Origin of the sequence: Streptomyces sp. NPDC091281 (assembly GCF_044757425.1) — a bacterium.
GTDB lineage: Bacteria > Actinomycetota > Actinomycetes > Streptomycetales > Streptomycetaceae > Streptomyces.
In genome coordinates, this window is sequence record NZ_JBIVUY010000011.1 from 227849 (window position 1) to 339247 (window position 111399).

Consider the following 111399-nt stretch of genomic DNA (forward strand, 5'->3'; position numbering starts at 1 on the left):
CACGGTGCACTTGGTGATGGCCTGGAGCGGCAGGTCGTCGGGGGCGCGCCGGACGTGGACCACCCGGCTGGCGGCGCACAGGCACACCAGGAGGTCGATGTAGGTGCAGATGATGATCTTGATGTGCACTCTTCACCCCGGGTCGGGAGGGCCGGTCACAGCCAGGACGTACGGTTGCGCAGCGCCTGTCCCATGCGTTCGAGCACGGGGTCCTCGTGGCCGGGGGCCTCGGGGCCCTGCCGGGTGCCGCGCATCGCGGAGCGCTCCAGGATGATCGTGGCGATCAGCTCGGCCTCCAGCTCCTCCTCGGAGTCGTAGACCGTCCGCATGCGCACGGGACCGGTCCCCGCCCCGGGGCCGCGGGTGACGAGGTCGGCCGCGGGCACGGTGAGGTGGCCGACCAGGATGTGGCCCACTTCGTGGAGGATGATGTGGTCCTGGTGCGGGCGGGTGGTGTCCTGCTGGTAGAAGATCACGTCGGCCGTGTCCGTGGCGACGCAGACGCCCAGCGGTCCCGGGGATTCCAGGGGATACGGAATCAGCCTTATTTCCCGGCCTCGACGCTCCCCCAAACGCCGGCATAAATCATGCACATCAAGCGGATATCCGACTTCGAGGTCCCGTAAGAGGTTGCGGCATCGCCGCCGCAACCTGCGCTTCCTCATGCTTCCCCTAACACGGTGCGTCGGTTGTGCGAATGACGGCGTTCTCGGCCAACCCTAGCCCAGGGCGGCCGAGATGCCCAGAATGATTTACACGAACGTAACGCGCACCGGGCGTGGCTTCGCGCGCCGCCGCGAGCGGGTGCGCCGCAGCTCACCGGGGGGACATCGTCCCGTCACCGTTGTTTGGCTTTTCGTCAGGAAGTTTTCCTCCGTCATTGCCATAAGCGGTCCGGCAATGTGATCCGTATCATGCGACCGAGAGGCAACCCCTTCCCGTGCACCGCGGTCACGCCGGTTCCGGGCGGACGCGCCGGGCGCACGAATGTGACCACGGCGGACGCCACGGGGCGTGAAGGTCTGGTCCGAACGAACCGGACACTCCCCCGCACCCCGGACATCTTCGTGTGTGCGCCGCCCGCCCGAGCGGGCCGACGGGCCCGCCGGCCGCCGGGGACGGGGCCGAACGGGGAACTCCGGAACGCCTAGCGAAAACTTCATCCTGGCTTAGAGGAAGGTCCTTGACCCTCCCTCGTCCGAGCAACAAAGCTAATGAGCACCGCCCGGCGAACCGTCGCCGACGGCCGGGGAGGACGACCGCTCGCAATGTCGCGGCGGGTCCGCACAGCCCAAGGTTCTCGAAACGGCTGGGAATTCCTCCCCCGATATTCGTCCGCACACGCCGCTCAGCGGAATCGGCGTGTCCGGACCGGTCTCCGCAGATTTCGAAGACTTCACGATTCCAAGATTTCCGAGATGTCACGGTCCAACGTTTCACGGTTTCGCGATGCCCACAGGGCATGACAAAGCGGCCCGGTCGAGGAGGGGTTCATGGACACCGCGGTGATAGTTGTGGGAGCCGGTCCGGCGGGACTGATGCTCGCGGGCGAGTTGCGGCTGGCGGGCGTCGAGGTGATCGTGCTGGAGCGGCTCCCGGAGTCCACCGGGGAGTCCCGCGGCCTGGGCTTCACCACCCGCACCATGGAGGTGTTCGACCAGCGCGGGCTGCTGCCCCGCTTCGGCGAACTGGAGACGAGCCCGCAGGGCCACTTCGGCGGCGTACCGCTGGACCTGTCGGTCCTGGACGGCGCGCACCTGCCGAACAAGACGATCCCCCAGTCCCGTACCGAGGGCGTGCTGGAGGCGTGGGCGGCCGAGCTGGGCGCGGACATCCGGCGCGGGTACGAGGTGCTGTCGCTCTCCGAGGGCGACGACCACGTCGAGGTCGAGGTGCGGGGCCCCGGGGGCACCGAACGGCTGCGCGCCCCCTGGCTGGTGGGCTGCGACGGCGGGCGCTCCACCATCCGCAAGGCGGCGGGCTTCGACTTCCCGGGCACGGCCGCCACCCTGGAGATGTACCTGGCCGACGTGCGCGGTCTCGACCTGCGGCAGCGCATGATCGGGGAGACCCTGCCCGGCGGCATGGTGATGGTCGGTCACCTCGACGACGGCATCACCCGCCTCATCGTCTGCGAGGGCGGCACCCCGCCGAAGAAGCGCACCGAGCCCGTCCCGTACGCCGATGTCGCGGCGGCCTGGAAGCGGCTGACCGGCGAGGACATCGCGCACGGCGAGGCCGTCTGGATCAGCTCCTTCGGGGACGCCACCCGGCAGGTCACCGAGTACCGGCGCGGCCGGGTGCTGCTGGCGGGCGACTCCGCGCACATCCACCTCCCGGCCGGCGGCCAGGGCATGAACACCAGCCTCCAGGACTCGGTGAACCTCGGCTGGAAGCTGGCGGCCGTGGTCCGCGGCACCGCGCCGGAGTCGCTGCTCGACACCTACCACGGCGAGCGGCACCCGGTCGGGCAGCGGCTGATGATGAACACCCGCGCCCAGGGCCTGCTGTTCCTCAGCGGCTCGGAGATGCAGCCGCTGCGCGACGTGCTGCGCGAGCTGACCGCGTACCCCGACGTCACGCTCCACCTGGCCCGGATGGTCAGCGGTCTGGAGATCCGCTACGACGTCGGCGCGGGCGACCACCCGCTGCTCGGCAGCCGGCTGCCGCACCTGGAGCTGGTGCGCGCCGACGCCAAGACGAGCACCACCGAACTGCTGCACCCGGCGCGCGGGGTGCTGCTGGACCTGGCCGACGACGCGGCGCTGCGCGAGGCGGCGGGGCCTTGGGCGGACCGGGTCGACATCGTCACCGCGACCGTGCTGGACGAGGCCGGGCCGCTGGCGGACACCACCGCCGTGCTGGTGCGCCCCGACGGTCACGTGGCGTGGACGACGACGCCCGCGAAGGACCTCACCACGGCGCTGGAGCGCTGGTTCGGGCCCGCCTGAGGCCCCCGGAGCCGGGCCACCCGCCCGTTCCCGCCCGTACCCGTCCGCCCCGCCGAAGCGCAGCCGAAGCGCAGCCGAAGGAGACGTACCTCATGCACAGCACCCTGATCGTCGCCCGGATGGACCCCGCGTCCAGCGGTGACGTGGCCAAGTTGTTCGGCGAGTTCGACACCACCGAGATGCCGCACCTGATGGGCACCCGGCGGCGTCAGCTCTTCAGCTACCGCGGCCTGTACTTCCACCTCCAGGACTTCGACACCGACGACGGCGGCAGCGCCATCGAGGAGGCCAAGACGCACCCGGCCTTCGTGCGGATCAGCGAGGACCTGAAGCCGTTCATCGGCGCCTACGACCCGGCGACCTGGCGGTCCCCGGCCGACGCGATGGCGACCCGCTTCTACCACTGGGGCCCGTCCGCATGAGCGCCCCCGCGGCCCCGGCCGCACCGTCCGAAGCCGTGCAGCGAGCACCCAGCGAGGTGGGAAACGGAGGGCACGTCCCGTGGGACGTCGCGTAGTCATCACCGGAATAGGGGTCCTCGCGCCGGGCGGCGTGGGGGTCAAGGACTTCTGGAGCCTGCTGAGCGAGGGCCGTACCGCGACCCGCGGCATCACCTTCTTCGACCCCTCGCAGTTCCGGTCGCGGGTCGCCGCCGAGGTCGACTTCGTGCCGGAGGCGCACGGGCTCACCCCGCAGGAGATACGGCGGATGGACCGAGCCGCCCAGTTCGTCACCGTCACCACCCGCGAGGCGCTCGCCGACAGCGGGCTGGAGGTGGGGAGCCTCGACCCGTGCCGGACCGGGGTCACCATCGGCAGCGCGGTCGGCGCGACCATGAGCCTCGACCAGGAGTACAACGTCGTCAGCGACGGCGGCCGGCTCGACCCGGTCGACCACACCTACGCCGTGCCGCACCTCTACAACCACTTCGTGCCCAGCTCGTTCGCCGCCGAGGTGGCGTGGGCGGTGGGCGCCGAGGGCCCGACCACGGTGGTCTCCACCGGCTGCACCTCCGGGCTGGACGCGGTCGGCCACGCGGTCGACCTGATCCGGGAGGGCTCGGCGGACGTCATGATCGCCGGGGCCACGGACGCGCCGATCTCCCCGATCACGGTGGCCTGCTTCGACGCCATCAAGGCGACCACCTCCCGCAACGACGACCCCGAGCACGCCTCCCGGCCCTTCGACGGCACCCGCAACGGCTTCGTCCTCGGCGAGGGCTCCGCGGTGTTCGTGCTGGAGGAGCGGGACGCGGCGCTCAGGCGCGGCGCGCACGTCTACGCCGAGATCGCGGGCTACGCCTCGCGCTGCAACGCCTTCCACATGACCGGACTGCGCCCCGACGGCCGCGAGATGGCCGAGGCGATCCGGATGGCGCTGCACGAGTCCCGGCTCAACCCCGAGGACATCGACTACATCAACGCGCACGGCTCGGGCACCAAGCAGAACGACCGCCACGAGACGGCCGCGTTCAAGCGGAGCCTCGGCGAGCACGCCCGCCGCACCCCGGTCAGCTCCATCAAGTCGATGGTGGGCCACTCGCTCGGCGCGATCGGCTCCATCGAGATCGCGGCGTCGGCGCTGGCCATCGAGAACGACCTGGTGCCGCCGACCGCGAACCTGCACACCCCGGACCCCGAGTGCGACCTGGACTACGTGCCGCTGACCGCCCGCGAGTGGCGCACCGACACGGTCCTGACCGTCGGCAGCGGGTTCGGCGGATTCCAGAGCGCCATGGTCCTGACCACGGCCGACCGCGGCTGACAGCCGAACCCGGCGGTCAGCCGACCGGCTGACCGGCCGACCCCAGAGGCGGAGAGGAGCATGGCGTGACACACGCAGCGGTGATCACCGGCGTGGGCATCACGGCCCCCAACGGGCTGGGCGCGGAGGACTACTGGGCCGCGACCCGCGAAGGACGCAGCGGCATCGGGCCGGTGACCCGGTTCACCCCGGACGGCTACCCGTCGCGGCTGGCGGGCGAGGTGCCCGGTTTCGTGGCCGAGGAGCACCTGCCGAGCCGGCTGATCGCGCAGACCGACCACATGACCCGGCTGGCGCTGCTCGCGGCGGACTGGGCGCTGGCGGACGCCGGGATCGAGCCGGAGGCGCTGCCGGAGTTCGAGGCGGGCGTCATCACCGCGAGTTCGTCGGGCGGCTTCGAGTTCGGCGAGCGGGAGCTGCGCAACCTGTGGAGCAAGGGCGGCTCGCACGTCAGCGCCTACCAGTCCTTCGCCTGGTTCTACGCGGTGAACACCGGCCAGATCTCGATCCGGCACGGGATGCGCGGCCCCAGCGGGGTCGTCGTCAGCGACCAGGCGGGCGGGCTGGACGCCCTCGCGCAGGCGCGGCGGCAGATCCGCAAGGGCTCCAGCGTCATCGTGTCGGGCGGGGTGGACGCCTCGATCTGCTCGTGGGGCTGGGTCGCCCAGCTCGCGGGCGGCCGTCTGAGCACCTCGGACGACCCGGACCGCGCCTACCTGCCGTTCGACGCGTCGGCGGCCGGGCACGTGCCGGGCGAGGGCGGCGCCATCGTCGTCCTGGAGGACGCGGAGGCGGCCCGCCGGCGCGGGGCGCGGGTGTACGGCGAACTCGCCGGCTACGCGGCGACGTTCGACCCGGCGCCGGAGTCCGGGCGGCCCCCGGGGCTGCGCCGGGCCATCGAACTCGCCCTGGACGACGCCCGGGTGGCGCCGGACGAGGTCGACGTGGTCTTCGCGGACGCGGCGGCGGTGCCGGACCTGGACCGGGTCGAGGCGGACGCCCTGAACGCGGTGTTCGGTCCGGGCGGGGTGCCCGTGACGGCGCCGAAGACGATGACCGGGCGGCTGTACTCGGGCGCGGCCCCGCTGGACGTGGTCGCCGCGCTGCTGTCGATCCGGGACCGCGTGATCCCGCCGACGGTGAACGTGTCGCCCGACGCGGCGTACGAACTCGACCTGGTGACCGGGGCGCCCCGGTCCGCGGACGTGCACACCGCGCTGGTGGTGGCCCGCGGACAGGGCGGCTTCAACTCGGCGGTCGTGGTCCGCAGGGCCGCGTAGCCGCCGCACACGAGAGGCGGCACGCGGCGCCTCACGGCCCGTACGCCGTACGCCAAGGCCCGCACCCCGCACACCCTCATGCTCCACCCACCCACAGGAAGCGACCACGCGATGAGCCAGCAGGAATTCACCCTCGACGACCTCAAGCGCATCCTGCGCGCCTCCGCGGGCGTGCCCGAGGGCGTCGACTTCGACGGCGACATCCTCGACCTCTCCTTCGACAGCCTCGGCTACGAGTCGCTGGCGCTGCTGGAGACCGGCGGCAGCATCGAGCGCGAGTTCGAGCTGACGCTCGACGACGACGCGTTCACCATCACCGACACCCCGCGCACCCTGCTGCGCCTGGTCAACGACCAGTTGAAGGCGCCCAGCGCGACCTGACCGGCATCTCACCGGCACCACCTCGCGGATCCGCCTCGCCGCTCGGCAGCACGGGCGATCCCCCTTCTTCTTCACAGCCACCCATCCTCCGAGGGGAAGCACATGTCACAGCAAGGCGAGCGGGTCGCCCTCATCACCGGCGCCACGAGCGGCATCGGCCTGGCCGCCGCGCGGACCCTGGGCCGGGCCGGGCACCGCGTGTTCATCTGCGCGCGGGACGCCCAGAAGGTCGACTCCACGGTCAAGCAGCTGCGCGAGGAGGGCCTGACCGCCGACGGCGCGGCCTGCGACGTGCGGTCGCGCGAGGAGATCAAGTCCCTCGTGGAGACGGTCGTCGAGCGGTTCGGGCCGGTGGACGTGCTGGTCAACAACGCGGGCCGCAGCGGCGGCGGGGTCACCGCGGACATCGCGGACGACGTGTGGTTCGACGTCATCGACACCAACCTCAACAGCGTGTTCCTGGTGACCCGCGAGGTGCTCACCACGGGCGGCATGCGGGACAAGGACCGCGGCCGGATCATCAACATCGCCTCCACCGCCGGGAAGCAGGGCGTGGTCCTGGGCGCCCCCTACTCGGCGTCCAAGCACGGTGTCGTCGGCTTCACCAAGGCCCTCGGCAACGAGCTGGCCCCGACCGGGATCACCGTCAACGCGGTCTGCCCCGGCTATGTCGAGACGCCGATGGCGCAGCGGGTGCGGCAGGGCTACGCGGCGGCGTACGACACCAGCGAGGACGCGATCCTCACCAAGTTCCAGGCGAAGATCCCGCTCGGCCGCTACTCGACGCCGGAGGAGGTGGCCGGCCTGGTCGGCTACCTCGCCACCGACACCGCCGCCTCCATCACCGCGCAGGCCCTCAACGTCTGCGGCGGCCTCGGCAACTTCTGACCCTCCGGGCACCGACCGCCCCGCCCCCGGCCCGCGCCGGGACGGCACCCGCACCGACCAGCAAGGAGTGAGCACATGTCGCAGGAGGGCCTCCGCGAGGTCGAGCACGACATCACGATCGACGCCCCGGCCGCCGCCGTCTACCGCCTCATCGCCGAGGTGGAGAACTGGCCGCGGATCTTCCCGCCGACCATCCACGTCGACCACGTGGAGCGCGGCGACCGCGAGGAGCGCATCCGGATCTGGGCCACCGCCAACGGCGAGGCGAAGAACTGGACCTCGCGCCGCACCCTGGACCCGGAGGCGCTGCGGATCACGTTCCGCCAGGAGGTCTCCACCCCGCCGGTCGCGGCGATGGGCGGCACCTGGATCATCGAGCCGCTGTCGGAGACCTCCTCGCGGGTACGGCTGCTGCACGACTACCGGGCGGTGGACGACGACCCGGCGGGCCTGAAGTGGATCGACGAGGCCGTCGACCGCAACTCCCGCTCCGAGCTGGCGGCCCTGAAGTCGAACGTCGAACTGGCACACGCCTCCGAGGACCTGACGTTCTCGTTCGAGGACACGGTGCGCATCGAGGGCTCCGCGAAGGACGCCTACGACTTCATCAACGAGGCCGGTCTGTGGGTGGAGCGGCTGCCGCACGTGGCGTCGGTCCGTTTCACCGAGGACACGCCGGGCCTCCAGGTGCTGGAGATGGACACCCGCGCCAAGGACGGCTCGACGCACACCACCAAGTCGTACCGGGTAGCGTTCCCGCACCAGCGGATCGCGTACAAGCAGGTCACGCTGCCCGCGCTGATGACGCTGCACACCGGGATCTGGAGGTTCACCGAGACCGACGGCGGGGTGGACGCCACCTCGCAGCACACGGTCGTGCTCAACACCGCCAACATCGCGCGGATCCTCGGCGACGAGGCCACCGTGGCGGACGCCCGCGCGTACGTGCACTCGGCGCTGAGCACCAACAGCCGGGCCACGCTGGGCCACGCCAAGGACCACGCGGAGCGGCGGCGCTGACGATGGGCGAGGACGAGTCGGCCCCGGTCGGGGGCCAGGTGCGCACCCAGGTGGTGGTCGTCGGCGCGGGGCCGGTCGGGCTGATGCTCGCCGCCGAACTGCGCCTGGGCGGCGCGGACGTGGTCGTCCTGGAGAAGCTGCCCGCGCCGACCACCGAGTCCCGGGCGTCGACACTGCACGCCCGCACCATGGAACTCTTCGACAGCCGGGGCCTGCTGGACGAGCTGGGCACCGTCCCGAACGACGTGCGCGGGCACTTCGGCGGCATCCCGCTGGATCTGACGCTGCCGGGCAGCCACCCGGGCCAGTGGAAGGTGCCGCAGGACCGCACCGAGGCGCTGCTCGGCGCGTGGGCGGCCCGGCTGGGCGCCGACGTCCGGCGCGGCCACGAGGTGACCGGGCTGACCGTCACCGACGACCATGTCGACGTCGAGGCCGAGGGGCCCGCCGGTCCGCTCACGGTGCGCGCTCTGTGCGTGGTCGGCTGCGACGGCGAGCACAGCGCGGTACGGCGCCTCGCGGGCCTGGACTTCCCCGGCTCGGACGCGGTCCGGGAGCTGATCCGGGCGGACGTCGCCGGGATCGACGTACCGGACCGGCGGTTCGAGCGGCTGGACGGCGGGCTCGCGATCGCGGCCCGGCGCGGCGACGGCGTCACCCGGATCATGGTGCACGAGTTCGGGCGGGCCGCCGTGGCGCGGACTGCTGCCCCGGAGTTCACCGAGCTGGCGACCGTGTGGAAGCGGGTCACCGGCGAGGACGTCAGCGCGGGCACCCCGCTGTGGATCAACGCCTTCGGGGACGTGTCCCGGCAGGCCGAGCGGTACCGCGACGGCCGGGTCCTGCTGGCCGGGGACGCGGCGCACGCCCAGATGCCGATCGGCGGCCAGGCCCTCAACCTGGGCCTCCAGGACGCCGCGAACCTGGGCTGGAAGCTGGCGATCCAGGTGGCCCGCAAGGGCTCGGCGGGGCTGCTCGACAGCTACCACGACGAGCGGCACGCGGTCGGCCGCCGGGTGCTGTCCGGCATCCGCGCGCAGGCCCTGCTGCTGCTGTCCGGGCCCGAGGTGAACCCGCTGCGCGCGGTGGTCGGCGAGCTGGTCCGCTCCGACGACGCCCGCCGCCACCTGGCCGCCACCATCAGCGGCCTCGACATCCGCTACGACGTCGGCGGGGACGGCGCGGGCGACGGCCACCCGCTGCTCGGCCGACGGCTCCCCCCGGCCGCCCTCACCACGGGGGACGGCCGCACCAGCACCGCGGAGCTGCTGCGCGGCGGCCGCGGGCTGCTGCTGGACCTCTCCGGCGACGGCGGCCGGGCCGCCGCGCTGGAGGCCGCGGCCGCGCCCTGGCGGGACCGGGTGCGCACCGTGGCCGCCGCCGTCGCGGACGACGGCCCCCTGTCGGACGCCGGAGCCGTCCTCGTACGGCCCGACGGCTACGTCGCCTGGACCGGCGCCGACGACACCACTCCCGAGGCGGCGCTGCACCGCTGGCTCGGACTGCCGAACACCGAACACCCCATCTCTGGAGGACTTTCATGAGCAGGCTCGCCGGCAAGACCGCGCTCGTCACGGGTTCGAGCCGAGGAATCGGCCGGGCGACCGCCGAGCGGCTCGCGCAGGACGGCGCGCTCGTCGCCGTCCACTACAACACCGACGCCGACGCGGCCGGGAAGGTCGTCGCCGGGATCGCCGAGGCGGGCGGCAAGGCGTTCTCCGTCAAGGCCGAACTCGGCGTCCCCGGTGACGTCGACGCCCTCTTCGAGGGCCTGGAGGCGGGGCTGAAGGAGCACGGCGCGACCGGGCTCGACATCCTCGTCAACAACGCGGGCGTGATGGGCGGGGTGGCCCCCGAGGAGGTCACCCCGGAGATCTTCGACCGGCTGGTCGCGGTCAACGCCAAGGCCCCGTTCTTCATCGTGCAGCGCGCGCTCGGGCTGCTCCAGGACGGCGGACGCATCATCAACATCTCGTCCGGGCTGACCCACTTCGCCAACCCGCAGGAAGTCGCGTACGCGATGACCAAGGGCGCGGTCGAGCAGCTCAGCCTGCACTTCGCCAAGCACCTGGGCGGCCGGGGCATCACCGTCAACTCGGTGGCGCCCGGCATCACCAACAACGGCACCCCGGTCTTCGACATCCCCGAGGTCGTCGAGCAGATGGCCGCGCTGTCGGCGTTCAACCGGGTCGGCGAGACCCGTGACATCGCCGACGTGGTCGCCTTCCTGGCCTCCGACGACGCCCGCTGGATCACCGGCGCGTTCATCGACGCCAGCGGCGGCACGCTCCTCGGCGGCTGACCCGCCGCCACCCCCGGTCCGGCCGGACGGCGTTCCGGCCGGACCGGGCGGCCACCCCACACACGACAGCCTGCGGCGAACCGCCGGGGCGACGACCGGAAGGGCGAAGGAGGCGCATGAGCACCGACAGGACGGCCACGGCCGCAGGGAACGCGGGGACCGCCTTCGGATGGGGCCTGCTGTGCGTGCTCTCCGGCAACATGCTCATCGACGCCCTGGAGGTGTCGGTGGCGGTGGTCGCCCTGCCGTCGATCGGCGCCGACCTGGGGCTGTCCGAGGCCGCCCTCGGCTGGGTCGTCGGCGGCTTCGCCCTCGGCTTCGGCGGTCTGCTGCTCCTCGCGGGACGGCTGGTCGCCCTGCTGGGGCGGCGCCGGGTGTACCTCGCGGCGCTGCTGGTGTTCGCCGTCGCCTCCCTCCTCGGCGGGCTGGCGACGAGCGGGGCGCCGCTGATCGCGACCCGCGTCGTCAAGGGCGTGTGCGCGGCCCTCACCGCGCCCACCGGGCTCGCCATCATCGCCTCGGCGTTCCCGGCGGGACCGGCCCGCGACAAGGCGGTCTCGGTGTACTCCCTCTTCGGCGCGGCGGGCTTCTCCGGCGGACTGGTGCTGTCCGGGCTGCTCACCGAGGTCAGCTGGCGGTGGACGTTCCTGTTCCCCGCGCCGGTGGCCCTGGTGCTGTTCCTGTTCGGGCTGCGGCTCATCCCTGGTCGTACGCCCGCCGAGACGGCCGCCGCGGCCGCCGACCGGGCGCCGCTGTCCCGCCGCTACGACGTCCCGGGCGCCGTCACCTCCGTCGGCGCGCTGCTCGCGCTGGCCTGGGCCCTGAGCCGGGGACCGGGCGCGGGCTGGGCCGACCCGCTCACCCTCACCGCGCTGCTGTCGGCGGCGGCCCTGGGCGGTGCGTTCGCGTACGCCGAGCGGACCGCGCCCCGGCCGCTGATGCGGGTCCGGCTGCTCGCCGACCGGCCGCTGACCCGCTCCGCCGCGGGCGCCGCCGCGCTCAACGGCTCCTACCTGGGCTTCCTGTTCGTCGTCACCCTCGACCTCCAGTGGGGGCGGGACTGGTCCCCGCTGCGCACCGGACTGGCGCTCCTCCCGGCGAGTCTGCCGCTGGCGCTGGCCGCCGCCCGCTCGGGCCGCGTGGTCGCGCGCCACGGCGCCGCCCGTCTGATCGCGCTCGGCACCTGGGCGCCGCCCGCCGGGTACCTCTGGTACCTGCTGGCCGGGGACCGCCCCGCCTACTCCACCGCCGTGTTGCCCGCACTGCTGCTGGTGGGGCTCGGCTTCGTCCTCCAGTTCGCCGCGCTCAACGCCCAGGCCATGTCGGCCGTCCCGGACGCCGACCGGGGCCCTGCGGGCGGCATCTACCAGACCTCCGTCCAGCTCGCGGGCGCCCTGACCACCGTGCTGGTCGCGGCACTGCTCGGCGCCGGGGCGGCGGACGGGGGCGGGCGGCGGACCGCGCTCGTGCTGGTCGCCGTCATCGGCACGGCCGGACTGGTGGTCGCCCTCACGGGGCTGCGGCCGGGCCGCCGGGCCGCGCCCGCCGTCGTACCGGAGGGAGCGGAGGACCGCTGAACCGCGGCGACCGCCCCGCCCCCTCCCCCGGCCCCGCCCACGCACCGCGCCGCACCCCATCGATCCGGACCGCACCGACCTGTGGAGCAGCACACCGCACCGGTTCGATCCCGTCCCGCACCGTCCGAGAGGAAGCCCGTGTCCGAGACCGTTCCGCTGAAACTGGCCGTCATCGTCGGAAGCACCCGTTCCGGGCGGATCGCTCCGCTCGTGGCCGCCTGGGTGGCCGACCGTGCCGCCCGCCACGCCGACCTGGAGGTCGACGTCGTCGACCTGGCCGAGGCCGCCCTGCCCGACGACCTCGACGCGGCCTCCCCGCAGGTGGTCGCGCTCGCGCCGCGCCTGGCGGCGGCCGACGCCTTCGTCGTCGTCACCCCCGAGTACAACCACAGCTTCCCCGCGCCCCTCAAGACCGCCATCGACTGCTTCCGCACGGAGTGGCAGGCGAAGCCGGTCGGCTTCGTCTCCTACGGCGGGATGGCCGGTGGTCTGCGGGCCGTGGAGCAGTTGCGGCAGGTGTTCGCCGAGACCCACACCGTGGGCGTGCGCGACACCGTCAGCTTCCACAACGTGTGGGAGCAGATCGGCGAGCAGGGCGAGTTCCCCGTCGAGCCGACCGGCTGCGACGCCGCCGCCAAGACGATGTTCGACCAGCTCGTGTGGTGGGCGCGCACGCTGCGCACCGGCCGCACGGAACACCCGTACAGCGTCTGACCGACCGCACCGACGGACCGCGGCATCACCACGCCACCGCGTCCCGGCAAGACCGCACGCTCCGACCGACCGTGCCACCGCACCGCCATCACGCCTACGACAAGGGGGGCCACCGTGCCGGCAACCGGCCTGCTCCAGCATCCCGCCCAGACCGTCACCGACACCGCCGCCGTCACCGTCGTCGAGGAGACCGCCGCCGAGGCGGCCGTCCCGGCCCCGGTCGCCCTCCTCGTGCCGCCCGCCGCGGGCTCCGGGGCGGCGACCGGCTACGAGGACCTGGTGCCGACGCCGGTCCCCCGCGCCCCCGTCCCGCCGCCCGCCGCGCCCGCCGGACCGGCCGGACCGGCCGACGAGGCGTCCGGCGCGGTCGCGGGCCTGGTCCGGGTGCACCGGGGCGAGCCCACGCCGGAGGAGCTGGCGGCCGTGGTCGCCGTGCTGCTGGCCCGCGCGGCCGCCGCCGGGTCCGCCGCGTCCGCCGACGCCGCGGCGGTGCGGCACGCGCCGCGCTGGCGGCGCTTCGACCGCGGGCACGGCTACCGCACCGCGCACAGCTGGCAGGCGGGCCGCAGGCCGCGGCGCGCGGTCCGGGGCACGCTGTGAGGATTCTCTTCGTCGCGGGCGGCAGCGCGGCCACCGTGTTCGCCCTGGCCCCGCTGGCCACCGCGGCCCGCGGGGTGGGGCACGAGGTCATCATGGCCTCGGTCGGGGACATCGTGCCCGTCGTCGCCGGGGTCGGTCTGCCGGCCGTGTCGATGACGTCGTCCCCGATCAGCGACTTCATCTACCGGGACCGCGAGGGTGCGCCCGTCACCCCGCCGACCGACCCGGACCAGCAACCGGCGTTCACCGGCGAGTGGTTCGGCCGGATGGCCGCCGCCACCCTCGGCCCGCTCACCGACCTGGCGCACGACTGGCGGCCCGACCTGATCGTGGGCGGCACCATGATGTACGCCGCCGGGCTCCTCGCCCGCCAACTGGGCGTGCCCTACGTGCGGCACGCCTGGGACGCCGTCGAGGCGACCCGGATCGATCCGGGCGCGGAGAAGGAACTCCAGCCGGAGCTGGGCCGGTTGGGCCTGGACGGGCTGCCCGCGCCCGATCTCTTCATCGACGTGTGCCCGCCGAGCCTGCGCCCGCCGGACGCGGCCCCCGCGCACCCGATGGCGTGCCTGCCCGCCAACACGCAGCGGCGGTTGGAGCCGTGGATGTACACGCGCGGCGGACGCCCCCGGGTGTGCGTCACGGCCGGGAGCCGGGTCGCCAACGACCAGGACACCGCGTATCTGCGCGAGGCCTACGAGTTCCTGCGCACCCTGGCGCTCGACGTGGCCGCGCTGGACGCGGAGGTGGTGATCGCCGCGCCCGAGAACGTGGCCGCGGACCTGCGCGCCGACCTGAAGGACGTGCACGCGGGCTGGGTCCCGCTGGACGTGGTGCTGCGCACCTGCGACCTGCTGGTGGGCCACGCCGGGGGTGTCACCACCCTCAACGCGATGTACGCGGGCGTGCCGCAGCTGCTGCTCCCGCAGTGGGGCATCCTCGGCCCGCCCACCCGGCGGCTCGCCGAGTACGGGGCGGCGATCACCCTCCAGCCCGACGAGGCCACCCGCGAGCGTCTCGCGGAGTCCTGCCGCGCGCTGCTGACGCGGCCCTCGTACGCGGAGCGGGCCGAGGACCTGGCCCAGGAGATCGCCGCGATGCCGCCCCCGGCCGAACTGGTCGGCGTACTGGAGAAGTTGTGACCGCGACGGCCGGTTCCCCGGCCGCACGAGGAGGCGTTTTCCGATGAAGGCCCTGGTGTTGTCGGGCGGGGCGGGCACCCGTCTGCGGCCGTTCAGCCACTCCATGCCCAAGCAGCTCATCCCGGTCGCCAACAAGCCGGTCCTCGAACACGTCCTGGAGAACATCACCGCGCTGGGCGTCACCGAGATCGGCGTCATCGTCGGCGGCTGGGAGGAGGAGATCACCGCCGTGCTCGGCGACGGCTCCCGGCTGGGCGCGCGGCTGACCTATCTCCGCCAGGACGCGCCGCTCGGGCTCGCCCACTGCGTGTCCGTGGCGCGGGACTTCCTCGGCGACGACGACTTCGTGATGTACCTCGGCGACTGCATGCTCGTCGAGGGGGTCGCCGAGGTGGCCGAGGAGTTCGCCCGCACCCGGCCCCCGGCGCACGTGGTCGTGCACAAGGTCGCGGACCCGTCCGCGTTCGGGGTGGTGGAGATGGACCCCGACGGCAGGGTGCGCCGCCTGGTCGAGAAGCCCAAGGACGCGCGCAGTGAACTCGCCCTGACCGGCGTGTACTTCTTCACCCCGGACATCCACCGGGCGATCGCCTCCATCGAGCCGAGCGCGCGGGGCGAGCTGGAGATCACCGACGCGATCCAGTGGCTGGTGACCGACGGCGCCGAGGTCCGCGCCAGCCAGTACCACGGGTACTGGAAGGACACCGGCCGCATCGACGACGTCCTGGAGTGCAACCGCAAGCTCCTGGACGGCCTGGCCCGCCGGGTCGACGGCGAGGTGGACACGGCGAGCGAGCTGAGCGGGGCCGTCGTCGTGGAGCCGGGCGCGCGGGTCACCGGCTCCCGGATCGAGGGTCCGGCGGTGATCGGCGCGGGCACGGTCGTGGAGGACTGCGTGATCGGCCCGCACACCGCCGTGGGCCGGGACTGCGTGCTGAGCGGTTCGCGGCTGGACTACTCGATCGTGCTGGACGACGCGGAGATCCGCGGCGCGGGACGGCTGCACGGCTCGGTCATCGGCCGGTCCGCGGTGGTCGGCCCGATCACCGACGACAGCGGCCGCCAGCGGCTGGTCATCGGCGACCACAGCCGCGTCCAGGTGGCGGGGTAGCCATGACCGCTCCCGTCCGGATCGGCGTCCTGGGCTGCGCCGACATCGCGCGCCGCCGGATGCTGCCCGCCTTCGCGGCGTCCGGGGACACCGTGCTCGCCGCGGTCGCCAGCCGCGACGAGGACCGGGCGGCGCGGACCGCCCTGCCGTACGGCTGCCGCGCGGTGGCCGGGTACGCCGAGCTGGTGTCGCTGCCGGGCGTGGACGCCGTGTACGTGCCGCTGCCGGTGGCGCTGCACGCCGAGTGGGTGGAGGCGGCGCTGCGCGCGGGCAAGCACGTGCTCGCCGAGAAGCCCCTCACCACCGACCCCGACCGCACCCGGCAGCTCTTCGCGCTGGCCCGCGCGCGGGGGCTGGTGCTGCGGGAGAACGTGATGTTCGTGCACCATCCGCAGCACGCGGCGGTGCGGCGGCTGGTGGCCGACGGCGCCGTCGGCGAACTGCGGTCCTTCCACGCGGCGTTCACGGTGCCGCGGCGGCCCGAGGGCGACGTACGGCTCGATCCGGGGCTGGGCGGCGGCGCGTTGTGGGACGTCGGGGTGTACCCGGTGCGGGCCGCCGCGCACTTCCTGGGCGGCGGGCTGCGGGTGGCCGGCGCGGTGCTGACGCGGGACCGGCACGGGCGGGAGGTCGACACCGCGGGCGGGGCGCTGCTGCGCACGCCGGAGGGGGTCACCGCCCACCTCGACTTCGGGCTCGACCACGCCTACCGCTCGACGTACGAACTGCGGGGCAGCGAGGGCGTGCTGACCGTGGACCACGCCTTCACCCCGCCGCCGGACCGGGCTCCGGTGCTGCGGCTGGTCCAGGGACCGGAGAGCCGCGAGGTGCGACTCCCCGCGGAGAACCAAGTGGCACTGACGGTAAGGGCGTTCGCCCAGGCGGTGCGCGCGGCGGAGGCGGGCGAGCCGTTCGCCGGAGCCACTGTCCACGGAGCCGCCGCCGCTGCCTCCGCCGTCTCCGCCGACTGGTCGGAGGAGGCCTCCCTCCTCCAGGCCGACCTGCTCGCCGACGTGCTGCGCGGCGCGGACGGCGCCCTCGCGCGGGCGTCCGCGCCCTCATCCGGAACGGAGTACTCATGAGGATCCTCGTCACGGGCGGGGCGGGCTTCATCGGCTCGGCCTACGTCCGCGCCCTGCTCGACGGCGCCCATCCGGGCACGGCGGACGTCCGGGTCACGGTGCTCGACAGCCTGACCTACGCGGGCAACCGGGCCAACCTCCCGGCCGCGCACCCCCGGCTGGAGTTCGTCGAGGGCGACATCTGTGACCTGCCGCTGCTGCTGGACCTCCTGCCCGGCCACGACGCGGTGGCGCACTTCGCGGCGGAGTCCCACGTGGACCGCTCGCTGGCGTCGGCCGCGGAGTTCGTCCGGACCAACGTGGCCGGCACCCAGGCCCTGCTCGACGCCTGCCGGGCCGCGGGCGTGCCGCGGATGCTGCACGTGTCGACGGACGAGGTGTACGGCTCGATCGCGGAGGGCTCCTGGACCGAGGAGAGCCCGCTGCTGCCCAACTCGCCCTACGCGGCGTCGAAGGCGGCCTCCGACCTGATGGCGCGGGCCGCCTGGCGCACCCACGGCCTGCATGTGTCGGTGACCCGCTGCTCCAACAACTACGGCCCGTACCAGCACCCGGAGAAGGTCATCCCGCTGTTCGTGACCAACCTCCTGGAGGGCAGGCCGGTGCCGCTGTACGGCGACGGCCGCAACGTCCGCGAGTGGCTGCACGTGGACGACCACGTCCGCGCGCTGCACACCGTGCTGACGCGGGGCCGCGCCGGTGAGGTCTACAACATCGGCGGCGGCAGCGACCTGACCAACCTGGCCCTGACCGAACGGCTGCTGGACCTGTGCGGCGCCGACACCTCGATGGTCACCCGGGTCGCCGACCGCAAGGGCCACGACCTGCGTTACGCGCTCGACGCGGGGAAGATCCGCGACGAGCTGGGCTTCGAGCCGCGGATCGGGCTGACCGAGGGTCTGGCCGCCACGGTCGCCTGGTACGGCGACCACCCGGACTGGTGGAAGGCGGCCAAGGACCGGACGAGGCCCGCCTCATGAACATCCCGTCGGAAGCGGGCCCGCTCGGCGCCCGCACGGCCGCGGCGGGCACGGTGGTGGGCCGGGGGTTCCTCGCCCAGCGCCTCGCCCCGGTCGCCGAGCGCCACACTGACACGGTGATCCTGGCCGCCGGGGTCTCCCTGGCGAGCACCACCGCCCCCGAGGCGTTCGCCCGTGAGGCGGCCCTCCTCGACGACACGATCGAGGCCTGCCGCAGGAGCGGACGGCGGCTGCTGTTCTTCTCCACGGCGTCCACCGGCATGTACGGCGGTGTGGCCGGGGTCGGCCGGGAGGACATCCCGGTCACGCCGGTCACGCCGTACGCGGCGCACAAGCTGGCGCTGGAGGAGCGGCTGCGGGCGTCCGGCGCCGACCATCTGGTGCTGCGGCTCAGCCATGTCGTGGGGCCGGGACAGCCCGCGCACCAGCTGCTGCCGACGCTGGTGCGGCAGATGCGCGAGGGCGTCGTCCAGGTGCATCTGCGGGCGAGCAGGGACCTGATCGGCGTGGACGACATGGTCACCGCCGTGGACCGGCTGCTCGGGCTGGACGGGCTGAACGGCGCGGTCGTCAACGTGGCGTCCGGGGCGGCCGTGTCGGTCGCCGCGGTCGTCGACCACCTGGAGCGGCTGCTCGGGCTGGTCTGCCGCCGCGAGTTCCACGACACCGGGTCGGGCTGCACGGTCTCCGTCGACCGGCTGCGCGCGCTGGTCCCCGAGACCGCCGCGTTCGGCTTCGGGCCCCTCTACTACCGGCGGGTGCTGGACGCGTACGCCGCGTCGGTGACGGCGACCACCGAGACCGGCCCGGACCACCCGGCGCCCGCGCCCACCGCCCGGACCACACAGTCGGCACAGACCACACACCCGGCACAGACCACCCAGCCGGCGCAGACCGCACACGCGACACAGGCCGCGCGGGAAGCCCAGGCGGCCGAGCCCGCTCCGGCAGCCGCCGCGCCGTCCCGATCGGAGAGGTGAGCATCCCATGACCCGGCCCGCCGCGAGCCCCGTGCTCGTACCCCCGCGTCCGAGGGGGAACGCCGAACTGCCCGGCCGGCTCGCCCTGTCGGCCGCCGTCACCGAGGGCGCCCATCTGCGCACCGAGGACTTCCCCGGCTGGCTCGCCGGACGCGACCGGGCGCACCGCTTCGAGGTGGAGCGCATCCCGTTCTCGGGGCTGGACGCCTGGTCGTTCGATCCGGAGACCGGCGACCTCGGGCACCGCACGGGCCGGTTCTTCACCGTCCGGGGGCTGCGCGCCCGGGTCGGCGGCGACTCCGGCACCGCGTGGGAGCAGCCGGTGATCGAGCAGCCCGAGGTGGGCATCCTCGGCATCCTCGCCAAGGAGTTCGGCGGGGTCCTGCACTTCCTGATGCAGGCCAAGATGGAGCCGGGCAACCGCAACCTGCTCCAGCTCTCCCCCACCGTGCAGGCGACCCGCAGCAACTACACGCGGGTCCACCAGGGTGCTCCCGTACGGTACTTGGAACACTTTGTGAAGCCGCGGCGGGTGGTGGCGGACACCCTCCAGTCCGAGCACGGCTCCTGGTTCTACCGCAAGGCCAACCGCAATCTCATCGTCGAGACCGACGCCGAGGTGGAGGCGCACGACGACTTCGTGTGGCTGACGCTCGGTCAGATCCATGCGCTGCTGCGGCGGGACAACGTGGTCAACATGGACGCGCGGACGGTGCTGTCCTGCCTGCCGTTCCCGGACGCGGCGCCGGGAGCGCTGCACCCGGACACCGAGGTGCTGTCCTGGATCACCGGCGAACGGGCGCGGCAGGACGTGACGACCGCGCTGGTCCCGCTGGGCGGCGTACGGGACTGGGTCCGTGAGGCGGACCGCATCCGGCACGCGCGGGAGCGGTACTTCGACGTGGTGGCGGTCGCGGTGCGGGCGGGCAGCCGCGAGGTCACGTCGTGGACGCAGCCCCTGTTCGAGCCGCGCGGCCTCGGGGTCACCGCGTTCCTGACGCGGCGGATCGGCGGAGTGCCGCACTACCTGGTCGAGGCACGGGTCGAGGGCGGGTTCCTGGACACCGTCGAACTCGGCCCGACCGTGCAGTGCGTGCCGGGCAACTTCGCCCATCTGCCCGTCGACAAGCGCCCGTTGTTCCTGGAGACGGTGCTGTCGGCGAAGCCGGAACGCATCCGCTACGAGGCCGTGCACGCGGAGGAGGGCGGCCGCTTCCTCAACGCCGAGAGCCGCTACCTGGTGGTGGAGGCCACCGAGGACGAGGCGCCCACGGACGCGCCGGAGGGCTACCGCTGGCTGACCGCGGGCCAGCTCACCTGGCTGGTCCGGCACGCCCATTACATCAACGTCCAGGCACGCACGCTGCTGGCCTGCCTGTACGCCATGGACACCTGAGAGGAACCGTCATGCTGAGCGGCACGCTCACCCTGGACGCCGTGGAGATCTTCCTGCCGGAACGCGAGACCACCGTGGAGGAACGGGCCGAGGCCTTCGGCCTCAACGCGGCGCAGACCCATCTCTTCCGCAGCATCCACGGCCTCGACACCCTGCGCTACGACCCCGACCTCAGCCTGTACGACCTGGTGCTGCCGCCCGCCCGGAAGATCCTCGCGGACATCGACCCGGGCACGGTGAAGTACGTCGTGTACCCGCACGCGGTGCCGCACGCCGGGCCGTCCACGGTGGACCCGGTGCAGGAGATGCTCGGGATGCTGGGCCTGGAGCACGCGACGGCGTTCGCGCTGACCCAGCAGAACTGCGCGGGCACGGTGTCGGCGGTCGACGTCGCCGGACGGCTGCTCCAGGCCGACGGCGACCCGGACGCGAGGGCGCTGATCCTCACCGGGGAGAAGATCTTCACCCGCGACCTCCAGATCATCTTCAACTCCTGCGTCATCGGGGAGGCGGCGGGCGCCTGCCTGCTGTCGTGGAACGGTCCCGGCGACCCGGTCCGCTCGTTCGCGGTGCGCACGTTCGGTGAGTACGCGGCGGGCGTGCAGATGACGGGCGAGCAGCACCGGGTCGCGGGCGCCGACCGGCCGCGCGTGATGGGCGAGCTGATCGAGGAGGCGGTGCGGGAGGCGGGCATCACCTTCGACGACGTCGACGTCATCATCCCCACGCACCCCAACCGCACGTTCTGGGGGCAGATCGCCGAGGACCTCAAGTGGCCGTCGGGGAAGCTGTTCCTGGACAACCTGCCCCGCTACAGCCACTGCCTGACGGCCGACCTGATGGTCAACTACGTGACGCTGCGGGAGGAGGGCCGCCTGGTGCCCGGCCGCCACTACCTGTTCCTGGCCACCGGCATCGGCTCGACCTTCACCGCCATGGTCTTCACCGCCGCGGCCCGGGACGGCGGGGCCGGACGCTCCCGCACGGCCGTCCCGGCGGGCACGACAACGGAAACGGAGGGCCGGTAACCGTGGCTCTGCGACTTCAGGCCGGCGCCGTGGTGACACCGCCCGCCGAGACCTACGAACCCGACGAGACCGTCCTGCGGTACAACCGCGACCTGGTCGAACTCTTCGGCGGCAAGCTGGACGAGGACCTGCTGCGGTCCGGTCCCCAGGCCAGCCACACCCGGATGGCCGAGCTGCTCGTGGAGCGGCTGCCGGCGGACGCCGTACCGCCCGATCTGGTGGTGCTGGCGGCGGCGCTGCCCGACGTGAACCCGGTCCGCGCGGTCTCCGCCTACCTCGGGCTGCTCACCGGCGGGCAGGCCGACCAGTGCTTCTCGGTCACCGAGCAGGGCCTCGGGGCCGCGTACACCGGGCTGCGCATCGGCGCCGCGCACGAACGGACCGGCCGGTCGGCCGCGTTCGCGCTGGCGGTGCTGGAGCAGACGACGCTGCCCGCGCACGACCCGGTCGTGCACGACGGCGAGCCGGTGCGGGACGCGGGCGTGCTGCTGCTGTTCGCGCACGGGGAGGGCTTCGGCGAGGTCGTCTCCGTCGAACGCCTCGCCGACGCGGGCGGGTTGGCGGCCCGGCTCGCCGAACTCACCGACGGCGCGCCGCGCCCGCTGGTGGTCACCGGTCCCTGGACCGACCCGGAGGCGGTGCCCGCGGGGGCGGCCGTGCACCGGGTGCCGCCGGGCGGCTACTGCACCAGCGTCTGGCGGGCCCTGGCCGAGGAGCAGGCGGCGTGGGGCGAGGCGTACGACACCGTCGTGCTGTGCGACACCGATCCCCGGTCGGGCACCGCGCACCTCGCCGTCCTGGGGCGGACCCGGTGAGCGCGCCCGCGGAGACCCGCGACGGCGCCACGGCCCCGGAGCCGGGCGGCCCGGCCGCGCCCCAGGGGCCGGAGGAGCCCGCCACCCTGCACAACCGGATCGCCGAACTCGCCGAGCTGCGGCGGACGGTGGTGGACGGGCCGGGTGAGCGGGCCACGGCCGCGCAGCACGCCAAGGGCAAGCTGACCGTGCGGGAGCGCATCGACCTGCTGCTGGACCCGGGCTCGTTCACCGAGGTGGAGGGGTTCCGGCGGCACCGGGCGACCGGGTTCGGGCTGGAGGCGAAGAAGCCGTACACCGACGGTGTCGTCACCGGCTGGGGCACGGTCGAGGGCCGGACGGTCTTCGTGTACGCGCACGACTTCCGGATCTTCGGCGGCGCGCTGGGCGAGGCCCACGCCGCGAAGATCCACAAGATCATGGACATGGCCATCGCCGCGGGCGCGCCGCTGGTCTCCCTCAACGACGGCGCGGGCGCCCGTATCCAGGAGGGCGTCTCCGCCCTCGCCGGGTACGGCGGCATCTTCCAGCGCAACACCCGCGCCTCCGGCGTCATCCCGCAGATCAGCGTGATGCTCGGCCCGTGCGCGGGCGGCGCCGCCTACAGCCCCGCCCTCACCGACTTCGTGTTCATGGTCCGTGAGACCTCGCAGATGTTCATCACCGGCCCCGACGTCGTCAAGGCCGTCACCGGCGAGGAGATCACCCAGAACGGCCTCGGCGGCGCCGACGTGCACAGTTCGGTGTCGGGTGTCGCGCACTTCGCGCACGCCGACGAGCCGTCCTGCCTGGAGGACGTGCGCTATCTGCTGTCGCTGCTGCCGCAGAACAACCGGGAGCACCCGCCCGCCACCGAGAGCACGGACCCGGTGGACCGGCGCTGCGACACCCTCGCCGACCTGGTGCCGCTGGACGGGGGCACGCCGTACGACATGCGGCGGGTCATCGAGGAGATCGTCGACGACGGCGAGTTCTTCGAGGTGCACGAGCGCTGGGCGGGCAACATCATCTGCGCGCTGACCCGGATGGGCGGGCAGGTGGTCGGCATCGTCGCCAACCAGCCCCAGTCGATGGCCGGGGTGCTCGACATCGACACCTCCGAGAAGGCCGCCCGCTTCGTGCAGATGTGCGACGCGTTCAACATCCCGATCGTGACCCTGCTCGACGTGCCGGGCTTCCTGCCCGGCGTGGACCAGGAGCACAACGGCATCATCCGGCGCGGCGCCAAACTGCTGTACGCCTACTGCAACGCGACCGTGCCCCGGATCTCCCTGATCCTGCGCAAGGCGTACGGCGGCGCCTACATCGTGATGGACTCGCGGTCCATCGGCGCGGACCTCACCTTCGCCTGGCCCAGCAACGAGATCGCGGTGATGGGCGCGGAGGGCGCCGCCAACGTCATCTTCCGCCGGCAGATCGCGGCCGCCGACGACCCCGACGCCACGCGGGCGGAGATGGTGAAGGCGTACAAGTCCGAGCTGATGCACCCCTACTACGCGGCCGAGCGCGGTCTCGTGGACGACGTCATCGACCCGGCCGCCACCCGCGAGACGCTGATCCGGTCGCTGGCGATGCTCACCGACAAACACGCCGAGCTGCCCTCCCGCAAGCACGGCAATCCGCCCCAATAGACGGGCCCTTCCCGGCCCGTCCCGGCCCGCAGGGGGAACGGCCGATTCCGGGCGCACCGTGAACGGCCGATTCCGGGCACGCGGTGACCGGCCGGTTCCCGGCGCCGGATTTCGCGGAATCTTAGAAAAAGGCGCCTTGCCCGGCGGCGGCCGAACCGGAAAGCTGGACAAGGGTTTCCCGGAGACTTCCCCCCGCACGCACCACCATTCCCCTCATTGGTATTTCACATTCCGCACAGGAGGCACCGTGTCCGTCATCGACGAGGCGACCCGCAAGCAGGTCAAGAACATCGTCTGCGACATCCTGGAGGTCGAGCCCGAGGACGTCACCGAGACCAGCCTGCTGGCCGAGGAGCACGACGCCGACTCGCTGCGCTCCATCGAGATCCTGGCCGCTCTGGAGGTCGCCCTCCAGGTCTCCATCGAGCAGTCCCAGATGAAGCGCATGGTCAACCTGGAGGGCATCTACGAGGTGCTCGCCGAGGCCAGGGCGAAGAAGACGGCGACCGCGTAACACATCCGGGAATCCGGGAAACCGGGCAACCGCCGGGCAGAAATCCGCGAAACGAAACACAGGGACCGGAATCCATCCATGAGGGGTATCCATGAATTCAGCCCTTTCCCGAGCTGACCGCAGGCCACCGTCCCAGCGCGTCGTCATCACCGGGCTCGGGGTCTTCTCCAGCATCGGCACGGGTGTCGCTGAGTTCACCGAGGGCCTGCGCACCGGACGCAGTCACGTCGCTCCGATCACGGCGTTCGACACCACCGGATTCGAGTACGCCAACGGCTGCGAGGTGACCTCGTTCGAGCCGGAGAAGTGGATTCACCGCAACCGGGTGGACGACCTCGGGCGGGCCACCCAGTTCTCGGTGGCCGCCGCCCGGATGGCGGTCGAGGACGCCGGGCTCACCGAGGACGACCTGCGCGCCCGGCGCGGCCAGATCTCCATCGGCACCACCGACGGCGAGTCCCGCGACGCCGACACCCTGGTCAAGCAGCGCGTCCAGGGCGACCCGGACGCCGTGGACCGGACCCTCGCGGGGCGCCTCGGGGTGAACGGCCTCTCGGCCGCGGTGGCACGGGAGTTCGCCCTCACGGACGTCGAGGCGCTCACCCTGGGCACCGCCTGCTCGGCCGGCAACTACTCGGTCGGCAACGGCTTCGACGCGATCCGCGTCGGGGACGCCGACTTCGCGCTGTGCGGCGGGGCGGACGCGATCTGCCTCAAGAACTTCGTCTCGTTCTACCGGCTCGGCACCGTCGCCCCCGACGTGTGCCGCCCCTTCGACAAGGACCGCCGCGGCCTCCTCAACGGCGAGGGCGCTGGGGTGGTGATGCTGGAGAGCCTGGAGTCGGCGCTCGCCCGCGACGCCCGCATCTACGCGGAGGTCCTCGGCTACGGCCTGAGCTGCGACGCCTACCACCCGGCCGTCCCCGACCAGTCCAGCGTCGCCCGCTGCATGGCCGCCGCCCTGGAGAACGCGGGCGTCGCCCCGCACGAGGTCGACCTGATCTCGGCGCACGGCACCGGCACCAAGGCCAACGACACCACCGAGTCCCGCGCGATCCGCGAGGTCTACGACAACCTCCCGCCGCGCACCATCTCGCTGAAGTCGATGCTGGGCCACGCCATGGGCGCGGCGAGCGCGCTGGCCACCATCGCCTGCTCGCTGGCGATCACCGAGGGCTTCGTCCCGCCGACGATCAACCACGTCGAGACCGACCCCGAGTGCGAGATCGACTGCGTGCCCAACGAGTCGGTCCCGGCGGACCTGCGGATCGTCCAGAACAACGGCCTGGCCTTCGGCGGCAACAACTCCGTGGTCGTCCTCGGCCGTTACGACAAGGAGGAGCGGTGAGCGCCATGCCGTATCCCGTGATCAGCACCTGGTCGGCGACCTCGCCGTTCGGCGTCGGCCGGGCCGCGTTCACCGACGGGATCGCCGAACAGCGCGCGACGCGCGGGGCGTTGGACCCGGTGGAGTGGCAGGTGCCCGCGACGCACGGCTGTGTGGTGCCGGACTTCGACGTGCGCGAGGCGCTGGGCCGCAAGGGCACCCGGATGATGAACCGGGTGACCGGGCTGACCATCGCCACGGTCGGCCACATCCTCGACGAGGTCGACCACCCGGAGGGCGGCGCCGAGGACCTGGCGCTGGTGCTGGGCACCACGGCGGGCAGCATGCAGAGTTCGATGGAGATCACGCACAGCTCCCTCACCGGCGCCCAGCCCTACCACGTGGAGCCCGCGACGATCCCCTACGCGGTGATGAACGGCGCGGCCGGGCGCTGCGCGATCTGGTACGGGCTGCGCGGCCCCAACAGCACGGTGGGCGCGGGCCGTCCGACCGGTCTGGTCGGGCTGAGCTACGCCCGGCGGCTGCTGCTGGCGGGCCGGGCCCGGCAGGTGCTGTGCGGGGCGGCGGAGGAGTTCTCCCCGTTCCGCTCCTGGGTGGACCACTACGGCCGTCCCGACGACGCGGGCGACACGGTCCTCGGCGAGGGCTGCGCGATGTTCCTGCTGGACCTCGAACCGGCTCCCGGTACACGGCCGTTGGCGTCGGTGCTGTCGGTGCGGACCCGGATGTGCGCCGACGGCGACTGGGGAGCGGCGGTCGGCGCCTGCGTGGACGGCGTGCTCTCGGCGGTCGAGGAGAAGCCGGACCAGGTGTGGGCGGTGTCCGCCTCCGGCGCGGCCGGGGCGGCGGGCAGCGCCGAACGGGCGCGGCTGACCGAGGTGTTCGGCGCCGAGACGCTGGTGCCGCCGGTGGCGGACCTCATCGGGGAGACCCATTCGGCGGCCTCGGCCTTCCAGTTGGCCGCCGTGCTCGGCCTCGCCGAGCGCGACCCGGCGTCGGCGGGGCGGACCGCGGTGATCACCTCGGTCGATCCGAGCGGCATGGCCGCCGCCGCGCTGCTGCGCGTCGCCGGGCCCTGACCCCGGCGGCGCGCGCCCACCGGGCCGCGCGCCGGACCCGCGGACGCGGTGCCGCGGCCGGCCGGTCGTGACCGGCCGGCCGTCGCTGCCCGCTTCTGCCCGAGGTCGTGTCCGCCGTCCCCCAGGGGACGGCCCGTCGCGGACACGACCCGCCCCGGGCCCGCCGGTGCGGCGGCGGGCCCGGGGCGCCGCCCTGCCCGAGGCGGCCCTCCCCGCCCCCGTGGCGGGGCCCGGCCCGCACCCACCACGTGCACGAACCCACGGCGAGAATCCAGGAGACAAGCATGCACAGCACCGAGCAGGCCCGGCCCGTCGCCCTGGTGACGGGCGGGACCCGCGGCATCGGCCGGGCCGTCGTCCTGCGGCTGGTCCGGGACGGCTACGACGTGGCGTTCTGCCACCGGGCCGGTGCCGACACGGCCCGCACGCTGGAGAAGGAGGCGTCGGAGCTGGGCGGCCGGGCGGTCGGCACCCGCGCCGACGTCGTCGACCTCCCCGCCGTCCAGGAATGGGTGGCGGCCACCGAGGAGGAACTCGGCCCGCTGCGGGTGGTGGTGACGTCAGCCGGGATCGTCCGCGACCGGCCGCTGGCCACCATGGAGGACGCCGACTGGCACGACGTGGTGGACGTCAACCTCACCGGCACCTACAACGTGTGCCGGGCCGCCGTCTTCCCCATGATGAAGCGCCGGGCCGGGGCCGTGGTCAACGTGTCCTCGGTGTCCGGGGTCCTCGGCAACGCCACGCAGACCAACTACGCCGCCACCAAGGCCGGGATCATCGGTTTCAGCCGGTCCCTGGCCAAGGAGGTGGGCCGCTTCGGCATCCGGGTCAACGCGATCGCGCCCGGTTTCATCGAGACCGAGATGCTGGCGGGCATGCCGGAGAAGGCCCGCCGCGACGTCCTGGCCCAGGTCACCCTGGGCCGCTTCGGCACCGTGGAGGAGGTCGCCGACGGCGTCTCCTACCTGGTGGGCGCCTCGTACGTCACGGGGTCGGTGCTCCGCGTGGACGGCGGCGTCGTGGGCTGACCCGCGTCCGTGACCGCGGGGCGGACCGGGGGCCGCCCACCCGCCCGCGGTCACGGCACGGAGCGTACGGTGCGCGTCACGCTGTACGGGAGGAGATGTCCGGGCGGTGGTGGGGGCGGGCGCCGATCGGGATGACCAGCGGGAAGCGGACGTGGGCTTCCAGGCCGCGTCCGCCGGGGCCGGGCTCCAGGGTGAGTTCGCCGCCGTGCGAGGCGACCAGCATGTGGGCGATGGACAGACCGAGCCCCCACCCCTCGCTCTCCCCCGTGCGGGGCCGCCCGGACCCGTCGCCCGACCAGCCGCGCTGCACCGCCAACTCCCGCTCCCCCGGCGTCATTCCGGGGCCCTCGTCGGTGACCCGGATGTGCACCTGACCGTCACCGAGCGCGGTACGGACGGTGACTCTGGTGCGCGGCGGGGACACCTTGACAGCGTTGTCCAGCAGAATGTCCAGCACTTGCTCCAGGGTGCCGCTTCGTGTCACGACCGTGGCCCGGCCGCCCTGGTGGAGCGAGCTGAGGACGAGGCCGCGGTCGGCGGCGCCGTCGGCCCAGGCCGCGACCCTCTCCCGCACGACGGTGGTGGCGTCGACCTCGACGGGCGGGTTGTCGGCGGCCGTGAACGCCTCGCGCAGCTCGGACACGGTGGCCCGTAACCGGTCCAGGTCGGCGGCGATCATGCGGTGCACCTCGCGGCTCTGCGGCGGGAGGTGCGGGGCCAGCCGCTCCAGCCGGATGCCGAGCAGATGGAGGGTGGTGCGCTGCTGGTGGGCGATGTCGGCCAGCAGCATCCGGTACCGCTCGTCGACCGCCTGGGCGGTGGCCGCTATCCGGTTGACGGACTCGACGAGTTCACGGGTCTGCGCCGGGCCGGTGTGCTCGGCGAGCAGTTCGACCGGCTCGCCCCGCTCCAGTTGGCGCACCGTCCGGGTGACAGCCTGGAGGGAGGCGAGCAGCCGCAGACACGAATAGCAGAACGTGGCGCCCAGGAGCGCCAGGACGAGGCCCGCCGCGGCAGCGAGCAGGGGCAGGTGCATCGGGATGTGCCTCTCCATGCGGTGTGGGGGCGGTACATGGCTGAGCGAGGGCGGGGAGGGGAGGAGGGCGGGAAGCACGCCGGCGCCTGCGGCGACGTGAAGAGGGACGCGGGAGACGCGCCGTCGGTTGACGTACGGCGGCGGGTAGGCCGTACGCGCCCCGCCCGGCCGTGGGGACCACGACCGGACCACGACCGGACCGCGGCGGTGCGGCACGGTACGTCCGAGGGGACGGGGGCGGGCCGGCTGTCCACCGCGCCGCGGCACCCGCCGGTGCCGGTGACGGCCTTACCGGCGTACCGGGCGGCGTCGACCGTCACCGCGGGGACCGGCCGGTGACGACCATCTCCGCGGGGACCGGAGGGTCAGTGTGCGAACCGGAAACCGACTCCGCGCACGGTCTGGATCAGCTCCGGCGCGCCGAGTTTTCGGCGCAGGCTGACCATGTGGACGCCCAGGGTGCGGGTGTCGCCGACACTGGGATGACCCCAGACGTGACGCATGATCACCTCGCGGTCGAAGACCTTGCCCGGCTCGCCGGTGAGCAGGACGAGGAGGTCGAACTCCTTGCGGGTGAAGGCGATCTCGCGCCCGTCCATGAAGGTGCGGCGCTGTTTCAGGTCGATGGTGAGCGGGCCCACGGTCCGTGAACCGCCGCCCGTCCGGGCCCAGTTGCCGACGGCGCGCCGGGCCACGGCCTCGATCCGGGCGATCAGCTCGCGCAGACCGCACGGTTTGACGACGTAGTCGTCGGCGCCCATCCGCAGACCGAGCACACGGTCGAACTCGTCGTCGCGCCCGCTCACCATGATGATGGGGACGCTCGACGAAGCCCGGATGGTACGGCAGACATCGAGGCCGTTGCCGTCCGGCAGGCCGACGTCGAGCAGGATCGCGTCCATGTCCGCGTACCGCTCCAGGGCCGCCTGGCAGGTGTGGGCGGTCGCGGTTTCGAACCCGTGGTCGCTGAGCCCGCTCCTGAGGGCATCGGCGGTGTCAGCTTGGTCCTCGACGATCAGTACGCGCATGGAACCCTCCGCTGGCTACGCTCTTCATCGGGGGTGTCGTCTCATTCCAGGGCTGCGGGCCTGGTCGACGGAGCTGGTGGCTTCTCGATAACTATAGTGTACGAGGCTTGACGGCAGAAAGGGCGTTCGGACGGCCCCGACGACCCGTATCGACCCCCCGCGCACGCCCGGAGCACCTTCCACGAGCCCCGCTGCCAGAGCCCGAACAGGCCATTTCCGCACGCCAATTGGCCCACCCCATGGCTAGAAGCCTGCCAAGGCTCCCCCACCGGACCAAGGCGGCGCGCGCACAGATCTGGCCACACAGAGACCGAAAATGGTCCAGACCTCGATGCGATGGCGCCCCGCGCCCCCACGTCGTCCTCACCGGCTGCCGGGGCGGCTCCCGTTCGGGCACCGGACCCCGCGGATCCGCTCCGCCGGACCTGTTCACCACCTATCCTGTCGAAGTGGACGAGACATTCGACCTGGGCTTGATCTGCGCCACGCGCGAGGAGTTCGACCACTGCCGAGAGCTGGCGGCCTTCACCCAGATCCGGTCCGAGGGCGCCTATCTCTACACCTTCGAGCTGCCGGGCTCGGGCCGCCGGGGCGTGGCCGTTCCCCTCTTCGACATGGGCCTGGTGCCCGCCACTCAGGCCGCCACGTCCTTCCTGGGCCGCTACGACGTGTCGGTGCTCGCCCTCGTGGGGATCGCCGGAGCCCTCCACCGCGACCTCCGCCTCGGTGACGTCGTCGTCGCCTCCGCGGTCGACAGCTATCTCGCGTCGAGCAAGATCGTCGAGGGTCCGCCCTCACCGGCCGACGGGAAGGCGTCCGCCCCCGGCGGGAGTCCGGGTCCGGCATCGTGGCACATCGAACGGGCCGGACAGTCACTGCCGTTGAGCAGTGGCCTCAAGGCGTACGTCAACAACTTCCGGTACGCCGACGACGGCGTCCCGTTCGCCCGGTGGCGGGCCTCGGCGCTGACCCGGCGGAGCGGTCTGACGGGCGGTGCCGGGGACGGCGGACCGGAGCCGGGCCCGTCCTACCACCTCATGCCGGTGGCCACCGGGGACACGGTGATCACCTCGGAGTCGTTCGCCACATGGGTCCGCGACGGCAACCGGCTGCGCGGGGCGGTGGAGATGGAGGCGGGTGGCGTGGCACACGCCGTGTACGCCCTGGAATCGGGCCGGCCCACCGAATTCCTCGTCGTCCGCGGGATCTCCGACTTCGCCGACTCCCGCAAGAGCCTGCTCGACGAGGCGGCACCGCGGGGCGAGCCAGGAGCCTGGCGCAAACTGGCCACGCAGAACGCGTTCTCCCTGCTGCTCGAACTCACCGGGCACCCGTTCTTCCCATGGCGCGGCGGGCCTGCCCGGCAGGCGGCGGCCCGTCGACGCCTGGCGTCGTACCGGCACGTGGCCTCACGGGCGGCAGTCGTGGCCGAGGCCGCCGTCACTCTGGCCGACGCCGCGACGACCGTCGAACCGGACGGCAGCACGATCCTCTCCGGCCCGGTCGCGTCCCTCGACCCCTCGCAGCCGTCCCCGGCCCACGGCGACCACGGCGACCACGGCATGCCGCACCAGCACCCCCACGCCGGGGTCCACGGCGGGGTGGATCACAGCGGCGTGGACCCCGGGGGGCTGGACACGGACAGCGGCTTCGACGACATGGACGGCGGGTCCGACTGAGCGGACGAGGAGGAGAGCCGGGCGCCCGGCGGACATCCGTCGCCGACGATCGCCCGCCCGCGGCGACCGGCGGCGGGGACCGCGGACGGGGACCGCGGACGGGGACCGCGGACGGGGATTCACTCGGCCGCGAGGGCTCCCAGTTCGCGGAGCAGCTCGTCGGCCCCCCGCAGGTCCTCCTCGGCACGGGCGACCGCCGCCTCCCGCTCCTCGGCGGTGAGGGTCGAACTCTCCTCCAGCTCCCGGCGGTCGCGGGCGACGCGCGCGGCCGTCTCGGCCAGCGCGTCCTGGATCTCCCGCTTGAGCTGGGCCCGAGCGTCCTGGACCGCCTCCGTCGTCCGGGTCACCGCCGTGGTCTCGATCTCACGGCAGACCGTGGCGAGCACCTCCTTGGCCTCCTCGACCGTACGGGCGCGCTTCTTCCGCCAGTGGCTCACGCCCATGAACAGTCCGGCCCCCGCGACGAACGGCCAGAAGACCGGAACCGCCGCGCTGAACGACATCACCCCGGCGGCCTTGGCGGCGACCACCGCGGTGGCGGTGACGGTCGTGGCCGCGATGCCGCCCTGAAGGACCTTGATCAGCAGATCGGGGTCGAAGGCGCTGGTCGCGTCCAGGTCCCCCTGGTCCGCCAGCCGTTCGAAGACGGTCCTGGTCTGCTCCATACGGGCGAGGGGTTCGCCGAGCCCGTCGCGGTCGAGGAGCTGCCGCACGCGGTCGACGTCGTCCCTGGTGCGCAGCCGGGCCGTACGGGTGAGTTCCGCGAGCGCCGTCTGCGGTTCCTCCAGCAGAGCGGGCATCATCTCGCGGATCCCCTTGGCGCCGCGCTGGGCGAAAGCCTGGCGATACTCCCGGCTCAGGTCCACGGAGCGCGAGGCGCCGTCGCGGGCGAGGTCCGTGAGGAGCCGGCCGCCCGACTCGTCGAACTCCAGCCGCCAGTAGTCCCCGTTGTGCGCGACCCAGCGGTCGATGCGGGCCTCGCGTTCCTCGATGGCCTCCAGGGCGTCGGCGTCGCCCCGCAGCATCGCGATCCGCTGGGCGGCCGGACGGCGGATCTCCTGGAGCAGGTTCTCCGCGAGGTTGCGGACGTTGGCACGGTGGATGCGGTGTCCGGCGGCGACGATCTCGGTCTCCAGTACCTCCTCCAGGGCGCCCAGGTTCGACGCCTCCAGCAGGGCGCGCCGCCGGCCCGGGTCGCCCTCCGCCGCGGCGGCCAGGGCGTTGCGCGCCGACACCGAGACGGCGAAGGCCGGGTCACTGAGCCGGTCGGCCAGCGCGCGGGCGCGTTCCTCCACGGTCTCCGCCGGCTCACCGGGCGCCTCCAGAAGCGCGCGCCACTGGTCGACGTCGCCGAGCAGGTCGAGGTCGTGGCGGAGCGCGGCACCGGGATCGGACGCCTGGTCCCGGTGCGTCTGGACGATCACGCAGGCACTCACCCGCTCGACGGCCACGGCGAGGAACTCCCGTTCGCTGCGGCTGATCGGCTCCCCCGGCTTCGTCACGAAGAGCACGGCGTCGGCCTCGATCAGCGCGGAGAGGGCGGCACGCAAGTGGGCGGGCTCCAGCCCGCCCACGCCGGGCGTGTCGATGAGTTCCAGGCCCGACTCCAGCAGGGGCGCGGGCACCTCCATGTCGATGTAGGTGACGGACGAGCCGTTGCCGTGGCGGGCCCGCAGCCGTCTGCCGCCCTTGACGGTGAGGTAGTCGGGGAGGTCCTGTTCGACGTCCAGGGCCACCGACTCCAAGGTGCCGTCGGCGCGCCGGATGACGGCCGTGGCCCGTGGCTGCGGCCCGTGGCTCAGCCGTACCCACGACGAGCTGAGCGGCTGGAAGCCCTCGGGCAGCAGGGCCCTGCCGATGAGAGCGTTGACGAGGCTGGACTTGCCCCGTGACACTTCGCCCACGACCACCACGGGCAGTCGGGGCGACCGCCAGCGCCGGGCGAGGCCCTCCAGGGTGACGCACGCCGTCTCGTCGGCCATGTGCGCGCGGGCGAGGGCGACGACGTCCGTGATGACCTCGGGGAGGTCCCGGGCGGAGCGTGCCCCGTCCTGCGGATGGGCGCTGGCGGTCATGGACTCTCCCGTTCTACGACGTGCACGGTGACCCGCGCGGGCCGCACGATCCGGCCGGTGCGGTCGGCCAGTCCGGCCATGAGGTTCTCGGCGACGGTGTCCGCCAGTTCGGGGCGGTCCGTCGGTACGGTGTCGACCGCCTCGTGCCGGTCGGGGTCGAAGGGCGTGCCCGCGGGCGGGGCGATCACGGTGACGTCGGGCAGCCGGGTCAGGGCCTGTGCGAGCCCGCGCCGCAGATGCGCGCTCCGGATGCGGTCCGCGACGTCGAGCACCGCTTCGGCGACGGCGGCGTCGATGTCCGGATCACGGGTGCCGTGGGCAGCGCCGCCCGGCTCGGAGACCTCCGGAGCGGTCGGCGACAGCACGGGGACGCGCGGGTCCGGTGGCCTGGGGACGGACGACGATTCGGGCAGGGGCACCGGCCCCGGCACACCCGCCCCGGACACGGGAGGAACGCCCGGCACGGGAGGAACGCCGGGAGCCTTCACCGTGCCGCCCACCGGTTTCGGCAGCGGCACGGGCACGTCCGGAGGTGGCGGCTGCGGCCCTTCCAGACCGGTGCCCGGGGCGTCCGGCGACCGGCTCGCGGCACGCGCCGTGCGGCGTGCCCGCCACGCCTGGCGCCACGCGGTGAGCCGACGTATCCGCGCCATGGGAATCATCCGTCCCTTCCTTGGTCCCGGTTCCGGGAGTCGAGTCGGGTGAGGCAGCATTCGACGACGATCTCGGCGACCCGCCGGGCGAGCAGCCGCCGCGGCCGGCGCGCGTGCGCCGCCCAGGTCCGCGCCGTGGCGAGGAGTTCGCGGTCCTTCATCGGCAGGGCACGCAGGGCGCGCGCGGCGAGAGCCCTGTCACCGGGGGGCACGTGACGCAGCGTCAGGCCGTCCAGGGCCAGGTCGGCCGCCGACCGTTCGAGGCCCGCGCAGGCGGGCCGGGTCCGCAGCGCGGCCAGCCGTTCCCGGACCAGCCGGGCGGGTCCGGTGTCCCAGGATGCCGTGGCCCGCAGCAGCCGGGCCGTCACGCTGTCCACGGTGAGGACGTCCGCGTGGCGGGCGAGCAGCGACAGCCGCTCCTCGAGGCGGCGCAGGCCGGACAGGTCTTCCCAGAGCCGGGCCAGGCCGTCGCTGTCGGCCACCTCCCCGGCGCGGAGCGGGGGCAGGGACCGGGCGATCGCGTACGTGGTCGCGGCGACTTCCTTGAGCGGTGGCAGCGCGTCCGCCGGATGGCCCCGGGCGGCCCAGGCCCGGCCGAGCGCGTCCCACCCGTGACCGGCGACCGCCGTCAGCTCCTCGTCCGCGGCGATGGCGCGGAGGGTGCCGAGGTGGTCTCGGGTGAGCATGCCGCAGCGCGCCGTCTCGGCGAGCTGCTGGGCGACCGCCACGGAGGCGGCCCCCGGCAGCCGGGCCTGGCGCAGAAGGTTCTCCTCGACCGCGTTCCACGTGTCGGCGCCCCCGTCGACCCCGTCGGCCTTCGACGCGACGAGGACGACGTTGAGTCCTTCGGTGAGCGGGCCCGCCGTGCTCAGGGCGAACTCGGTGCAGGTCCGGGCCGCCGCCTCGCTCAGGTTGGTGCCGCACAGGTAGAGCACGGCGGTGGCGGAGGCGGAGGCGGCCCGCGCGCCGCGCAGCATGTCCTCGGTGACGAGCTGCCGGTCGGACGCCGTGTTCATGCCCGGGGTGTCGCCGAGGACGATCCGGTCCGAGAGGGGGAACAGGGGGTAGGGCACGGCGACCGCCGCGTCCGTGGCGGCGACCGTCGGCCCGACGAGGGGGTGGTGGTACCACGTGACCTGCGCGGTGGCCTCCGCCAGTTGGACCAGGGCCATCCGGGTCGCCAGCAGGGCGTTCACCAGGGTGGACTTGCCCGCTGAGACGTCCCCGACGACGGCGACCCGCAGCGGTTGGCCGCAGAGGGCGGCGAAGCGGCGCAGTTCTTCGGCGGCGGGCGTCCCGCGCAGTCCGGGCTCGGCCGCGGTCGCGGCGCACAGACCGGCCAGCTCGGCGGAGGCCGGTCCGGGCGGCTTTGGCCGACGCCTGGGCGGGCGCGGCGCCGCGCCGCCTGCCCGGCCGTCGGCTCCTGGTCCGTCCGGTGCCGTTCCCACCGATCCCGGTCCCCCCGGTGCCGTTCCCTCCGGCCAGGGCCCGGAGGGTTCCGCGGCGCCGCTGACCGCCGGGTGGCTCACGACCGTAACTCCAGGTGGTCCACCCGGCTGCCGGAACGGGTCAGGAAGCTCCCGTCGGTGTCCGGCGAGGCGAGCAGCTGGTCCGGTACGCGGCGGGGGTCCGAACCGGTGGCGTCCGCCAGGACCGCGCCGGTGTCACCGTCGACGGCGACGGTGCCCGTGGGGCGCGTGGTGTGGGTGAGGATCACAGGCCGCCCCTCGCTGCGTCCCACGCACACCGGACCGGCCCCCGGGAGTCCGATGTCCCACAGCCGTGCCCAGGCGCCGGACACGGCGGGCCGCAGGGCGCGCAGGCGGCCCGCCGACCGGATGACGACCAGGCCCTCGGCCGCGTCCACGGCGACCCGCGGCGGAGGTGCGTCGTCCCAGGCGAGGCGGGACAGCGTACGGCCGTCGCGGGGGTCGTGGAGGCGCAGGCCGTCGTCGCTCCACACGAGGGCGCGGTCGGCGGGGTCGAGGAAGGCCAGACCGCGCGCGGGTGGGCCGTCGGAGAGGGTGACCAGCGGGTGCCGGCCGGTGGTCGTGGTCACCGCCGATCCGGCGGGGGTGATCCAGCCGATGCGCCCGTGCCGCACGGCGAGCGCCACGGCGGGACAGGTCCACAGGGAGCCGTGCCACACGAGGCGGGTCGTCACGCCCGCTCGCGGACCGTCCCCCGGTCCACCGGGCGACCACAGCTCGATGTGCCCCTGTTCGGTGGCGGAGACCAGCAGGGCGGCGTCCGACGCCAGGTGGCGGTGGACGCCGTCGGGACCGCCGACGGTGACGGAGCCGCGCCTCGCCCCGCCGGGTCCGACGAGGGTGATGTCCCGGGAGGAACCGCTCTGCGCGAGCGCCCCGCCGGGCAGGGCTGTGATGTCCTCGGCCTCGGGCAGGGTTCCCCAACGGGTGCGGTGCAGGCGGTAGGGCCGCGCGGTCCGCACGGCCCCCCAGGCCGCGAGGTGGGCGGGGCGCACACCGCTGCCCACCTCGGAGAGCACCTTGAGCCCGTGGCGTGCGGCGATCTCCTCGACGGCGGCCCGGACGCGGGGCACCGCGCTGGATCCGCCGGACAGCACGAGGACCCGCTGGGCGGCGTCGGCGGGTGCGGCGGCCAGGGCGTCCTCCAGCGCGGCGAGACAGGGGCGCAGCAAGGGATCGAGGGCCTCTTCGAGGTCGTCGCGGTAGACGGGGGTGTCGGGCAGCGGCGCGTCGTCGGTCTCGTAGGCGAACCAGGTCTCCTCGTCCTCGGAGAGTTCCTCCTTCGCGGCGCGTGCGGCCTGGGCGACGCCGTAGGGGTCCTCGTCGCGCAGGGTGTCGAGGAGCGCGCGGTCGGCGGGGGCGAGACTCTCCTCGACCACCGTGAGGAGGAGTTCGTCGAAGTCGTCGCCGCCCGCGAGCCGGCCTTGGCAGTACGCGGTGTCCCAGCGGCCGTCCGGCGTACGGGCCAGCAGAGCGGTGTCGAAGGTGGCGGCGCCGAGGTCGAAGACCGCGACCGCGTCGGGGCATCCCGCTTCCCGCGCGCCGGTGACGGCGCGGGCGACCGCCTCCGGTTCGGACAGCAGGGCCACGGGGCAGGACGGAAGCGCCAGGGCCGCGGCGCGGCGCAGCACCGCCCGCTGCGGTCCGCCCCATTCGGCGGGGTGGGTGAGCAGCAGTCGGGACGGTGGTCCGGAGGCCGCCGCGAGGACGCCGCCGTAGGCGTGGGCCAGGACGGCCGCCACCGCCTCGACCAGGGGCACGGAGGTGCCCCCGCCCCCGCGGAGCACCCGGTCCACCGGCGGCACCGGGCCTGCCGCGTGCACATGGCGTTTGATCTGGGCGTAGAGGTTGAGCGGGTCCCGGCCGGCCTGGGCGAGCGCCCGGCGCCCCACCTCCAGCGCGCCACTCGGCGTGGCGTACACCGCGCTGGGGAACTCCTCCGCGCCCGCGAACCGCACCATGCGCGGCACGGCGTCGGCGTCTTCCTCGAGTACGGCGGCCTTGGTGGCCGAGGCTCCGAAGTCGATGGCGGCGATCATCCCCGCGCCGTCCGGTCGGCCGGGTGCGCCGACCGAGGGTCGGCAGGAGTGGGCCGCATGGGCGCAGGCGAAGCGTCAGAAACCACGAAAAGACCCCCGTACGATGTGATTTCACTAGATGCGCGGCGATGCTCGGATGAGGAAATGTAGCAACGACAGTCCCTCGCGTGCAGGTCCTTCGCGCAGTCTGCGACGGCAACTCCCGCGCGCCGCACGGCCGTACGTTTCCCCACACCCACAACCGCCCCTGTACGCGGCGCACTTCTCCCCCTCCGCGCGCGCGGTACACCTCCCCCGCCCGGTGGCCGCGCGGCCACCGGGCCCGCCGTGCGCGCGGCTGCCGCACACCCGCCGCATGACCGCGCTTTCTGCGCTTCCGACCGGGCACTTCACGCGTGAGGTCTTGACAGATCCTCAACCGCGTCACAGCCTTTGGCAACGTTGTCAACGCACTCGCCCTGACCCGTGTCCGCCTCCGTCCCGGAGCCGGGCCCGGACGCTCACCGCTGCGCTTTTCTGAGGGGACATCACACTCATGACAGATCAGTCGGGCTCGCCCCGACGGCCGTCTCGTCGGTCCGTCGTCACGACCGGATCGACCCTGCTGGCCGGTTTCGGCCTGGGGTCGCTGCTGCCCGCCCCGGCGCACGCCGCGCCCGCCTCGGGCGTGCCCGCCAAGCCGTCCGCGCCGCGCGAACTGGGCCTGTACCGGCCGGTGTCGGTGTCCTCGACGGCCTACGCGCCCACGCCGGGCTCCTTCCTCGTGGACCGGCTCGCGGAGCGGGGTGTGCGGGGCAGCGGCTGGCGCGCGGCGGACGGGGACCCGCAGTGGGTCCTGGTCGACCTCCAGGCCGTCTGCGACGTGACGTCGGTCCGGCTGACGTTCGAGGGCGACGCGAACGACCCGGTCTTCACCCCGCCGACCTCCGGCAACCCGCACAGCGGCACCACCGGCCGGGAGATCCAGTCCAGCTACGCCGTGGACTTCGTGGTCGAGACCTCCACCGACCAGCGGTCCTGGACCGGCGTGCACCGCACCACCGCGGGGACCGGCGGCGTCGTGGAGATCCGGCCGGAGCGGCCGGTGGCCGCCCGCTGGGTGCGCATGACGTCCCGCAGACGCTCCAGCCCCCTCCCGCTCGGCCTGAACGCCTTCGAGGTGTACGGCACCGAGCGCGGCCACCGCCCGTCGGCGACCGGCTGGACCGACTGGGGCCGCGACACCCGCCCCGCGCCCCGGCTGACCGTCGCGGCCGACGGCACGGTGCCGCTGGAGTCGGGCTGGCGGCTCACCCTGGACGACTGGGCCGGAGCCGACGGCGACCGGTTGTCGCGGACGTCGGTCGACACGAGCGGCTGGCTCCCGGCCACCGTGCCCGGCACGGTGCTGGGCTCGCTGGTGGAGCGGGGCAAGCTGCCCGACCCGGTGTCCGGGCTCAACAACCTGCGTGTCCCGGAGGCGCTGTCCCGCCACTCCTGGTGGTACAAGCGGGACTTCGAGATGCCGCGCGGGCTGCGCACGGGGTCCGGGCGGCGGATCTGGCTGGAGTTCGACGGCGTCAACCACGCGGCCGACATCTGGCTGGACGGCAAGCGGGTCGGCGGTCTCACCCACCCCTTCGCCCGCTCGGCGCACGACGTCACCGACGCGCTCTCGACCGGCGGGGAGCACGCGCTGGCCGTGCGCATCACCCCGCTGCCGGTGCCCGGCAGTCCGGGCGACAAGGGCCCCGCCGGGGAGGCGTGGGTGGACGCGGGCGCCAACTCGATGAACCTCAACTCGCCGACGTACCTGGCGGCTTCGGGCTGGGACTGGATGCCCGCCGTGCGGGACCGCTCGGCCGGGATCTGGAACCACGTCCGGCTGCGGTCGACGGGCCACGTGGTGATCGGCGATCCGCGGGTCGACACGGTCCTGCCGGAGCTGCCCGACCTGTCGGTGGCCGAGGTGACGGTCGTGGTGCCGGTCCGCAACGCCGACACCCGCGCCCGGCGCGCCACCGTCACCGCCGCCTTCGACGACGTGCGGGTGACGAGGACGGTGACCGTCCCGGCGGGCGGGAGCGTGGACGTCGTGTTCGCGCCGGGCGCGTTCGCCCGGCTGCGGGTGCGCGAGCCGCGGCTGTGGTGGCCCAACGGGCTCGGGGAGCCCGCGCTGCACGACCTCACCCTCACCGCGTCGGTCGACGGCGCCGAGAGCGACCGCCGTGAAACCCGTTTCGGTATCCGGCAGTTCGGCTACGAGTACACGATCCCGCTGCCGTTCACGGCGTCCGGCGACTCCTACACCCAGACCGTGCCCGTCGAGCGGCGCCAGGCCCGCTACGTCCGGGTCAGGTGCCTCACCCGGGCCACCGACTGGGGCAGTTCGCTGTGGACGCTGTCCGTGTTCGACAGTGCCCGGCCCGGCACCGACCTCGCGCTGCGGGCCCCCGTCGAGGCGTCCAGCACGGACGGCGACGACCACGCCGCCGCGCACGCCACCGACGGCGACCCCGGCACCCGCTGGTCCTCGGCCTTCGAGGACGACCAGTGGCTCCGGGTCGACCTCGGCGCCCGCCAGTTCCTCGACCGGGTGGACCTGGTGTGGGAGCAGGCGTACGCGAAGTCGTTCGTGGTGCAGGTCTCCGACGACGACGCCACGTGGACCGACGTGGCCGCGGTGGACAACGGGGCGACGCCGCTGCCGTTCAACAGCGGTGACGCGAGCCTCCAGGTCGAGGACTTCGACGCGCGCACCGCCCGGTACGTGCGGTTGTCGTGCGGTCTGCGGAACACGAGTTGGGGCAACTCGCTGTGGTCGCTGGCCGTCGTGGACAGCGCCGCGCCCGGCACCGACCTGGCGCTCGGCCGGACGGCGACCGCCTCCACCGAGGAGGACGACCACCCCGCCGCGCACGCCACCGACGGCAGGCCGGGCACCCGCTGGTCCTCGCGGTACGAGGACCACCAGTGGATACAGGTCGACCTGGGCGAGGCCCGCCGCTTCGACCGGATCGCGGTGCTCTGGGAGTCTGCGTACCCGAAGACGTACGTCATCCAGGTCTCCGACGACGGCGAGAGCTGGACCGACGTGCGGTCCGTGTCCAACGCGCCCGACCCGCTGAAGATCAAGGTCAACGGGGTGCGGGTACTGGCGCGGGGCGGCAACTGGGGCTGGGACGAACTGCTGCGCCGGATGCCGCCGGAGCGGATGGACGCGGCCGTGCGGATGCACCGCGACATGAACTTCACGATGATCCGCAACTGGGTCGGCTCCTGCGACCGGGAGGAGTTCTTCGCGGCGTGCGACGAGCACGGCATCCTGGTGTGGAACGACTTCCCCAACGCGTGGGGCATGGACCCGCCGGACCACGACACGTTCAACTCCCTCGCCCGCGACACGGTGTTGCGCTACCGCATCCACCCCAGCGTGGTCGTGTGGTGCGGCGCGAACGAGGGCAACCCCCCGGCGGCCGTCGACCGGGGCATGCGGGCGGCGGTGGAGGAGCAGGCGCCCGGCCTGCTCTACCAGAACAACTCGGCGGGCGGCATCGTCACCGGCGGCGGCCCCTACGGCTGGGTCGAGCCGGAGCGCTACTTCGACCCGTCGACGTACGGCAGCAAGGACTTCGGCTTCCACACGGAGATCGGGATGCCGGTCGTGTCCACGGCCGCCAGCATGCGCAACCTGACCGGGGACGAGCCGGAGTGGCCGATCGGCGGCGCCTGGTACCACCACGACTGGAGCGAGCGCGGCAACCAGGCACCGCAGACGTACCGGGCCGCCGTCGAGGCGCGGCTCGGCACCGCGACCGGGCTGGACGACTTCGCGGTGAAGGCGCAGTTCGTCAACTACGAGAACACGCGCGCCATGTTCGAGGCGTGGAACGCCCACCTGTGGGACAACGCCACCGGTCTGATGCTGTGGATGTCCCACCCCGCCTGGCACAGCACGGTCTGGCAGACCTACGACTACGACTTCGACGTCAACGGCACCTACTACGGCGCCCGTTCGGCCTGCGAGCCGCTGCACGTGCAGGCCGACCCGGAGGGCGGGGTCATCGCGGTCAACCACACCGCGAAGGCGTTGCGTCACGCCGTCGTCAAGGCCGAGCTGTACGACCTGTCGGGGCGGCGGATCGGCCGGGACCGCACGGTCAGGCTGGACGTCGGGGCGGCGTCCACGGCGAAGGCGTTCACGTCGGCCTGGTCCGACGGGCTGCCCGATCTGCATCTGCTGCGGCTGACGCTGACGGACGCGGACGGGCGGACGCGGTCGCGCAACACGTACTGGCGGTACCGCGACCCGGCCGCCATGCGGGCGCTCACCGGCGTGCGGCGCACGAAGGTGAGCACGTCGCGGACGCGGCTGTCGCGGTCGGGCGCGCGGCACGAACTCACCACGACCGTACGCAACTCGGGGTCGACGGTCGCGGCCATGGTGCGGCTGTCGCTGCTCGACGGGCACAGCGGGGACCGGGTGCTGCCTGCCCTCTACAGCGACAACTACCTGTGGCTGCTGCCCGGTGAGTCGCGGACGGTCACCGCGTCCTGGCCGAAGGCCGCGCTGCCGTCGTCCGGCAGGCCCGAACTGCGCGTCGACGGCTTCAACGTGGCCCGCGCCACGGCACGGCCCTGACCGGGCGGGGGCGGGCGGCCCGGTCCGGGCCGCCCGCCCCCGGCCGCCGCTCCGTCGGCCTCCCCGCCGCCGTCGTACCGGCCCGCGGGTCAGTACAGGGTCCGCAGGGCGCCGGGCAGGACGGTGGCCGTGACGGGGAGGTCGGCGTCGACCTCGCCGTCGGCGCCGTAGGGGACGGGCCGTTCGGCCTCGATGCGGACCTGGGAGCCGCGCAGGACCTCCACCTCGGGACGGTCGACGTGGGCGCCGGTCCTGAGGTCGTTCATGAGGGTGAAGAACAGGCGCCGAGGGGCGTGGCGGATCATGACGACCTCCAGGAGGCCGTCGTCGAGGCGGGCCCGCGGGGCGATGATGCGGCCGGAGCCGTAGTAGCCGGAGTTGGCGGCGACGACGGTGTAGCCGCGGTGCATGTGCTCGGCGCCGTCGACGGTGACGCGGAAGCGGGCCGGGCGCCAGGTGGTGACGGCGCGCAGGCCCCCGGCGTAGTAGGCGGCCGAACCGCGCAGCAGGCGGGCCCGGTTGGCGTGGCGGTTGGCGAGGGAGTCGACGCCCGCGTAGACGCTGCCGAGGACGACGGTGCGGTCGTGGACGGCGGAGCGCAGTTCGATGGTGTCGACGGGCTGCGGCTCGGCCTCCAGCAGCACCCGGGCCAGCGCCTCGGGTTCGGTCGGCAGGTGCAGGGCGCGCGCGAAGTCGTTGCCGCGTCCGGCGGGGACGAGGCCGAGGACGGCGTCGGTGCCGCTGAGGGCGCCGCCGACGGCGCCGGTGATGCCGTCGCCGCCGACGGCCAGGACGATCCGGCCGCGCCGTCCGGCGTCGCGGGCGAGGTCCCCGGCGTGCGGGAGGCTGCGGCTGTGGACGGTCTCCAGGTCGGCCCCGGCCTCCCGCAGCAGCCGGGCTACGGCGATGAGGGCCGCCGCGCCGGTCGCGCTGCCTGCGGTGGGGTTGACGACGGCCGTGAACTGTCGCATCGGTGGGACCTCCGGACGGTCGGCGGAGCGGGAGCGGGAGCGAGGCGGGGCGGGGACGGGCGGGCGGCGGGCGGGGCGGGGGCCGGTCAGTCGGTGGGGAGGAGGACGCCCGGGTTGAGGACGCCGGCCGGGTCGAGGCGGCCCTTGACGGCGCGCAGGGCGTCGACGGCGAGGTCGCCCGCCTCGCGGACGTACCAGTCGCGGTGGTCGGCGCCCACGCCGTGATGGTGGGTGATGGTGCCGCCCGCGGCGAGGATCGCGTCGTTCGCGGCGTGCTTGGCACGCGTCCAGTGCGCGAGGGGGGCGTCGCCCTGGGCGCTGACGACGGTGAAGTAGAGGGAGGCGCCGTTCTCGTAGACGTGCGAGATGTGGCACATGACCAGGGGCGGGGTGCCCGCCTCGGTGAGGGCGGCGGTGAGGGCGTCGCGGACCCCGGCGTACAGGTCGGGCAGCCGGGACCAGAACGCGGCGGTCTCCAGGGTCTCCACGAAGGCACCCGCGTCGAGCAGCGCGTCGCGGAGGTAGGGGGCGTGGTAGCGGCCGTGGGCCCAGCGCCTGCCGGGTTCTTCCCCGGCCGGGATGCCGCCCGCCTCCCGGAGCAGGGCGGTCGTCACGGCGCGGCGGTGGGCGGTGTCGTCGTCGGTGCCCTCGAAGCCGACGACGGCCAGGCAGCCCGCCGCGTCCGCGGGGGCGGCGGAGCCGATGGCGTCGGGCTGGGCGAGGCCGACGAACGTCTCCGTCTCGTCGGACAGGCGCAGCACGGTGGGGCGCGGGCCGTCCTGGGCGACGCGGCGCAGCGCCTCGGCGCCCTGCCGGAAGTCGGGGAAGCGCCAGCCCTCGTAGATCCGGGTCGCGGGGACGGGCCTGACGCGCACGGTGACGGAGGTGATGACGCCGAAGGCGCCCTCCGAGCCGAGCAGCAGCTGGCGCAGGTCGGGTCCGGCGGCGGAGCGGGGGGCGCGGCCGGTGACGACGGTGCCCTGGGGGGTGGCCAGGGTGAGGCCGAGGACCATCTCGTCGAAGCGGCCGTATCCGGCGGAGGCCTGGCCGCTGGAGCGGGTGGCGGCGAACCCGCCGATGGTGGCCCACTCGTAGGACTGGGGGAAGTGGCCGAGGGTGAAGCCGTGGGCGGCGAGCAGGTCCTCGGCGTGCGGGGCGCGCAGTCCGGCCTGGAGGGTGGCGGTCCGCGAGACGGGGTCGACGGCGAGCAGGGTGTCCATGCGGCGCAGGTCGAGGGCGACGAAGGGGCCGCTCCGGGCGGGGGCGAGGCCGCCGACGACGGAGGTGCCGCCGCCGAAGGGGACGGCGGCGATCCCGTGGACGGCGCAGACGGTGAGGACGGCGAGGACCTCGTCGTGTCCGCCGGGCAGGACGACGGCGGCGGGGAGGTCGTCGACCTCGCCGTCGCGGATGCGCAGCAGGTCGGGGGTGGACTTGCCGCGGGTGTGGCGGACGCGGGACTCGGCGTCGGTACGGACGTGCGCGGGGTCGTCGCCGACGGCGGCCCGCAGGGCGGCCAGGGTCCCGGCGTCGAGGGGTGTGGCGGGGACGTCGATCCGGTCGAGGGGCACCGGTCCCGTGGTCCGCGGCTTGACGCCGAGCAGGTCGCGCAGCAGCCCGGTGACCGCGTCCGGCAGCGGCGTCGCCGCGGCGGGGTCGCCCCAGCCGCTCCACAGCATGTCCATCGGTGTCGTCCTCCCGGTCGGTGGTGCGGGGCGCCGTCTCTGCCTGACCCGCCTGAGGCGTTACACTGTTACACATGCCGCCTATTCGTCACAACCAGTCGGACGCGGACGCGGTGCTCGACGCGGTCCGCGACTGCGTCCTCGCCGTCGGGGTCCGCCGTACGACCCTCACCGACGTGGCCCGCCGGGCCGGGGTCTCCCGGATGACCCTCTACCGGCGCTGGCCCGACGTCCGGTCGCTGGTCGGCGACCTGATGACCCGTGAGTGGATCGCCGCCGCCACCGGCGCCATGCCGGAGCGCCGTCCGGACACCGACGCGCGCACGCTCCTCGTGGACGGCCTGGTGGCGGGGGTGGCGGCGCTGCGCGCGCATCCGCTCTTCCTCAAGATCGTCGACGTCGATCCCGAACTGCTGCTGCCGTATCTGCTGGACCGGCGCGGGGCGAGCCAGACGGCGATGCTCGACCTCCTGTGCGCCGTGGTGCGCGAGGGGCACGCCGACGGCTCGGTCCGCGCCGGTCATCCGGAGCGGCAGTCCCGCGCCCTGCTCCTCGTCGTGCAGTCGTTCACGATGTCGCTGCGGACGATGACGGACGAGGACGACCCGGAACTCGACTCCGCCGCCTTCCTCAAGGAGCTGCGGACCATCCTGGAGAGGACCCTCACGCCATGAGCCGTACCGGCAGCCCGTCCCGGCCCGCCCCGCCCACCGGTCCCTCCCCGGCGCACGCGTCGCTGTCGGCCGCCCGCCGCGCGCGGGAACTCGCCGCGACCGTGGGCGGCCCGGCGGTGGACGTCCTCGTCGTCGGCCTCGGCGCGACCGGTGCGGGCGCCGCCCTCGACGCCGCCGCGCGCGGGCTGACGGTCGCCGCCGTCGACGCCCACGACCTGGCCTTCGGCACCTCCCGCTGGAGTTCGAAGCTGATCCACGGCGGGCTGCGCTATCTCGCCGCCGCCCAGTTCGACGTCGCCCACGAGAGCGCGGTGGAGCGCGGGCTGCTGATGGAGCGCACCGCGCCCCACCTGGTGCACGCCGAACCGTTCGTGCTGCCGCTCACCCCGCTCGTCTCACGCGCGCAGGCCGCCCTCGTCTGGACCGGGTTCCGTGCCGGGGACGCCCTGCGCCTCGCCGCCCGCACGGCGCGGGCCACGCTGCCCGCGCCGCGCCGCCTCTCCGCGGCCGAGGCCCGCCACCTGGCGCCCGCCGTCCGCGCCGAGGGACTGCGCGGCGGCCTGCTGTCCTGGGACGGCAAGGTCACCGACGACGCCCGCCTGGTCACCGCCCTGGCCCGGACCGCCGCCGCGCACGGCGCCCGCGTCCTCACCCGCGTCCGCGTGCTGCGCCTGACCGGCACGGGCGCCGTCGTCCGGGACGAACTCACCGGCGAGGAGGGCGAGATCCGCGCCCGTACGGTCGTGAACGCCTCCGGGGTCTGGGCGGGCGGGCTGGTCGACGGCGTGCGGATACGCCCCTCGCGCGGCACCCACCTGGTGCTGCGCTCGGAGCGCCTGGGCTCGCTCCCGGCCGGGCTGCACGTGCCGGTGCCCGGCGAGACCAACCGGTTCGTGCTGGTCCTCCCCCAGGGCGACGGCCGGGTCTACGTCGGCCTCACCGACGAGCCCGTCGAGGGCGAGGTGCCCGACGTGCCGACCGCGCCCGAGGCGGACATCGGCTTCCTCCTCGACGTCCTCGGCTGTGTGCTGGACACCCCGGTGCACCGCTCGGACGTGGTCGGCGCCTTCGCCGGGCTGCGCCCGCTGCTCGACACCGGCCCCGCCGACGGGACGGGCCGCACCGCGGACATCTCCCGGCGGCACGCGGTGCTCGCCCGCGAGGACGGTGTCGTCACGGTGGTCGGCGGCAAGCTCACCACCTACCGCCGGATGGCCGAGGACGCCGTGGACGCGGCCGTCGCCACCGGCCGCCTCGGCGCGGGCCCCAGCCGTACGGCCGCGCTCCCCCTGGTCGGCGCGGCCCCCGCCCGGCAGCTGCGCGCCCTCGCGGCCCCGCGCCGCCTGGTCCGCCGCTACGGCACCGAGGCCCCCGCCGTCCAGGCCCTCGCCGACGCCGACCCGCGCCTCGCGGAGCCCCTGTTCCCGGGCGTCCCCGTCACCGGCGCGGAACTGCTGTGGGCCGTCCGCCACGAGGGCGCCCTCGACGAGGCCGACCTGCTGGACCGGCGCACCCGGATCGGGCTGGTGCCGCAGGACCGCGGGCCCGCGCTGGAGGCCGTGCACCGGCTGCTGGGCGAGGCGGCCGACTGGCGGGAGTGACGGGACGGGCGGAGTCTGACGGAGAGCGGCAGGCGCGACGGGGCGGCGGCGCGGTGACGTGCCGGGCCCCGTCCGGGAGGCATGGAGTCCGGCCCCCCTCAGGGAGGCCGGGTTCCGTGTGCGGCGCCGGGAAGACCCGGTGTCCCGTGGCCGGTGGCCGTGAATGACGGCGCTTGCCGCGCGGGAAGCCCGGCGGTCCCGTAGGGTCGCGGTGCCGCGACGGCGGTCCGGCCCGGCCGTCGCGTCCCTCCGCCTGTGCGGAGGCGGCTCCGCGCACGCCTCGCCGTCCGGTGGACGCCCGCCGGACGGGCGCGCGGGCGCCCCGCGTCCCGACCGATCAGGAGTGCTCATGTCAGGACAGTTCGAGACCACGTTCACCGTCGACCGGCCCGTCGACGAGGTGTTCGCCTACCTCGCCGACGGACGCAACGACCCGCAGTTCAGCCCGCGCGTGCAGCGGATCGAGCGGGTCCCCGAGGGCCCGACCGCCGTGGGCACCGTCTTCCGCAGCATCGTGAAGGACGCGGGGATGAAGAGCGCGCGGGAGTTCCGCATCACCACCCTCGACGCGCCGACGACGGTCCGCTGGGCCGAGATCTCCAAGAACAGCGTGACGGCCCGCGAGGGCGGCTACGACCTGGAGGCCCTCCCGGACGGCCGGACGCGAGTGCGCCTCTTCAACGTCCTGGAGGGACACGGCATCGGCAAGCTTCTCGTCGGTGTCGCGCTGGCCGCCCAGCGCAAGGACGCCGACGCGTTCGGCGCCCGGATCAAGAAGGCGGCGGAGACGGCGATCGCCCCGCGCTGAGCCGGCACTTCGGCCCCGGCCGCCTCACGGCCGCACGGCCCCGCCGCGTCAGGCGGCGGGGCCTGCCGGGCGGCACGGCTGGGGCGGGCCCGGCACCGGCGCGCCGGGCGGAGGGGCTGAGGGCCGGGTCCCGCCCTCAGAGGAACCGGCGGATCGGCTGGACCGCCAGTTCCCGGGCGCGCTGCGCGACGGAGCGCCGCTTCCAGCGGCCCCGCTCGATCAGGGTGCTCGCGGCGACGTCCTCGTCGAAGTGGGCGTCGAGGGTGGCGGTGAACTCCTCGTCCAGGACGGCGAGCATGACCTCCTCGTCGTGGTCGAGCGAGCGCCGGTTGAAGTTGGTGGAGCCGACGAGCGCGGCGACCCCGTCCACGGTGACGACCTTCGCGTGCATCATCGTCGGCTGGTACTGGTGGATGCGCACACCGCACGCGGTGAGGTCGTCGTAGTGGTGCTGTCCGGCGAGTTGGCAGACCCGCTTGTCGGTGTGCGGGCCGGGCAGCAGGATCTCGACCTCGACGCCCCGGCGGGCGGCGGCGCAGAGCAGTTCGACGAAGAAGGCGTCCGGGGAGAAGTAGGCGGTGGCCAGCCGGAAGCGGACCTCGGCGGACTCCAGCACCACCCGCAGCAGGGTCTGCATGTCCTGCCAGCCGAAGCTGGCGGAGCCGCGCACCACCTGCACGACGGCGTCGCCCTGCGGGTCGTGGGAGACGAACCGGTCGTGGTCGTCGAAGAGTTCGTCGTGGCACTCGGCCCAGTTCTGCGCGAAGGCGGCGGCGATGCCGTCGACGGCCGGGCCCCGGACCTCGACGTGGGTGTCGCGCCACTCGTGGGTGTCACGGGCGTCACCGCACCACTCCTCGGCGATGCCCACCCCGCCGGTGAAGCCGATGCGTTCGTCGACGACGAGGACCTTGCGGTGGCAGCGGTGGTTCTGCTTGAACGGCGACAGCAGCAACGGCTTGCGGAACCAGGCCACTTGGACGCCCGCGTCCGCCATGTCGTCCAGCAGCTCGCGTTCGATGAGCCGGCTGCCGAACCCGTCCAGCAGGAGCCGCACGCGCACCCCGGCGCGGGCCCGTTCGGCGAGCGCCCGCGCGAAGCGGCGGGCGATGTCGCCCTTCCAGTAGACGAACGTCATCATGTCGACGGTGTGCTCGGCGCCGGCGACTGCCTTGAGCATCGCCGGGAAGATCTCGTCGCCGTTGCGCAGGACGGTGAGGGAGTTCCCCTCGGTCGCGGCGATGCCTATCAGCCGCTCCAGCCGCCGCCGTATGCGCGCGGCGCGCTCCCCGACGGGCGTGACACCGTCCGCCCCGGTGCCCTCGGCGGCCCCGGCAGGGGCGGGCGCGTCGTCGGCCCCGCAGGTCTCGGGGACCTCGGTCGTGGTGGACTCCGCCTCGAGGCGGCGCGTGCTGGTCATCTGCTCTCCCGGCCGGTACCGCGTCGTTGGACGGACTCGCCGCGTCCCGGTCCGGCGTGGGGCGCGGCCAGCAGACTGTACCCGCATGCCGGGGGCGTCCGGTGGCCGGACGGCGGTGGACCCGGGGACGCCCGGCGATGCAGGATGCGTGATCACGTGGGGTCGGCCGCCGTGACGTCCACCGGCGGACCCGGAGCGGGCGTCCCGCCCGCTCCCCCTCGCGCCCGCGCACAGTGAGGAGAACGCGTCATGCCTGCTCGTCGGATCGTCGTCGTCGGTGGCGGCGTCATGGGGTCGGCGGCCGCCTGGCGGCTGGCCGCGCGCGGGGAGCGCGTGACTCTGCTGGAGCGTTTCGAGCCCAACCACGACCGGGGCAGCTCGCATGGCACCTCGCGCATCTTCCGGCTGGCGTACGCGGACCCGTTCTACGTCGACCTGGCCGTCCGCGCGCTGCCGTTGTGGCGGCGGCTGGAGGAGGAGACCGGGCGCGACGTCCTCACCCTGAACGGCTGCCTGGACCACGGTCCGGCGGCGGCCACCGACGCCCTGTTCGACACGCTGACGGCCGCGGGACGTCCCGTGGAGCGGCTGGCGCCGGAGGCGGTCGCGGAGCGGTGGCCGGGGCTGCGTGCCGACACGAGCGCGGTGTTCCACCCGGAGGCGGGCCGGCTGCACGCGGACGAGGCGGTGGCCGCGTTCCAGCAGGCGGCGCGGGCGCTCGGCGCCGACGTCCGGCACGGCGTACGCGTCACGGGGGTCGCGCTGAGCGGCGACGAGGTGCGCGTGGTGACCGAGGCGGAGGAGGAGTGGCGGGCCGACGCGGTGGTGGTCACGGTCGGCGGCTGGACGCCGGGCCTGCTCGGCGGCGGATGGGAGTTGCCGCTGACCGGTCTGCCCGCGCTGCGGGTCACCCAGGAGCAGCCCGCGCACTTCCCGGCGCCGGACCCGCTCGCCTGGCCGAGCTTCATCCACCACCCGGGCGCGGCGCTGCCCGCCGAGGGTCTGAGCGTGAGCGGTGTGTACGGGCTCGGCAGCGCCGACGGGGTGAAGGCGGGCTTCCACGGCGTCGGCGCCGTCGCCGACCCGGACCGGCGCGACCGTTCCCCGGACGCCGGGGCGCTCGGGGCGCTGGCGGCGTACGCGGAACGCTGGCTGCCCGGTGTGGAGCACACCGCCGGGGAGCCGGTGACCTGCCTCTACACCACCACCCCGGACCATGACTTCGTGATCGACCGGCAGGGGCCGGTCACCGTGCTCGGCGGCTTCTCCGGGCACGGTTTCAAGTTCGCGTCCGCCATCGGCGAGCTGGCCGCGTCGCTCGTCGCGGGCGAGCCGGGCCCGAGCCGCTTCGCGCTCGGCCGCCCGACCGGCAGCCCCTGACCGACCGCACCGGCCCGGCAGGGGCGCGCGCCATGCATCCGCGCCGCCCGCTCACCGGGAAGTGCAGGGGGGACGCGAGAGGAGGCGGGGCGTGACCGGATGGGTGCCGCGGGCCGACGGCGGACGACCGGAGGGACGCAGCTGCCCGCACGCGGCGGCCACGGACCCGCCCCATGACGATCCTGCGGAGTCCGGTGCGGGTGCCGCCGACGGTGCCGGTCGCGGTGCCGGGTCGGGTGCCGCCGGGGGCTGCGCGGAGTGCCGTGCGCGGGGGCGTCCGTGGGTCCGGCTGCGGGTCTGTCTCACCTGCGGGCACGTCGGCTGCTGCGACAGCTCCCCCGGCGCGCACGCGACCGCGCATCACGAGGCGACCGGCCATCCCGTGGCCCGCTCGGCGGAGCCGGGCGAGGCGTGGGGGTGGTGCTACGTCTGCGAGCTGTTCCTGGACCCCGCGCCGCCGCCCGCCACCGCCCGGTCCGGCACGCCGGGTCGCTGATACGGCGGCCGGTCGCGTCCGGCGGTACCTTCGGGCGAATCCGGGCCGACCCGCGTGGGCGGCCGGGCCGGGGGTGGAAGCAGGAGGGGCATGGCACCCCTCCCCGATCCGTCCGCGCCCCCGCCGACCGGACAGCCCCGAGCCGCGGGGTCGCGTGACGCGCCGAGGCGGGGCGACCGGGCGGGGGACGCGCAGGGCCGCGTGCCGGGGGCGCTGCGGGTGTCCGCGGCGTACGCCTGGCGGATCATCGTCATCGGCGTCGTCGTGCAGGCGGCCTTCTCGGTGCTGGGGCGGTTCCACCGGGTCGCGGTCGCCGTGTTCCTCGGGCTGGTGGGCGCCGCCGTGCTGCGCCCGCTGACCGGTCTGCTGAGCCGGTTCCTGCCCCGGCCGCTGGCGGTGGCCGTGGCCGTCCTCGCCGGGACGGCGCTGTTCCTCGGCGTGCTGGCGCTGGTCGGGGAGACCGTCGCGGACCAGCGCACCGGCCTCGAACGGGAGTTCTCCACGGGCTTCGACCGGATCGAGCGGCGGCTGGAGGACCCGCCGTTCCGGCTCGACCCGGGAGCGCTGAACGACCTCCAGGCCCGCATCGGGCGTCTGCTGGCCAGCCACCGTTCCACCGTCGTCAGTACCGCGCTGAGCGGCGCCGGGAAGCTGGTGGAGGTGCTGACGGTGCTGGCGCTGGCCCTGTTCTGCGCGGTGTTCTTCACCCACTCCGGGGACCGGCAGTGGCGCTGGTTCTGCGACCAGCTGCCGCCGGGGGCGCGCGAGCGGTGCGCGCTCGGCGGCCGGACCGCCTGGCGGACGTTCACCGGCTACACCCACGGCATCCTGCTGGTGGCGGCCGTCAACGCGGTCCTCGTGGGCATCGCCCTGTCCCTGCTGGGTGTCCCCCTCGCGCTGCCGCTGGCGCTGCTGGAGTTCTTCGCCGCGTTCGTCCCGCTGATCGGCTCGCCCGTGGCGCTCGCGGTCGCGGCCGTGGTGGCGCTCGCGTCGAAGGGGGCGCTGACGGCCGCGGTCGTGGTGGCGCTGATCGTGGTGATCGGGCAGATCGAGGGGCATCTCCTGCATCCGCTGGTGATGAGCTGGGCGGTCCGGCTGCACCCGGTCGTGGTGGCGCTGTCCGTCGTCGGCGGGGCGGTCGCGGCCGGGGTGATCGGGGCGGTGGTGGCGGTGCCGCTGGTGGCCGTGGTCTGGTCGGTGTTCCAGGCCCTGCGCGCCGGGCCGGAGCAGCGGGTCAGCTGAGGGCGGGATCGGCGGGGGCGGGGTGTACGGCGTGCTCGGTGAACTCCCCGCAGGGCACGAACCCGAGCCGCCGGTAGACGGGTTCGCCGTCCGCCGAGGCCTGGAGGACGGCGGTGTCGTGGCCCCGCGCGCGGGCGGCGTGCAGGGCGGCGACGGTGACGGCGCCGCCGAAGCCGCGCCGCCGGTGACCGGCCAGGGTGCTGATGTTGTAGATCCCGGCGACGCCCGCCGCCGAGAAGACCTCGGCCGTGCACACGGGGCGCCCCCGGTGGCTGCCGAGCAGCAGCCGGGCCGGGGAGCCGGGGTCGAGGAGGAGCGGTGCGGAACGCGCCAGGAACCGGGGGACGGTCACGGACGGCGGGTCCCAGGCGGCGGCGAGGACGGTGGCGTACGCGGAGAGCAGTTGGGGGGTCGTGACCGGCACGATGTCGAGGCCGTCGACGGCCGGGAGCGGGGGCAGCCGGTCGAGCGGGGCCCACATCGCCGTCTCCCGTTCGGTGGCGGGCGCGCCCGCCGCGGTCAGCCGGGTGGAGAGGTCGGTGGGGCGGGACGCGGGTCCGACCCACCAGGAGAAGGGGCGGCCGGTGGCCCGTAGCGTGCGCAGGGTCCCGGTGATCCGGTCGGCCGCGGTGGCGTCGGTGAACCGTGCGGCGGCGGCGATGTTGAAGGTGTCGTCGTCGAGTCCGCTGTCGGCGACCAGCAGATCGCCGTCCTCGGTGACGGCCGCGCCCGGCAGTCGGCGGTGCAGGTGGGCGGCGTGCTCGGCGAGGTTCCGCTCCGCCCGGTCGGCGCGCTCACGCTCGCTGCGGATGGGGGTCGTGTTCATGGGAGAGTCCGTCCGGGGGCTGGTTGCCAGGGGTTTCTGTCAGGCGGGCCGGGCCGGTGGGAACGGGCCCCGGTCCGGTCCGGCCTACGCCGTGCGCCGTCGCGCCCTACTCCTCGGCGAGCCGGTAGACGGCCCGTTGCGGGTCGGTCTTCACGATGAGCCCGTCCGCGCACAGGTCGCGCAGGATCTCCCGGACCCGCTTCTCCGCGGCCCGCTGGTCGTCCCACGTGCGGCCGTGGTCGTTGAGGGTCGTGATGGCGCGCTGGGCGTCCCAGGTGCCGCCGAGGGCGCGGATCGCCTGGCCGAGCGCGTGGTGTTCGGGATGGTCCTTCTTGCGGTGGTTGGCGATGCTGGCGGGGGCACCGCTGTAGGCGCAGTCGGGGCACTTCCGCCACGAGCAGTCCGGGTCGGCGACGGCGGCCTCGCGGACGGAGTGGTGCGAGCCGTAGCCGTGGGCGTGGAGCAGTTGGGCGACCGACCCGTCGTACTGGAGGGCCATGAGCGCCGCTTCGGCGATCTTGTCGTGGCCCGCGGCGAAGAACTTGCCGAGACCGACGTCCTTCCCACAGCCGCACCAGCACTTGCCGGTCGGGATGAGGCGAGGCTTCTCTTTGCTTGGCATGCACCCAAGGTAGCAACCCTTGGATGCCTGTCAAGGTGTCAACCCAAGGATTTCATCCAAGGGTTGGTGCGGTCGCGCCGTGGACATGGGCGCACGGGCGACCGCTCGTGGCCGCCAAGACGCCCACGGGGAGGAGCAGATGACTCAGCCCACACACCCCGGGAGGGGCGGTGGAGGACAACTGCCGCCCCATGGCCGCACCGTGGACCAGCCGCACCCCCGCTCCGGTCAACCCCGGTCGGCCCGCACTCCCCCGAACAGTCCGGCGACGGCCTCGTCCAGCGAGGTCGCCGGGTGGCCCAGCACCGTGTCCAGGTCGTCCGTCCGGCGTTCCAGCGCGCCCGCCCGGATCTGGTCCTCCAGCCAGCCCTGGGCGCCCGGCAGGCGCTCCGCGCGGGGGCGGGCGACGACCGGGGTGCCGGTGGCGCGGGTGAGGGCGTCGGCCAGGGCGGGGTAGGTCCACAGGGCGCCGGTGAAGTCGTAGGCGCGGCCGGTGTGGTGGTCCTCGGTGAGGACGCGGGCGGCGGCCTCGGCGAGATCGTCGCGGGAGGCGGTGTTGAGCGCGCGGCCCCCGGTCCCGTCCAGCAACTCGCCACTGTCGACAGCCGACTTGAGGCCGGGGTGGAGGAACGCCTCGCTGTAGAACGGGTGGCGCAGCAGGGTGTGGTCGACACCGCTGTCCCGCAGGGCCTGTTCGGTGGCGTGGTGGGCCGCGGTGAGGCCGCCGGGTTCGGTGTCGGCGCCGAGGAAGCTGGTGTAGACGACGACGCCGACCCCGGCCACGTGGGCGGCGTCGACGGCGGCCCGGTGCTGGCGCACCCGCCGCTCCGGGTCGAGTTCCGGCGAGGAGATCAGCAGCAGCCGCTCGGCTCCCGCGAACGCCGTGGCCAGTGTGTCCGGCCGGTCGTAGTCACCGTGCCGGACCTCGACACCGCGGGCGGCCAGATGCGCCACCTTGTCCGGCGTGCGGACGGCGGCCACCACCCGGCCCTCCCGGCCCCCGGCCAGCAGGCGATCGATGACGCGCAGGCCGAAGGCCCCGGACGCGGCGGACACGACGATCATGCAGTGACTCCCTCATGCGGACACACGACTCACGAAGTACGGCACACCGCCCACGGCGAACGGCATGCGCGGGTACCGGGCGACGCACGGTGCGCCGGCCGGCGGGCCGGACCCGGGGCGCGGCACAGCGGTGCCCGCCCGCCCCGCGGCGGCCCGCCCACCCTCCGCGCCCGCGCCCCCGACCGTCAAAGCGTTTTCCGACCGGCCGCGCAGTGGTCCACCCGGCTGCCCGGCGGGGCCCCGGCCCCCCGGCCGGTCATCACCGCACGTCCAACCCCCCTTCACCTTCAAGAAGTTAACGAGGTGAAGCCATTGACGGCCGCTGTGGTTCCATCTAAAAAACATCTGAGAGCGCTCTCAAAAACCCTTTGGCACCATCCGCACGGAGGTGTTCCTTGAGCACGAGCCGCATCAGACGTTCCCCCTATCTCGTCCTCGGCGCAGCCCTGGCCGTCGTCCTCGCCGCCCTCGTCGCCGTCGGCGGCGCGGGGCAGGCCCGCGGCGACGTCCCGCCCACGTCCGGCTGGAACCTCCAGTGGAGCGACGACTTCACCGGAGCGAGCGGCAGCCTGCCCTCGTCGTCGAACTGGCAGATCGACACCGGCCACTCCTACCCCGGCGGCCCCTGGAACTGGGGCACGGGGGAGATCCAGAACTACACGAACGACCCCTCGAACGTGAGCCTCGACGGCAACGGCAACCTGCGCATCACGCCGCTGCGGGACGGCGCGGGCAACTGGACCTCGTCCCGCATCGAGACCCAGCGCGCCGACTTCAAGGCCCCGGCGGGCGGCACCCTGCGCATCGAGGGCCGTATCCAGATGCCCAACGTGACCGGTGACGCCGCCCTCGGCTACTGGCCCGCGTTCTGGGCGCTGGGCTCTCCCTACCGGGGCAACTACTGGAACTGGCCGGGCATCGGCGAGTTCGACATCATGGAGAACGTCAACGGGCTGAACTCCGTGTGGGGTGTGCTGCACTGCGGCGTCAGTCCGGGAGGCCCGTGCAACGAGACCACCGGCATCGCCAACAGCCGCGCCTGCCCCGGCGCGTCCTGCCAGTCCGCGTTCCACACCTACCGCTTCGAGTGGGACCGCTCCGTCACCCCCAACGCCCTGCGCTGGTACGTCGACGGCGAGCAGTTCCACTCCGTGACCGAGAACCAGGTGGACGCCGGCACCTGGACCAACATGACCAACCACGCCGGGTACTTCATCCTGCTGAACGTCGCGATCGGCGGCGCCTTCCCGGACGCGCTCGCCGGGCAGACCCCGACCGCGGCCACCGTCCCGGGCCGCCCGATGCTCGTGGACTACGTCGCCGTGTGGACCCGCGGCGGTTCGACGCCGCCCACCTCCGAGCCCCCGACGACCCCGCCGACCTCGGAGCCGCCCACCAACCCGCCGTCCGGCTCCTCTCAGCTGTACCTGCGCAGTGGCGGCACCGCCGGGGACGCCGCCGCGTCGGCCGGGACGGTGACGCTCGCCTCGGCGGGCGGCGCCAACCACGACGGCACCCCGAGCAACCCGCAGGTGTTCACGGCCTCCGGGATCACCCGCGCCTTCAACGGCGGCTCCACCCAGTTCGACCTGTTCGTGGACGCGGGCGGCGGCGTCGCCAACGGGCAGCAGGTCAGGGTGAGTTACGACCGTACCGGTGACGGGACCTGGGAACGGGTGGAGACCTACCAGTACTTCGCCACCGACCCTGTCGCCGGGTACGAGCACTACACCCACTCCCGGGGACTGAAGTCCGCCACCGGCACCCTCGGCGACCTCAGCAACGGCAAGGTCCGCGTGGAGGTCTGGAGCGCGATCGGCAACGGCTCCAGCACCGTCGGCATCGGCAACCAGTCGTTCGTCCGCATCCCCTTCGCCTGACACCGGACGTCCGCCGCGCGCGGACACGACGCGGCCCCGCGCCTCCCGGACGGTTCCGGGAGGCGCGGGGCCGACCGCCGTACGGACGACGGCATCCACGCCGTCCGTACGGCGGGTGTCACTTGGTGAGCGCCGACAGCTTCGGGTCGTTGGCGTAGGCCTCGGCCGCGTTCTCCTTGGTCACGATGACCGGCGGGAGCAGGTAGGACGGGACGACCTTGGAGCCGTTGTCGTAGGACTTGGTGTCGTTGATGGTCGGCTTGTCGCCCTTCTGGAGCGCCGTGACCATGTTGATCGTCTCCGCGACGAGCTTGCGGGTGTCCTTGTTGATGGTCGAGTACTGCTTGCCCGCCATGATCGACTTGACGGACTCGACCTCGGAGTCCTGACCGGTGACGACCGGGACCGGCTTGCCGGCGCCCTCCACCGAGGTCAGGATCGCGCGGGCGAGGGTGTCGTTCGGGGAGAGGACGCCGTCGAGGGTCTTCTTGCCGCCGTAGGCCGAGGTCAGCAGGGAGTCCATGCGCTGCTGGGCGTTCTCCGCCTTCCAGCCCTGCGTGGCGGTCTGCTTGATGTCGGTCTGCTTCGAACCGACAACGATGTCCCCCTTGTCGATGAGGGGCTGGAGCACCTGCATGGCGCCGTCGAAGAAGACCTTCGAGTTGTTGTCGTCCGGGGAGCCGGAGAACAGCTCGATCGTCCAGGGGCCCTTGGCCTTCTTGGCCTTCATGCCGTCGACGAGGGCCTGGCCCTGGAGCTGGCCGACCTTGAAGTTGTCGAAGGCGATGTAGTAGTCGACGTCCTTGGTGTTGGTGATGAGGCGGTCGTACGCGATGACCGTGGCGCCCGCCTCCTTCGCCTGCGACACCTGGGTGGCGAGCTGCGCGGCGTCGGTCGCGCCGATGACGATGACCTTGGCGCCCTTGGTGACCATGGAGGAGATCTGCGCCTGCTGGTCGGCGACCGTGGTGGAGGCGCCCGCGTACTGGACGTCGGCCTTGAAACCGGCCTCCTTCAGGCCGTCGGTGAACAGCCGGCCCGCGAGGACCCAGTTCTCGGAGGTCTTCGCCGGGAGGGCGACGCCGACCAGGGAGTCCTTCGCGAAGCCCTTGGCGTCCGCGCTGTCGCTGCTGCTGGAGCCCTCACGGTCGTTGGAACAGGCGGTTCCGAGCGTGAGCAGGGCGGCGGCGCCGACGGCGGCGATGCTTCTGATGACGAGTGTGCGCATGGTGAGGTGAACCCTTCGTACGTGCTGCTGGTTGCGGGTGTGGATGGTGCTGGTGCGCCGTCGAGCGCGCTGGTGGTGATGGCGTCGCATCACCGGACCGTGGGCGGGTGCTCGTCCGTCTGTGTCCGTGGGGGGGGACCGGGCACCCGGTCTGTCAGGTTGACCGGGTGCCCGGTCGTCTGGGGCGACCGGAGGGGTGTCCGGCCGTCGGGGGGAAACCGGAGGGGGGTGCGGGGTCCGGGCGGTGGCCCGGTCGGCGAGGTGGGGCGGGGGTCAGCCCGCGACCTTCGTCTTACCGGTGCCCGAGTCGGTGCCGGTGTCCTTGTCGGTGCTCTCGGCGGTGTCCGGGCCGGTGGCGGCGTCCTTCACGGGAGCGGCGTCGCCGTCCTTGACGAGGGTGGCGCCGCCGGCCGGTGCGCCCGGGGCTCCGGCCACCGCCACGGCCTCCTCGCGGCGGAACGGCTTGGTCAGTGTCCCGATGATCGAGAAGCGGCCCTGGCTCTTGTTGTAGACGTCGAAGGCGACGGCGAGCAACAGCACCAGGCCCTTGATGATCTGGACCATGTCCGAGCCCACGCCCTCCAGTTGGAGACCGTTGTTCAGCAGGGCCATCACGAGACCGCCGACGATGGAGCCGCTGACCGTGCCGAGGCCGCCGGAGACCGCCGCGCCGCCGATGAACACGGCCGCGATGGCGTCCAGTTCCCAGCTCAGACCGTCCTGCGGGCCGGAGGCCGCGGACCGGGCGACGAAGATCATGCCCGCGAGGGCCGCCAGCACCGACATGTTCATCATGACGAGGAAGTTGACCCGCTTGAGCTTCACACCGGACAGCTCGGCCGCCCGCGCGTTGCCGCCCACGGCGTAGATGTGCCGGCCGCCGACGGTGTTGCGGGTGTAGTGCGAGTACAGCAGCACGAGCACGATCAGGATGATGCCCGAGATCGGCAGGCTGGTGCCGACCCGGCCGCCCGCGAAGCGCAGGGTGGCGAAGACGATCACGCCGATCATCACCGCGAGCCGCACCCCGATGACCCACACGGGCGCCGGCTCGGCGTTCATCTCGCGCCGGGTCTGCCGCGCCTTCCACTCCCGCCAGACGGCGCCCGCGCAGGCGAGGAGGCCGAGCAGCAGGGTGAGGTTGTTGTACCCGGTCTCGGGGCCGACCTCGGGCAGGAAGCCCGCGCCGATCTCCCGGAAGCCCTCCGGCACCGGCACCGTGTCGGCGTTGCCGATGTACTGGTTGCCGCCCCGGAAGAGCAGCATCCCCGCGAGGGTCACGATGAACGCCGGTACGCCGATGTAGGCGACCCAGAAGCCCTGCCAGGCACCGATCGCGACGCCGACGAGGAGGCCGAGCAGGATGCCCACGGGCCACGGGAGGTCGTACTCCTGCATGGCCTTGGCGACGACGATGCCGGTGAACGCGGCGACCGAGCCGACCGAGAGGTCGATGTGCCCGGCGACGATCACCATCAGCATGCCGATGGCCAGGATCAGGATGTAGGAGTACTGGCTGACGACCGCGATGAGGTTGCCCGACGTGAGCGTCAGGCCCCCGGTCCAGATCTGGAAGAGCAGGACGATCGCCACCAGGGTGGAGATCATCCCGAACTGGCGGGCGTTGGAGGTCGTGCCTCCGAAGAGGTTCTTCTGAAGGTCAGTTATACGGCTCATGGAGTCGGGCTCTTCTTGGTAGCGGTCATCTGCTTCATCAGGAGTTCCGGATTCGCGTCGCCGCGCGCCACGTCGCCGGTGATGGTGCCCTCGAACACCGTGTAGATGCGGTCGCACAGGCCGATCAGCTCAGGCAGCTCGGAGGAGATCACGACGACGCCCTTGCCCTGGGCGACGAGCCGCTGGATGATCCCGTAGATCTCGAACTTGGCGCCCACGTCGATGCCGCGGGTCGGCTCGTCGAGGATCAGCAGGTCGGGGTCGGTGAACATCCACTTCGCCAGCACGACCTTCTGCTGGTTGCCGCCGGAGAGCTTGACGACGCCCTCGTCGACGGTCGGCGTCTTGATCCGCAGGCTCTTGCGGTACTCCTCGGCGATCCCGTGCTCGCGGACCGGGTCGATGACCCCGCGCCGCGCGATCTTCGACAGCTTGGCGGAGACCATCGAGGTCTTGATGTCGTCGAGGAGGTTCAGCCCGATCGACTTGCGGTCCTCGCTGACGTAGGCGAGGCCGTGCCGGATCGCGTCCGACACGTTCTTCAGCCGGATCTCCTCGCCGTCCTTGAAGACCCGCCCCGACAGCCAGGTGCCGTAGGAGCGGCCGAACAGGCTCATCGCGAGTTCGGTGCGGCCCGCGCCCATCAGGCCCGCGAAGCCGACGATCTCGCCGCGGCGGACGTGGAACGACGAGCCCTTGCAGACCAGGCGCTCCTCGGAGCTGGGGTGCTGCACCGTCCAGTCGCGGACCTCGAAGAAGACCTCGCCGATGTCGGGCGTGCGGTCGGGGAAGCGGCTGCTCAGCTCGCGGCCGACCATGCCGCGCACGATGCGGTCCTCGTTGACGCCGTCGGCGCGCACGTCGAGGCTCTCGATGGTGCGGCCGTCCCGCAGGATCGTGATGGTGTCGGCGACCGCCTCGATCTCGTTCAGCTTGTGCGAGATGATGATCGAGGTGATGCCCCGCTCGCGGAAGCCACGCAGCAGGTCCAGCAGGTGCTGGGAGTCGTCCTCGTTCAGGGCCGCGGTCGGCTCGTCGAGGATCAGCAGCTTCACGTCCTTGGCGAACGCCTTGGCGATCTCCACGAGTTGCTGCTTGCCGACGCCGATGTCCTTGATCAGCGTGTCCGGGTCCTCCTGGAGCCCGACCCGCTCCATCAGCTCCAGCGCCCGGCGCTGGGCCGTCTTCCAGTCGATCGCGCCGCGGCGGCGCGGCTCGTTGCCGAGGAAGAGGTTCTCGGTGATCGACATGCCGGGCACCAGGGCGAGTTCCTGGTGGATGATCACGATGCCGGCCTGCTCGCTGGCCCGGATGTCGGCGAAGCGGACCTGCTCGCCCCGGTAGACGATGTCACCGGTGTAGCTGCCGTGCGGGTGCACGCCGCTGAGCACCTTCATCAGGGTCGACTTGCCGGCCCCGTTCTCCCCGCAGATGGCGTGGATCTCGCCCTCCCGGACGGCGAGACTGACGTCCGCGAGGGCGGTCACGCCGGGGAAGGTCTTGGTGATCGACCGCATCTCCAGCAGGGTCGTGGCGGTGGGGGTCATGAACGCGGCTCCCCACCACGGTGTGCGCGCCGGAGCGCACCCGGGCTTTCGCGCCTGCGGCGTTCCATGGACATCAACTTGCCTCCGATGGCACTGCCCCGTGCCTTCGTGTCCGGGGTGTTTCGACTGCGGGTACTACGTCTGCGGGACACTAAATCCATTTGTTTTACTAAGTCAATGGGCTGGGAGGATATGTTGTCGGGGGCAACCAGAGAGGACCGCGCGTGGCGCAGGCAGGAACGAACCTTCCCAAGGTCGGGAGATACAACCGGGCCGTCGTCCTGGACCAGATCCAGCTCGCCGACGGCATCAGCCGGGTGGAGATCGCGCAGCACACCGGACTCACCCCGCAGACGGTCTCCGGCATCGTGCGCCGGCTGCTGGACGAGGGCATCGTGCGGGAGGACGGCGCGAGCCGGGGGGCCGGCGGCGGCAAGCCGCGCACCACGCTGCGCCTCAACGCGGACGCGGGCAGCGCGGTCGGGCTGCACTTCGACCCCGTCGAGCTGAGCTGCACCGTGGTCGATCTCCTGGGCCGCCCGCTGGTGGTCAAGCGGCGGCCCACGCATCCCGGGACCGACCCGGTCCAGGTCGTCAAGGCGATGGCGGAACTGGTCGCGGACGTCCTCGCGGAGACGGGCGTGGACCGGGACAAGGTGCTCGGACTGGGGCTCGCGACGCCCGGTCCGATCGACGTCAGGCACGGCACGATCGTGGGCGCGCCCCAGCTCACGCACTGGACGCGTGTCCCGGTGCAGAGCATGCTGGGCGAGGCCACGGGGCTGCCCGTGACCCTGGACAACGACGCCACGGCCGCCGCGGTCGGCGAGCGCTGGTCGGGCGCGGGCCGGGGCGTGGCGGACTTCGCGTACTTCTTCTTCGGCACCGGTATCGGCGGCGGTCTGATCCTCAACCACCAGGTGTACCGCGGCGGTTCGCTCAACGCGGGCGAGTTCGGGCACTCCTCGGTGCTGCCCGACGGACCGGAGTGCTACTGCGGCAACCGGGGCTGTCTGGAGGGACAGATCAACCCGACCGCGATCGTGGCGGAGGTGCACCGCAGGCTGCTCGCGGACCCGGACTCCGGGAGTGTGCTGGCGCGACCGTTCGCGGCGGACCCGGCCTCCGTCGACCACGGCGCGATCCGGGTCGCGGCGGCGGCGGGCGACCCCGTCGCGGCGGCGGTCATCGACGAGACGGCCGAGCACGTCGCGTCGGTCGCGGTGAACATCGCGAACTTCATCGACGTCGACCTGATCGTCCTCGGCGGCCACGGCATCCAGCACGTCGAGTCGCGGTACGTCGACGTGGTGGCCGAGGCGCTGGCCACGCGGCCGCTGTCCCGGCAGATCCGGGTGGTGGGCGTGGAGGCGTCGCCGCTGGGCACCGACGCGGCGGTGGTGGGGAGCGCCGCGCTGGTCCTGCACGCCACTTACTCACCGCAGTTGTCGGCGCTGCTGGCGGACTGAGGCCTGACGGGGAACCGGACCGGACGGACCGGGCAGCGGAGCGGGCGGAGCGGATCAGGTCGCCTCCGAAGGGTCGTGGCGCCGGGGCACGGCTGCCCCCGGCCGCCCGGTCCCGGCACCCACGAACCCGCCTACCGGCCGACCGGCCGACCGGCCCACCGACAGATCATTCAACGGACGCGGAGGTGAACACGCGTTGCCGCGGGCTCCCGGCGTCAGTTCCCGGCCGGGGCGAGGACCACGAAGTCGGCGCGCCACGGGTCGGCGCAGACGGCGAGGCGGCCGACGCCCTCCGCGTCCACGGGGCCGGTGGAGACGGTGCCGCCGTGCGCGGTGACGGCGGCGGCCGCCGCGTCGCAGTCGGTGACGGCGAACACAGGGTGCCAGTAGGGCCGTCCGCCGCTCGGCGCCAGTGCGTCCGCGCCGACCTCCATCAGGCCGCCGTGCATGCGCTCCTCGGGCAGTCCGCCTGCGGTGATCAGGGTGTAGAGGCCCTCGCCGCCCGGCATCCGCATCTCGCTGAACCACCAGCCGAGAGTGCCGCCGTAGAACTCGCGGGACGCCGCCGAGTCGGTGGTGCACAGCTCCGTCCAGGCCAGCGACCCCGGCTCCTCCACCAGTTCGAAACCGGTGTCCCGGCCGGGCTGCCAGACCGCGAACTCGCCGCCCAGCGGGTCGGTGTACTGCGCCATGGTGCCCCAGTCCTCCAGCGCCGTCGGCGCCACCCGGACCGCGCCGCCCGCGTCCCGCACGGCACGGGTCGTGGCGTCGGCGTCCTCGACGGCGTAGTAGATCATCCAGGCCGACCGCGCCCCCTCCTCGGTGAGGCTGCCGAGGCCCGCCACCGTCTTGCCGTCCTTGCGGAACATGCCCCCTTCCATGCCGTCCGGGGTCTCCGCGCCGCCGGGGGCCTCCACGCCGCCCATGGGGGTGTACTCCCAGCCCAGCACCGAGCCGTAGAAGGCGGCGGCCGCCCGCACGTCGGGGGTGCCCAGGTCGAGCCAGCACGGGGTGCCGGGGGTGGCCTCTGTGGTGATCACGGCGGTCGTCCTTCCGCAGGTCTGCCCCTGTGCGGGTCTCCGGTGCCCCCTCCCCCAGCCTGACACCGGGCACGGGTGGCCGCGCGTCGGCGCGGGGGCGTGCGCGCGCCCCTCGGACGTCTGAGGTACCCACCGGGGCGAAGAGTCACTTCACTGGCACCAGCACAGAAACCCGACAAAGGCGGCACCGCGCCCGACCGACCGATCGCCGGCGCGGGCCGCCCTTCCGTACAGGGGGAATCACATGACACGTACGAAGCAGTCCGTCCTCGGCCGGGCCGCCCTCGGCCGCGTGGTCGTCGGCGCCGTGGCCTCGGCGCTCGCGGCGGTCCTCGCCGCGGGACCGGCGCAGGCCGCGGGCACCCCGGCCGCGGGCACCACCGGTCAGGCCGGGCCGGTCAGGGTGGCGCCCGCCGCGCCGCGGGACGCCCAGGGCCCGTCCGACCGGGCCGCCGCCGCGGTCTCCCCGACCGTCTCGCCGTCCGTCCGCACCCTCCACGTGGCGACCGGCGAGCAGTACACCTGCGACTGGGGCAACCTCTGCGGCGAGGTGTGGGACCCGGCCGTGGGCAAGTGGAAGATCTTCTATTTCTACGCCTGCAACCGGTACAGCCTCGCCCACTGGAGCGGTCTCGGGGACTACCTCAACGCCCAGACCGGCGGCGCGGTGGGCACCTTCTACGGGCGCGACGGCAGCGTCCTGCGGACCGTCGCCGCCGACGCGGTGGAGCACTCCCAGGACTGGACGCCCGTCTGGTCCGTCCGCAACTGCTGAACCGCACACAGGGGGAGCCGGACCGCCCGGTCCGGCTCGCCCCGGCCCCGGGGACGTACCGGTGCGGCTGACTCCCGCCCCGGTACGGGGGGACACAGAGCGGGAGCAGCCTGCTCAAGCCTTCCGCCGCCGGGCGCCGCGCGGATGCACCCCCCGGGCGGGCGGCGGCCGGGGATTCCGGACCGGCGTTCCACGACGCGCCGCCGCACACCGCCCCACCGGGGACCGGCCCTCCTACACTGCGAGCACATTGCGCGACATAAGCGACCTTTTCTGTCATTTCACGCATAGTTCAGGTCGTCCGTCGCTCGCCCCACTGCTGCCTGAGGAGGCGCCCGTGTCCGCTCTGCCCCGCCGCGGCGTTCTGAAATGCCTGCCCGTCGCCGCCGGAGCGGCGGTCCTGGCCGGGCCGTCCGCCGAGGCGCGCGCGGGGACCGGCGGCCGGACCTCCCCGGCGGGCCCGGTGCCCGGCGGGCCGCTCCCGATCGACGAGGCCGCCACAGGCGGGACCGTCGACGCGGTCGACGGGTTCCCGCAGCCGGAGGTCCGGTCGGCCCCGGCGGGTTCGCGGCGCCTGGCGACGCGGCTGACGGTCGCGTACACCGAGCGGGAGCTGCCGGGGGCGGGGACGGTGTCGACCCGGACCTACGAGGGGGGCGTGCCGGGGCCGACGCTGCGGCTGCGGGCGGGCGACGAGCTGGAGATCACGCACGTCAACGCGTTGCCCGCGGAGGCCGGGGGCGGGCACGACCGGCACGTCAACGTGCCGCACCGGTTCAACACGTTCAACCTGCACGCGCACGGCATGCACGTCGATCCGACGGGCGAGGCCGACAACGTCTTCCGGGCCTTCGACCCGGCCGTGACACGCGACGGGACGACGACGCACCGCACCACCATCTCGGTGCCGGACGGACATCCGGCGGGCACCTTCTGGTACCACCCGCACCACCACGGTTCCACGGCCACGCAGTTGCTCAGCGGGATGGCGGGCGTGATCGTCGTCGAGGGCGACGTCGACGAGGTGCCCGAGATCGCCGCCGCCCGCGAGGTCGTCGTCTGCGTCAACGAACTACGCCTGGACGGCGGCCGGGTGCCCGATCTGACGTCGGAGGGCGCCTTCGACGGGATCGCCTCCACGTTCCTGGTCAACGGCGCGCGCAACCCCGTGCTCACGCTGGCCCCGGGCGAGGTGCAGCGCTGGCGGATCGTCCACGCGGGGGCGCTGACGGGGCTCACCCTGCGGCTGGACGGGCACGAGCTGCACCAGATCGCGCGCGACGGCATCACCTTCATGGCGCCCGTGACCGCCGGTTCGGTGGCGCTGCCGATGGGCGGCCGGGCGGACGTCCTGGTGCGCGGCGGGGCGCCCGGCACGTACGAGCTGATCACCGACGGGGTCGACGCGCCGCTGATGACGGTGGTCGTCACGGGCGCCGCGCGCGACATGGCGCTGCCGAAGGCCCTGCCGGGGCGGCCCACCAGCCTGCCCGAGCCGACCCGCCGCCGCGACCTCACCTTCCGCAGCTACAGCAACGTCTTCACCGGCGACTTCCGCAACGCCTACCGCATCCTCGGCGAGGGCGAGACCCCGCACGCGGACACCGCCGCGGGCCAACAGGACCTGGCCTGGGGCCGGTTCGCCCCGGACTTCGTCAACCACCGGGTGCGGCTGGGCGAGGTGGAGGAGTGGACGATCGCGAACGACTCGCACAGCCACCCCAACCACCCGTTCCATCTGCACACGAACCACTTCCTGGTGACGGCGGTCAACAACCGGGCGCTGGCCGTCCCGGTGTGGCACGACACGGTGAGCATCCCGCCCCGGGGCACCATCACGTTCCGGCTGCGGGCCGAGGACTTCACGGGCCGCGCGATGCTCCACTGCCACCAGGTGCAGCACGGCGACGAGGGCATGATGCAGATCGTCGAGTACGTGAACTGAGCTTCCCCGCAGGCCCGTTCGGCAGTGCGGCGACCGACCCCCGTCTCCGAGGCGGGGGTCGGCCGCATGTCCCGGCCCCCTGGTCCCGAGGCCGCCCCGCCCTGTTCTCCCCGCCGGTTCCGGCGCGCCCGCGGTACGCGCGCCAGGCCGAAACCCGTCGCCCCGCACGCTCGCGGGCGGCGGCCCGGCTCCGGTCCGGTGTCCGGTTCCCGCCGCAGGTCAGGGCATATGCCTCCCGCACGCGATGACACCGCGCATCCCACGTGAACCAGGCGCAACAGCCATGATCCGTCGTGTATCAGCCGTCTGCCGGTCACTTACGGAAAAACCCACCTGGTCGTACGGATGGCCGAATAGCGTGCGAGAAGCCGAACCGCTCCCCGAGCGACCCTCGCCCCCTCGCCCCCTCTCCCCCACCGCGCCATCGCTCCGTCTCCCCCACGCCGCCCTCGCCCCGTAGCTCACCCGCACCTCCCGCACGGCGCTCCCGCACGTCTCCCCGGTCCGCCCGCCCCGCGCCGCGGTCCGCCCGCTCCGGGCGCAGGCCGCCCAGCCGCCCCAGGAGATCCCGCATGTCCTACGGCGACGCCCAGCCGCAGCCCCACCCCCTCCCACCAGGCACCTCCCCGCCCCTCCCAGGCACCTCCCCGCCGCTCTCCTCCCTGCCCGCCCCGCTTCCCCCTCCCTCGGCCCCCGCGTGGGCCCCGGCGCCCGGAGCCGTCCCCGGCCGTCAGGAGGACCTCCGGCGGCTGCGGCGCGCCTACCGGCGCCAGCGCCGGGTGACGACGTTCCTGGCGCTCGGGTACTTCACGGTGTTCCTGTACCTGTCGGCGCGCGAACCCGCCCTGATGGCACGGCCGTTGCCCGGTGGGCTGCCGCTCGGAACGGTGCTCGCGCTGTCCCACGTCCCGGTGACCTGGCTGGCCGTCGTCGTCTACGAGCGCACCGCGCGCCGCCATGTCGACCCGCTCGCCCGCCGGGTGAACCAGCACGCCTCCTGGGCCCCCGAGCCGGACCGGGGACGGGCCCGGTGACCGACTTCGGCGGCACCGCGCAGACCTGGTCGCTGGTCGCGTTCTGCGCGGCCGTCAGTTTCACCCTGCTGCTGTGCGTGCTGACCGGCCCGGACAGCGACGACCTCGCCGAGTTCTACACCGGCTACACGTACCTCTCCCCCCTGCGCAACGGCCTGGCCGTCGCGGGGGACTACATCTCGGCGGCGACCGTGCTGACCATCGGCGGGGTGATCGCGCTGTGCGGCTACGACGGGATCGTGCTGGCCGTCAGCACCCTGCTGTCGCTGCTGGTGCTGATGTTCCTGCTGGCCGAACCGCTGCGGAACACGGGCCGGTTCACGATGGGCGACGCCCTCGCCCGCCGGATGCCGGGCCGTCGGGTGCGTATCGTGGCGTGCCTGGTCACGGTCGCCGCCCTGGTGCCGATGACGCTGGTCCAACTGGCCAGCACGGGGCAGCTGGTGGCGTACGTCCTGGGGTTCTCGCACGGGGCGCTGAAGACCGGGTGCGTGATCGGGGTGGGCGCGCTGATGATCGTGTACGCGGCGATCGGCGGGATGCGCGGCACGGCCCTGCTGCACATCCTGAAGATCGTGGCGCTGCTGGGCTCGGGCATGGTGGTCGCGGCCCTGGTCCTGCGGGCGTTCGACTGGAGTCCGGGCGCGCTGTTCGACGCCGCGGCGGCGCGCAGCGGGGCGGGGGCCGCGTATCTGGGCAGCGGGCTCCAGTTCGCCGGGGGGACGTATCCGCGGCTGGACATGGTGAGCACGCAGTGCGCGATCGTGCTGGGCGGCGCCTGTCTGCCGCACGTCACCATGCGGATGTACACGGCGGGTTCGGCGCGGGAGGTGCGCCGGGCGATGTCGTGGGCGGTGTCGTCGGTGGCGCTGTTCGTGCTGGTCGTGACGGTGATCGCGGTGGGCGCGACCGCGCTGGTGGGCCGGACGGGGGTGATGGCCTCCGACCCGCGCGGCAACACGGCGTATCTGGTGGGGTCGCGGGCGGCGTTCGGCGCGGAGCTGTCGCGGCCCGAGACGCTGCTGTTCACGGCGGTCACCACGGCGGTCTTCCTGACGCTGCTGGCGTCGGTGGCCAGTATGACGCTCGCCTGCGCCAACTCCCTGGCGCACGACGTGATCGCGTCCCTGCGGCGGGGGATGGACCCGGTGCGGGAGACGACCGTGGCGCGGGTGTCGGCGGTCGTGGTGGGCGCCCCGGTGGTCGCGCTCGCGGCGCTGGTCCAGCACCGCAGTCTCCAGCCGCTGGCCACCGTGTCGTTCTGTCTGGCGGCCTCGGCGATCGCCCCGGCCCTGGTCTACAGCCTGTTCTGGCGGCGGTTCACCCGGACCGGCCTGCTGTGGACGCTGGTCGGCGGGTCGCTGGCGGTGCTGCTGCTGATGCCGGGGACCCGGCTGGTCTCCGGCACCCCGACGGCGGCGTTCCCGGAGGTGGACCTGCACTGGTTCCCGTTCACGACCACCGCGCCGGTGTCGATCCCGCTGGGGTTCCTCCTGGGCTGGCTCGGTTCGGTGCTGCCGGGCCGCCGCGCGCGACGGGAGGCGCGGCGCGTCTACGCAGCGGTGGAGCCCTTGATCCTCGCCGGGCCGGAGAGCCCGCCCCCGCGCGGGCGCGGCGCCGCCTGACGAGCGGACGGGCTCAGGCGCCCCCGGTCCGGTCCGCCTCGCGGCCGGTCCGGTCCGCTTCCTGACCGCTCGGGTCGGCGTCCCGGCGGGAGCGGTCGGCGCGGCGGGAGCCGTCGGCCCGGTGGGCGCCCGTCGGGCGGCGGCCCCGCAGGCGGACGACGACGTAGGCGACGAGGGCGACGGCGGAGAGCGCGAGGACGGCCTTGGAGAGCAGGCCGACGTACGTCTCCACGACGTCCCACTGGTCGCCGAGCCAGTAACCGGCCATGACCAGCACCGAGTTCCAGATCAGACTGCCCAGGGCGGTCAGGCCGAGGAAGACGGGCAGCCGCATGCGTTCCACGCCCGCCGGGACGGAGATCAGGCTGCGGAACACCGGCACCATGCGGCCGAGGAAGACGGCCTTGGTGCCGTGCCGGGCGAACCACTCCTCCGTGCGGACCAGATCGGAGGCCTTCACCAGCGGCAGCCGCGCCCAGGCCGCGTGCATGTGGTCCCGGCCGACGAGGAGGCCGATCCAGTACAGGGCGACCGCGCCGACCACCGAGCCGAGCGTCGTCCAGAACAGCGCCGAGGGCAGGCTCAGCACGCCCTGGCCCGCGGCGAAGCCGGTGAGCGGCAGGATGACCTCACTGGGCAGCGGCGGGAAGAGGTTCTCCAGCGCGATGGCGAGGCCCGCGCCCGGCCCGCCCGCCGCCTCCACGAGATCGGTGGCCCAGCCCGCGATGCCGTCGGTGGGTACTGAGGACTGGGCAAGGTTCAAGAGTCACACCGCGCTCGTGCCGTCCGGTCAGGGTCAGGCCTCCCAGGGAACACCATCCGGCCGAGCCGCGTCAAAAGAAGGCAATGCAATAACCAGCAAACTGTAAAATTAGCTGGTGGAGGCCGCCCGGTCGGCCGCCGGTCAGCTCTCGCTCCAGCCGCACACCTCGGCCTTCTGGACCGGCTCGCTGCTGACCGTCCCGTCGAACCCGGTGACCATCTCGTACTCGATGGAGACGGTGATCTGCCCGCCGTAGAAGGAGAAGTCGCCGCTCATCAGGCTGTATTCGCCGCTGTACGCGCCGTCGCTGGACACGGCCTCCACCACCTGCTCGAAGCGGGCGTAGCCGCGCCGCAGGTCGATGCTGCGGGAGCCGTCGGTGAAGGTCTTCGGCGACTGGTCGGAGGCGGGGAGCGTGTACGAGGAGCAGGTGCCGACCGGCTCGTCGGCGGGCGCCGGGTCGTCGTAGCCGCCGCTCGTGGTGGAGGTTCCGGTATCGGTCCCGGTGTCGGTGTCCGTGGTGTCGTCGAGGGTGTCGTAGGAGTCGCCGGACGTGCCCGAGGACGTGGACGTGGACGACGAGCCCGACGTGCTCGACGAGCCGGACGAGCCGGTGGACGACGACCCGGAGGAACCGGACGAACCGCCGCTGGAGTCGCTGCCGCCTCCCCCGCCGCATCCGGCCACGAGCAGCAGGGTGAGCAGTGCGGCGGCCGCGGTCGCGCGGCGCCCTCCGGATCGGCCGAGTTCCATGGTTCCCCCAGGTGAAAGGTGCGGAAGTCCGTTGTACGGCGGCGCGGGACGCCGTCGTGGGCGAATTCCCGCCACCGGTTCCGGAACCCGCCCGGTGACTCGAACGCGCTCCTCGGATCGCCGCAGCCGATCTCATCACCCGCGCCGGACGCGCGGCCCGGATCGACGTACCGTTCCCGACAGCCCGCGCACCGCCGGAGGTCCGGCGTATCGGCTGCTCCGCGCGGCGAACACTATGAACGCAACCGGCTTCCCTGTGGCCTCCCTCACGTTCCGCTTCCTAGCATCACGCGACGCGGGGCAAGGACGCGCCGCACAGGACTAGGAGCCGCACCATGGTCAGGTCAGACGCGACGGCCGCGCGCCGTCGCCCTCTCCCCTCGTTCCGTTCCGCCGTCACGGGCCGCCGCCCCCGCACACGGCTGGCCGTCGCTCTCGCCGCCGTGCTCGGCGGCGCGCTGCTGAACGTCCCCGCCGCCCAGGCCGGCGCCCGCCAGCCCGCCGGACCGCCGCCCGCCGCGGCGGCCTGCCCGGCGAGCCTCACCGACAAGGCGACCTGCTACACGGGCCAGGACGTGAACGGCGCCTATTACGCCATCGCCGTCCCGAAGAAGTGGAACGGCTCGCTCGTGGTGCACGCGCACGGCGGCCCCGACCTCGGCGACAGTTCCGACCCCGCCCGCAGCGTGGACGACCTCGACCGCTGGTCGGTCATGGTCGACCGCGGCTACGCCTGGGCCGGCTCGTCCTACCGGCGCGGCGGCTACGGCACCCGCATGGCCGCCGAGGACACCGAGAACGTGCGCAAGCTGTTCGTCGCGGAGTTCGGCAGGCCGAAGCGGACCTTCGTGCACGGCCAGTCGTGGGGCGGGAACGTCGCCGCCAAGGTCGTCGAGGAGTACGCCGACCGGCCCGGCCGCTACGACGGCGCGCTGCTCACCAACGGGGTGCTGGGCGGCGGTTCGCGCGGCTACGACTACCGGGTCGACCTGCGCGTGGTCTACCAGTACTACTGCCAGAACCTGCCCCGGCCGACCGAGCCCGCCTACCCGCTGTGGCAGGGGCTGCGCCCCGGCTCGACGCTGACCTCGGCCGGGCTGCGCTCACGCCTCCAGGAGTGCACCGGCTACGCCTCCCCGGCCGCCGAGCGCACCGCGCTCCAGCAGCGCAACCTGGACGACATCCTCGCGGTGACCGGCATCCCGGAGCGGACCCTGGAGTCGCATCTGCGGTTCTCCGTCTTCACGTTCCGCGACATCGTGCACGAACGCCTCGGCGACCGGAACCCGTTCGACAACGCGCGCGTCCGCTACACGGGTTCGCACGACGACAAGGCGCTCAACGCGGGCGTCGAGCGCTTCTCCGCCGACCCCGAGGCGCGCCGGGACCTGTCCTGGGACAGCGACCTGACCGGCGAGGTCGACATCCCGGTCCTCACCCTGCACGCCATCGACGACCCGACCGCGTTCGTCGAGCACGAGTCGGCCTACCGCGCCACCCTGCGCGGCGCGGGCAACGGCCGTGACCTGGTGCAGACGTTCACCCGCGAGACCGAGCACAGCGGGCTGAGCACCTCGGAGTACGCCGCGTCGATCGCCGCGCTCGACACCTGGGTCCGCACCGACCGCAAGCCCACCCCCGCCTCGGTGGCCCGCGCCTGCGCCGCCTACGACAGCACCTACGGCACCGGCTGCTTCTACGACACCGAGTTCACCCCCGGTTCGTACGCCTCCCGCGTCAACGCCCGCCCTGGTGGCCGCAGTTGGCCCGCGATGACGGCCGCGCAGGAGCGCAGGTGGAGCCGGATCGACGGCGTCGGCATCGCACCGTGAGCCCGGGACGGCACGGGCGCTGAGGCCGGGCCCGCAGGGGCACTGAGGCCGGGGCCGCGGAGCTGCTGAGGCCGGGACCGCAGAGCTGCTGATGCCGCGTCAGCGCCGTGCGCGCGCCGCGAAACGTTTCCGCACTGTTTCGTCCTTCTTGCGCGATCACTCTTCCGTTTCGTCCGGCGGAGGGCCTAGGGTCACCGCGACCCATGTCCCCCCGCCGGAAGGCGAAACCACCCATGACACCACCACGACATCCCGTCAGCCGCACCATGAGACGGCTCGGCGCACGAGCGACGGTCGCCGCCGTCGTCACGGCGCTCGCCGGCGCCACCCCCCTCCCGGCCGTCGCGGCGTCCGCCGCGGAGCGCCCGTCGGCGCTGGTCGACCCGCTGATCGGATCACTGAACGGCGGCAACACCTTCCCGGGCGCCACCCTCCCGCAGGGAATGATCGCCTGGTCCCCCACCAGCACCACCGGCGACCAGACCAACACGGGCGCCGCCAACGGCTACCACTACAACACCACGCGGACACGCGGCCTCAGCCTCACCCACGTCAACGGCGCGGGCTGCCACCCCGGCGCGGCGGGCGACGTACCGGTGATGCCGTTCGTCGGCGACGTCACCTCCTCGCCCTCCGCGGACACCAAGGACGCGGTGTACGCCTCGGACTTCTCGCACGCCGACGAGCGGGCCGTGCCCGGCCGGTACACCCTCGGCCTGAAGTCGGGCGCGAAGGCGGACCTGGCGGTCAGTCAGCGGGCCGGGGTCGCCGACTTCACGTTCCCGGCGGACCGTCCGGCGAATTTGCTGTTCCGGGTCTCCAACTCGCTCAACGGCAGCGAGGACGCCCGCGTCGACATCGACGCCGCCCACCGCAAGGTGACCGGCTGGGTGCACACCGGGGCGTTCTGCGGGCGCCGCGCCAACGGGGGCACGAACAACCGCAAGAGCTACTACAAGCTCTACTTCAGCGCCTCCTTCGACCGCGCCTTCTCCTCCGTCGGCACCTGGAAGGACAGCGCCGTCTCCCCCGGCGCCACGACGGCCTCCGGCGGCGAGGGCTACGCCACGGGCGCCGACCGCGCCGGACGTGGCTCGGGCGGATGGGTCGGCTTCGACACGAGCTATGACAACGATGTCAGGATGCGGATCGGCATTTCCTACGTCAGTCTGGCGGGCGCCGAGAACAATCTCCGCGAGGAGATCCCGTCGCGGGCGGGTGTGGCGCAGGTGGCCGAGAGCGGCGCCCACGCCTGGGACCGGGAGCTGAACTCCGTCCGGGTGGACGGCGGGAGCCCGGCGCGGCGGACCACGTTCTACACGGCGCTGTACCACGCGCTGATGCAGCCGAACCTGATCAGCGACCGTGACGGCCGCTACCGGGGCATGGACCAGGCGATCCACCGGCTGGCGCGCGGTCAGGGGGCCCAGTACAGCAACTTCTCGGGCTGGGACCAGTACCGGGCGCAGATCCAGCTGCTGGCCCTGCTGAGACCGCGGGTGGCTGGCGACTTCGCGCAGTCGCTGTACAACTTCGCCCGGCAGAACGGCGGGGTGTGGGACCGCTGGGTCCACATCAGCGGCGCGACCCACGTCATGACGGGCGACCCGTCGGCGGCGACCCTGGCCACGTTCTACGCCATGGGCGTGCGCAACTTCGACTACCGGGGCGCCTTCGACTCCCTGCTGCGGCAGGCGACCGTGCCCACCCCGGACTCGCTGTCGGACGCGGGCTGTCCCGGCCAGTGCACGGGCCAGCGGCCCGGCCTCGCGCAGTACCTCGTGTCCCAGTACGCGCCGCAGGACGCCTGCCACTGCTGGGGTGGCGCCGCCGAGACCCTGGAGGACGCGGTCGCCGACTCCGCGCTCGCCTCGTGGGCGAAGCTCCTCGGCCGGGACGCCGACGCGAAGTCCCTGGCGGCGCGCGGCGGTTGGTGGCGCAACGTCTTCAACCCCGCGACCGGGTACGTCCAGGCGCGCAAGCTGGACGGGTCGTGGGTGACGCCGTTCAACCCGGGCAGCGACCTCGGGTTCGCGCAGGGCACCAGTGCCACGTACACCTGGATGGTGCCGCAGGACGTTCAGGGTCTCGCGGCGGCGATGGGCGGGCGGGAGCGGGCGGCGCAGCGGCTCGACGGCTTCTTCCACAAGGCCGACGGCTCCTGGTCGCTGCGCGGTGGTGACGCGCTGCGCTACGACGCCACCAACGAACCCGGCATCCACGCCCCGTGGCTCTACAACGCGCTGGGGCAGCCGTCTAAGACCCAGGCCACGGTCCGGCAGATCGTCGACACCGTCTACGGCACCGGCCCCGCCGGTCTGCCGGGCAACGACGACCTGGGGACCATGTCGGCCTGGTACGTCTTCGCGGCCCTCGGCTTCTATCCGAAGACCCCGGGCAGCGCCGATCTCCTGCTGGGCGCCCCGGTGTTCCGCCGCGCGGTCCTCGACCGCCCCGGCGCCACGGACATCGTTGTCACGGCCCCGGCGGCCGACGACACGCACGTGTACGTGGCCGGGGTGCGCCAGAACGGGCGGGAGCTGACCCGCTCGTGGGTCGGACCGTCGCTGACCCTGTCGGGCGGGCGGCTGGACTTCCGGCTGTCCACGGACGCGGGCACCGGCTGGGCGACGGGTGAGGAGGCACTGCCGCACTGAGGCCGCGCCCAGGCACCCGCGGGGCCGGTTCTCGCGTAGGGCGGCCGGTCACGGGGGCGGGCGGTCGCGGTCGACTCGGGGGATCGCCGCGGCCGCCCGCCGCCGTGGGGCCGGGGCGGGAGAAGTCGCCCCGGCCCGGCCTGCACCCCGGATGCCCCGGTCCGGGGGTGCGTAGGCTGCGCCGTCCGGATGAACCCGCGCCGCCGTTCTCCTTGCTAGGGCCTGTCTGACCATTCCCGTCGTCGCCCGGAGGGCGGCCGCGCGGCGTCAGGTGCGTGCTCTCGGCGTGCCGGGCGTGGACCCTCGTACTGGACGTACTCGGGTCTGCGCCCGGTGCGGCGGGAGTGCGTGCATGGCGTCGCGCGGCAGGCGGGAATGGTCAGACAGGCCCTAGTGGCGGTGCCCGCGGCGGGTCGCGTCCACGAAGTCCCGGCTCCGCGCGGCGGCGCCCCTCGGCGGACCGGCACGCCTCCTGGTGTCGGTCCGGCGGCTGCGGGGCGCCGGGTGACCGGCGCGGCGGCTGCGGGACGGCGGGCGGGTGGCGCATGCTTCGCGGAGCGCCGGGAACCGGGAGGAGACACCGGTGATCCCCCGATCCGTCTGGAGTGCGTCATGAGTCTGCTGCGCCTGGTGGGCCGCCCCCTGCTGGCCTCGATGTTCGTCTCGGGCGGGCTGGGTTCCCTGCGCTCGCCCGAGCGGGTCGCGCCGGTCGCGGAGCCGGTGGTCCGCCCGTTGACCGACCGGGTGTCCGCGCTGCCGGACCGTACCGTGGACGCGGTCCGGCTGAGCGGTGCCGTCCAGGTCGTGGGCGGGCTGCTGCTCGCCACCGGCCGGGTGCCCCGGCTCGCCGCGCTCGGTGTCGCCGCGACGCTGGTGCCGACGACGCTGGCCGCGCACCGTTTCTGGGAGGTCGAGGACGACGAGGAGCGGGCCCGGCAGCGTATCCACTTCTTCAAGAACGCGTCGATGCTGGGCGGTCTGCTGATCGCCGCCGCGGACACGGGCGGGCGCCCGTCCGTCGGCTGGCGCGGCCGGCACACGGCGCAGGAGCTGCGGCGCGAGGCGCGGCTGGTCCGCCGGTCGGTGCGGGCGACCGCCCGTCCGGCCGCCGCGGCGGGCGCGCTCCGCGCGAAGCTGCCCGGCTGAGCCGCACGGGACGCGCCCCGCTCCCCCGAGCCGTACGGGAAGCGCTCCGCGCCCCCTGATCCGCGACCGCCCGAAGGCCGCCTCCCCCGACGCGGGGGAAGGCGGCCTTCGGGCGTTCCCGCCCCGCTGTGCCCCCGTACGCCCGGCTCCCCCCTGTGTCTCCCCCTCTGCCCCGGCCTGGCGGGCCCGGCGGGTGTCGTCGTTGCGACATGTCCCATCCGTGCCACCGGAATCCGCTGACAGACGGCCCTCGGCGGCCGGACTCTGTCCGGCACATGAACATCGCTTCGCGTTCGAGGGAAGGCACGGAACTGATGAGACGCATCCGTCTGTTGGCGGCGATGTCGGCGGGGCTGGCGCTCACCGCCGCCGCCGTGACGCCGGTCTCCGCGCGGCCCGGCGGCCCGCCCGACGCGACGGCACGCCCTGCCGGGGTTCCGGCGGGGGCCGCGACGGCGACGGTCCACCTCGTCACCGGGGACCGGGTGACCGTGAGCACCGCCGCCGACGGCAGGCGCGCCGCGGCCGTGGAGCCGGGGCCGGGCCGCCGGGGCGTCGTCTTCCGCACCCTGGAGCAGGACGGCCGGATCACGGTCCTGCCGTCCGACGCGGCCGACCTGGTCGCCGCCGGACGGCTCGACCGCTCCCTGTTCGACGTCACCGGCCTCATCGCCCAGGGCTACGACGACGCCCGCACCGACGTCCTCCCCCTGATCGTCGCCGACGGGACGGGCGAGGCCTCGGCGGAGCGGCTGACCGACCTGGCCGCCGACGGCACGGGGACCGGGGCGCGGCTCGCCAGCATCGGCGCCCGGCCCCTCGCGGTGGAGCGCGGCGACCTGGGCGCCCTGTGGAAGCGGCTGGTGCCGGACGGCGGCGGGAGCGTCGCGCGCCGGGCCGCCGCCACGCCGAGGGTGTGGCTCGACGGGCGGGTCGGCGCGGTCCTGGACCGCAGCACCGCGCAGATCGGCACCCCGGCCGTGTGGGAGAAGGGCTACCGCGGCGAGGGCGTCAAGGTGGCCGTGCTGGACACCGGGGTCGACCAGGGCCACCCGGACCTGGCCGGGCGGGTCGCGGAGGCGAAGGACTTCTCCGGCAGCTCCGGGACGGGGGACGCGTTCGGGCACGGCACGCACGTGGCGTCGATCGTGGGCGGCAGCGGTGCCGCCTCCGACGGCCGCCGCAAGGGCGTCGCCCCGCGGGCCGACCTCCTCGTCGGCAAGGTCCTCGGCGACGACGGGTACGGCAGCGAGTCGCAGGTGATCGCCGGGATGGAGTGGGCGGCGGCGCGGGGCGCCAAGGTCATCAACATGAGCCTCGGCTCCGACCAGCCGACCGACGGCACCGACCCGATGAGCCTCGCGCTGAACGAGCTGAGCGAGCGCACGGGGACGTTGTTCGTGGTGGCCGCGGGCAACAGCGGCGAGGCGGGGCCGCGCACCGTCGGGTCGCCGGGGGCGGCGGACGCGGCGCTGACGGTGGGCGCGGTGGACCGGGACGACCGGCTGGCGTCGTTCTCCAGCCGGGGCCCGCGCTTCGGGGACGGCGCCGTCAAGCCGGACGTGACCGCGCCGGGTGTCGGCATCGTCGCGGCCCGCGCCGCGGGCACCTCCATGGGTGACGTGGTCGACGAGCACTACGTGGCCGCGTCGGGCACGTCCATGGCGACCCCGCACGTCGCGGGCGCCGCCGCCCTGATCGCCCAGCGCCACCCGGACTGGGACGGCGCGCGCCTCAAGGACGCCCTGGTCAGCACGGCGCGTACGGCCGCCGACCAGAAGACGACCGAGCAGGGTGCGGGCCGGATCGACGTGGCCGCCGCCGCCCTCGGCGACGTCACGGCGACGGGCGGCGTCCACCTCGGGACCTTCGAGACGGGTGCGGCGGGCGGCGGGCGGACGGTCCGCTACACCAACACCTCCGACCGTGCCGTGGACCTCTCCCTGACACTCCGCCTCGCCACCGAGCGCGGCACCCCGGCCCCCGCGGGCGCGGTGCGCCCCGGCGTCGCCTCGGTGCGGGTGCCCGCGGGCGCGAGCGCCGACGTCCCGGTCGCGGTCGACCCGTCGGCCGTGCCGCGCGGCCGGTACTACGGCTACCTCACCGCCACCGACTCCGGCGGGACGGTCCGCGCGCACACCACCCTCGCGCTCGTCGTCCACGGCCCCGTCCACCGGCTGACGGTGCGGGCGTACGGCGTCGACGGGGAGCGCGCCCAGGTCCTGCCCACGCTGTGGGGCCCGGACGGCTTCGTCGAGTACACCGACCCGGCGGCCGGGGTCGCCGAGGTCGAGGAGGGCACGTACCAGCTCAGTGCCTCCTTCGCCATCACCGACGAGGACGTCCAGGAGCTGCGCGAGGTGATCCTGCCCGAGGTGCGGGTCACCCGCGACACCACGGTCACCGCGGACGCCCGCCGGACCGTGCCGGTCACGATCCGCACCCCGCGCCCGGCCGAGCAGCGCGGCGTCATGAGCTACCAGTCGTACCGCGAGATCGACGGCCGGAGCCTGCTCCAGGGCACCCTCTACTTCGACAACGCCAAGCGGCTGTACGTCAGTCCGACGGCGAAGGTCACGGAGGGCGCCTTCGAGTTCGCCTCCCGCTGGCAGCTCGTAGCGCCGCTGCTCACGGCCGCGGTGGCGGGCGCGGACGACACGCTGAACGCGTACTACATGCCGACGTCGCCGCTGCTCGGCGGCCGGGGCGCGACCCTGACCGCCGCCGACGCCGGGGACGTGTCCGCGCCGGACCTGCGGCGGGTCCGCGACCGGATCGCCGTCCTCACCAACGTGGGCAACGAGCCGGAGGAGACGGCCGTCGCGCGGGCGAAGGCGGCCGGGGCGAAGGCGGTGCTGCTGGTCTTCGAGTTCGACAACTCCTGGACCCGCTGGACGCCCGTCGGGGACCGCGCGGCGCTCCCGACGATCCGGGTCGGCGCCCGCGTGGGCGCGCGGCTGCTGGACCGTGTGCACCGGCGCACCACGAAGGTGGAGCTGCGGGGCACCCCGCGCAGTCCCTACCTGTACGACGTGATGCAGGTGGCGAAGCAGCGGATTCCGGACCGGGTGGAGTACACGGTGTCGGAGCGGACCAGCGCCGTGACGCGCACCACGTACACCGACACCTCGGGTACGGGCGGGGGCGGCTGGCTGAGCGAGCAGCGGTTCGGCTGGCGGCCCCAGCAGCGGACGGCGTGGAACCAGTACACGCGCTACGCTCCGGCCGGGTTCGAGCGGACCGAGTACGTCAGCGGCGGGGACACCACGTGGCAGCACCTGGTGCACCACGAGACGACCGCCGACGTCGACGTGCCGCTCGCGCAGGGGCTGCGGGACACCCCGCGGCGCCTCGCGCCGGGCCGGACGGCGGACGAGTCGTGGCACCGGGCCGTGGTCCGGCCGTCGATCCCGGCGGGCACCGCCGACCCGAGCACGCGGCAGGGCGACGTGCTGCGGCTGCGCGTACCGGAGTTCACCGACGCGCAGGCCGGTCACCAGGCCCGCCTCGCGGCGTCCGACGACGGCGGCGTGGGCACCTCGGGCACGGCCCGTACGGGTGGTGACACGGCCTCCGCCACGCTGTACCGGGACGGGCGCAGGCTCCAGGACCTCGGCACGGCCTGGGCGGACGTCGAACTCCCGGGCGGGACGGCCGACTACCGCCTCGACCTGACCACGTCGCGGACGTCGGACACCTGGGCGTACGCGCCGCGTACGGAGACCTCGTGGACGTTCCGCTCCGGGACGACCGCCGCCGAGACGCTCCTGCCGCTGCTCCAGATCGACTACGCCGTGCCGGTCGACGCCACCGGCCGGGTCCGCTCGCGCGGGGCGTACGGCATCGGTCTGACGGTCCGGGCGCAGGACGGGCTGTCCGCGCCGCGCGGGGTGACGCTGCGGGCCGAGGTGTCGTACGACGACGGCCGCACCTGGCGGCGGGCCGACGTCCGTGACCGGGGCGGCAACGCCTTCCGCGCGACGGTCGAGCCGGGGCGGGCCGACGCCTGGGTGACGCTGCGGGTGACCGCGCGGGACACGGCGGGCAACGGCGTGCGCCAGACCGTGGAACGGGCGTACCGGCAGACTCGCTGACGACGGACGGACCCGGCGTGGCGGCCGGGCGGGCGGGGACTCCGGTTCCCGGCCGCCCGGCCGTCGGCGTCTCCCTCGCGGGCGGCCGGGCCGTCCGCCGGTCCCCCGGCCCGGCCGGCCCCACGTAGTACAGTCCTCAACTGCTCGGGGTGGAAGTGATGCGGGAAGGGCGTCGGACGTGCTCGAAGCGGCTGGGGTGTCACCCGCTCAGGAGACGGTCTACCGGCATCTCGTGGCGTCCGGCCGGGCGCCGTCCGCGGAGGTCGCCCGGCGCACCGGGGCGCCCGCCGCCGAGACCGACGCGGCCCTCGCCGCCCTCACCGAGATGGGCCTGGTCAGCCACACCGACGGGGTACCGCGCGTCTACCAGGCCGTCCCGCCCGACGTGGCGCTGCTGCCCCGTATCAAGGCGGGTGCCGACGCGCTGGACCTGGCGCGGGCCGAGGCGGCGCGGCTCGTCCAGGCCCACCAGGACACGCTGCGGCGCCACCACGCGGGACAGCTCCTGGAGGTGATCACCGGTGCGGAGGCCCTGCGCCAGCATCTGCGCCGTATCCAGGCGACCGCCCGCGAGGAGGTCCTCTGGTTCTGCAAGGCGCAGTACGTGGCCATGCCGTCCGGCAGCAACACGGAGGAGTTCGAGGCGCTCGCGCGCGGGGTGCGCTACCGCGTGCTGTACGAGAAGGCGTTCTTCGACGACGAGGGCGCCGTCGGCAACGTGGCGGCGGGCATCCGCGCCGGGGAGGAGGCGCGCGCGGTGCCGGGCCTGCCGCTGCGCCTCGCCGTCGCCGACCGCTCCGTGGCGATCTTCCCGCTGGTGCCGGGCGGACCGTCCGGCAGCCCGGACGAGCCGACGACGGCCCTGGTGCGGGACAGCAACCTGCTCGGCGCCCTCGTCGCCCTGTTCGAGCGGTACTGGGAGGACGCGGTGCCGCTCAGCGCCGGGGGCACCGGCCTCGACGGCCTGGACGAGGCGGCGCCGGACGCCCTCTCGGCGACCGACGCGCAACTGCTCTCCCTGCTGATGGCGGGCATCGCCGACAAGGCGATCGCGACCCAGATGGGCCTCAGCCGCCGCACCGTCCAGCGGCGGATACAGCGGCTGATGGAGCGGGCCGGGGCGGACACCCGGATGCAGCTGGCCTGGCACGCGGCCCGCCACCAGTGGCTCTGACCGGGCGGGCCGTCAGGGCGTGACCTCCGCGAGGCGTCCGGTGGCGACGTCGAAGACGAAGCCGCGGACGGCGTCGGTGTGCGGGACGAAGGGGCTGGCGGTGATCCGGCGGACCGACCGCCGGACGTCCGCCTCCACGTCGGTGAACGCCTCAGCCGACCACGTCGGCCGGATGCCGGTCTCCTCCTCGATGCCGTCCCGGAACGCCTCGTCGGTGAAGGTCAGCATCCCGCAGTCGGTGTGGTGGACGAGGATCACCTCGCGGGTGCCGAGCAGCCGCTGGCTGATGGCGAGCGAGCGGATCTCGTCGTCGGTGACGACTCCGCCCGCGTTGCGGATGACGTGGGCCTCCCCCTCGGCCAGGCCGAGCGCGGCGTACACGTCGAGGCGGGCGTCCATGCAGGCGAGGACGGCGACGCCCCGGGAGGGCGGCAGGGGCAGCGGGCCCTTGAAGTCGGCGGCGTAGGCGGCGTTGTGGGCGAGGAGTTCGTCGGTCACGGACATGGGCACCACCGGTTCGTTCGTCGGGGCCGTCGTCGGTCACCGCGACCGTAGCCGTCCGGGACCGGCCCGCAGGAGAGGCGGGCGGACATGGACATATTGCTGCAATACAAGCGCCCCGGTCCGCCCTTCCGGTCCCGCGCGGTGGGCCCGCGCCGTCCGCGCGGTTCAGCCGGTGGTGTCCGGGGTGGCGGCCTCCTCCGGCGGGTCGATCCGGGCGGTGACGGGTGTGCCGGTCTCGACGGTGCGGCCGACCGTGCAGAGCCGGTCGTGGGACGCCTTCACCGCGCGCGGCAGGATGGCGCGGGCGCGGTCCCCCTCCGGGCCGTCGGGGAAGGCGACGCGGAAGGTGACGTCGAGGTCGGTGAGCCGGTTGCCGAGGTCGTCGGTGACCTTGTGGCCGGAGACGGTGACGGTGAAACCGGTGGGTTCGGCGTGCCGGGCGGTGGCCACGTCCACGTCCACGGCCGTGCAGCCGCCGAGGGCGGCCAGCAGCAGTTCCACCGGGGTGAACTCGGTGCCGTCGCCGTCCCCTCCGGCACCGGCCCCGTTGCCGAAGGCGAGGGTGCCGCCGCGCGCGTTGGTGGCGGTGAAGTGTCCGGTGCGGGTCCGTGCGACGGTGACGGTGCGCAGGGTGTCGTCGGTCATGGCGAGGACCCTACCGACCGCCGCCCGATCCGACGGAGGCTATTGACTTTCGATAGGTATCGATTGATCATCGATAGATGCATCGTGTGTTCATAGGCCTGCTGCGGGTCGGCATCATCGTGGCGATCCTGCTGGGGCTGTTCGGTCAGCTCGTGGTGATCCCGACGACGGCCGCCGACGAGGTCGACCGGTTCCCGCCCTACGCCCCGTTCGCCGCGCCGTACGTGACGGTCGCGATCGTGGGTGTCGCCTGCGTCCAGGTCGCCCTCGGCGCGATGTGGATGCTGCTCGCCATGGTCCGCCGGGGCGCCCTCTTCAGCCCGCTCGCCTTCCGCTGGGTCGACGTGATCATCGGAGCCGCGCTCGGGATCACCCTGCTCGCGGCGGGCGTCAGCGCGCATCTGACGTTCGCCACGATACCCTCCCCGACCGACGGCATGGACGTCCTCGGCGCCCTGGGCGCGGCGACCGTGAGCACGGGCGTGGGGGCGGCCTTCGCGATGCTGATGGTCATCATGCGCGGTCTGCTCCGCAAGGCCACCGACCTGGAGACGGAGATCGCGCAGGTCGTCTGACGGAGCGTCGGCCCACTCGCCAGGGGCGCTTGCCACCGGCGCTTGTTGCGCGCGCATGAACAATGCGCCGGGTGCGGTCCGACGCCGTTGACTTCGTCCTGCGCCCGTGTCACTTTTGCCGCGCCGCTCCGCTCCGGAGCAGGCCGCGAAGCAGGCAGAAGCAGTCAGCGGGCCCGTCGGCCCGCCGGGCGAAGGTGGTGGCGATGTCGGCAGGTCTGACGACGGCCGTACGGTGCCGGAACGGCGCCTCGTACGTCCCGGTCGACCGCCGCGCCTGTCCGCCCCGCGCCGCCCGGCCGCCGCGATGTACGCCGCACGGGGCGGTGTCCCCGGCGCGCTGTCCGGGTTCCCGCGCCGACGGCTGTCCGGGCGCGGTCGGGCGTACGTCGCGCTGACCGCGGGGCGCCGCACCCGGTCGCGGTGACGGTGCCTCACCGGGCCCGCGCGACGCACCGGGTCCACCCGTCCCACCGGTCCGGCCCGTCCCACCGGTCGGGTCCGTACACCCGGGTTCGTCCGTCCCCCCGTCCGGGCGGCTCGGCGCGTCGGTTCGCCGCTTCCCGTGGACCGGACCGTTCCGCGCCGCGCACCAGCCCTGACCGGGCCCTCCTCACCACCGCCGGGCCCCTCCCGGGGACCCGCTCCGCCGTACCTCCCGCACTCCAGGCTCGCTGCGTTTCCTGACGCGTCCCCCCTCTTCCGGGCCTCACCCCAGTTCCGCCCACCCGGCTTCTCCGCCGGGGGGTCACGTCATCCGTATCTGTGAAGGAAAGCCATGCCCATGCTCAGCCACCGGGTTCCGAACGGCCCCGGCCACCTCCGTCGGTACGTCCGCGCCGCCGCCGCGGGCACCGCGATCACCGCGCTCGCCACGGTGCTGGCCGCGTGCGGCGACGGTGACGACGGCAAGGCGGACAGCGCGTCCGGAAAGGCGCAGTCGGCGCAGACGAAGGTGACCATCGGCCGGAACTCCAACGGTGCCGCCGAGCAGGCGGACCTGGACGTGGCCGAGGTCCCGGCCATCAGCGCCAAGGTGCCCGCCGCCGTCCGGGACAGCGGCAAGCTGGTCATCGGGATCGGCGCGCTGCCGGCCGGATCGGTGCCGCTGAACTTCATCGGGGACGACCAGAAGACCCTCACCGGGGTGGAGCCCGACTTCGGCCGGCTCATCGCCGCGGTGCTCGGACTGGAGCCCGAGGTGCGGAATGCCACCTGGGAGAACCTGTTCGTCGGCATCGACAGCGGAAAGACGAACGTCGGATTCTCGAACATCACCGTGACCGAGGAGCGGAAGAAGAAGTACGACTTCGCTTCCTACCGTCAGGACAACCTGGCCTTCGAGGCGTTGGCGAACAGCAAGTGGACGTTCGACGGCGACTACAAGGTCCTCGCCGGAAAGACCATCGCGGTCGGTTCCGGCACCAACCAGGAGAAGATTCTCCTGGAATGGAAGAAGAAGCTGGAAGCCGATGGCGAGAAGCTGACGGTGAAGTACTACCCGGAGAACAACAGCGCCTATCTGGCGTTGAACAGCGGGAAAATCGACGGCTTCTTCGGACCCAATCCGTCGATCGCCTATCACGTCACGCAGTCCGCGAGCACGCCGCATCCGACGCGTAACGCGGGCAGTTTCTCGGGCGCCGGGGAAACCCTCCAGGGGCTGATCGCGGCGACCACCAAGAAGGGCAGCGGTCTCGCCGAGCCGGTCGCGGAGGCGATCAACCACCTGGTGGAGAACGGCGTCTACGCCAAGTGGCTGAAGGCATGGAACCTGTCCAACGAGGCGGTCCAGAAGTCCGAGGTGAACCCGCCCGGTCTGCCCCTCGACAACGCCTGATCCCCGCGTTCCCGCCGGAGGCCCGGCGGCGCCCTCACGGCGCCGTCGGGCCTCCGCGTCGTCCGACGAGGTATCCCGCCTGGAAGCGGCTCTTGGCGCCCATGTCCCGGAAGATGTCCGCGATGTGCCGTCGGCAGGTGCGCAGCGAGACACCGAGCCGCCGGGCGATGGTCTCGTCCCGGGCGCCCTCGCTGAGCAGCCGGACGATGACGTGGTGCAGCTCGCTCTGCGCGGGCTCGTCGAGCGGCCCGCCGAACGGTTCGGCCAGCTCCCACGCCTGGTCGAAGACCCGGTACAGGAACGCCAGCGTCGACGCGTCACGGATGCGGACGGCGCCCTCGGGCAGCGCGTGGTGCGGGAGGAAGCCGAGCCGTCGGTCGAACCCGGTGAGCGCGCCGAACGGCTCTGCGGAGGTGCGGATCTCGGCCCCGGCCGCGGCCAGCAGGTCGAGTCGGGCGCGCGTGGGCGGGTGGTGGCGCGCCGGGTGACCGCACAGCACGCGGACCCGCACCCCCCGTTCCAGCAGGGCGAGTTCGAGGTCGGGGTCGGGTGCGACACCGCCCTCGGGCCGCGCGCCGCCGGGGCGGCAGCTCACCATCTCGCGCGCGCACGTCAGCAGCGCCTCCTCCATCACGGCGGTCACCGAGGCGGCGTGCGGAAGCACCTCCACGGGCAGCCGGGAGGACGCCGCGGCGACGGGCGCGGCGACGAACGCGGACAGCTCGTCTAATCGCTGCCGGGTCTCCTTCAGGCGGAGCACCGCCTGGCGCATCTGCGCCTCCATCGACGCCACCCGCGCCCCGGCGACATGAGGGTCGAGAATGCGCCACCGGCATTCGGTGTGCACGCCGTCGCCGGGATGTTCGGGGTCGTACTCCTCCATCAGACGCGCCTCTTCCAGGCGCAGGATCGCCCGGCGGGCCTCCGATTCCGTCAGACCCAGCACATCGGCCGTTCGCGAAACCGAAACAAACGGATGGGAAATGGCCCACTTGTAGACGCGGACCTGTACCGGATCGAGCGCGGTCTCCATCGGCGGAACACCGTTCGAATGCTGTATGTCCATTTCGACCTCCTTGCAGTTTGCTGCCTGCAGCATGATGACTGCCGGGAGTAGTTGAAAACAAGTGGCCCCTGCATGCAGGATTTATGAGCCACCAGGTCACGTCGTGTCCGTTGTTTCTCACCCGAGGAATATCTGACCGAATCCTCCCTCGATTCCCTACACGGCGGGTGAATCCCGTGGCGGTCCGGCCGGCCGGCACGTGTGCGACGCCGTCCGTCCCTCGCCCCGAAAGTCAGGTTCATGCCGACCACGGAACTCGAAGCCGTCCGCACCGCCACCACCGACTCCTCCGTCCGGACCGGCGAGACGATTCCCGAGCTGCTGGCGGAGCAGGTGCGCGCCCGCGCCGAGGACGTCGCCGTAGTGCACCGGGACCGCTCGTTCACCTACCGCCGCCTCGCGGACGACAGCGCGCTGCTCGCCGCGTACCTGCGCCATCTCGGCACCGTCCCCGACGACCGGGTCGGTGTGTTCGCGGCGCCCTCCTACGACCTGGCCCTGGGCACGTGGGGCATCCTGCGGTCGGGCGGGGCCTATCTGCCGCTGTCGCCGGACTACCCCGACGAGCGCCTCCGCTTCATGATCGAGGACGCGCGGGCCGGTGTCGTGTTCACCCAGCCCGAACTCCGGGGCAGACTGCGGGAGCTGGCTCCGCCGGGCACGCGGGTGGTCACCTGGTCCGACGCGCGGGCGTACGGCCGCGCCCATCACGTCACGGGGCAGGACGACGGCGCCCCGCCCGATCCGTCGGCGGCCGTTCCGGGGCCGAGACCGCACCATCTGGCCTACGTCATCTACACCTCGGGCAGCACCGGCCGCCCCAAGGGGGTGATGATCGAACACCGGTCGCTGGCCGGCCAGTTGCGCTGGCTGCACGGCACGCACGGCCTCGACGAGCGGCGGCGGGTCTTGCAGAAGACGCCGACCAGCTTCGACGCGGCGCAGTGGGAGCTGCTCGCCCCGGCCGTCGGCGCGACCGTGGTGATGGGGGAACCGGGCCTGCACCGGGACCCGGACCGGATCGCCGCGCACATCGCCCGCCACCGGATCACGACGCTCCAGTGCGTGCCGACGCTGCTCCAGGCGCTGCTGGACGACGAGGAGACGGAACGGTTCAGCACGCTGGAGCAGGTGTTCAGCGGCGGCGAGGTCCTCTCCCGCGATCTCGCGCTGCGCTGCGTCGAGACCCTGCCGCGGGCCGCCCTCGTCAACCTCTACGGGCCGACCGAGTGCACCATCAACTCCTCGTCGTTCACGGTCGATCCGGCCACGCTGCGGAAGGGTCCGCGGGCGGTGCCCATCGGCACCCCGGCGGCGCACACCGAGTACCTGATCCTCGACGAGCGCCGCATCCCGGTCTCCGCGGGGGAGATCGGCGAACTGTACGTGGGCGGGCGGCAGCTCACCCGCGGCTACCTGCTGCGCCCCGACCTGACCGCCGAGCGCTTCTTCCACAGCCCGTACGCGGCGCGCGGGCGGGGCGGCTGGCTCTACCGCACCGGTGACCTCGCCTACTGGAACCCGGACGGCACCGTGCAGTACGTCGGGCGCGCCGACAGCCAGGTGAAGCTGCGCGGCTACCGGGTCGAACTCGACGAGATACGGCTGCGGATCGAGACGCACGGCTGGGTCCGCAAGGCCGCCGTCATCGTGGCCGACGACACCCGCACCGGCTTCCAGAACCTGCTGTCGTTCATCGAACTCGACCCGGCCGAAGCCGCGTTGATGGACCAGGGCAACCACGGGGCGCACCACCAGTCGAAGGTGGGCAAGCTCCAGGTGCGCGCCCAGCTGTCCAACAGCGGGCTGCGCGGCCCCGAGGAGCTGCGCGGGCGCCCGGCGTACGCGCTGCCGGGCCGCGAAGCGACCGCGGAGCAGCGGGAGCTGGTCTTCGGCCGCAAGACGTACCGGTTCTTCGAGGGCGGGTCCGTCGGCCGGGAGGACCTGCTGCGGCTGCTGGAGCGGCGGGTGCCCGGGGCGGCGCCGCGCGCCGCGCACGAGCTGTCGGCGGCCGAGTGGGGGCATGTGCTGCGCTACTTCGGGCAGTACCACAGCGCCGAACGGCTGCTGCCCAAGTACGGCTACGCGTCGCCCGGTTCGCTGTACGCGACCCAACTGCACCTCGAGCACGAGGGGGTGGCCGGGCTGCCGTCGGGCTTCTCCTACTACCACCCGGTGGACCACAGTCTGGTCCGGGTGGGCGAGCGGGCGCCGACCGGGGTGCCGGAGCTGCGGCTGCACTTCACCGGGCGCCGCCGGGCGATCGAGCCGGTGTACCGCAACAACATCCAGGAGGTCCTGGAGATCGAGACCGGGCACCTGCTCGGCCTCTTCGACGAGGTGCTTCCCCGGTACGGGCTGCGGGTGGTCCCGGACGGCTTCGACCCGGCGGTGCTCGACCGGCTGGACCTGCCCGCCGACGACACCTATCTGGGGAGCTTCCGAGTCGTCCCGCTCACCCCCGGAGAGCCGGACGCCCCGCTGCCGCTGGACCTGTACGTCCAGGCGCACCCGGGCCGCGTCGAGGGGCTGCCGGCGGGCCAGTACGCCTACCGGGACGGCGCGTTGCGGCGGATCTCGGACGAGCAGGTGCTGAAGAAGCATGTGATCGCCATCAACCAGGAGGTCTACGACCGGGCCTCGGTCGGGATCAGCGTGATCAGCCCGTCGGGTCCGCACTGGCTGCGGTACGTGGCGCTGGGGCGGGAGTTGCAGCGGCTCCAGCTCAACGACCTCGGGTTCGGCTTCATGTCGTCGGGCTACAGCTCCAAGTCGGGCAACCCGCTGCCGTCCGCGCGCCGCATCGAGGGCGTCCTCACGGCCGCGGGGCTCGCCACCGGGCCGTCGTACTTCTTCGTCGGCGGCCGGGTCAGCGACGAGCAGCGGCGCGGGGAGGGCATGAAGGAGGACGTCGTCCACATGCGCGGCCCCGCCGAGATGATCAAGGACGATCTGGCGGCGTTCCTGCCGGACTACATGGTGCCCAACCGGGTCACCGTCCTCGACGCGCTGCCGCTGACACCGAACGGGAAGATCGACACCCGCGCCCTGGAACGGCTCGACACCACCGCGGGGCGCCCCGCCGACCGGCCGTTCACCGCGCCGCGCACCGGCACGGAGGAGCGGGTCGCCGCGCACTGGCGCAAGCTGCTGCACCGCGACGAGGCGTCCGTGCTGGACGACTTCTTCGAGACGGGCGGCAACTCGCTGGTGGCGGTGGCCCTCGTGCACCGGATCAACAAGGAGTTCGGCACGACGCTGCCCCTCCAGGTGGTGTTCGAGGCGCCGACGGTGGAGCGGCTGGCCCGCGCGGTCGAGGACGCGCGGGACGGGTCGGCGGCGGACGGCGGGCGTCCGTCGCGGCTGGTGCCGCTGCGCACGACCGCGGCCGGGAGCGGCGGGCGGCCGGTGTTCGTGTGGCCCGGCCTCGGCGGCTACCCGATGAACCTGCGCCCCCTCGCCGCCGAACTCGACGGCACCCGGCCGGTGTTCGGGGTGCAGGCGCACGGCATCAACGCGGACGAGACGCCGTACCCGACGATCCGGGAGATGGCCGCCGCCGACGCGGAGCTGATCCTGCGGACCCAGCCGGAGGGGCCGTACACCCTGTGGGGCTACTCCTTCGGGGCGCGGGTCGCCTTCGAGACCGCCCACCAGCTGGAGCGGGCCGGACACACGGTGGACCACGTCAACCTGATCGCGCCCGGCTCGCCGCGGGTGCGGACCGCCGCCGCCCGGCGGGCGACCCCCGACGGCACCCGCCCGGCCGAGTGGGGCGACCCCACGTTCCTGACCATCCTCTACTCGGTGTTCGCCGGACGGATCGACGGCCCGGAACTGGCGGAGTGCCTGGCCGCGGCCGGCACCCCGGGGGAGTTCGCCGCGTTCGTCGCGGCCCGCCGTCCCGAGCTGGGCCACGACCTGGTGCGCCGGGTCGTCGACATCGTCCGCCTCACCTACACCTTCGAGTACACGTTCAGCGAGCTGCTGGAACGCCGGATCGCCGCGCCCGTACGGGTGTTCAAGGCCGCCGGGGACGACTACTCCTTCCTCGACGGCGCCACCGGCTGGTCGGAGCGTCCCCCCGTGACCGTCGCGTTGACGGCCGACCACTACGGCCTGCTGCGCGCCCCCGGCGTGCACGAACTGTCGGCCGCGATACGCCGCCTCGACGACCACTGAAGCGCCCCCCTCCGCCCCACCCCGTCCCCCCAGGAGCCGCCGTCATGCCCCACGTCACCGTCCAGCACTTCCCCGCGCATCTCGACGCCGAACGGCGGGCGGCCCTCGTGGCGGCCGTGACGGGGGCGGTCACCGCCGCCTTCGGCGTCGAGGAGGGGGTCGTCTCCATCGCGCTGGAGCCGGTCGACCCCGCCGACTGGCAACAGCGCGTCTACGCACCGGAGATCGTCGGCCGCGCCGATCTGCTGGTGAAGCGGCCGTCGTACTGAGCCGGACCGCCTCCCGAGCCCCGGCAGGGCCCGAACCACCCGCACCACCACCTCATCCGAAGGACAACCCCCTGTGAAGAACGCGACCATCGCACGCTTCCTGCTCCAAGCCACCTTGTGGGGAAGCAGCTTCACCTTCATCAAGGCGTCGCTGCACGGGCTCACCCCGGGCCAACTGGTCATGGCGCGGCTGCTGCTGGGCACCGCCGTGCTGCTCGCCCTCGCCGCGCTGCGCCACGTCCCCCTCCCCAAGGGCCGCGGCCTGTGGGGGCACATCGCCGCCGCCGCCCTCTTCGGCAACGTCCTGCCGTTCCTGCTGCTGTCCTACGGCGAACGCACCACCGGCGCCGGACTCGCGGGCGTCCTGGTGGGGGCCACCCCGCTGCTCACCCTGGGCGTCGCCACCGCCGTCCTGCCCGCCGAACGGGCCACCACCCGCAAGGCCGTCGGCCTGCTCCTCGGCTTCGTCGGCGTGGTCGTCGTGATCGGCCCCTGGACCGACGCCACCGGCTCCCTCTCCGGCCGCGCCGCCTGCTTCGGCGCCGCCCTCAGCTACGCCGTCGGCTACGTCTACGTCCGCAAGTTCCTCACCCCGCGCAAGCTCGCCCCGCTGGCCGCCGCGGCCTCCCAACTCCTCGCCGCGGCCGTGCTGATGGCGGCGGTGCTGCCCTTCATGGCCTGGCACACCCCGCACTTCACCACCAAGGTCACCCTGAGCATCCTGTTCCTCGGCCTGTTCAGCACCGGCCTCGCCTACGTCCTGTACTTCCGCCTCATCAACGACGTCGGCGCCACCAACGCCTCGGCCGTCAACTACGTCGTCCCCGTCGCCGCCGTCCTCATCGGCGCGATCGCGCTCGGCGAGTCGGTGTCCTGGAACCTCCTCGTCGGCGGCGTCATCGTGCTGCTCGGCATGGGGTACGCGGAGAACCGGCTGCGCCAGCTGCGGCGCACCCCCGAGGACACCCCGCCCGCCGACACCCCGGTGCCCACCGCGGCGAAGGCGTCCCCGGCCGAGGAGCGCCGGTGAGACGCCCGGCCGCGCCGCGCTGGTGGCGGGCGGCGGTGGCGGACCTCGACACGATCCGCGGCCGGGACCCGTCGGTGCTCAGCCGGGGCGAGGCCCTGCTGCACCCGGCGCTGCCCGCCGTGTGGGGGCACCGCGTCGCGCACGGGCTGCACCGGCGCGGCCTGCGGCGCAGCGCCCGCCTGCTGTCCAACGTGGCGCGGGTGGCGTCCGGCGGGGTGGAGATCCACCCCGGCGCGCGGATCGGCCGCGGCTTCTTCATCGACCACGGCGCGGGCGTCGTGATCGGGGAGACCGCGGTGATCGGCGACGACGTGACCCTCTTCCACCAGGTCACCCTCGGCTCCACCGGCTGGTGGAACGACCGGGCCCGGCCCGCCGGGGAGCGCCGCCACCCGGTGCTCGGGGACCGCGTGGTGGTGGGCGCGGGCGCCACCGTCCTCGGGCCGGTGACCGTCGCCCACGACAGCGTGGTCGGCGCGCAGGCCCTCGTGGTCCGTGATCTGCCCGCCGGGAGCCGGGTGTTCGCGCCGGTCGCGACCCGGCACCGGCCCACTGGACCCCGGACCCGGCGGCTCGGCGCCGGGTCCGGGCCGCCGGTCGCGGGCGCGGCGGGCGCGCCCCGCCCGCCCGCGACCCTGGCGGCCTTCCCCATCTGGTGACCGGCGGCGCCCCGCCGCCCACGGAGGAGCACCCATGACCACCCGCACCACCGTCCCGGCGCAGGCCGGACCGTCCCCCGCCCCGCCGACCCCGCCCGCGCCGGCGGGCCGCGCCCCGGCGCGGTCGCTGGAGGAACTGGTCGGCGGCACCCCGCTGGTCCGCATCGACTCCGGCACCCCGACGACCACCCTCTACGCCAAGCTGGAGAGCGCCAACCCGCTGTCCAGCGTGAAGGACCGCACCGGCCTGTACATGATCGAGGCCGCCGAACGGCGGGGCGACCTGCCCCGCCACGGCGGCACGGTCGTGGAGGCCTCGTCCGGGAACACCGGGATCTCGCTCGCCGCGCTGAGCGCCGCCCGCGGCCACGCCTGCGTCATCGTGCTGCCGGACAGCGCCACCCGCGAACGCGTCCAGCTCCTCAAGGCGTTCGGCGCGGAGGTGGTGCTCACCCCGGCCGAGGAGGGGTACACCGCCGCCATCGAGAAGGCCGAGGAACTCCACCGGGCCCGCCCCGGCTCCTGGTTCGCCCGCCAGCACGAGAACACCGACAACGTCGCCGCGCACTACGCCACGACCGGCCCGGAGATCTGGGCGGACACCGGCGGGCGGCTGGACGTGCTCGTGGTGGGCGTCGGCACCGGCGGCACCCTCAGCGGCACCGCCCGCTACCTGAAGGAACGTCACGCCGGGCTGCGGGTGGTCGCGGTGGAGCCGGAGCGCTCCCCGGTGCTCAGCGAGGGCTGGGGCGGCCTGCACCGCATTCCCGGCCTCAACGGCGGCTTCGTCGCCGACACCACCGACACCGCGCTGATCGACGAGGTGATCACCGTCTCCGACGACGACGCCTTCGACACGGCGCGGCGCCTCGCCCGTACGGCGGGCCTGCTCGTCGGCGTCTCCTCCGGTGCCGCCGCCCACGCCGCCCGGCTGGTCGCGGCCCGGCCCGAGCACGCCGGCCAGACCGTCGTGACCCTCTTCCCCGACACGGGAGAGCGCTACCTGTCCTGGCTGGAGACCGCCGACGATGCCGGTCCCGCCGCCTCCGGGGACGGCGACGACCCCGCCGCACCCACCCCTTCCACCGCTGAGGAGACCGTCCGATGACCCAGCTGCCCCGCATCGTCCTGCCCGGCGAGGGCGAGTCCGTGCAGATCGGCACCACGACCAACACCACGTTCAAGGCGGTCGGCGGCGAGACCGACAACCGCCTCGGCCTCTTCGAACACCGCATGGACCCCGGCGCGCCCGGAGCGTCCCCGCACATACACAAGGAGCAGCTGGAGGCGTTCTACGTGCTGCACGGCACGGTGGAACTGCACCTCGACGGCCGCTCCTTCCCCGCCAAGCCCGGTACGTTCGTCAACGTGCCCGAGAACATGTCGCACGGCTTCCACAACCCGTACCAGGACCAGGCGACCATGCTGATCATCTTCACCCCGGCCAAGGACCGGGAGGACTACTTCCGGGGCCTGGCCGAGCTGTACGCCCACGGCAACCGGCCCAGCGAGGACGAGCTGCTGGACCTGATGTCGCGCTACGACCAGTACGAGCTGACCGTCGACGGGACGGTACCGGGATGGGGGCGGCACTGACCCGCGCCCCGGCACCGCGTGCGGCGGGGTCCCGGTGACCCTGCCCGCGAAGCCGCCGTCCGCGGCCGGCGCCCGCCCGTCGCCGCCTCCGGGGCGGCGGCGGGCGGCGGTCGTCGGCGCCCTGGTGGCGGCGTTCGGCGGCTTCGCCCACTTCAACCTGCTGCTGTCGGCGCTGCCCGCGTACGCGCTGCGGTCCGGTTCGGGCGCGTCCGGCGCCGGGGCGCTCACCGGCACCCTGATCGCCACCACGCTGGTCGTCCAGCCGTTCACGCCGTGGCTGTTCGCCCGCCTCGGACGCCGCCGGTCGCTGGCGCTGAGCGGCGCGCTGATGGCGCTGCCCTCGCTGCCCCTCGCGGGCGTGTCCTCGCTGCCGGGCCTGGTCGCCCTGTCCGCGGTGCGGGGGCTGGGCTTCGGGGTGTTCGTCGTGGCGGGCGTGACCTTCACGGCGGAGCTGTTCCCGCCGGAGCGCCGGGGCCGCGCGATGGGCTGGTACGGGGCGGCGGTCGGCGCCGCCGGGGTGATCGGCGCCCCCCTGGGCGTGGCCCTGGCCCGGCAGGACGCCTACGGCCCCGCCTTCGCGCTCGCCACGGGCACCGCCGGACTGGTCCTCGTCGGCGCGCTCGGCTTCCCGTCCGGGGCACCGCCCGCGCCCGCCGCCGCGCCGAAGCCCGCCGCACGGCGCGGGCCGCGGCTCGGTGCGCGCCTGCGGGCGCTGCGCCCCCTCTCCGGTCCGCTGCTGGTCGAGGTCGTCTCCACCACGGCGTACGGCGTCGTCTTCACGTTCCTGCCGCTCGGCGGTGCGGCCGCGCCCGCCGCGCTGCTGGCGGCGCAGGTGTCCTGTGTGGCGGCCCGGCTGGTGGCGGGCGGGCTGATCGACCGGCACGGCGCGCGGCGGGTACTGGGCCCGGCCGTGCTGCTGGCGGCGCTCGGCACGGCCGGGGGCGCGCTGCCGGACCGGCCGCTGCCGCTGCTGGCGGGCGCGCTGCTGTTCGGGGCCGGGTTCGGCGCGGTGCAGAGCGCGACGCTGGTGCTGGTCATGGAACTGGCGGAAGCGGCGGAGACGGCGGAGGACCGCGCGGGCGGGACCGGGGGCGGGCTCGGGCGGGCGAGTGTCGCGTGGAACGTGGCGTTCGACGCGGGCACCGGGCTGGGGGCGCTCGCGGGCGGGCCGGTGTTCGCCGTCGGCGGGCCGCCCGTGCTGTTCACGGGCACCGCGGTACTGCTCGCCGCCGCCCTCCTGGTGGGCGTCCCCGCTCCCCCGGCCGCCGCGGAACGCGCCTGACGACCGGTCACGGAACCGCTCGGCCAGGCCGTACCGGGGGGTGCGGGGTCAGTGCGGGCGGGCCATGAGCACGGCGACGTCGTCCTGCGCGGGGTGGGGCAGCATCCGCCGCAGCACGGCGTCGCAGAGGTCCCCCAGCGGTCGGGCCGGGCGGCCGAGGGCGCGGGCGAGTTTGGCGAGCCCTTGGTCGAGGTCGCGGTCGCGGCTCTCGATGAGGCCGTCGGTGTAGAGGACGAGCACACTGCCCGGCGGCAGCGGCACCTCCTCGGTGCGGAACTCGTAGCCGCCGGTGCCGAGCGGGGTGCCCGGCGGGCCGTCCAGGAAGGTGACCTGCCCCTCCGGGGTGACGACGGCGGGCGGCGGGTGTCCGGCGCGGGCGATGACACACGCGCCGGTGGCGGGGTCGTGGACGGCGTACACGCAGGTCGCCATCTCGTCCTCGCCCATGTCGGCGACGACGGCGTCCAGGGAGCGCAGCATGTGGGCGGGGTGGATGTCGTGGCGGGCCAGGGTCCGTACGGCGGTGCGGAGTTGGCCCATGACGGCGGCGGCGTGGATGCCGTGCCCCATGACGTCGCCGATGACGAGTCCGGTGCGGCCCTCGGGCAGGGCGATCACGTCGTACCAGTCGCCGCCGACGTCGTGCTCGCTGGCCGGGCGGTAGCGGCCGGTGAGATCGAGGCCGGGGACGGCGGGCAGCACGCTGTTGGTGAGGCTGCGCCGCAGGGTGAGGGCGGCGGTGCGCTGCCGGGTGTACATCAGGGCGTTGTCGATGTTCAGGGCGGCGCGCGCCACCAGTTCGTCGATGAGGACGCAGTCCTGGTCGTCGAACCGCTCCCGGCTGGCGAGCCGGGTGACCACCACGCCGCCGAGGACCTTGCCGCGCGCCACCAGCGGGATCAGCCGGGCCGCGCCGAGGCTCATGAGGTAGGCGCGCAGATCGTCGTCGTCGGGGTCGGTGACGAGGGCCGGCACGTCGGAGCGGTACAGGTTCGTGGGCTGGCCGCCGGTGACGACCCGTTCGTAGAGGGAGCCGCGCGGGATGCGGTGGGTCATGCCGGGGCGCAGCTTGTCGACCGGGGCGGCCGGGTCGGGGAAGAGGGAGGCGGTGCGGCGGACGACGCCGCGCGCGGCGGGGGTGGAGTCGTCCGGGTCGAGGAGGGTCTCCAGGAGCTGCACGTCGGCGGAGTCGGCGAGCTGGGGCACCAGCATGTGCACGATCTCCTCGGAGGTCTGCCGCAGGTCGAGGGTGGTGCCGATGCGGGTGCCCGCCTCGGCGAGCAGGGCGAAGCGGCGGCGGGCCCGCTCGGCGTCGGCCTCGGCGCGCTGGCTCTCCGTGATGTCGATGAGGGAGGCGATCAGGCCCAGGGTGCGCCCGGCGCCGTCGACCAGCGGGGCGTAGGAGCAGGACCAGGTGCGGTCCTGGTCGGGGTCGGAGGCGGTCCGCCCGGTGCGGCGGACGTCGACGACGGCGACGCCCTCCTCCAGGACCTGCCGCATCGTCGCCTCCAGCGCGGCGGCGTTCACCCCGGGCACCACCTCCGTCAGCCGCCGGCCGACGTGTTCCTCGGCGGAGACGCCGTTCATCCGGGCGAGGGCGTCGTTGGCGCGCAGGAACCGCAGGTCGGTGCCGAGGGTGGCGAGGCCGATCGGGGACTGGCGGAAGAGGCTCTCCAGGGCGGCCAGCGAGTCCCGCATGCGCAGCACCTGGGAGGTCTCCACGGCGATCAGCAGGGCGCCGGGGCGGCCCCGTTCGTCGCGGGCGGGGACGATCCAGGTCTCCATCGTGACCTGGTGGCCGTCCCGGTGACGCACCGACAGGGTGCCCACCATGGTCTCGCCGCCGTGCACGCGCCGGGTGAGCTGGTCGGCCAGCGGGCGGTTGCCCTCGGGGACCAGCACCGCCGCGGCGGGCCGGTCGAGCACGTCCTCGGAGCGGTGACCGAGCAGGTCCTGGGCGGCGAGGGACCACTCCACGATGCGTCCGTCGGCGTCCTCGCGCCACAGCGCGATCGGGAGCAGCTCACGGAGCACGCCCGCGTAGCCGATCGTCCGCGGGGGCTGGTCCGGTGACGGGCCCGCCGAGTGAGGAGCATCCAACGTACGACCTAACCGCCGGGCAACATTTCATATGAACAACAGTGCTGTACGGGAGAGCAGGTTCCACCGCCGACCGACGTCGGTGCAAGCCGACGCACCGTCCGGGTACGCCGACGGGGAACATTCCATTCCGCCCGTCCGTACCATCGGGGGCGACAGGTCCGCCTCACATCCCGTACCGGGGAAAGGTCGTGCGCCGCATGTCCACGAGCACCAGTGCCCACACCACCGAACTGGCGTCGCAGTACGCCGCCCAGGTCGGCGCCGATCTGGAACGCAACGCCAAGGAGCAGGAACGTCTCAGCGCCGAGATCGCGGCGCTCACCGAGCAGCTGACGGCGCTGCGGCGGGACCGGGCGGTGCTGGTCAACATCCAGCTCGCGCTGGACGTGCCCGCCACGGCGGCGGACCCGGCGGGCGCGCCGGAGGAAGCCGCGCCCGTGGAAGCCGCGGCGCGGGAAGTGACGCTGCCCGCGCCCCGCGGGAAGGCGACCGGCCGGACCCGTCGGACCACGGCGGCCAAGGCGGGCGCGGCGGGCAGGGCGCGCGCGAGTGGCCCGGCGGGCAAGGCGGGTGCGGCGGCCGGGAAGGCTGCGGGCGCCGGGGCCGCGAAGAAGGCGGCGAAGCCGGTGAAGGGGGCGAAGCCGGAGAAGGCGGTGAAGGGGGCGGAGGCGGAGCCGAAGGCCGTGGGGGCGGAGGCGGAGCCGAAGGCCGTGGGGGCGGAGGCGGAGCCGAAGGCCGTGGGGGCGGACGGTTCCGGCGCGGACGCCGGGGCGGGAGGCGGGAATGTGGAGGGGGCGACCGTGCGGCGCACGTTGGTCGACCTCGTCCGTGAGCACCTGGTCGAGCAGCGCGAGCCGCGTTCGGCGGCCGAGGTGACGGCGGCGCTCGGCGGGGCGCATCCCGGTCGGGCGGTGCGGACGACGGTCGTACGGACCACGTTGGAGGGGCTGGTGGCCAAGTCGCTCGCGCACCGCACGAAGCAGGGCTCGTCCGTCTTCTACACCGCCGCGGGCACGACGGGACGGCCCGCCGCCGCGCCGGACGCCTGACGTCCGGGCGGCGGACGTCCGGGCGGCGGACGTCCGGGCGGCGGACGGACCGTGGGCCGGGTCCGCCGGGCCCGGCGGGTCAGCTCGCCGTCGCGGCGGCCGCCGCGCGGCCCGCCTGGCGGCCGGAGAAGAGGCAGCCGCCGAGGAAGGTGCCTTCCAGGGAGCGGTAGCCGTGCACGCCGCCGCCGCCGAACCCGGCGACCTCGCCCGCCGCGTACAGGCCGGGGACCGGCTCGCCGGACGCGTTCAGGACGCGGCCCGAGAGGTCGGTCTGGAGGCCGCCGAGCGTCTTGCGGGTGAGGACGTTGAGGCGGACGGCGATGAGCGGACCGGCCGACGGGTCGAGAATCCTGTGGATCGCCGCCGTACGGCTGAGGCTGTCGCCGGTGTAGGCGAGGGCGTTGCGGATGCCCATGACCTGGGCGTCCTTGGAGTACGGGTTCTCGATCTCGCGGTCGCGGGCCTCGATCTGGCGCTTCAGCGAGCCGAGGTCGATGAGGTCGTCGCCGGTGAGCCGGTTCATGCCGGTGACGAGTTCGCCGAGGGTGGACGCCACGACGAAGTCGGCGCCCCGGTTCTTGAACCGTTCGATGGGCTCCGGGGTCTGCCAGATCCGGGAGAGCAGCTGCCACACGTTCTTGTTGGTGAGGTCGGGGTTCTGCTCGGAGCCGGACAGCGCGAACTCCTTGGCGATGATCTTCTGCGTGGTGACGAACCAGGAGTAGTCGTGGCCGGAGTCGGTGATGGTCTTGAGGGTGTGCAGGGTGTCGTAGCCGGGGATGTCCGGGCTGGTGAACCGCTTGCCGGTGGCGTCGAACCACATCGAGGACGGACCGGGCAGGATGCGGATGCCGTGGCCGGGCCAGATCGGGTCGTAGTTGCGCAGGCCCTCGGTGTAGTGCCACATGCGGTCGCGGTTGACGATCCGGCCGCCCGCGCGTTCGGTGATCGCCAGCATGCGGCCGTCGACGTGCGCGGGGACGCCGGTGACCATGAAGGCGGGCGGGCGGCCCATCCGGGCGGGCCAGTTCTGCCGGACCAGGTCGTGGTTGGCGCCGATCCCGCCGGAGGTGACCACGACGACGGGCGCGCGCAGTTCGAACTCCCCGACGACCGTACGGGAACTGGGCTTGCCGCGTGCCGCGCTGCTCGGTTCCAGGACGGCGCCGCGGACGCCGGTGACGGCGCCTCCGGTGGTGACGAGGCCGTCCACGCGGTGGCGGAAGCGGAACGCGACCTTGCCCGCGGCGACGGCGGCCCGGACCTTCTTCTCGAACGGCTCGACGACGGCCGGTCCGGTGCCCCAGGTGACGTGGAAGCGGGGCACCGAGTTGCCGTGGCCGTCGGCGAGTCCGCCGCCGCGCTCGGCCCAGCCGACGATGGGGAACCACTGCACGCCGAGCCCGGCGAGCCAGGAGCGCTTCTCGCCCGACGCGAAGTCGACGTACGCCTGTGCCCATTTGTAGGCCCAGTGGTCCTGGCCGGACGGGTCGCCGACGCCCCGGTCGAAGCCCGCGGTGCCGAGCCAGTCCTGCCAGGCCAGGTCGGCGTTGTCCTTGATGCCCATCAGCCGCTGCTCGGCGGAGTCGACGAGGAAGAGGCCGCCGAAGGACCAGAACGCCTGGCCGCCGATGCTCGCCTCGGGTTCCTGGTCGAGGAGGAGCACCTTCCGTCCGGCGGCGGCGAGTTCGGCGGTGGCGACGAGTCCGGCGAGGCCGTGTCCCACCACGATGGCGTCCGCGTCCTGCGTCCCGGCGGCGAAGGCGGACCCGGCCTGGGCCAGCGTCGCCGCGGTGATGACGCCACCGGCCACGGTGAGGGCGTGGCGGCGGGTGATCCCGGCAGAGGGCGGTGTGTTCTGCATGGGCTGCCTTCCGAGAGAGGCGCGGGTGCGGGTGCGCGGGGTGGGGGAAGTGCGGGGGCGGGAAATACGGGGAGGTACGGGCGCGCGAACGGCGTGCGGCGGGCGTGCGTGCGGTGCGCAGGCGTACGGGAGGTGGCGCAGGGGTGCGGGGTGCCGCAGCGGCGGCAGGGTGTTACCGACGGTAGCCCAAGGTCCGCGCTCGTCACCAGAGCGGTGCACGGGCCAACTCCGATACGTGTGCGTGGAGTTGACGGTCGGCGTCAGCGGCGGGAGCCCGCGGGGGAGGACCGGCCGTACGTACGGCACGGGCCGGGGCCGCTCCCCCGCCATCCAGACCCGGAGGCGCGCGGCACGGTCTCTGCGTAGTCTTCCGAAGATGTCGCGGAGGGGATGTCGAGAACCCGGACCCGGCTCCGTCCCCGAGGTGGAGGCGGACCACAGGGGCCCGCACCGGCGCCGAGGAGAACGACCATGGCCAAGTACCTGCTGCTCAAGCACTATCGCGGCGCGCCGAGCGCCGTCAACGACGTCCCCATGGACCGGTGGACGCCGGAGGAGATCTCGGCGCACATCCGCTACATGGGTGAGTTCGCCGCCCGGCTGGAGGAGACCGGCGAGTACGTCGACGGCCAGGCCCTCTCCCCGGAGGGGACCTTCGTGCGCTACGACGGCGAGGGGCGCCCGCCGGTCACGGACGGGCCGTTCGCCGAGACCAAGGACCTCATCGCGGGCTGGATGATCATCGACGTCGACAGCTACGAGCGCGCCGTCGAGCTGGCCGGGGAGCTGTCGGCCGCGCCGGGGGCGGGCGGGAAGCCCATCCACGAGTGGCTGGAGCTGCGCCCCTTCCTCACCGGGGCGCACACCGTCACGGACTGACGCGGGCGACGGGAGGGACGAGAGACGGGAACGGCGGCGGGTGCCGTGGGGCGAGCGGGAGAGGGGTCGGCGGCGATGAGATCCGCACCGGGGGAGTCCGCACCGGACGGGACCGGGGGCACCGGTCCCGCCGGGGGCTCCGGGGGCTCCGGGGGCTCCGGGGGCTCCGGGGACGCTGCTTCCCCGGCCGCCGACGGGTCCGAGGGCTCCGGGTCCGTCGGGGCCGGGCCGATCGACGAGTCCCTCCTGCGGGCCCTGACCCCCGCCGTGCTCGGTGTCCTCGTCCGCCGGGGCGCGGACTTCGCGGCGGCGGAGGACGCGGTGCAGGACGCGCTGGTGGAGGCGGTCCGGGTCTGGCCGGGGGACGCGCCGCGGGACCCGAAGGGCTGGCTGGTGACGGTGGCCTGGCGGCGGTTCCTCGACGCGACGCGGGCGGACGCGGCGCGGCGCCGCCGGGAGGACCGGGTCGAGGAGGAGCCGCCGCCCGGTCCGGCCTCCGACGTGGACGACACCCTCCACCTGTACTTCCTGTGCGCGCATCCGTCGCTGACGCCGTCGTCGGCGGTCGCGCTGACGCTGCGGGCGGTCGGCGGGCTCACCACCCGGCAGATCGCGCGGGCGTACCTGGTGCCGGAGGCGACGATGGCACAGCGGATCAGCCGGGCCAAGCGCACGGTGTCCGGGGTGCGGTTCGACCGGCCGGGCGATGTGGCGACCGTGCTGCGCGTGCTGTACCTGGTCTTCAACGAGGGCTACGCGGGGGACGTGGACCTGACCGCCGAGGCGATCCGGCTGACCCGGCGGCTGGCGGCGGCGTTCGACCATCCCGAGGTGGCGGGGCTGCTGGCGCTGATGCTGCTGCACGACGCCCGGCGCGCCTCACGGACGGCGCCCGACGGCGCGCTGGTGCCGCTGGCCGAGCAGGACCGGGGCCGCTGGGACACGGCCGCGATCACCGAGGGGGTGGCGATCCTCCAGCGGGCGCTGTCCCGCGACCGGCTGGGCGAGTTCCAGGCGCAGGCCGCGATCGCGGCGCTGCACGCGGACGCGCCCACGGCCGGGGAGACGGACTGGCCGCAGATCGTGGAGTGGTACGACGAACTCGTGCGCCTCACGGGCAGTCCGGTGGTCCGGCTCAACCGGGCGGTGGCGGTCGGGGAGGCGGACGGGCCGTACGCCGGTCTGGCCGCGCTCGCGGAGCTGGACGACACGCTGCCCCGCCACACGGCGGTCGCGGCCCATCTCCACGAACGCGCCGGAGACCTCCCCCGCGCCGCCCGCCTCTACGCGGAGGCGGCGCACAAGGCCCCGACCGTGCCGGAACGCGACCATCTGACGCGGCAGGCGGCCCGGCTCAACACGGGGCGACGGGACTGACACCGCGGGCGGACCCGGCCCGCCGAGCCGGGGCGCCGGTGCGTCGGCCCGCCCGCCGGGCGGGGGCGCCGGTGCACCCGTCCGTCGGCCGACCGGGGCGACGGGTCCGGGGGCGTCACGGGCAGACGGCGGTGAGCCCGTTCGCCGCCGCGAGGGCGCGGTCGCCCCGGACGGTGCCGGAGGGTGCCACGTCGTAGTGCTCCAGGCAGGCGCGGAGCCGGGCCGCGCGGGCGGCGGGCGTCTCGTTGCGGGCCTGCCAGGCACGGTCGGCCGGCCGGAACGCGGCGTAGCAGGCCTCGTCCACGCCGGACGCGGTGGCGCCTTCGGGGACGCCGTAGCGCACGACCGGCCCGTCGTCGTCGACGACCTTCACGGGGAAGCCGCCCTCGGCCATGCAGGTGGCGTACGTGGCGAAGGCGGCCCGGTAGTCCGCCTCGGTGACCCGCGTCGCGGTGGCGTCCGGTGCGGCGCGGGGCACGATCGACGGTGACGGCGACGCAGACGGGGCGGGGGCCGGGGCCGGGTCGCAGGCGGTGGCCGCGACGAGGAGTGCGCCCAGGAGGAGCAGGCCGCGGGCGCGTCCGGGGGTCGTGCGCATGTCGTGGCCCGTCAGTTGATGTGGACCTCGTACACGGTGCCCCAGGCGCGGGCGATGTTCTCGAACTTGGGGAAGGTGTGGCGGTACTCGTAGCCGTCGCCCGGTGCGTAGACGAACCAGCCCGCGTTGTTGCCGCTGTCGACGCGGACGGTGTAGCGCTGTTCGATGTTCATCTCCCCGGCGTTGGCCAGACAGAGCTGATACACCGTGCCGCCCGCCGACGAGGTCTGGAAATGCACGCGGAAATAGTCGTCGAAGCTGAAATTGCAGGTGACCGGATCGACGAAATTGATCGCGGCGGCGGGGGTCGCGGTCGCGGGCAGCAGCCCGGTCGCGGCGACACAGGCGGCGAGCGCGGAGAGCGCTTTTCTGCGGAGTCTCATCGGAGACCTTTCGTCCACGTCCCGCGTCGGCGTGCGGGACGTCGATGTCCCCCGGCCGGGTCCGGCCGAGGGCCCGGGACAGCGGCATGACACCAGGTCCCAGGGGTGGCGCGCCCCGTACGCCCCGACCGCTTCGGCAGCCCCGGGGACGCGTGAGGCGCTCCGTCGACGACCGTAGAAGCGCCCCGAGTTGCCGCGCCAGAGCGTGAACGCCCCTCTCACCCGGACGGATTACCAGGCAGAGGCCAGGACTTTCACGCAGGGCCGGGAGAAGAATTCCGGGTGGGTGCCACCAAACCGTCCGACGCGCAGGGAGAATCGATTCCGCGGACCGGTCGGACGGTACGGAATTCCTTGCGCGCGGCCTCCGTTCGGCCTTTCGCCGCGCCCGGCGTGCGGGGCTGCGGGCCACCTCCTCCCCCGCCGCCTGGGCGGTCCGGCGCGGCCCCGTCGGAGCGCCCCGGTGGCCCACCTCCCGTACCGGCGCTGTGACATGGGGGTTTCGGTCCGGGGTGTGCGCGGGGTCTGGACAGCCGTCCGGTGGCGTGTTGTCATTCCGCTGCGCACAAGATTTCCAACGTTGGAAGAGCCGCTGACCGACTCCGCACCGGCGTCCCGCACTGCCCGCGGGACCCCGGACCCGGACCGCCCCCGACCGGCCGCGTGGAGCACGTCTCCCGCTGCCGGGCGGGACACGCGCGTGAACGCGACGCGCCGGAGCCGCCGTTCGTCACGGCGCACCGGCTCGTCCCGGCCCCCGCCGTCCGCGCGAGAAAGGAATCCGATGCCCACTCCACCCACCCGACCCAGAGCCAGACTCTGGGCGCTGCTGACCGCGGCGGCGCTGGCGCTGCCCGCGGGCGGCCTGCTGCCGGTCACCCCCGCGGCCGCCGTGCCCGCGGCCGCCCCCGCCGCGGCGCCCGCGTCCGGCGCCGAGCAGGCGGCCGTAGCGGTGCACGGCCTCAAGGGCGAGTACTACGCCATGTCCGCGCCGGGCGCGCGGGACTTCGCCACCCTGGGCGGCACCCTGCTGGACCCGCAGATCAACTTCTCCGGGCTGACCGGCACCTTCCAGGAGCTGACCGGGAAGACGGAGCACACCACCGCCCGCTGGACCGGGAAGATCACCGCGCCCGCCACCGGCGACTACACGTTCTACGCGATCGGCGACAACGGATTCCGGCTGTACATCGACGGCCGCCCGGTCATCGACCACTGGGAGCCGGACTGGGACCGGGAGCAGACCAGTGCCGCGGTCCGGCTCACCGCCGGGGAGCAGCACGACTTCCGGCTGGAGATGTTCCAGGACACCGGCGGCGCCAACATGTTCCTGCGCTGGTCGACGCCGGACCTGCCGAAGCAGATCGTGCCGCAGTCGGCGTTCACCCCGCCGGACGGCTTCGAGGTCTACCCGGTCGAGCCGACCGTGCCGAAGGACGGGCGCAGTCTGGTCGCCCGCTTCGACGGCCGGGTCGGCGGGCTGAGCGCCGTCAAGGACCGTCTCAAGGTCGAGGCCGACACCACCCCGATGCCGGTGAAGTCGGTCAAGGTGAAGCCGGGTGACCGCAACTCCCTGCTGGTCACGCTCGCGGAGCCGATCCAGAAGGGCCAGCAGGTCCGGTTCTCCTACGACGGGCAGGGCGGTCTCACCGTCGGCGGGGAGACGGTGCCGCAGATCGCCCGCTGGGCGGAGAACTCCTCCACCCACCGCCTCACCACCAAGTGGGGCGACAAGGTGGACGAGAAGAACCCGCTGCCGGAGTACCCGCGTCCGCAGCAGGTCCGCTCGAAGTGGAAGAACCTCAACGGGCCGTGGCAGTTCAGCGGTGCCGCGGCGGGCGAGCAGCCGGTCTTCGGGAAGAACCTGGACGAGAAGATCATCGTGCCGTTCCCGGTCGAGTCCCAGCTCTCCGGGCTGGAGCGGCACGAGGACCACATGTTCTACCGCAAGCTGGTCAGCGTCCCCAAGGGCTGGAAGGTCGGCCGCGGCGGCCGGGACAACCGGCTGAAGCTGAACTTCGGCGCGGTCGACTACCGGGCCACGGTCTGGGTCAACGGCCGCAAGGTCACCGAACACACCGGCGGCTACAACGCGTTCACCGCCGACATCACCGACGCGATCAAGGGCAGCGGGCCGCAGGAGATCGTGGTCGCGGTCACCGACACCGGCGGCGCCGACCAGCCCACCGGCAAGCAGTCCACCAACCCGGGCGGCATCTTCTACACCCAGTCGTCGGGCATCTGGCAGACGGTGTGGATGGAGCCCGTCGCCCCGGCCGCCGTGGACGAGCTGGTCACCACCCCGGACATCGACAGCGGCACGCTGGGCGTCACCGTGCGCTCCGCGGACGCCTCCTCCTCGGCCCGCGTCACCGCCGTGGCCAAGGACAAGCGGGGCAAGGTCGTCGGGCAGGTCACCGGGCGCGTCGGCGCCGACCTGCGGCTGCCGGTGGCCCGGCAGCACCTGTGGACGCCGGACGACCCCTACCTGTACGACCTGGACGTCACGCTGACGGACGGCCGGTCCACGGACAAGGTGCGCGGCTACTTCGGCATGCGTGAGATCGGCGTGAAGAAGGTCGGCGGGTTCCAGAAGCTGGTGCTCAACGGCAAGCCGATCTTCTCGCTGGCCACCCTCGACCAGGGCTTCTGGCCTGACGGCCTCTACACGGCGCCCAGCGACGAGGCCCTCGCCTTCGACCTCAAGGCGCACAAGGAGCTGGGGTTCAACGCGGTGCGCAAGCACATCAAGGTGGAACCGGCGCGCTGGTTCTACCACGCGGACAAGCTCGGCCTGCTGGTGTGGCAGGACTTCGTCTCCGGCAACCTGACCAACGAGACCGGCCACAAGGCCTTCGTCGACCAGGGCCGCGAGATGATGCGCCAGCACCACAACGCGCCGTCGGTCATCGGCTGGATCGTCTTCAACGAGGGCTGGGGCGAGTGGGACCGCACCGAAACCGGCAAGATCACCGACGCGGTGAAGGCGGCCGACCCGTCCCGTGTCGTCAACGCCCACAGCGGGGTCAACTGCTGCAACTCCAAGGGTGACTCGGGCAAGGGCGACATCATCGACCACCACGACTACAACAACACCGACCCGCCCTTCCCGGACGCGAACCGGGCGGCGATGGACGGTGAGCACGGCGGGTTCACCCTGCGCGCGCCGGGCCACATGTGGCCGGGCACCCCGACCGTGATCTACAGCGGTGTCGCCGACAAGGAGGCGCTGACCCGCAAGTACGTGGAGAACACCGAGAAGTACTACCTCGACCAGGCGGGCGCCGAACTCTCCGGCTCGGTGTACACCCAGATCACCGACCTGGAGAACGAGCTGAACGGCCTCTACACGTACGACCGTCGGGACATCAAGGTCGATCCGAAGCGGGTGCGGGAGATCAACCGCAAGGTGATCGCGGCCGGTGCCGCGGCCGGCAGCCGTCCGGCGCTCAAGGGCGGCGGCCACTGGTCCCTCGACGAGGGCTCCGGCACCACGGCGCGCGACAGCGGCCCGAACGCCCGGCCGCTGACCGTGACCGGCGGCGCGACCTGGGCTCCCGGAGTGAGCGGCAGCGCGCTGAAGTTCGACGGGAAGGACGGGGCCGCCGCGACGGCCGGACCGGTGCTCGACACCACCGGCGGCTACACGGTCTCCGCCTGGGTGACGCTCGACGCGCTCCCCGGGAACTACGCCACCGCGGTCAGCCAGGACGGCCGTCGGCAGACCAGCCCGTTCTATCTCCAGTACGGGCAGGGCGGGTTCGCGTTCTCCACCCCGGCCGGGAAGCGGGCACGCCTCGCGGTGACGCCCGAACTGGGCCGCTGGTACCACCTGGTGGGCGTCCGCGACGGCGCCACCGGGAAGATCTCGCTCTACGTCGACGGGGCCCCGGCGGCCACCACCGACGGCGGTCCGAACTACGTCGGCTCCGGCCCCCTGTCGGTGGGACGCGCCCAGTGGGACGGCTCGGCGACCGACTTCTGGAACGGCTCCGTGGACGAGGTGCGCGCCTACGACCGGGCGCTGACCGCCGGGGAGGTGAACGCCCTCTACACGGAGGAGAAGCCGTAGCGGCGTCGGAGGGGAACGGGCGGGCCCGGTGGGAGCGCAGGTCGCTTCCACCGGGCCCGCCCGCGTGCCGACGGGACCCGTCCGGCGGCCGTACGGCCGTTCAGCTCGGGTCGGCGGGCGCGGCGCGGCCGAGGGTGCTCTCGCGCTCCACGAGCCGGAAGTCGGCGCGGACGCTGCGGGGTTCGGGAGCCTCGCCCGCCAGCCGGGCGAGGACGGACTCGACGGCGAGGCGGCCGATGGCCTCCTTGTCCGGGGAGACCGAGGTGAGGGACACCGCGCCGAACCGGCCCTCCACCACGTCGTCGAAGCCCACCACGGCCACGTCCTCCGGAACCCTCAGTCCCCGCGCGTGCAGCACGCGCATCGCGCCGATGGCCATGAGGTCGTTGTAGGCGAACACGGCGTCCGGGCGGCGGCCGGAGTCGAGCAGCCGGGTCATGGCCTCGGCGCCGTCGGCGTGCCCCCACCCGTCGGTGGCGGCCACGAGACCGTCGTCGGCGGGGAGTCCGGCACCGGTCAGCTCCTCGCGCCAGCCCCGCACGCGCAGTTGGGCGGGTTCGCTGCGGCCGCGCCGGGCGCCGATGAACGCCACCTCGCGCCGCCCCAGCCCGACCAGGTGACCGACGGCGGCGCGGGCGGCGGCGACGTTGTCGATGGCGATGTGGTCGTAGGGCAGGTCGTAGTGGCGCTCGCCGAGCAGGACCAGGGGGACGGGTTCCGCGCGGTCGCGCAGGTCCTCCGCCTCCAGTTCGATCGGACTGAGGATCAGGCCGTCGATCACGCGCGCGCGGAAGCCCTGGCTGACCAGGACCTCCTGGTCGCGGCGGCCCCCGGTGTGGTCGAGGAGGACGATGTGGTCGTGCTCGGCCGCCGCGTCGATGACGGCGGCGGCGAGTTCCGCGAAGTAGGGGTTGCCGAGTTCCGGCAGGGCGAGGGCGATGATCCCGGTCCGCCCCTGCCGCAGATGACGGGCCGTCAGGTTGGGCCGGTAGCCCAGGGCGTCGATGGAGCGCTGGACGCGTTCGCGCATGGCCGGGGTGATGTGCCGGTAGTTGTTCACCACGTTGGAGACGGTCTTGATGGAGACCCCCGCGTGCGCGGCGACGTCCTTGAGGCTGACCCGCACGGCATTCCCTTCGTGAGCGGTCCCCGATGTTACCGCCCGTCGGACGGCACCGGCACGCGGCGGGCCTCCCCGGGGAGCGGGTCCGCCGGGGAGGCCGCGCGGGCGTGCGGACGGGGCGCGGGCGCCGGTCCGCGGCACGCTACTCCTTCACGAAGGCCAGCAGGTCGGCGTTGAGGACGTCGGCGTGCGTCGTCAGCATGCCGTGCGGGTAGCCCTCGTAGGACTTGAGGCGGCCGTTCTGGAGGAGCTTGGCGGAGAGCGGGCCCGCGTCCTCGTACGGCACGATCTGGTCGTCGGTGCCGTGCAGGACGAGCGTGGGGACCGCGATCCGCTGGAGGTCCTCGGTGAAGTCGGTCTCCGAGAACGCCTTGATGCACTCGTAGTGCGCGTTCGCGGCGCCCATCATGCCCTGGCGCCACCAGTTGTCGACGACGCCCTCGGACACGTCGGCGCCGGGCCGGTTGAAGCCGTAGAACGGGCCGGACGGGACCTCGCGGAAGAACTGGGCGCGGTTGGCGGCGAGGGCGGCGCGGAAGCCGTCGAAGACCTCCAGCGGCAGCCCGCCGGGGTTGGCGTCCGTCTTCACCATGATCGGCGGGACGGCGCTGACGAGGACGGCCTTGGCGACCCGGCCGGGCTTCGCGCGCGCCACGTAGCGGGCGACCTCGCCGCCTCCGGTGGAGTGGCCGATGTGGACGGCGTCGCGCAGGTCGAGCGCGTCGGTGAGGGCGGCGACGTCGGCGGCGTAGGTGTCCATCTCGTGGCCGGTCGCGCTCTGCGTGGAGCGGCCGTGGCCGCGGCGGTCGTGGGCGACGACGCGGTAGCCCTCGCCGAGGAAGAACAGCATCTGGGTGTCCCAGTCGTCGGCGCTCAGCGGCCAGCCGTGGTGGAACACGATCGGCTGGGCGTCGCGGGGGCCCCAGTCCTTGTAGAAGATGCTCGTGCCGTCGGTGGTGGTGACCGTACCCATGGGAAGTCCTTCCGGCCTGAACGGGGTCAGGGGTGGGGTTCGGGAGCGTCCGGTGGCCGCGCGCGGCGGGCGGGACGGCAGGACCGACGCGGCGCACGCCCCGCGCCGGAACCGGCCGGGCCCGCCGTGGCCACGGACGTATGGGACATTACCGCTCCGCCCGCCGGGTCTCATGTCGGGAACAGGCCATCGCCTCACGGTCACCGTGGGTCACCGTCGTGGGGGCGGAACCACACGGCCGCGCGGTGGCTTCACCCGCCCGGCGCGCCTGGGGGTGCCCGTCGCGGGCGGGCCGGGCAGCGTCGTCGGCAGGCGCGCCCACCGGGGCCGTGTTCCGGGGCTTCCCGGGGTCTTCCGGGGTCTTCGAGGTTCCCGGGCCGCCTGCCGCCGTCCCGCGCCGGGCCCTCCGCCCCGGCCGCCTCCCCACGGAAAGTGCGCACATGAAGCTCATACGTCACGCCCGTACCCGCCGGTTCCTGCCGTTCGCGGCGCTCCTGCCCGCCGCCGCCCTGCTGTCCGCGGGCCCGGTGGCGGCCTCCGAGAGCGGCGGGGGCGGCGTAGCCCCGGCGGGCGGGAAGCCGACGGTCGTGCTGGTGCACGGCGCGTGGGCGGACGCCTCGGGCTGGAACCAGGTCATCCGCGACCTGCAGGCGCAGGGCTATCCGGTGGTCGCCACCGCGAACCCGCTGCGCAGCCTCTCCGGCGACGCCGACTACCTCGCCACCCGGCTGAAGACCATCAAGGGCCCGATCGTGCTGGTGGGCCACTCCTACGGCGGCGCGGTGATCACCAACGCGGCGGCCGGGAACCCCAACGTCACGTCCCTCGTCTACATCGCGGCGTTCGCCCCGGACAAGGGCGAGGCGACGCTCCAGCTCGCCGCCAAGTTCCCGGGCAGCCGGCTGACCGACGACCCGAAGGCGCCGGTGCCCACCGCGCTCGACGCCGTACCGCTGGGCGGCGGCCCGACCGACGTCGACCTCTACATCAAGCCGGACAAGTTCAGTGACGTGTTCCTGAGCGACCGGCTCCCCGCGGACCGGGCGAACGCGCTGGCCGTCTCGCAGCGGCCCGCCACCGCCGTCACCGGCAGCGAGCCCACCGAGGCCGTCGCCTGGAAGACCATCCCGTCCTGGTACCTGGTCGCCACCGACGACCGCACCATCGGCACCGAGAACCTGCGGTTCATGGCGGAGCGGGCCGGTTCCACCACCGTCGAGGTGGACGCCCCGCACGCCGTGCTGGAGACCGACCCCGAGGCGGTGACCGACCTGATCCTGCGCGCCGCGCACGGCTCCCGGCCGAGCCTCGCCCGCACCGGCGCCGAACAGGCCGCGATGCTGGGCGGCACGGCGGCGCTCGCCGTCGCGGGCGGCACGGTGCTGGTCCTGCACGCGCGGCGCAGCCGCTCGCGCGGCTGACCCCGCCGCTCCCCCTCACTTCCTCGCTTCCCTCTCCCCCGGCAGCCCCGCACCGCGCGGCTGCCCGGCGGTGGCGGGTGAACGGCCGTGGTTCCCGGGCAGTCGGGAACCACGGCCGCCGGCGCGCGCGCCCGCCCCGGGGGGGGGCCCCCCCCCCCAGGGGACACACGCACACCTCCCGCCCACCCCGCACAACAACGGGGAGGTACACACCGGCGACGAGGCGCACACCCCGAGGCGCCCGTACG

At 73.8% G+C, this 111399-nt stretch carries 87 protein-coding genes (1 of these 87 running past the window's edge); 58 read left to right on the top strand and 29 right to left on the bottom strand.

Annotated elements, in window-relative coordinates; translation table 11 throughout:
- Both ACIQPQ_RS27020 and ACIQPQ_RS27025 read right to left on the bottom strand, forming a co-directional pair.
- On the bottom strand, positions 1 to 129 hold the start of the coding sequence (locus ACIQPQ_RS27020; RefSeq protein WP_401308421.1) for an MAB_1171c family putative transporter. The gene continues 1110 nt to the left of window position 1, outside the view; the window shows 129 of its 1239 coding nt (coding positions 1–129); the start codon lies at positions 127 to 129; its stop codon lies off the left edge, out of view.
- Positions 130 to 155: 26 nt separating this feature from the next.
- Positions 156 to 476 carry a hypothetical protein gene (locus ACIQPQ_RS27025; protein ID WP_401308424.1) on the bottom strand — a complete coding sequence of 107 codons (321 nt, stop codon included), beginning with the start codon at positions 474 to 476 and terminating at the stop codon, positions 156 to 158.
- A 1017-nt stretch (positions 477 to 1493) separates the two neighbouring features.
- Here ACIQPQ_RS27025 and ACIQPQ_RS27030 point away from each other — a divergent pair.
- The 25 genes from ACIQPQ_RS27030 (at position 1494) to fabG (ACIQPQ_RS27150) (ending at position 27614) form a co-directional block, all read left to right on the top strand.
- Complete coding sequence (locus ACIQPQ_RS27030) at positions 1494 to 2951, top strand: FAD-dependent monooxygenase (protein ID WP_401308427.1); 1458 nt, start codon at positions 1494 to 1496, stop codon at positions 2949 to 2951.
- 92 nt (positions 2952 to 3043) lie between these two features.
- Positions 3044 to 3373, top strand: a complete 330-nt coding sequence (locus ACIQPQ_RS27035; protein WP_401308430.1) for a TcmI family type II polyketide cyclase — start codon at positions 3044 to 3046, stop codon at positions 3371 to 3373.
- Positions 3374 to 3452: 79 nt separating this feature from the next.
- A complete protein-coding gene (locus tag ACIQPQ_RS27040; RefSeq protein ID WP_401308433.1) occupies positions 3453 to 4715 on the top strand; it encodes a beta-ketoacyl synthase in 1263 nt (420 codons plus the stop codon).
- A 65-nt stretch (positions 4716 to 4780) separates the two neighbouring features.
- Entirely contained in the window at positions 4781 to 5995 is a 1215-nt protein-coding gene (locus ACIQPQ_RS27045; RefSeq protein WP_401308436.1) for a ketosynthase chain-length factor, read from the top strand.
- 111 nt (positions 5996 to 6106) lie between these two features.
- Complete coding sequence (locus ACIQPQ_RS27050; protein WP_383777891.1) at positions 6107 to 6376, top strand: phosphopantetheine-binding protein; 270 nt, start codon at positions 6107 to 6109, stop codon at positions 6374 to 6376.
- A gap of 102 nt (positions 6377 to 6478) precedes the next feature.
- A complete protein-coding gene (fabG, locus tag ACIQPQ_RS27055; RefSeq protein WP_401308439.1) occupies positions 6479 to 7264 on the top strand; it encodes a 3-oxoacyl-ACP reductase FabG in 786 nt (261 codons plus the stop codon).
- 75 nt (positions 7265 to 7339) lie between these two features.
- Positions 7340 to 8284 carry an aromatase/cyclase gene (locus tag ACIQPQ_RS27060; RefSeq protein ID WP_401308442.1) on the top strand — a complete coding sequence of 315 codons (945 nt, stop codon included), beginning with the start codon at positions 7340 to 7342 and terminating at the stop codon, positions 8282 to 8284.
- A gap of 2 nt (positions 8285 to 8286) precedes the next feature.
- Positions 8287 to 9828, top strand: a complete 1542-nt coding sequence (locus ACIQPQ_RS27065; RefSeq protein ID WP_401308445.1) for an FAD-dependent monooxygenase — start codon at positions 8287 to 8289, stop codon at positions 9826 to 9828.
- Entirely contained in the window at positions 9825 to 10586 is a 762-nt protein-coding gene (locus tag ACIQPQ_RS27070; protein WP_401308447.1) for an SDR family oxidoreductase, read from the top strand. The genes ACIQPQ_RS27065 and ACIQPQ_RS27070 overlap by 4 nt, the downstream gene beginning before the upstream one ends.
- Positions 10587 to 10702: 116 nt before the next feature.
- Positions 10703 to 12163 carry an MFS transporter gene (locus ACIQPQ_RS27075; RefSeq protein ID WP_401308450.1) on the top strand — a complete coding sequence of 487 codons (1461 nt, stop codon included), beginning with the start codon at positions 10703 to 10705 and terminating at the stop codon, positions 12161 to 12163.
- Between the two features lie 138 nt (positions 12164 to 12301).
- Positions 12302 to 12877 (top strand): NADPH-dependent FMN reductase, encoded by a 576-nt coding sequence (locus ACIQPQ_RS27080; protein WP_401308453.1) that lies wholly within the window; start codon positions 12302 to 12304, stop codon positions 12875 to 12877.
- A 114-nt stretch (positions 12878 to 12991) separates the two neighbouring features.
- The gene (locus ACIQPQ_RS27085) at positions 12992 to 13477 is read left to right on the top strand and encodes an acyl-CoA carboxylase epsilon subunit (protein ID WP_401308456.1); all 486 of its coding nucleotides are present in this window, start codon (positions 12992 to 12994) and stop codon (positions 13475 to 13477) included.
- The gene (locus ACIQPQ_RS27090) at positions 13474 to 14619 is read left to right on the top strand and encodes a glycosyltransferase (protein ID WP_401308459.1); all 1146 of its coding nucleotides are present in this window, start codon (positions 13474 to 13476) and stop codon (positions 14617 to 14619) included. Before ACIQPQ_RS27085 ends, ACIQPQ_RS27090 begins: the two co-directional genes overlap by 4 nt.
- A 43-nt stretch (positions 14620 to 14662) precedes the next feature.
- On the top strand, positions 14663 to 15730 hold the full coding sequence (locus tag ACIQPQ_RS27095; protein WP_401308462.1) for a glucose-1-phosphate thymidylyltransferase: 1068 nt from the start codon (positions 14663 to 14665) through the stop codon (positions 15728 to 15730).
- A gap of 2 nt (positions 15731 to 15732) precedes the next feature.
- Entirely contained in the window at positions 15733 to 16812 is a 1080-nt protein-coding gene (locus ACIQPQ_RS27100; protein ID WP_401308465.1) for a Gfo/Idh/MocA family protein, read from the top strand.
- Positions 16809 to 17792 (top strand): dTDP-glucose 4,6-dehydratase, encoded by a 984-nt coding sequence (rfbB, locus tag ACIQPQ_RS27105; RefSeq protein ID WP_401308468.1) that lies wholly within the window; start codon positions 16809 to 16811, stop codon positions 17790 to 17792. Before ACIQPQ_RS27100 ends, rfbB begins: the two co-directional genes overlap by 4 nt.
- Positions 17789 to 18772, top strand: coding sequence for an NAD-dependent epimerase/dehydratase family protein (locus ACIQPQ_RS27110; RefSeq protein ID WP_401308471.1), 984 nt, complete (start codon positions 17789 to 17791; stop codon positions 18770 to 18772). Before rfbB ends, ACIQPQ_RS27110 begins: the two co-directional genes overlap by 4 nt.
- Before the next feature lie 7 nt (positions 18773 to 18779).
- Positions 18780 to 20168, top strand: coding sequence for an NDP-hexose 2,3-dehydratase family protein (locus tag ACIQPQ_RS27115; RefSeq protein ID WP_401308474.1), 1389 nt, complete (start codon positions 18780 to 18782; stop codon positions 20166 to 20168).
- An 11-nt stretch (positions 20169 to 20179) separates the two neighbouring features.
- The gene (locus ACIQPQ_RS27120) at positions 20180 to 21196 is read left to right on the top strand and encodes a 3-oxoacyl-[acyl-carrier-protein] synthase III C-terminal domain-containing protein (protein WP_401308477.1); all 1017 of its coding nucleotides are present in this window, start codon (positions 20180 to 20182) and stop codon (positions 21194 to 21196) included.
- A gap of 2 nt (positions 21197 to 21198) precedes the next feature.
- Positions 21199 to 22011, top strand: a complete 813-nt coding sequence (locus ACIQPQ_RS27125) for a hypothetical protein (RefSeq protein WP_401308480.1) — start codon at positions 21199 to 21201, stop codon at positions 22009 to 22011.
- An 86-nt stretch (positions 22012 to 22097) separates the two neighbouring features.
- Positions 22098 to 23642: an acyl-CoA carboxylase subunit beta gene (locus ACIQPQ_RS27130; RefSeq protein WP_401308645.1), complete on the top strand. Its 1545-nt coding sequence runs from the start codon at positions 22098 to 22100 to the stop codon at positions 23640 to 23642.
- 247 nt (positions 23643 to 23889) lie between these two features.
- Positions 23890 to 24156: an acyl carrier protein gene (locus tag ACIQPQ_RS27135; protein ID WP_383777857.1), complete on the top strand. Its 267-nt coding sequence runs from the start codon at positions 23890 to 23892 to the stop codon at positions 24154 to 24156.
- A 91-nt stretch (positions 24157 to 24247) separates the two neighbouring features.
- Entirely contained in the window at positions 24248 to 25504 is a 1257-nt protein-coding gene (locus tag ACIQPQ_RS27140; protein WP_383777855.1) for a beta-ketoacyl synthase, read from the top strand.
- A gap of 5 nt (positions 25505 to 25509) precedes the next feature.
- Entirely contained in the window at positions 25510 to 26583 is a 1074-nt protein-coding gene (locus ACIQPQ_RS27145) for a beta-ketoacyl synthase N-terminal-like domain-containing protein (protein WP_383777941.1), read from the top strand.
- A gap of 284 nt (positions 26584 to 26867) precedes the next feature.
- The gene (gene fabG / locus ACIQPQ_RS27150; RefSeq protein WP_401308484.1) at positions 26868 to 27614 is read left to right on the top strand and encodes a 3-oxoacyl-ACP reductase FabG; all 747 of its coding nucleotides are present in this window, start codon (positions 26868 to 26870) and stop codon (positions 27612 to 27614) included.
- Between the two features lie 76 nt (positions 27615 to 27690).
- On the opposite strand, the gene ACIQPQ_RS27155 is transcribed toward fabG (ACIQPQ_RS27150), so the two are convergent.
- Together ACIQPQ_RS27155 and ACIQPQ_RS27160 are read right to left on the bottom strand one after the other, a co-directional pair.
- Positions 27691 to 28668 carry a sensor histidine kinase gene (locus tag ACIQPQ_RS27155; RefSeq protein ID WP_401308486.1) on the bottom strand — a complete coding sequence of 326 codons (978 nt, stop codon included), beginning with the start codon at positions 28666 to 28668 and terminating at the stop codon, positions 27691 to 27693.
- 347 nt (positions 28669 to 29015) lie between these two features.
- Positions 29016 to 29678 carry a response regulator transcription factor gene (locus tag ACIQPQ_RS27160; protein WP_383782524.1) on the bottom strand — a complete coding sequence of 221 codons (663 nt, stop codon included), beginning with the start codon at positions 29676 to 29678 and terminating at the stop codon, positions 29016 to 29018.
- 449 nt (positions 29679 to 30127) lie between these two features.
- On the opposite strand from ACIQPQ_RS27160, the gene ACIQPQ_RS27165 reads away from it, so the two are divergent.
- A complete protein-coding gene (locus ACIQPQ_RS27165; RefSeq protein ID WP_401308489.1) occupies positions 30128 to 31357 on the top strand; it encodes a hypothetical protein in 1230 nt (409 codons plus the stop codon).
- A 119-nt stretch (positions 31358 to 31476) separates the two neighbouring features.
- Here ACIQPQ_RS27165 and ACIQPQ_RS27170 read toward each other — a convergent pair whose 3' ends face one another.
- From ACIQPQ_RS27170 to ACIQPQ_RS27185, 4 genes are all read right to left on the bottom strand, one after another.
- Complete coding sequence (locus ACIQPQ_RS27170; protein ID WP_401308492.1) at positions 31477 to 33432, bottom strand: dynamin family protein; 1956 nt, start codon at positions 33430 to 33432, stop codon at positions 31477 to 31479.
- Positions 33429 to 33851, bottom strand: a complete 423-nt coding sequence (locus ACIQPQ_RS27175) for a nucleotide exchange factor GrpE (RefSeq protein ID WP_401308494.1) — start codon at positions 33849 to 33851, stop codon at positions 33429 to 33431. Before ACIQPQ_RS27175 ends, ACIQPQ_RS27170 begins: the two co-directional genes overlap by 4 nt.
- Positions 33852 to 34090: 239 nt before the next feature.
- The gene (locus tag ACIQPQ_RS27180) at positions 34091 to 35533 is read right to left on the bottom strand and encodes a GTPase (protein ID WP_401308497.1); all 1443 of its coding nucleotides are present in this window, start codon (positions 35531 to 35533) and stop codon (positions 34091 to 34093) included.
- A 77-nt stretch (positions 35534 to 35610) separates the two neighbouring features.
- Positions 35611 to 37614, bottom strand: coding sequence for an Hsp70 family protein (locus ACIQPQ_RS27185; RefSeq protein WP_401308500.1), 2004 nt, complete (start codon positions 37612 to 37614; stop codon positions 35611 to 35613).
- 535 nt (positions 37615 to 38149) lie between these two features.
- Between ACIQPQ_RS27185 and ACIQPQ_RS27190 the strand changes: the two genes are divergently transcribed.
- Positions 38150 to 42235, top strand: coding sequence for a discoidin domain-containing protein (locus ACIQPQ_RS27190; protein WP_401308503.1), 4086 nt, complete (start codon positions 38150 to 38152; stop codon positions 42233 to 42235).
- An 89-nt stretch (positions 42236 to 42324) separates the two neighbouring features.
- On the opposite strand, the gene ACIQPQ_RS27195 is transcribed toward ACIQPQ_RS27190, so the two are convergent.
- Positions 42325 to 43206: a diacylglycerol/lipid kinase family protein gene (locus ACIQPQ_RS27195; protein WP_401308506.1), complete on the bottom strand. Its 882-nt coding sequence runs from the start codon at positions 43204 to 43206 to the stop codon at positions 42325 to 42327.
- Positions 43207 to 43292: 86 nt separating this feature from the next.
- Complete coding sequence (locus ACIQPQ_RS27200) at positions 43293 to 44891, bottom strand: FAD-binding oxidoreductase (RefSeq protein WP_401308508.1); 1599 nt, start codon at positions 44889 to 44891, stop codon at positions 43293 to 43295.
- 74 nt (positions 44892 to 44965) lie between these two features.
- Here ACIQPQ_RS27200 and ACIQPQ_RS27205 point away from each other — a divergent pair, with 74 nt between their 5' ends.
- The 3 genes from ACIQPQ_RS27205 to ACIQPQ_RS27215 all read left to right on the top strand — a co-directional run bounded on the left by ACIQPQ_RS27205 (position 44966) and on the right by ACIQPQ_RS27215 (position 47974).
- Entirely contained in the window at positions 44966 to 45565 is a 600-nt protein-coding gene (locus ACIQPQ_RS27205; protein ID WP_401308511.1) for a TetR/AcrR family transcriptional regulator, read from the top strand.
- Positions 45562 to 47166 (top strand): glycerol-3-phosphate dehydrogenase/oxidase, encoded by a 1605-nt coding sequence (locus ACIQPQ_RS27210; protein WP_401308514.1) that lies wholly within the window; start codon positions 45562 to 45564, stop codon positions 47164 to 47166. Before ACIQPQ_RS27205 ends, ACIQPQ_RS27210 begins: the two co-directional genes overlap by 4 nt.
- Before the next feature lie 349 nt (positions 47167 to 47515).
- Positions 47516 to 47974, top strand: a complete 459-nt coding sequence (locus ACIQPQ_RS27215) for an SRPBCC family protein (protein WP_383780253.1) — start codon at positions 47516 to 47518, stop codon at positions 47972 to 47974.
- A 136-nt stretch (positions 47975 to 48110) separates the two neighbouring features.
- Here ACIQPQ_RS27215 and ACIQPQ_RS27220 read toward each other — a convergent pair whose 3' ends face one another.
- Positions 48111 to 49394 carry a phosphatidylserine/phosphatidylglycerophosphate/cardiolipin synthase family protein gene (locus tag ACIQPQ_RS27220; protein ID WP_401308516.1) on the bottom strand — a complete coding sequence of 428 codons (1284 nt, stop codon included), beginning with the start codon at positions 49392 to 49394 and terminating at the stop codon, positions 48111 to 48113.
- Between the two features lie 249 nt (positions 49395 to 49643).
- Here ACIQPQ_RS27220 and ACIQPQ_RS27225 point away from each other — a divergent pair, with 249 nt between their 5' ends.
- From ACIQPQ_RS27225 to ACIQPQ_RS27235, 3 genes are all read left to right on the top strand, one after another.
- Positions 49644 to 50774, top strand: a complete 1131-nt coding sequence (locus ACIQPQ_RS27225) for an FAD-dependent oxidoreductase (RefSeq protein WP_401308519.1) — start codon at positions 49644 to 49646, stop codon at positions 50772 to 50774.
- A gap of 103 nt (positions 50775 to 50877) precedes the next feature.
- Complete coding sequence (locus ACIQPQ_RS27230; protein ID WP_401308648.1) at positions 50878 to 51270, top strand: UBP-type zinc finger domain-containing protein; 393 nt, start codon at positions 50878 to 50880, stop codon at positions 51268 to 51270.
- A gap of 90 nt (positions 51271 to 51360) precedes the next feature.
- Positions 51361 to 52512, top strand: coding sequence for an AI-2E family transporter (locus tag ACIQPQ_RS27235; protein WP_401308522.1), 1152 nt, complete (start codon positions 51361 to 51363; stop codon positions 52510 to 52512).
- On the opposite strand, the gene ACIQPQ_RS27240 is transcribed toward ACIQPQ_RS27235, so the two are convergent.
- From ACIQPQ_RS27240 to ACIQPQ_RS27250, 3 genes are all read right to left on the bottom strand, one after another.
- Positions 52505 to 53338: a GNAT family N-acetyltransferase gene (locus tag ACIQPQ_RS27240; RefSeq protein ID WP_401308525.1), complete on the bottom strand. Its 834-nt coding sequence runs from the start codon at positions 53336 to 53338 to the stop codon at positions 52505 to 52507. The two genes, ACIQPQ_RS27235 and ACIQPQ_RS27240, sit on opposite strands and share 8 nt — an antisense overlap.
- Positions 53339 to 53444: 106 nt before the next feature.
- The gene (locus ACIQPQ_RS27245; protein WP_401308528.1) at positions 53445 to 53960 is read right to left on the bottom strand and encodes a hypothetical protein; all 516 of its coding nucleotides are present in this window, start codon (positions 53958 to 53960) and stop codon (positions 53445 to 53447) included.
- 228 nt (positions 53961 to 54188) lie between these two features.
- Positions 54189 to 55025 carry an NAD(P)H-binding protein gene (locus ACIQPQ_RS27250; RefSeq protein ID WP_401308531.1) on the bottom strand — a complete coding sequence of 279 codons (837 nt, stop codon included), beginning with the start codon at positions 55023 to 55025 and terminating at the stop codon, positions 54189 to 54191.
- Between the two features lie 395 nt (positions 55026 to 55420).
- Between ACIQPQ_RS27250 and ACIQPQ_RS27255 the strand changes: the two genes are divergently transcribed.
- A complete protein-coding gene (locus tag ACIQPQ_RS27255; protein ID WP_401308534.1) occupies positions 55421 to 56905 on the top strand; it encodes a glycoside hydrolase family 16 protein in 1485 nt (494 codons plus the stop codon).
- A 118-nt stretch (positions 56906 to 57023) separates the two neighbouring features.
- On the opposite strand, the gene ACIQPQ_RS27260 is transcribed toward ACIQPQ_RS27255, so the two are convergent.
- The 3 genes from ACIQPQ_RS27260 to mmsA form a co-directional block, all read right to left on the bottom strand.
- Positions 57024 to 58223, bottom strand: a complete 1200-nt coding sequence (locus ACIQPQ_RS27260; protein WP_401308536.1) for a substrate-binding domain-containing protein — start codon at positions 58221 to 58223, stop codon at positions 57024 to 57026.
- A gap of 183 nt (positions 58224 to 58406) precedes the next feature.
- The gene (gene mmsB, locus ACIQPQ_RS27265; RefSeq protein WP_401308538.1) at positions 58407 to 59810 is read right to left on the bottom strand and encodes a multiple monosaccharide ABC transporter permease; all 1404 of its coding nucleotides are present in this window, start codon (positions 59808 to 59810) and stop codon (positions 58407 to 58409) included.
- Complete coding sequence (gene mmsA / locus ACIQPQ_RS27270; RefSeq protein WP_401308541.1) at positions 59807 to 61357, bottom strand: multiple monosaccharide ABC transporter ATP-binding protein; 1551 nt, start codon at positions 61355 to 61357, stop codon at positions 59807 to 59809. Before mmsA ends, mmsB begins: the two co-directional genes overlap by 4 nt.
- 224 nt (positions 61358 to 61581) lie before the next feature.
- Here mmsA and ACIQPQ_RS27275 point away from each other — a divergent pair, with 224 nt between their 5' ends.
- The gene (locus ACIQPQ_RS27275) at positions 61582 to 62826 is read left to right on the top strand and encodes an ROK family transcriptional regulator (protein WP_401308543.1); all 1245 of its coding nucleotides are present in this window, start codon (positions 61582 to 61584) and stop codon (positions 62824 to 62826) included.
- 215 nt (positions 62827 to 63041) lie between these two features.
- Here the strand turns inward: ACIQPQ_RS27275 and ACIQPQ_RS27280 are convergent, their stop codons facing one another.
- On the bottom strand, positions 63042 to 63866 hold the full coding sequence (locus tag ACIQPQ_RS27280; protein WP_401308545.1) for a VOC family protein: 825 nt from the start codon (positions 63864 to 63866) through the stop codon (positions 63042 to 63044).
- Positions 63867 to 64110: 244 nt separating this feature from the next.
- Here ACIQPQ_RS27280 and ACIQPQ_RS27285 point away from each other — a divergent pair, with 244 nt between their 5' ends.
- The 4 genes from ACIQPQ_RS27285 (at position 64111) to ACIQPQ_RS27300 (ending at position 69245) form a co-directional block, all read left to right on the top strand.
- Positions 64111 to 64641, top strand: coding sequence for a hypothetical protein (locus tag ACIQPQ_RS27285; protein WP_401308548.1), 531 nt, complete (start codon positions 64111 to 64113; stop codon positions 64639 to 64641).
- 337 nt (positions 64642 to 64978) lie between these two features.
- The gene (locus ACIQPQ_RS27290) at positions 64979 to 66586 is read left to right on the top strand and encodes a multicopper oxidase family protein (RefSeq protein ID WP_401308551.1); all 1608 of its coding nucleotides are present in this window, start codon (positions 64979 to 64981) and stop codon (positions 66584 to 66586) included.
- 572 nt (positions 66587 to 67158) lie between these two features.
- Positions 67159 to 67620: a DUF485 domain-containing protein gene (locus ACIQPQ_RS27295; RefSeq protein WP_401308554.1), complete on the top strand. Its 462-nt coding sequence runs from the start codon at positions 67159 to 67161 to the stop codon at positions 67618 to 67620.
- Positions 67617 to 69245 (top strand): cation acetate symporter, encoded by a 1629-nt coding sequence (locus tag ACIQPQ_RS27300; protein ID WP_401308557.1) that lies wholly within the window; start codon positions 67617 to 67619, stop codon positions 69243 to 69245. Before ACIQPQ_RS27295 ends, ACIQPQ_RS27300 begins: the two co-directional genes overlap by 4 nt.
- Positions 69246 to 69258: 13 nt before the next feature.
- Here ACIQPQ_RS27300 and ACIQPQ_RS27305 read toward each other — a convergent pair whose 3' ends face one another.
- Positions 69259 to 70008, bottom strand: a complete 750-nt coding sequence (locus ACIQPQ_RS27305) for a DedA family protein (protein ID WP_401308559.1) — start codon at positions 70006 to 70008, stop codon at positions 69259 to 69261.
- A gap of 141 nt (positions 70009 to 70149) precedes the next feature.
- Complete coding sequence (locus ACIQPQ_RS27310) at positions 70150 to 70761, bottom strand: hypothetical protein (protein ID WP_383780210.1); 612 nt, start codon at positions 70759 to 70761, stop codon at positions 70150 to 70152.
- A gap of 335 nt (positions 70762 to 71096) precedes the next feature.
- On the opposite strand from ACIQPQ_RS27310, the gene ACIQPQ_RS27315 reads away from it, so the two are divergent.
- From ACIQPQ_RS27315 to ACIQPQ_RS27335, 5 genes are all read left to right on the top strand, one after another.
- The gene (locus tag ACIQPQ_RS27315) at positions 71097 to 72593 is read left to right on the top strand and encodes an alpha/beta hydrolase family protein (protein ID WP_401308561.1); all 1497 of its coding nucleotides are present in this window, start codon (positions 71097 to 71099) and stop codon (positions 72591 to 72593) included.
- Positions 72594 to 72859: 266 nt separating this feature from the next.
- Positions 72860 to 75250, top strand: a complete 2391-nt coding sequence (locus tag ACIQPQ_RS27320) for a GH92 family glycosyl hydrolase (RefSeq protein WP_401308564.1) — start codon at positions 72860 to 72862, stop codon at positions 75248 to 75250.
- A 612-nt stretch (positions 75251 to 75862) separates the two neighbouring features.
- Positions 75863 to 76396 carry a DoxX family protein gene (locus ACIQPQ_RS27325; RefSeq protein ID WP_401308567.1) on the top strand — a complete coding sequence of 178 codons (534 nt, stop codon included), beginning with the start codon at positions 75863 to 75865 and terminating at the stop codon, positions 76394 to 76396.
- A 314-nt stretch (positions 76397 to 76710) separates the two neighbouring features.
- Positions 76711 to 80490, top strand: coding sequence for a S8 family serine peptidase (locus ACIQPQ_RS27330; RefSeq protein WP_401308570.1), 3780 nt, complete (start codon positions 76711 to 76713; stop codon positions 80488 to 80490).
- 178 nt (positions 80491 to 80668) lie between these two features.
- Positions 80669 to 81664 (top strand): helix-turn-helix domain-containing protein, encoded by a 996-nt coding sequence (locus ACIQPQ_RS27335; protein ID WP_401308572.1) that lies wholly within the window; start codon positions 80669 to 80671, stop codon positions 81662 to 81664.
- A 12-nt stretch (positions 81665 to 81676) separates the two neighbouring features.
- On the opposite strand, the gene ACIQPQ_RS27340 is transcribed toward ACIQPQ_RS27335, so the two are convergent.
- Positions 81677 to 82168, bottom strand: coding sequence for a beta-class carbonic anhydrase (locus ACIQPQ_RS27340; protein ID WP_383781966.1), 492 nt, complete (start codon positions 82166 to 82168; stop codon positions 81677 to 81679).
- A 165-nt stretch (positions 82169 to 82333) separates the two neighbouring features.
- Positions 82334 to 82813 carry an OsmC family protein gene (locus ACIQPQ_RS27345; protein WP_401308574.1) on the bottom strand — a complete coding sequence of 160 codons (480 nt, stop codon included), beginning with the start codon at positions 82811 to 82813 and terminating at the stop codon, positions 82334 to 82336.
- A 77-nt stretch (positions 82814 to 82890) separates the two neighbouring features.
- On the opposite strand from ACIQPQ_RS27345, the gene ACIQPQ_RS27350 reads away from it, so the two are divergent.
- Positions 82891 to 83388, top strand: coding sequence for a DUF2975 domain-containing protein (locus tag ACIQPQ_RS27350; protein ID WP_401308577.1), 498 nt, complete (start codon positions 82891 to 82893; stop codon positions 83386 to 83388).
- 781 nt (positions 83389 to 84169) lie between these two features.
- Positions 84170 to 85225, top strand: a complete 1056-nt coding sequence (locus ACIQPQ_RS27355; RefSeq protein WP_401308650.1) for an ABC transporter substrate-binding protein — start codon at positions 84170 to 84172, stop codon at positions 85223 to 85225.
- A gap of 34 nt (positions 85226 to 85259) precedes the next feature.
- Here the strand turns inward: ACIQPQ_RS27355 and ACIQPQ_RS27360 are convergent, their stop codons facing one another.
- Complete coding sequence (locus ACIQPQ_RS27360) at positions 85260 to 86291, bottom strand: LuxR C-terminal-related transcriptional regulator (protein WP_401308579.1); 1032 nt, start codon at positions 86289 to 86291, stop codon at positions 85260 to 85262.
- Between the two features lie 240 nt (positions 86292 to 86531).
- On the opposite strand from ACIQPQ_RS27360, the gene ACIQPQ_RS27365 reads away from it, so the two are divergent.
- The 7 genes from ACIQPQ_RS27365 to ACIQPQ_RS27395 all read left to right on the top strand — a co-directional run bounded on the left by ACIQPQ_RS27365 (position 86532) and on the right by ACIQPQ_RS27395 (position 95309).
- Positions 86532 to 90473: an amino acid adenylation domain-containing protein gene (locus tag ACIQPQ_RS27365; protein ID WP_401308581.1), complete on the top strand. Its 3942-nt coding sequence runs from the start codon at positions 86532 to 86534 to the stop codon at positions 90471 to 90473.
- 44 nt (positions 90474 to 90517) lie between these two features.
- Positions 90518 to 90742: a tautomerase family protein gene (locus tag ACIQPQ_RS27370; protein ID WP_401308584.1), complete on the top strand. Its 225-nt coding sequence runs from the start codon at positions 90518 to 90520 to the stop codon at positions 90740 to 90742.
- A 73-nt stretch (positions 90743 to 90815) separates the two neighbouring features.
- Positions 90816 to 91772, top strand: a complete 957-nt coding sequence (locus tag ACIQPQ_RS27375) for a DMT family transporter (protein ID WP_401308586.1) — start codon at positions 90816 to 90818, stop codon at positions 91770 to 91772.
- Positions 91769 to 92431 (top strand): serine O-acetyltransferase EpsC, encoded by a 663-nt coding sequence (epsC, locus tag ACIQPQ_RS27380; protein ID WP_401308589.1) that lies wholly within the window; start codon positions 91769 to 91771, stop codon positions 92429 to 92431. Before ACIQPQ_RS27375 ends, epsC begins: the two co-directional genes overlap by 4 nt.
- A 34-nt stretch (positions 92432 to 92465) precedes the next feature.
- Positions 92466 to 93539 carry a PLP-dependent cysteine synthase family protein gene (locus ACIQPQ_RS27385; RefSeq protein ID WP_401308592.1) on the top strand — a complete coding sequence of 358 codons (1074 nt, stop codon included), beginning with the start codon at positions 92466 to 92468 and terminating at the stop codon, positions 93537 to 93539.
- Positions 93536 to 94027, top strand: coding sequence for a cupin domain-containing protein (locus ACIQPQ_RS27390; protein ID WP_401308594.1), 492 nt, complete (start codon positions 93536 to 93538; stop codon positions 94025 to 94027). Before ACIQPQ_RS27385 ends, ACIQPQ_RS27390 begins: the two co-directional genes overlap by 4 nt.
- Before the next feature lie 34 nt (positions 94028 to 94061).
- On the top strand, positions 94062 to 95309 hold the full coding sequence (locus ACIQPQ_RS27395) for an MFS transporter (protein WP_401308598.1): 1248 nt from the start codon (positions 94062 to 94064) through the stop codon (positions 95307 to 95309).
- A gap of 48 nt (positions 95310 to 95357) precedes the next feature.
- On the opposite strand, the gene ACIQPQ_RS27400 is transcribed toward ACIQPQ_RS27395, so the two are convergent.
- Positions 95358 to 97409, bottom strand: coding sequence for a SpoIIE family protein phosphatase (locus tag ACIQPQ_RS27400; protein ID WP_401308600.1), 2052 nt, complete (start codon positions 97407 to 97409; stop codon positions 95358 to 95360).
- Between the two features lie 200 nt (positions 97410 to 97609).
- Here ACIQPQ_RS27400 and ACIQPQ_RS27405 point away from each other — a divergent pair, with 200 nt between their 5' ends.
- Positions 97610 to 98461, top strand: a complete 852-nt coding sequence (locus ACIQPQ_RS27405; protein ID WP_401308603.1) for a hypothetical protein — start codon at positions 97610 to 97612, stop codon at positions 98459 to 98461.
- Between the two features lie 79 nt (positions 98462 to 98540).
- Here ACIQPQ_RS27405 and ACIQPQ_RS27410 read toward each other — a convergent pair whose 3' ends face one another.
- Positions 98541 to 100325 (bottom strand): FAD-binding dehydrogenase, encoded by a 1785-nt coding sequence (locus ACIQPQ_RS27410; RefSeq protein WP_401308606.1) that lies wholly within the window; start codon positions 100323 to 100325, stop codon positions 98541 to 98543.
- A gap of 471 nt (positions 100326 to 100796) precedes the next feature.
- Here ACIQPQ_RS27410 and ACIQPQ_RS27415 point away from each other — a divergent pair, with 471 nt between their 5' ends.
- Both ACIQPQ_RS27415 and ACIQPQ_RS27420 read left to right on the top strand, forming a co-directional pair.
- Positions 100797 to 101204 (top strand): YciI family protein, encoded by a 408-nt coding sequence (locus ACIQPQ_RS27415; protein ID WP_383781999.1) that lies wholly within the window; start codon positions 100797 to 100799, stop codon positions 101202 to 101204.
- Positions 101205 to 101435: 231 nt separating this feature from the next.
- Positions 101436 to 102581: an RNA polymerase sigma factor gene (locus ACIQPQ_RS27420; RefSeq protein WP_401308653.1), complete on the top strand. Its 1146-nt coding sequence runs from the start codon at positions 101436 to 101438 to the stop codon at positions 102579 to 102581.
- Between the two features lie 115 nt (positions 102582 to 102696).
- Here ACIQPQ_RS27420 and ACIQPQ_RS27425 read toward each other — a convergent pair whose 3' ends face one another.
- Both ACIQPQ_RS27425 and ACIQPQ_RS27430 read right to left on the bottom strand, forming a co-directional pair.
- Entirely contained in the window at positions 102697 to 103179 is a 483-nt protein-coding gene (locus tag ACIQPQ_RS27425; protein ID WP_401308609.1) for a hypothetical protein, read from the bottom strand.
- Between the two features lie 11 nt (positions 103180 to 103190).
- On the bottom strand, positions 103191 to 103562 hold the full coding sequence (locus ACIQPQ_RS27430; RefSeq protein WP_401308612.1) for a beta/gamma crystallin domain-containing protein: 372 nt from the start codon (positions 103560 to 103562) through the stop codon (positions 103191 to 103193).
- Positions 103563 to 104346: 784 nt separating this feature from the next.
- On the opposite strand from ACIQPQ_RS27430, the gene ACIQPQ_RS27435 reads away from it, so the two are divergent.
- Positions 104347 to 107634: a LamG-like jellyroll fold domain-containing protein gene (locus tag ACIQPQ_RS27435; RefSeq protein ID WP_401308614.1), complete on the top strand. Its 3288-nt coding sequence runs from the start codon at positions 104347 to 104349 to the stop codon at positions 107632 to 107634.
- 100 nt (positions 107635 to 107734) lie between these two features.
- Here ACIQPQ_RS27435 and ACIQPQ_RS27440 read toward each other — a convergent pair whose 3' ends face one another.
- Together ACIQPQ_RS27440 and ACIQPQ_RS27445 are read right to left on the bottom strand one after the other, a co-directional pair.
- Entirely contained in the window at positions 107735 to 108760 is a 1026-nt protein-coding gene (locus ACIQPQ_RS27440) for a LacI family DNA-binding transcriptional regulator (protein ID WP_401308617.1), read from the bottom strand.
- A 139-nt stretch (positions 108761 to 108899) separates the two neighbouring features.
- Positions 108900 to 109730 carry an alpha/beta fold hydrolase gene (locus tag ACIQPQ_RS27445; protein WP_401308620.1) on the bottom strand — a complete coding sequence of 277 codons (831 nt, stop codon included), beginning with the start codon at positions 109728 to 109730 and terminating at the stop codon, positions 108900 to 108902.
- Positions 109731 to 110170: 440 nt separating this feature from the next.
- Here ACIQPQ_RS27445 and ACIQPQ_RS27450 point away from each other — a divergent pair, with 440 nt between their 5' ends.
- Entirely contained in the window at positions 110171 to 111151 is a 981-nt protein-coding gene (locus tag ACIQPQ_RS27450; RefSeq protein ID WP_401308623.1) for an alpha/beta fold hydrolase, read from the top strand.
- Positions 111152 to 111399 lie beyond the last annotated feature (248 nt).

Coding starts and splice junctions, on each gene's coding strand:
- ACIQPQ_RS27070 (WP_401308447.1), top strand. CDS start 9,825: ATGAGCAGGCTCGCCGGCAAGACCGCGCTCGTCACGGGTTCGAGCCGA.
- ACIQPQ_RS27360 (WP_401308579.1), bottom strand. CDS start 86,291: ATGGACATACAGCATTCGAACGGTGTTCCGCCGATGGAGACCGCGCTC.
- ACIQPQ_RS27345 (WP_401308574.1), bottom strand. CDS start 82,813: ATGACCGACGACACCCTGCGCACCGTCACCGTCGCACGGACCCGCACC.
- ACIQPQ_RS27430 (WP_401308612.1), bottom strand. CDS start 103,562: ATGAGACTCCGCAGAAAAGCGCTCTCCGCGCTCGCCGCCTGTGTCGCC.
- ACIQPQ_RS27075 (WP_401308450.1), top strand. CDS start 10,703: ATGAGCACCGACAGGACGGCCACGGCCGCAGGGAACGCGGGGACCGCC.
- ACIQPQ_RS27385 (WP_401308592.1), top strand. CDS start 92,466: ATGACCACCCGCACCACCGTCCCGGCGCAGGCCGGACCGTCCCCCGCC.
- ACIQPQ_RS27370 (WP_401308584.1), top strand. CDS start 90,518: ATGCCCCACGTCACCGTCCAGCACTTCCCCGCGCATCTCGACGCCGAA.
- fabG (WP_401308484.1), top strand. CDS start 26,868: ATGCACAGCACCGAGCAGGCCCGGCCCGTCGCCCTGGTGACGGGCGGG.
- ACIQPQ_RS27145 (WP_383777941.1), top strand. CDS start 25,510: ATGCCGTATCCCGTGATCAGCACCTGGTCGGCGACCTCGCCGTTCGGC.
- ACIQPQ_RS27050 (WP_383777891.1), top strand. CDS start 6,107: ATGAGCCAGCAGGAATTCACCCTCGACGACCTCAAGCGCATCCTGCGC.
- ACIQPQ_RS27140 (WP_383777855.1), top strand. CDS start 24,248: ATGAATTCAGCCCTTTCCCGAGCTGACCGCAGGCCACCGTCCCAGCGC.
- ACIQPQ_RS27310 (WP_383780210.1), bottom strand. CDS start 70,761: ATGGAACTCGGCCGATCCGGAGGGCGCCGCGCGACCGCGGCCGCCGCA.
- ACIQPQ_RS27445 (WP_401308620.1), bottom strand. CDS start 109,730: ATGGGTACGGTCACCACCACCGACGGCACGAGCATCTTCTACAAGGAC.
- ACIQPQ_RS27195 (WP_401308506.1), bottom strand. CDS start 43,206: ATGCGACAGTTCACGGCCGTCGTCAACCCCACCGCAGGCAGCGCGACC.
- rfbB (WP_401308468.1), top strand. CDS start 16,809: ATGAGGATCCTCGTCACGGGCGGGGCGGGCTTCATCGGCTCGGCCTAC.
- ACIQPQ_RS27205 (WP_401308511.1), top strand. CDS start 44,966: ATGCCGCCTATTCGTCACAACCAGTCGGACGCGGACGCGGTGCTCGAC.
- ACIQPQ_RS27035 (WP_401308430.1), top strand. CDS start 3,044: ATGCACAGCACCCTGATCGTCGCCCGGATGGACCCCGCGTCCAGCGGT.
- ACIQPQ_RS27155 (WP_401308486.1), bottom strand. CDS start 28,668: ATGGAGAGGCACATCCCGATGCACCTGCCCCTGCTCGCTGCCGCGGCG.
- ACIQPQ_RS27115 (WP_401308474.1), top strand. CDS start 18,780: ATGACCCGGCCCGCCGCGAGCCCCGTGCTCGTACCCCCGCGTCCGAGG.
- ACIQPQ_RS27110 (WP_401308471.1), top strand. CDS start 17,789: ATGAACATCCCGTCGGAAGCGGGCCCGCTCGGCGCCCGCACGGCCGCG.
- ACIQPQ_RS27355 (WP_401308650.1), top strand. CDS start 84,170: ATGCTCAGCCACCGGGTTCCGAACGGCCCCGGCCACCTCCGTCGGTAC.
- ACIQPQ_RS27295 (WP_401308554.1), top strand. CDS start 67,159: ATGTCCTACGGCGACGCCCAGCCGCAGCCCCACCCCCTCCCACCAGGC.
- ACIQPQ_RS27095 (WP_401308462.1), top strand. CDS start 14,663: ATGAAGGCCCTGGTGTTGTCGGGCGGGGCGGGCACCCGTCTGCGGCCG.
- ACIQPQ_RS27220 (WP_401308516.1), bottom strand. CDS start 49,394: ATGACCAGCACGCGCCGCCTCGAGGCGGAGTCCACCACGACCGAGGTC.
- ACIQPQ_RS27260 (WP_401308536.1), bottom strand. CDS start 58,223: ATGCGACGCCATCACCACCAGCGCGCTCGACGGCGCACCAGCACCATC.
- ACIQPQ_RS27435 (WP_401308614.1), top strand. CDS start 104,347: ATGCCCACTCCACCCACCCGACCCAGAGCCAGACTCTGGGCGCTGCTG.
- ACIQPQ_RS27325 (WP_401308567.1), top strand. CDS start 75,863: ATGAGTCTGCTGCGCCTGGTGGGCCGCCCCCTGCTGGCCTCGATGTTC.
- ACIQPQ_RS27425 (WP_401308609.1), bottom strand. CDS start 103,179: ATGCGCACGACCCCCGGACGCGCCCGCGGCCTGCTCCTCCTGGGCGCA.
- ACIQPQ_RS27415 (WP_383781999.1), top strand. CDS start 100,797: ATGGCCAAGTACCTGCTGCTCAAGCACTATCGCGGCGCGCCGAGCGCC.
- ACIQPQ_RS27320 (WP_401308564.1), top strand. CDS start 72,860: ATGAGACGGCTCGGCGCACGAGCGACGGTCGCCGCCGTCGTCACGGCG.
- ACIQPQ_RS27210 (WP_401308514.1), top strand. CDS start 45,562: ATGAGCCGTACCGGCAGCCCGTCCCGGCCCGCCCCGCCCACCGGTCCC.
- ACIQPQ_RS27240 (WP_401308525.1), bottom strand. CDS start 53,338: ATGAACACGACCCCCATCCGCAGCGAGCGTGAGCGCGCCGACCGGGCG.
- ACIQPQ_RS27030 (WP_401308427.1), top strand. CDS start 1,494: ATGGACACCGCGGTGATAGTTGTGGGAGCCGGTCCGGCGGGACTGATG.
- fabG (WP_401308439.1), top strand. CDS start 6,479: ATGTCACAGCAAGGCGAGCGGGTCGCCCTCATCACCGGCGCCACGAGC.
- ACIQPQ_RS27160 (WP_383782524.1), bottom strand. CDS start 29,678: ATGCGCGTACTGATCGTCGAGGACCAAGCTGACACCGCCGATGCCCTC.
- ACIQPQ_RS27250 (WP_401308531.1), bottom strand. CDS start 55,025: ATGATCGTCGTGTCCGCCGCGTCCGGGGCCTTCGGCCTGCGCGTCATC.
- ACIQPQ_RS27350 (WP_401308577.1), top strand. CDS start 82,891: ATGCATCGTGTGTTCATAGGCCTGCTGCGGGTCGGCATCATCGTGGCG.
- ACIQPQ_RS27365 (WP_401308581.1), top strand. CDS start 86,532: ATGCCGACCACGGAACTCGAAGCCGTCCGCACCGCCACCACCGACTCC.
- ACIQPQ_RS27170 (WP_401308492.1), bottom strand. CDS start 33,432: ATGACCGCCAGCGCCCATCCGCAGGACGGGGCACGCTCCGCCCGGGAC.
- ACIQPQ_RS27390 (WP_401308594.1), top strand. CDS start 93,536: ATGACCCAGCTGCCCCGCATCGTCCTGCCCGGCGAGGGCGAGTCCGTG.
- ACIQPQ_RS27215 (WP_383780253.1), top strand. CDS start 47,516: ATGTCAGGACAGTTCGAGACCACGTTCACCGTCGACCGGCCCGTCGAC.
- ACIQPQ_RS27285 (WP_401308548.1), top strand. CDS start 64,111: ATGACACGTACGAAGCAGTCCGTCCTCGGCCGGGCCGCCCTCGGCCGC.
- ACIQPQ_RS27100 (WP_401308465.1), top strand. CDS start 15,733: ATGACCGCTCCCGTCCGGATCGGCGTCCTGGGCTGCGCCGACATCGCG.
- mmsB (WP_401308538.1), bottom strand. CDS start 59,810: ATGAGCCGTATAACTGACCTTCAGAAGAACCTCTTCGGAGGCACGACC.
- ACIQPQ_RS27315 (WP_401308561.1), top strand. CDS start 71,097: ATGGTCAGGTCAGACGCGACGGCCGCGCGCCGTCGCCCTCTCCCCTCG.
- ACIQPQ_RS27185 (WP_401308500.1), bottom strand. CDS start 37,614: ATGATCGCCGCCATCGACTTCGGAGCCTCGGCCACCAAGGCCGCCGTA.
- ACIQPQ_RS27405 (WP_401308603.1), top strand. CDS start 97,610: ATGTCCACGAGCACCAGTGCCCACACCACCGAACTGGCGTCGCAGTAC.
- ACIQPQ_RS27065 (WP_401308445.1), top strand. CDS start 8,287: ATGGGCGAGGACGAGTCGGCCCCGGTCGGGGGCCAGGTGCGCACCCAG.
- ACIQPQ_RS27340 (WP_383781966.1), bottom strand. CDS start 82,168: ATGTCCGTGACCGACGAACTCCTCGCCCACAACGCCGCCTACGCCGCC.
- ACIQPQ_RS27330 (WP_401308570.1), top strand. CDS start 76,711: ATGAGACGCATCCGTCTGTTGGCGGCGATGTCGGCGGGGCTGGCGCTC.
- ACIQPQ_RS27060 (WP_401308442.1), top strand. CDS start 7,340: ATGTCGCAGGAGGGCCTCCGCGAGGTCGAGCACGACATCACGATCGAC.
- ACIQPQ_RS27225 (WP_401308519.1), top strand. CDS start 49,644: ATGCCTGCTCGTCGGATCGTCGTCGTCGGTGGCGGCGTCATGGGGTCG.
- ACIQPQ_RS27410 (WP_401308606.1), bottom strand. CDS start 100,325: ATGCAGAACACACCGCCCTCTGCCGGGATCACCCGCCGCCACGCCCTC.
- ACIQPQ_RS27190 (WP_401308503.1), top strand. CDS start 38,150: ATGACAGATCAGTCGGGCTCGCCCCGACGGCCGTCTCGTCGGTCCGTC.
- ACIQPQ_RS27235 (WP_401308522.1), top strand. CDS start 51,361: ATGGCACCCCTCCCCGATCCGTCCGCGCCCCCGCCGACCGGACAGCCC.
- ACIQPQ_RS27450 (WP_401308623.1), top strand. CDS start 110,171: ATGAAGCTCATACGTCACGCCCGTACCCGCCGGTTCCTGCCGTTCGCG.
- ACIQPQ_RS27245 (WP_401308528.1), bottom strand. CDS start 53,960: ATGCCAAGCAAAGAGAAGCCTCGCCTCATCCCGACCGGCAAGTGCTGG.
- ACIQPQ_RS27120 (WP_401308477.1), top strand. CDS start 20,180: ATGCTGAGCGGCACGCTCACCCTGGACGCCGTGGAGATCTTCCTGCCG.
- mmsA (WP_401308541.1), bottom strand. CDS start 61,357: ATGACCCCCACCGCCACGACCCTGCTGGAGATGCGGTCGATCACCAAG.
- ACIQPQ_RS27200 (WP_401308508.1), bottom strand. CDS start 44,891: ATGGACATGCTGTGGAGCGGCTGGGGCGACCCCGCCGCGGCGACGCCG.